This is a genomic window from Methylophaga sp. F7 (assembly GCF_056863975.1).
Map to the genome: position 1 here is coordinate 1 of NZ_JBWPVL010000002.1, position 113,276 is coordinate 113,276.

119 protein-coding genes and 7 pseudogenes (1 of these 126 running past the window's edge) are annotated in these 113,276 nt (G+C 47.6%); 87 read left to right on the top strand and 39 right to left on the bottom strand.

The window, feature by feature from the left end; translation table 11 throughout:
• Positions 1-21: 21 nt before the first annotated feature.
• Both AC08OG_RS15250 and AC08OG_RS15255 read left to right on the top strand, forming a co-directional pair.
• Positions 22-180, top strand: a pseudogene (locus AC08OG_RS15250) (DUF2933 domain-containing protein); the annotation flags it as partial.
• Between the two features lie 30 nt (positions 181-210).
• Positions 211-343: pseudogene (locus AC08OG_RS15255) on the top strand (efflux RND transporter permease subunit); the annotation flags it as partial.
• A 96-nt stretch (positions 344-439) separates the two neighbouring features.
• On the opposite strand, the gene AC08OG_RS15260 reads toward AC08OG_RS15255, so the two are convergent.
• Complete coding sequence (locus tag AC08OG_RS15260; protein WP_482930606.1) at positions 440-2,773, bottom strand: heavy metal translocating P-type ATPase; 2,334 nt, start codon at positions 2,771-2,773, stop codon at positions 440-442.
• Positions 2,774-3,229: 456 nt separating this feature from the next.
• Here AC08OG_RS15260 and AC08OG_RS15265 point away from each other — a divergent pair, with 456 nt between their 5' ends.
• The 6 genes and pseudogenes from AC08OG_RS15265 to AC08OG_RS15290 form a co-directional block, all read left to right on the top strand.
• Positions 3,230-3,697, top strand: a complete 468-nt coding sequence (locus tag AC08OG_RS15265; protein WP_304917932.1) for a DUF411 domain-containing protein — start codon at positions 3,230-3,232, stop codon at positions 3,695-3,697.
• Positions 3,698-3,757: 60 nt separating this feature from the next.
• Positions 3,758-4,039 carry a heavy-metal-associated domain-containing protein gene (locus AC08OG_RS15270; protein ID WP_482930607.1) on the top strand — a complete coding sequence of 94 codons (282 nt, stop codon included), beginning with the start codon at positions 3,758-3,760 and terminating at the stop codon, positions 4,037-4,039.
• Between the two features lie 17 nt (positions 4,040-4,056).
• Complete coding sequence (gene copC / locus AC08OG_RS15275; RefSeq protein ID WP_068810637.1) at positions 4,057-4,443, top strand: copper homeostasis periplasmic binding protein CopC; 387 nt, start codon at positions 4,057-4,059, stop codon at positions 4,441-4,443.
• A gap of 15 nt (positions 4,444-4,458) precedes the next feature.
• A complete protein-coding gene (copD, locus tag AC08OG_RS15280) occupies positions 4,459-5,403 on the top strand; it encodes a copper homeostasis membrane protein CopD (protein WP_482930608.1) in 945 nt (314 codons plus the stop codon).
• Positions 5,404-5,482: 79 nt separating this feature from the next.
• Positions 5,483-6,343 (top strand): LysR family transcriptional regulator, encoded by an 861-nt coding sequence (locus tag AC08OG_RS15285; protein WP_482930609.1) that lies wholly within the window; start codon positions 5,483-5,485, stop codon positions 6,341-6,343.
• A pseudogene (locus AC08OG_RS15290) lies at positions 6,304-6,675 on the top strand (3'-5' exonuclease); the annotation flags it as partial. The gene AC08OG_RS15285 and the pseudogene AC08OG_RS15290, both read left to right, overlap by 40 nt.
• 505 nt (positions 6,676-7,180) lie before the next feature.
• Here the strand turns inward: AC08OG_RS15290 and AC08OG_RS15295 are convergent.
• The 12 genes from AC08OG_RS15295 to AC08OG_RS15350 all read right to left on the bottom strand — a co-directional run bounded on the left by AC08OG_RS15295 (position 7,181) and on the right by AC08OG_RS15350 (position 19,502).
• On the bottom strand, positions 7,181-7,432 hold the full coding sequence (locus tag AC08OG_RS15295) for a hypothetical protein (RefSeq protein WP_226069832.1): 252 nt from the start codon (positions 7,430-7,432) through the stop codon (positions 7,181-7,183).
• Positions 7,433-7,446: 14 nt separating this feature from the next.
• The gene (locus AC08OG_RS15300) at positions 7,447-7,875 is read right to left on the bottom strand and encodes a DUF559 domain-containing protein (protein ID WP_226069833.1); all 429 of its coding nucleotides are present in this window, start codon (positions 7,873-7,875) and stop codon (positions 7,447-7,449) included.
• Between the two features lie 72 nt (positions 7,876-7,947).
• A complete protein-coding gene (locus tag AC08OG_RS15305; RefSeq protein WP_226069834.1) occupies positions 7,948-8,211 on the bottom strand; it encodes a hypothetical protein in 264 nt (87 codons plus the stop codon).
• A 365-nt stretch (positions 8,212-8,576) separates the two neighbouring features.
• Positions 8,577-11,714 (bottom strand): efflux RND transporter permease subunit, encoded by a 3,138-nt coding sequence (locus AC08OG_RS15310; protein WP_482930610.1) that lies wholly within the window; start codon positions 11,712-11,714, stop codon positions 8,577-8,579.
• A gap of 9 nt (positions 11,715-11,723) precedes the next feature.
• Positions 11,724-12,950, bottom strand: a complete 1,227-nt coding sequence (locus AC08OG_RS15315) for an efflux RND transporter periplasmic adaptor subunit (RefSeq protein WP_226069836.1) — start codon at positions 12,948-12,950, stop codon at positions 11,724-11,726.
• 3 nt (positions 12,951-12,953) lie between these two features.
• Positions 12,954-13,676, bottom strand: coding sequence for a TolC family protein (locus tag AC08OG_RS15320; protein WP_482930611.1), 723 nt, complete (start codon positions 13,674-13,676; stop codon positions 12,954-12,956).
• An 85-nt stretch (positions 13,677-13,761) separates the two neighbouring features.
• The gene (locus AC08OG_RS15325; protein ID WP_482930612.1) at positions 13,762-14,970 is read right to left on the bottom strand and encodes an IS256 family transposase; all 1,209 of its coding nucleotides are present in this window, start codon (positions 14,968-14,970) and stop codon (positions 13,762-13,764) included.
• 18 nt (positions 14,971-14,988) lie between these two features.
• Positions 14,989-15,537 (bottom strand): TolC family protein, encoded by a 549-nt coding sequence (locus AC08OG_RS15330; protein WP_482930613.1) that lies wholly within the window; start codon positions 15,535-15,537, stop codon positions 14,989-14,991.
• Positions 15,538-15,602: 65 nt separating this feature from the next.
• Entirely contained in the window at positions 15,603-15,884 is a 282-nt protein-coding gene (locus tag AC08OG_RS15335; protein ID WP_226343164.1) for a hypothetical protein, read from the bottom strand.
• Between the two features lie 212 nt (positions 15,885-16,096).
• Entirely contained in the window at positions 16,097-16,882 is a 786-nt protein-coding gene (gene istB / locus AC08OG_RS15340) for an IS21-like element helper ATPase IstB (protein WP_482929749.1), read from the bottom strand.
• Positions 16,879-17,898 (bottom strand): IS21 family transposase, encoded by a 1,020-nt coding sequence (istA, locus tag AC08OG_RS15345; protein ID WP_482929750.1) that lies wholly within the window; start codon positions 17,896-17,898, stop codon positions 16,879-16,881. Before istA ends, istB begins: the two co-directional genes overlap by 4 nt.
• Positions 17,899-18,176: 278 nt before the next feature.
• Complete coding sequence (locus AC08OG_RS15350) at positions 18,177-19,502, bottom strand: MFS transporter (RefSeq protein WP_226069839.1); 1,326 nt, start codon at positions 19,500-19,502, stop codon at positions 18,177-18,179.
• A gap of 143 nt (positions 19,503-19,645) precedes the next feature.
• Between AC08OG_RS15350 and AC08OG_RS15355 the strand changes: the two are divergent.
• Positions 19,646-20,276, top strand: a pseudogene (locus tag AC08OG_RS15355) (IS3 family transposase); the annotation flags it as partial.
• On the opposite strand, the gene AC08OG_RS15360 reads toward AC08OG_RS15355, so the two are convergent.
• Positions 20,196-20,882 (bottom strand): RepB family plasmid replication initiator protein, encoded by a 687-nt coding sequence (locus AC08OG_RS15360; RefSeq protein WP_482930614.1) that lies wholly within the window; start codon positions 20,880-20,882, stop codon positions 20,196-20,198. The pseudogene AC08OG_RS15355 and the gene AC08OG_RS15360 sit on opposite strands and share 81 nt — an antisense overlap.
• Before the next feature lie 150 nt (positions 20,883-21,032).
• On the bottom strand, positions 21,033-22,274 hold the full coding sequence (locus AC08OG_RS15365; protein ID WP_292411106.1) for an RNA-guided endonuclease InsQ/TnpB family protein: 1,242 nt from the start codon (positions 22,272-22,274) through the stop codon (positions 21,033-21,035).
• Positions 22,275-22,295: 21 nt separating this feature from the next.
• Here AC08OG_RS15365 and tnpA (AC08OG_RS15370) point away from each other — a divergent pair, with 21 nt between their 5' ends.
• Complete coding sequence (gene tnpA, locus AC08OG_RS15370) at positions 22,296-22,712, top strand: IS200/IS605 family transposase (protein ID WP_226069670.1); 417 nt, start codon at positions 22,296-22,298, stop codon at positions 22,710-22,712.
• Positions 22,713-23,468: 756 nt separating this feature from the next.
• Here the strand turns inward: tnpA (AC08OG_RS15370) and AC08OG_RS15375 are convergent.
• Positions 23,469-24,353: a hypothetical protein gene (locus AC08OG_RS15375; RefSeq protein WP_482930615.1), complete on the bottom strand. Its 885-nt coding sequence runs from the start codon at positions 24,351-24,353 to the stop codon at positions 23,469-23,471.
• Positions 24,354-24,716: 363 nt separating this feature from the next.
• Here AC08OG_RS15375 and AC08OG_RS15380 point away from each other — a divergent pair, with 363 nt between their 5' ends.
• The 6 genes from AC08OG_RS15380 (at position 24,717) to AC08OG_RS15405 (ending at position 32,294) form a co-directional block, all read left to right on the top strand.
• Positions 24,717-25,586 (top strand): DNA replication terminus site-binding protein, encoded by an 870-nt coding sequence (locus AC08OG_RS15380; RefSeq protein ID WP_482930616.1) that lies wholly within the window; start codon positions 24,717-24,719, stop codon positions 25,584-25,586.
• Between the two features lie 205 nt (positions 25,587-25,791).
• Complete coding sequence (locus tag AC08OG_RS15385) at positions 25,792-26,154, top strand: type II toxin-antitoxin system HicB family antitoxin (RefSeq protein ID WP_304917903.1); 363 nt, start codon at positions 25,792-25,794, stop codon at positions 26,152-26,154.
• A gap of 289 nt (positions 26,155-26,443) precedes the next feature.
• Positions 26,444-26,887 (top strand): hypothetical protein, encoded by a 444-nt coding sequence (locus AC08OG_RS15390; RefSeq protein ID WP_304917902.1) that lies wholly within the window; start codon positions 26,444-26,446, stop codon positions 26,885-26,887.
• 410 nt (positions 26,888-27,297) lie between these two features.
• On the top strand, positions 27,298-29,361 hold the full coding sequence (locus AC08OG_RS15395; RefSeq protein ID WP_482930617.1) for a bifunctional diguanylate cyclase/phosphodiesterase: 2,064 nt from the start codon (positions 27,298-27,300) through the stop codon (positions 29,359-29,361).
• Between the two features lie 13 nt (positions 29,362-29,374).
• Positions 29,375-30,637 carry a sensor domain-containing diguanylate cyclase gene (locus AC08OG_RS15400; RefSeq protein WP_482930618.1) on the top strand — a complete coding sequence of 421 codons (1,263 nt, stop codon included), beginning with the start codon at positions 29,375-29,377 and terminating at the stop codon, positions 30,635-30,637.
• Between the two features lie 79 nt (positions 30,638-30,716).
• Positions 30,717-32,294: a methyl-accepting chemotaxis protein gene (locus AC08OG_RS15405; protein ID WP_482930619.1), complete on the top strand. Its 1,578-nt coding sequence runs from the start codon at positions 30,717-30,719 to the stop codon at positions 32,292-32,294.
• Between the two features lie 103 nt (positions 32,295-32,397).
• On the opposite strand, the gene AC08OG_RS15410 is transcribed toward AC08OG_RS15405, so the two are convergent.
• The gene (locus AC08OG_RS15410) at positions 32,398-32,919 is read right to left on the bottom strand and encodes a hypothetical protein (protein ID WP_482930620.1); all 522 of its coding nucleotides are present in this window, start codon (positions 32,917-32,919) and stop codon (positions 32,398-32,400) included.
• Positions 32,920-33,049: 130 nt separating this feature from the next.
• Here AC08OG_RS15410 and AC08OG_RS15415 point away from each other — a divergent pair, with 130 nt between their 5' ends.
• From AC08OG_RS15415 to AC08OG_RS15460, 10 genes are all read left to right on the top strand, one after another.
• Positions 33,050-33,709 carry a hypothetical protein gene (locus AC08OG_RS15415; protein WP_482930621.1) on the top strand — a complete coding sequence of 220 codons (660 nt, stop codon included), beginning with the start codon at positions 33,050-33,052 and terminating at the stop codon, positions 33,707-33,709.
• Between the two features lie 58 nt (positions 33,710-33,767).
• Positions 33,768-35,318, top strand: coding sequence for a type I restriction-modification system subunit M (locus AC08OG_RS15420; protein ID WP_482930622.1), 1,551 nt, complete (start codon positions 33,768-33,770; stop codon positions 35,316-35,318).
• A 20-nt stretch (positions 35,319-35,338) separates the two neighbouring features.
• Complete coding sequence (locus tag AC08OG_RS15425; protein WP_482930623.1) at positions 35,339-36,517, top strand: restriction endonuclease subunit S; 1,179 nt, start codon at positions 35,339-35,341, stop codon at positions 36,515-36,517.
• Positions 36,518-36,681: 164 nt separating this feature from the next.
• On the top strand, positions 36,682-37,671 hold the full coding sequence (locus AC08OG_RS15430) for a virulence RhuM family protein/type II toxin-antitoxin system death-on-curing family toxin (RefSeq protein ID WP_482930624.1): 990 nt from the start codon (positions 36,682-36,684) through the stop codon (positions 37,669-37,671).
• Between the two features lie 7 nt (positions 37,672-37,678).
• Positions 37,679-40,777: a type I restriction endonuclease subunit R gene (locus AC08OG_RS15435; RefSeq protein ID WP_482930625.1), complete on the top strand. Its 3,099-nt coding sequence runs from the start codon at positions 37,679-37,681 to the stop codon at positions 40,775-40,777.
• Between the two features lie 298 nt (positions 40,778-41,075).
• Positions 41,076-41,489, top strand: coding sequence for a hypothetical protein (locus AC08OG_RS15440; protein WP_226069776.1), 414 nt, complete (start codon positions 41,076-41,078; stop codon positions 41,487-41,489).
• A 430-nt stretch (positions 41,490-41,919) separates the two neighbouring features.
• The gene (locus tag AC08OG_RS15445) at positions 41,920-42,726 is read left to right on the top strand and encodes a hypothetical protein (protein WP_482930626.1); all 807 of its coding nucleotides are present in this window, start codon (positions 41,920-41,922) and stop codon (positions 42,724-42,726) included.
• A gap of 220 nt (positions 42,727-42,946) precedes the next feature.
• Entirely contained in the window at positions 42,947-43,384 is a 438-nt protein-coding gene (locus AC08OG_RS15450; RefSeq protein ID WP_264177802.1) for a single-stranded DNA-binding protein, read from the top strand.
• An 11-nt stretch (positions 43,385-43,395) separates the two neighbouring features.
• Positions 43,396-44,187 carry a hypothetical protein gene (locus AC08OG_RS15455; RefSeq protein ID WP_283630480.1) on the top strand — a complete coding sequence of 264 codons (792 nt, stop codon included), beginning with the start codon at positions 43,396-43,398 and terminating at the stop codon, positions 44,185-44,187.
• Positions 44,188-44,627: 440 nt separating this feature from the next.
• Positions 44,628-45,638 carry a hypothetical protein gene (locus tag AC08OG_RS15460; protein ID WP_292398643.1) on the top strand — a complete coding sequence of 337 codons (1,011 nt, stop codon included), beginning with the start codon at positions 44,628-44,630 and terminating at the stop codon, positions 45,636-45,638.
• A gap of 130 nt (positions 45,639-45,768) precedes the next feature.
• Here AC08OG_RS15460 and AC08OG_RS15465 read toward each other — a convergent pair whose 3' ends face one another.
• Entirely contained in the window at positions 45,769-47,058 is a 1,290-nt protein-coding gene (locus AC08OG_RS15465) for an ISL3 family transposase (protein WP_482930627.1), read from the bottom strand.
• Between the two features lie 114 nt (positions 47,059-47,172).
• Positions 47,173-48,603, bottom strand: a complete 1,431-nt coding sequence (locus tag AC08OG_RS15470; RefSeq protein ID WP_482930628.1) for an MFS transporter — start codon at positions 48,601-48,603, stop codon at positions 47,173-47,175.
• Between AC08OG_RS15470 and AC08OG_RS15475 the strand changes: the two genes are divergently transcribed.
• Positions 48,565-48,768, top strand: coding sequence for a heavy-metal-associated domain-containing protein (locus AC08OG_RS15475; protein ID WP_063977589.1), 204 nt, complete (start codon positions 48,565-48,567; stop codon positions 48,766-48,768). The two genes, AC08OG_RS15470 and AC08OG_RS15475, sit on opposite strands and share 39 nt — an antisense overlap.
• A 43-nt stretch (positions 48,769-48,811) precedes the next feature.
• Here AC08OG_RS15475 and cueR read toward each other — a convergent pair whose 3' ends face one another.
• From cueR to tnpA (AC08OG_RS15495), 4 genes are all read right to left on the bottom strand, one after another.
• Entirely contained in the window at positions 48,812-49,309 is a 498-nt protein-coding gene (gene cueR / locus AC08OG_RS15480) for a Cu(I)-responsive transcriptional regulator (protein ID WP_482930638.1), read from the bottom strand.
• Between the two features lie 54 nt (positions 49,310-49,363).
• The gene (locus AC08OG_RS15485) at positions 49,364-51,904 is read right to left on the bottom strand and encodes a heavy metal translocating P-type ATPase (RefSeq protein ID WP_482930639.1); all 2,541 of its coding nucleotides are present in this window, start codon (positions 51,902-51,904) and stop codon (positions 49,364-49,366) included.
• Between the two features lie 389 nt (positions 51,905-52,293).
• Positions 52,294-52,686 carry a hypothetical protein gene (locus AC08OG_RS15490; protein ID WP_417585820.1) on the bottom strand — a complete coding sequence of 131 codons (393 nt, stop codon included), beginning with the start codon at positions 52,684-52,686 and terminating at the stop codon, positions 52,294-52,296.
• A 508-nt stretch (positions 52,687-53,194) separates the two neighbouring features.
• Positions 53,195-53,611, bottom strand: a complete 417-nt coding sequence (gene tnpA, locus AC08OG_RS15495) for an IS200/IS605 family transposase (protein WP_226069670.1) — start codon at positions 53,609-53,611, stop codon at positions 53,195-53,197.
• A gap of 21 nt (positions 53,612-53,632) precedes the next feature.
• Between tnpA (AC08OG_RS15495) and AC08OG_RS15500 the strand changes: the two genes are divergently transcribed.
• The 25 genes and pseudogenes from AC08OG_RS15500 to AC08OG_RS15620 all read left to right on the top strand — a co-directional run bounded on the left by AC08OG_RS15500 (position 53,633) and on the right by AC08OG_RS15620 (position 75,673).
• Positions 53,633-54,874, top strand: a complete 1,242-nt coding sequence (locus AC08OG_RS15500) for an RNA-guided endonuclease InsQ/TnpB family protein (protein ID WP_482930629.1) — start codon at positions 53,633-53,635, stop codon at positions 54,872-54,874.
• Between the two features lie 521 nt (positions 54,875-55,395).
• Positions 55,396-55,671, top strand: a complete 276-nt coding sequence (locus AC08OG_RS15505; protein ID WP_226069779.1) for a hypothetical protein — start codon at positions 55,396-55,398, stop codon at positions 55,669-55,671.
• Complete coding sequence (locus AC08OG_RS15510; protein ID WP_482930630.1) at positions 55,668-56,519, top strand: PD-(D/E)XK nuclease family protein; 852 nt, start codon at positions 55,668-55,670, stop codon at positions 56,517-56,519. Before AC08OG_RS15505 ends, AC08OG_RS15510 begins: the two co-directional genes overlap by 4 nt.
• A gap of 11 nt (positions 56,520-56,530) precedes the next feature.
• A complete protein-coding gene (locus tag AC08OG_RS15515; RefSeq protein WP_482930631.1) occupies positions 56,531-56,818 on the top strand; it encodes a hypothetical protein in 288 nt (95 codons plus the stop codon).
• Positions 56,819-56,903: 85 nt separating this feature from the next.
• Positions 56,904-57,920: an AAA family ATPase gene (locus AC08OG_RS15520; RefSeq protein WP_482930632.1), complete on the top strand. Its 1,017-nt coding sequence runs from the start codon at positions 56,904-56,906 to the stop codon at positions 57,918-57,920.
• The gene (locus AC08OG_RS15525; RefSeq protein ID WP_482930633.1) at positions 57,913-58,515 is read left to right on the top strand and encodes a hypothetical protein; all 603 of its coding nucleotides are present in this window, start codon (positions 57,913-57,915) and stop codon (positions 58,513-58,515) included. Before AC08OG_RS15520 ends, AC08OG_RS15525 begins: the two co-directional genes overlap by 8 nt.
• Before the next feature lie 290 nt (positions 58,516-58,805).
• The gene (locus AC08OG_RS15530; RefSeq protein ID WP_292411773.1) at positions 58,806-59,576 is read left to right on the top strand and encodes a hypothetical protein; all 771 of its coding nucleotides are present in this window, start codon (positions 58,806-58,808) and stop codon (positions 59,574-59,576) included.
• A gap of 137 nt (positions 59,577-59,713) precedes the next feature.
• On the top strand, positions 59,714-60,988 hold the full coding sequence (locus tag AC08OG_RS15535; RefSeq protein WP_292411771.1) for a DUF1173 family protein: 1,275 nt from the start codon (positions 59,714-59,716) through the stop codon (positions 60,986-60,988).
• 272 nt (positions 60,989-61,260) lie between these two features.
• Positions 61,261-62,268 carry a DUF3150 domain-containing protein gene (locus AC08OG_RS15540; RefSeq protein WP_292411770.1) on the top strand — a complete coding sequence of 336 codons (1,008 nt, stop codon included), beginning with the start codon at positions 61,261-61,263 and terminating at the stop codon, positions 62,266-62,268.
• Between the two features lie 11 nt (positions 62,269-62,279).
• Entirely contained in the window at positions 62,280-64,139 is a 1,860-nt protein-coding gene (locus AC08OG_RS15545; protein ID WP_292411768.1) for a vWA domain-containing protein, read from the top strand.
• Between the two features lie 129 nt (positions 64,140-64,268).
• A complete protein-coding gene (locus AC08OG_RS15550; RefSeq protein ID WP_292411767.1) occupies positions 64,269-64,694 on the top strand; it encodes a CFI-box-CTERM domain-containing protein in 426 nt (141 codons plus the stop codon).
• A complete protein-coding gene (locus AC08OG_RS15555; RefSeq protein ID WP_292411766.1) occupies positions 64,687-65,235 on the top strand; it encodes a hypothetical protein in 549 nt (182 codons plus the stop codon). The genes AC08OG_RS15550 and AC08OG_RS15555 overlap by 8 nt, the downstream gene beginning before the upstream one ends.
• 14 nt (positions 65,236-65,249) lie before the next feature.
• Positions 65,250-65,855, top strand: coding sequence for a hypothetical protein (locus AC08OG_RS15560; protein WP_292411764.1), 606 nt, complete (start codon positions 65,250-65,252; stop codon positions 65,853-65,855).
• On the top strand, positions 65,855-67,522 hold the full coding sequence (locus AC08OG_RS15565) for a type II secretion system protein GspD (RefSeq protein ID WP_482930634.1): 1,668 nt from the start codon (positions 65,855-65,857) through the stop codon (positions 67,520-67,522). The genes AC08OG_RS15560 and AC08OG_RS15565 overlap by 1 nt, the downstream gene beginning before the upstream one ends.
• Positions 67,523-67,569: 47 nt before the next feature.
• Positions 67,570-68,406 carry a hypothetical protein gene (locus AC08OG_RS15570; RefSeq protein ID WP_292411760.1) on the top strand — a complete coding sequence of 279 codons (837 nt, stop codon included), beginning with the start codon at positions 67,570-67,572 and terminating at the stop codon, positions 68,404-68,406.
• Entirely contained in the window at positions 68,393-68,851 is a 459-nt protein-coding gene (locus AC08OG_RS15575) for a hypothetical protein (protein WP_292411758.1), read from the top strand. The genes AC08OG_RS15570 and AC08OG_RS15575 overlap by 14 nt, the downstream gene beginning before the upstream one ends.
• 9 nt (positions 68,852-68,860) lie before the next feature.
• Positions 68,861-69,388: a hypothetical protein gene (locus AC08OG_RS15580; RefSeq protein ID WP_292411757.1), complete on the top strand. Its 528-nt coding sequence runs from the start codon at positions 68,861-68,863 to the stop codon at positions 69,386-69,388.
• 5 nt (positions 69,389-69,393) lie between these two features.
• Complete coding sequence (locus AC08OG_RS15585; RefSeq protein ID WP_292411756.1) at positions 69,394-71,028, top strand: GspE/PulE family protein; 1,635 nt, start codon at positions 69,394-69,396, stop codon at positions 71,026-71,028.
• Between the two features lie 17 nt (positions 71,029-71,045).
• Positions 71,046-71,486 carry a pilus assembly FimT family protein gene (locus AC08OG_RS15590; protein WP_292411754.1) on the top strand — a complete coding sequence of 147 codons (441 nt, stop codon included), beginning with the start codon at positions 71,046-71,048 and terminating at the stop codon, positions 71,484-71,486.
• Positions 71,486-72,640: a type II secretion system F family protein gene (locus tag AC08OG_RS15595; RefSeq protein ID WP_292411753.1), complete on the top strand. Its 1,155-nt coding sequence runs from the start codon at positions 71,486-71,488 to the stop codon at positions 72,638-72,640. Before AC08OG_RS15590 ends, AC08OG_RS15595 begins: the two co-directional genes overlap by 1 nt.
• Positions 72,640-72,702 (top strand): annotated as a pseudogene (locus tag AC08OG_RS15600) (prepilin-type N-terminal cleavage/methylation domain-containing protein); the annotation flags it as partial. The gene AC08OG_RS15595 and the pseudogene AC08OG_RS15600, both read left to right, overlap by 1 nt.
• Before the next feature lie 12 nt (positions 72,703-72,714).
• A complete protein-coding gene (locus AC08OG_RS15605) occupies positions 72,715-73,134 on the top strand; it encodes a hypothetical protein (RefSeq protein ID WP_292741662.1) in 420 nt (139 codons plus the stop codon).
• Positions 73,127-74,212, top strand: a complete 1,086-nt coding sequence (locus tag AC08OG_RS15610) for a type II secretion system protein (protein WP_292411750.1) — start codon at positions 73,127-73,129, stop codon at positions 74,210-74,212. The genes AC08OG_RS15605 and AC08OG_RS15610 overlap by 8 nt, the downstream gene beginning before the upstream one ends.
• Positions 74,213-74,261: 49 nt before the next feature.
• Positions 74,262-75,227, top strand: coding sequence for an ATPase, T2SS/T4P/T4SS family (locus tag AC08OG_RS15615; protein WP_292411748.1), 966 nt, complete (start codon positions 74,262-74,264; stop codon positions 75,225-75,227).
• Between the two features lie 5 nt (positions 75,228-75,232).
• A complete protein-coding gene (locus tag AC08OG_RS15620; RefSeq protein WP_292411747.1) occupies positions 75,233-75,673 on the top strand; it encodes a type IV pilus assembly protein FimV in 441 nt (146 codons plus the stop codon).
• Between the two features lie 19 nt (positions 75,674-75,692).
• On the opposite strand, the gene AC08OG_RS15625 is transcribed toward AC08OG_RS15620, so the two are convergent.
• The 3 genes from AC08OG_RS15625 to AC08OG_RS15635 form a co-directional block, all read right to left on the bottom strand.
• Positions 75,693-76,085, bottom strand: a complete 393-nt coding sequence (locus AC08OG_RS15625) for a hypothetical protein (RefSeq protein WP_482930635.1) — start codon at positions 76,083-76,085, stop codon at positions 75,693-75,695.
• 56 nt (positions 76,086-76,141) lie between these two features.
• A complete protein-coding gene (locus AC08OG_RS15630) occupies positions 76,142-76,531 on the bottom strand; it encodes a YkvA family protein (RefSeq protein ID WP_008295667.1) in 390 nt (129 codons plus the stop codon).
• Between the two features lie 70 nt (positions 76,532-76,601).
• Entirely contained in the window at positions 76,602-77,657 is a 1,056-nt protein-coding gene (locus AC08OG_RS15635; RefSeq protein WP_023659525.1) for a DNA-binding protein, read from the bottom strand.
• Between the two features lie 195 nt (positions 77,658-77,852).
• Here AC08OG_RS15635 and AC08OG_RS15640 point away from each other — a divergent pair, with 195 nt between their 5' ends.
• The gene (locus AC08OG_RS15640) at positions 77,853-78,842 is read left to right on the top strand and encodes a site-specific integrase (RefSeq protein ID WP_023659524.1); all 990 of its coding nucleotides are present in this window, start codon (positions 77,853-77,855) and stop codon (positions 78,840-78,842) included.
• A gap of 22 nt (positions 78,843-78,864) precedes the next feature.
• On the opposite strand, the pseudogene dmeF reads toward AC08OG_RS15640, so the two are convergent.
• From dmeF to merR, 4 genes and pseudogenes are all read right to left on the bottom strand, one after another.
• Positions 78,865-79,596: pseudogene (dmeF, locus tag AC08OG_RS15645) on the bottom strand (CDF family Co(II)/Ni(II) efflux transporter DmeF).
• A 200-nt stretch (positions 79,597-79,796) separates the two neighbouring features.
• Positions 79,797-80,234 carry a protein tyrosine phosphatase family protein gene (locus AC08OG_RS15650; protein WP_008295672.1) on the bottom strand — a complete coding sequence of 146 codons (438 nt, stop codon included), beginning with the start codon at positions 80,232-80,234 and terminating at the stop codon, positions 79,797-79,799.
• 188 nt (positions 80,235-80,422) lie between these two features.
• The gene (locus AC08OG_RS15655) at positions 80,423-81,121 is read right to left on the bottom strand and encodes an MBL fold metallo-hydrolase (RefSeq protein WP_008295674.1); all 699 of its coding nucleotides are present in this window, start codon (positions 81,119-81,121) and stop codon (positions 80,423-80,425) included.
• 213 nt (positions 81,122-81,334) lie between these two features.
• Positions 81,335-81,763, bottom strand: coding sequence for an Hg(II)-responsive transcriptional regulator (merR, locus tag AC08OG_RS15660; protein WP_015077956.1), 429 nt, complete (start codon positions 81,761-81,763; stop codon positions 81,335-81,337).
• A 73-nt stretch (positions 81,764-81,836) separates the two neighbouring features.
• Between merR and merT the strand changes: the two genes are divergently transcribed.
• The 13 genes and pseudogenes from merT (at position 81,837) to AC08OG_RS15725 (ending at position 92,026) form a co-directional block, all read left to right on the top strand.
• On the top strand, positions 81,837-82,190 hold the full coding sequence (merT, locus tag AC08OG_RS15665; protein ID WP_292411742.1) for a mercuric ion transporter MerT: 354 nt from the start codon (positions 81,837-81,839) through the stop codon (positions 82,188-82,190).
• A 13-nt stretch (positions 82,191-82,203) separates the two neighbouring features.
• On the top strand, positions 82,204-82,500 hold the full coding sequence (gene merP / locus AC08OG_RS15670; protein ID WP_008175598.1) for a mercury resistance system periplasmic binding protein MerP: 297 nt from the start codon (positions 82,204-82,206) through the stop codon (positions 82,498-82,500).
• A gap of 2 nt (positions 82,501-82,502) precedes the next feature.
• The gene (gene merF / locus AC08OG_RS15675; protein WP_068434989.1) at positions 82,503-82,742 is read left to right on the top strand and encodes a mercury resistance system transport protein MerF; all 240 of its coding nucleotides are present in this window, start codon (positions 82,503-82,505) and stop codon (positions 82,740-82,742) included.
• A gap of 5 nt (positions 82,743-82,747) precedes the next feature.
• A complete protein-coding gene (gene merA / locus AC08OG_RS15680; protein WP_023559547.1) occupies positions 82,748-84,151 on the top strand; it encodes a mercury(II) reductase in 1,404 nt (467 codons plus the stop codon).
• A 13-nt stretch (positions 84,152-84,164) separates the two neighbouring features.
• On the top strand, positions 84,165-84,800 hold the full coding sequence (gene merB, locus AC08OG_RS15685; RefSeq protein ID WP_023559548.1) for an organomercurial lyase MerB: 636 nt from the start codon (positions 84,165-84,167) through the stop codon (positions 84,798-84,800).
• Positions 84,801-84,965: 165 nt separating this feature from the next.
• Positions 84,966-85,211, top strand: coding sequence for a MerR family DNA-binding protein (locus tag AC08OG_RS15690; protein WP_482930636.1), 246 nt, complete (start codon positions 84,966-84,968; stop codon positions 85,209-85,211).
• Between the two features lie 77 nt (positions 85,212-85,288).
• Positions 85,289-85,519 (top strand): broad-spectrum mercury transporter MerE, encoded by a 231-nt coding sequence (gene merE / locus AC08OG_RS15695; RefSeq protein ID WP_008295681.1) that lies wholly within the window; start codon positions 85,289-85,291, stop codon positions 85,517-85,519.
• Positions 85,520-85,614: 95 nt separating this feature from the next.
• Complete coding sequence (locus tag AC08OG_RS15700; RefSeq protein WP_012517609.1) at positions 85,615-86,067, top strand: DoxX family protein; 453 nt, start codon at positions 85,615-85,617, stop codon at positions 86,065-86,067.
• A 78-nt stretch (positions 86,068-86,145) separates the two neighbouring features.
• Positions 86,146-86,376, top strand: a pseudogene (locus AC08OG_RS15705) (transposase); the annotation flags it as partial.
• Positions 86,376-86,771 (top strand): group III truncated hemoglobin, encoded by a 396-nt coding sequence (locus tag AC08OG_RS15710; protein WP_292411735.1) that lies wholly within the window; start codon positions 86,376-86,378, stop codon positions 86,769-86,771. The pseudogene AC08OG_RS15705 and the gene AC08OG_RS15710, both read left to right, overlap by 1 nt.
• Before the next feature lie 88 nt (positions 86,772-86,859).
• Entirely contained in the window at positions 86,860-88,164 is a 1,305-nt protein-coding gene (locus AC08OG_RS15715; protein WP_482930637.1) for a Glu/Leu/Phe/Val family dehydrogenase, read from the top strand.
• A 61-nt stretch (positions 88,165-88,225) separates the two neighbouring features.
• Positions 88,226-88,972: a sterol desaturase family protein gene (locus tag AC08OG_RS15720; protein WP_292411733.1), complete on the top strand. Its 747-nt coding sequence runs from the start codon at positions 88,226-88,228 to the stop codon at positions 88,970-88,972.
• A gap of 81 nt (positions 88,973-89,053) precedes the next feature.
• Complete coding sequence (locus tag AC08OG_RS15725; RefSeq protein ID WP_273681880.1) at positions 89,054-92,026, top strand: Tn3 family transposase; 2,973 nt, start codon at positions 89,054-89,056, stop codon at positions 92,024-92,026.
• 35 nt (positions 92,027-92,061) lie between these two features.
• Here the strand turns inward: AC08OG_RS15725 and AC08OG_RS15730 are convergent, their stop codons facing one another.
• The 6 genes from AC08OG_RS15730 to AC08OG_RS15755 form a co-directional block, all read right to left on the bottom strand.
• Positions 92,062-92,196, bottom strand: a complete 135-nt coding sequence (locus tag AC08OG_RS15730; protein ID WP_292411731.1) for a hypothetical protein — start codon at positions 92,194-92,196, stop codon at positions 92,062-92,064.
• Between the two features lie 16 nt (positions 92,197-92,212).
• Positions 92,213-92,341, bottom strand: a complete 129-nt coding sequence (locus tag AC08OG_RS15735; protein WP_292404252.1) for a hypothetical protein — start codon at positions 92,339-92,341, stop codon at positions 92,213-92,215.
• A gap of 246 nt (positions 92,342-92,587) precedes the next feature.
• Complete coding sequence (locus AC08OG_RS15740) at positions 92,588-93,781, bottom strand: tyrosine-type recombinase/integrase (protein ID WP_292411728.1); 1,194 nt, start codon at positions 93,779-93,781, stop codon at positions 92,588-92,590.
• Between the two features lie 195 nt (positions 93,782-93,976).
• Positions 93,977-94,402 carry a hypothetical protein gene (locus AC08OG_RS15745; RefSeq protein ID WP_482930573.1) on the bottom strand — a complete coding sequence of 142 codons (426 nt, stop codon included), beginning with the start codon at positions 94,400-94,402 and terminating at the stop codon, positions 93,977-93,979.
• Positions 94,403-94,548: 146 nt separating this feature from the next.
• On the bottom strand, positions 94,549-95,328 hold the full coding sequence (locus AC08OG_RS15750) for a YopA family protein (RefSeq protein WP_482930574.1): 780 nt from the start codon (positions 95,326-95,328) through the stop codon (positions 94,549-94,551).
• Positions 95,329-95,511: 183 nt separating this feature from the next.
• Entirely contained in the window at positions 95,512-96,753 is a 1,242-nt protein-coding gene (locus AC08OG_RS15755) for an RNA-guided endonuclease InsQ/TnpB family protein (RefSeq protein WP_292411106.1), read from the bottom strand.
• 21 nt (positions 96,754-96,774) lie between these two features.
• Here AC08OG_RS15755 and tnpA (AC08OG_RS15760) point away from each other — a divergent pair, with 21 nt between their 5' ends.
• The 3 genes from tnpA (AC08OG_RS15760) to AC08OG_RS15770 all read left to right on the top strand — a co-directional run bounded on the left by tnpA (AC08OG_RS15760) (position 96,775) and on the right by AC08OG_RS15770 (position 98,288).
• Positions 96,775-97,191: an IS200/IS605 family transposase gene (gene tnpA, locus AC08OG_RS15760; protein WP_482930640.1), complete on the top strand. Its 417-nt coding sequence runs from the start codon at positions 96,775-96,777 to the stop codon at positions 97,189-97,191.
• Between the two features lie 92 nt (positions 97,192-97,283).
• Entirely contained in the window at positions 97,284-97,562 is a 279-nt protein-coding gene (locus tag AC08OG_RS15765; RefSeq protein ID WP_482930575.1) for a hypothetical protein, read from the top strand.
• 78 nt (positions 97,563-97,640) lie between these two features.
• Entirely contained in the window at positions 97,641-98,288 is a 648-nt protein-coding gene (locus tag AC08OG_RS15770; RefSeq protein WP_482930576.1) for a nuclease-related domain-containing protein, read from the top strand.
• Positions 98,289-98,348: 60 nt separating this feature from the next.
• On the opposite strand, the gene AC08OG_RS15775 is transcribed toward AC08OG_RS15770, so the two are convergent.
• Positions 98,349-98,708 carry a hypothetical protein gene (locus tag AC08OG_RS15775; RefSeq protein WP_226069874.1) on the bottom strand — a complete coding sequence of 120 codons (360 nt, stop codon included), beginning with the start codon at positions 98,706-98,708 and terminating at the stop codon, positions 98,349-98,351.
• The gene (locus AC08OG_RS15780; protein ID WP_482930577.1) at positions 98,701-99,396 is read right to left on the bottom strand and encodes a ParA family protein; all 696 of its coding nucleotides are present in this window, start codon (positions 99,394-99,396) and stop codon (positions 98,701-98,703) included. The genes AC08OG_RS15775 and AC08OG_RS15780 overlap by 8 nt, the downstream gene beginning before the upstream one ends.
• Before the next feature lie 799 nt (positions 99,397-100,195).
• On the opposite strand from AC08OG_RS15780, the gene AC08OG_RS15785 reads away from it, so the two are divergent.
• The 6 genes from AC08OG_RS15785 to AC08OG_RS15810 all read left to right on the top strand — a co-directional run bounded on the left by AC08OG_RS15785 (position 100,196) and on the right by AC08OG_RS15810 (position 104,263).
• Positions 100,196-101,020, top strand: a complete 825-nt coding sequence (locus AC08OG_RS15785) for an STY4526/YPO1902 family pathogenicity island replication protein (protein WP_482930578.1) — start codon at positions 100,196-100,198, stop codon at positions 101,018-101,020.
• A gap of 83 nt (positions 101,021-101,103) precedes the next feature.
• Positions 101,104-101,613 (top strand): PFGI-1 class ICE element type IV pilus protein PilL2, encoded by a 510-nt coding sequence (gene pilL2, locus AC08OG_RS15790; RefSeq protein WP_482930579.1) that lies wholly within the window; start codon positions 101,104-101,106, stop codon positions 101,611-101,613.
• Positions 101,613-102,497, top strand: coding sequence for a hypothetical protein (locus tag AC08OG_RS15795; protein ID WP_482930580.1), 885 nt, complete (start codon positions 101,613-101,615; stop codon positions 102,495-102,497). The genes pilL2 and AC08OG_RS15795 overlap by 1 nt, the downstream gene beginning before the upstream one ends.
• Positions 102,481-103,254, top strand: a complete 774-nt coding sequence (locus AC08OG_RS15800) for a TIGR03759 family integrating conjugative element protein (RefSeq protein ID WP_482930581.1) — start codon at positions 102,481-102,483, stop codon at positions 103,252-103,254. Before AC08OG_RS15795 ends, AC08OG_RS15800 begins: the two co-directional genes overlap by 17 nt.
• Positions 103,255-103,281: 27 nt before the next feature.
• Positions 103,282-103,758 (top strand): hypothetical protein, encoded by a 477-nt coding sequence (locus tag AC08OG_RS15805; protein WP_482930642.1) that lies wholly within the window; start codon positions 103,282-103,284, stop codon positions 103,756-103,758.
• A complete protein-coding gene (locus AC08OG_RS15810) occupies positions 103,649-104,263 on the top strand; it encodes a transglycosylase SLT domain-containing protein (RefSeq protein ID WP_482930641.1) in 615 nt (204 codons plus the stop codon). Before AC08OG_RS15805 ends, AC08OG_RS15810 begins: the two co-directional genes overlap by 110 nt.
• A gap of 34 nt (positions 104,264-104,297) precedes the next feature.
• Here AC08OG_RS15810 and AC08OG_RS15815 read toward each other — a convergent pair whose 3' ends face one another.
• Positions 104,298-105,443: an RNA-guided endonuclease InsQ/TnpB family protein gene (locus AC08OG_RS15815; protein ID WP_226069867.1), complete on the bottom strand. Its 1,146-nt coding sequence runs from the start codon at positions 105,441-105,443 to the stop codon at positions 104,298-104,300.
• A 131-nt stretch (positions 105,444-105,574) separates the two neighbouring features.
• Between AC08OG_RS15815 and AC08OG_RS15820 the strand changes: the two genes are divergently transcribed.
• The 12 genes from AC08OG_RS15820 to AC08OG_RS15875 all read left to right on the top strand — a co-directional run.
• Entirely contained in the window at positions 105,575-106,057 is a 483-nt protein-coding gene (locus AC08OG_RS15820) for an integrating conjugative element protein (RefSeq protein ID WP_226069866.1), read from the top strand.
• Complete coding sequence (traD, locus tag AC08OG_RS15825) at positions 106,054-108,111, top strand: type IV conjugative transfer system coupling protein TraD (protein WP_226069865.1); 2,058 nt, start codon at positions 106,054-106,056, stop codon at positions 108,109-108,111. Before AC08OG_RS15820 ends, traD begins: the two co-directional genes overlap by 4 nt.
• On the top strand, positions 108,112-108,810 hold the full coding sequence (locus AC08OG_RS15830; protein WP_482930582.1) for a TIGR03747 family integrating conjugative element membrane protein: 699 nt from the start codon (positions 108,112-108,114) through the stop codon (positions 108,808-108,810).
• Positions 108,811-108,909: 99 nt separating this feature from the next.
• Positions 108,910-109,200 (top strand): integrative conjugative element protein, RAQPRD family, encoded by a 291-nt coding sequence (locus AC08OG_RS15835; RefSeq protein ID WP_226069863.1) that lies wholly within the window; start codon positions 108,910-108,912, stop codon positions 109,198-109,200.
• Between the two features lie 3 nt (positions 109,201-109,203).
• Positions 109,204-109,446 (top strand): TIGR03758 family integrating conjugative element protein, encoded by a 243-nt coding sequence (locus AC08OG_RS15840; RefSeq protein WP_226069862.1) that lies wholly within the window; start codon positions 109,204-109,206, stop codon positions 109,444-109,446.
• Positions 109,447-109,459: 13 nt separating this feature from the next.
• Positions 109,460-109,798: a TIGR03745 family integrating conjugative element membrane protein gene (locus AC08OG_RS15845; RefSeq protein WP_482930583.1), complete on the top strand. Its 339-nt coding sequence runs from the start codon at positions 109,460-109,462 to the stop codon at positions 109,796-109,798.
• Positions 109,795-110,166 (top strand): TIGR03750 family conjugal transfer protein, encoded by a 372-nt coding sequence (locus AC08OG_RS15850; RefSeq protein ID WP_226069860.1) that lies wholly within the window; start codon positions 109,795-109,797, stop codon positions 110,164-110,166. Before AC08OG_RS15845 ends, AC08OG_RS15850 begins: the two co-directional genes overlap by 4 nt.
• Positions 110,156-110,788, top strand: a complete 633-nt coding sequence (locus tag AC08OG_RS15855) for a PFL_4703 family integrating conjugative element protein (protein ID WP_482930584.1) — start codon at positions 110,156-110,158, stop codon at positions 110,786-110,788. Before AC08OG_RS15850 ends, AC08OG_RS15855 begins: the two co-directional genes overlap by 11 nt.
• Positions 110,788-111,567, top strand: coding sequence for a TIGR03749 family integrating conjugative element protein (locus tag AC08OG_RS15860; RefSeq protein ID WP_226069858.1), 780 nt, complete (start codon positions 110,788-110,790; stop codon positions 111,565-111,567). The genes AC08OG_RS15855 and AC08OG_RS15860 overlap by 1 nt, the downstream gene beginning before the upstream one ends.
• On the top strand, positions 111,567-112,895 hold the full coding sequence (locus AC08OG_RS15865; protein ID WP_482930585.1) for a TIGR03752 family integrating conjugative element protein: 1,329 nt from the start codon (positions 111,567-111,569) through the stop codon (positions 112,893-112,895). The genes AC08OG_RS15860 and AC08OG_RS15865 overlap by 1 nt, the downstream gene beginning before the upstream one ends.
• Entirely contained in the window at positions 112,852-113,253 is a 402-nt protein-coding gene (locus tag AC08OG_RS15870) for a TIGR03751 family conjugal transfer lipoprotein (protein WP_226069856.1), read from the top strand. The genes AC08OG_RS15865 and AC08OG_RS15870 overlap by 44 nt, the downstream gene beginning before the upstream one ends.
• Positions 113,253-113,276, top strand: partial view of a TraC family protein gene (locus AC08OG_RS15875; RefSeq protein ID WP_482930586.1) — the start only. 660 nt of this gene lie beyond the right edge of the window; only the first 24 of its 684 coding nucleotides appear in the window; it begins with the start codon at positions 113,253-113,255; its stop codon lies off the right edge, out of view. The genes AC08OG_RS15870 and AC08OG_RS15875 overlap by 1 nt, the downstream gene beginning before the upstream one ends.

The following is a 113,276-nucleotide window of genomic DNA, read 5'->3' on the forward strand; positions in this document are numbered from 1 at the left end:
ATGAAATGCGATATCAAGATGATGTTAAGAGCCGGGCTCGGGCTCGCCGTTCTGGTTGCGGTTGTCTACACCACATTTCCTGCTGCGCGCCAATCGCTCATGGCCTTGACGCCGGCACTGTTCTTTCTGCTTTGCTCTCTGATGATGTTCTTCATGATGAAGGGCATGCAGTCATCTTGCCATGATGAGCAGAAAACCACGAAACAGGATACCGGATCGGAGGTAATGAGGCGTATTGCAGCTCCGATGGTGGGTGGGGATGATTTCTTCCACTATCCTCACACTCATTGTCATCCCGGTATTCTATACGCTGGTGAAACAGCATCGATTAAGGCCTCGTTAATCAACGGATGGTGGATGAGGGGGCACAAGCTGCTGAAACATCTGTTCTTCAGCAGCTTGTGTTATCAGAGCATCATTCCGTGGGTTATCGCCCCATTCAATCGCGTGAGCCACGAAGCCGGAGAGCGTTGAAAACCACCGATGCCGAGCTGAGACTCATTGCGAGTGCGGCGAACATGGGTGAGAGCAGAATACCCGTGAGGGGATACAACACACCGGCTGCGATCGGGACGCCAAGCGCATTGTAGATAAACGCGAAACCCAGATTTTGCTTCATATTAGCGACGGTACTATCGGAAAGGTGCCGTGCGGTGGAGATTCCACGCAAGTCGCCTTTGACCAGGGTTACCTGAGCGCTGTTCATGGCAACGTCTGTACCCGTCCCCATGGCGATACCTACGTTAGCCTTTGCGAGAGCCGGGGCATCGTTAATCCCGTCCCCAGCCATAGCTACAATACAACCTTCAGCTTGAAGCTGTGTGACGAGGTCAAGCTTGTCAGCAGGTTTGACTTCGCCGTGCACTTCGTCGATTCCCAATTCCTTGGCAACAGCGTTAGCCGTTGCAATACCATCGCCGGTTGCCATGATGATACGAATCCCCGCTTGCTGGAGATCTCGCACTGCTTCCAGCGTGCTCTGTTTGATCGGGTCGGAGACAGCCAACAGGCCTGCAAGTTGGCCATCCGAGGCGAGATACATGACACTCGCACCTTTTTCGCGCAATGAGTCGGCGATGTTTGTCAGGTGGGTAACATCAATCCCGTCTTGCTGCATCAGAGCAGTATTGCCCAGGACCAGCGACTTACTATCGACTTGGCCACGAACGCCGATGCCGCTACCTGATTCAAAATCGTCGACTGCACTGAGTGTGAGGCCGCGCTCGCGCGCCGCGTTCACAATAGCGTCGGCAAGTGGATGTTCACTGCCTTGATCGAGGCTCGCTGCAAGACGTAGTACTTCATCGGCAGTTATGTCACCTGCCGGAATTGCTTGTTCAAAAGCCGGACGTCCTTCAGTCAATGTGCCGGTTTTATCAACAATCAGAGTATCGACTTTGCGGAAGTTCTCAATCGCGGCGGCATCGCGAAACAGCACGCCTTGCGTAGCGGCTTTGCCGGTTGCCACCATGATGGACATGGGTGTGGCCAGCCCCAACGCACACGGGCAAGCGATAATCAGCACCGCAACAGCATTTATCAAACCGTACACCCAGCTCGGTTGCGGACCGAAGAACCCCCAAACGAACAGAGTTGTTATGGCGATGACCACTACAGCCATAACGAAGTAACCGGCAACCAAGTCAGCCATGCGCTGCATGGGAGCGCGCGAACGCTGCGCCTGCGCTACGAGCTGCACAATCTGAGAGAGCACTGTGGCAGAACCCACTTTCTCTGCCCGAATCACAAGCGCGCCTGAAGTATTCATCGTCGCGCCAATCACCTTGTCTCCGGGTCGCTTGCTTACGGGGAGTGGCTCTCCGGTCAGCATCGACTCATCCAATGAGCTATTACCTTCCTCTACCGTGCCGTCAACCGGGACTTTTTCACCAGGGCGAACGCGCAAGCGATCACCTTCATGTACGTGATTCAAAGGCACATCTTCCTCAGTGCCATCCTTGTTGATCCGCCGTGCTGTCTTAGGCGCCAGACCGAGCAAGGACTTGATGGCAGCTGATGTTTGCGAGCGTGCCCTCAACTCAAGCATCTGACCCAACAATGTCAGCGAAATGATGACAACTGCTGCTTCAAAATAGACTGAAACGCGGCCCATCGACATGAAAGTTTCGGGGAATATGCCCGGTGCTATCGTTGCGACAGTGCTATAGATAAACGCCGCTCCAGTACCAAGGCCTATCAGCGTCCACATGTTCGGGCTGCGGTTCACTATTGATTGCCAGCCCCGTACAAAAAATGGCTGCCCTGCCCACAACACTACAGGTATTGAAAGAACGAGTTCGATCCATGTTTGCACGCCCATGCTGAACCAGCCAAGCTGCGGGCCGAACATAGCAAGTATTGTCACGATGACAGTAAACGGCAGCGTCCACCAGAACCTGCGTGAAAAATCTTTCAACTCTGGATTGTTATCATCATCCAGACTGGGCATCAATGGCTCAAGAGCCATGCCACACTTTGGACAGGTTCCCGGGTGATCTTGCAGGATCTCCGGATGCATAGGGCAAGTGTACGTCGTGCCGGGCTCATGCGGCGTTGTATGTTCCTCCGACTTGGAGGGATCGAGGTACTTTTCCGGGTCATCACGGAATCTACCCAAACACTTGGTGCTGCAAAAATAGAAAGACTTACCCTCATGCTCCATGTGATGGGATGAATTCTCTGTAACTCGCATGCCGCACACGGGATCTGAGAGCGGCGCATCTGTGTGCGACGGATCCACGTGGTGTGGATGTTCTGATTGATTCTGCCTCATAACAACTAATCCTCTCGAGGTATGTGCCAAATTCCGTATACGCGTGCGTATAGCCTCATGACTGCATACATTTACTTCTTTTCAGCACCACTTTAACCCACTACAGGATGAAGAAGCCAGAAGTCTGCGCACCTAACAGGAACCCTTTGGAAGAAGCATGGGACGACGAGGCCGTCGATAACATGTAATTGATTGTCATTTTCTAGATCGGCTGGCTCCGTCGTTTTTTGATGGCCGAGATCTCTACCTGCCACGCTCTCAACTGTCGAGGTAAATCTGGTCAATAAAATCGGATATATGACACGAGGATTACATGAATGTAACGATAGAGTCATCCGCGTGACAGCGGCGCCGCCTATCATCGGAATAAAAGAATGTGCGGCATTCAGGGGACTGAATCATGATTGAACACCATAAGCTCTCTGTGTCGATAGTTAAAGAATTACCGAGGCAAATATGATGCATTCCAATATTAAAGGTCGTTCCTGGTTGGCAGGTTTATTTTTGCTTTCCGTGATCAGCGCTGGCACGGCAACCGCATCGGAGTTGGTCGCTGAAGTTTGGAAAGACCCCGACTGCGGTTGCTGCAACGAATGGATCCAGCATCTTGAAGAAGCCGGCATCCAAGTCCGCACTTTCGATATCGGCAACACCGCTATACGGGAACAGTTTGGCATCGCAAGACAGTTTGGCTCCTGTCATACCGCCAGAATCGGCGGCTATGCCATCGAAGGCCATGTACCGGCTGCCGATATCAAGCGTCTCCTGAAAGAAAAACCCGAGGCCATCGGCCTGACCGTGCCCGGAATGCCGATCGGGTCACCTGGCATGGACGGCCCGCTCTATGGCGACCGCAAAGACCCCTACGACGTTCTGCTGATCCATGTCGATAGCAGCACCAGCGTCTATCAAGCCTATCGCTGATCGATGCGATGAAACGGCCAATGTCCCGGTGACCTTCGGGATCAAGAGGAGAACGCAGTCATGAACACAGTGGATCTCGACGTGCAGGGTATGAGCTGCGGCTCATGTATCGCGAAAGTCACCGATGCGCTGAAAGAGCTGCCGGGAGTCGATGCCGTGGAAGTGCATTTGGCCACCGGCCGCGTTCGAGTTCGAGGCAACTTCGATCACGGCAACGATCTGCTGCTGTCGACGTTGCAACGGGCCGGGTATCCCGCGCGTCTGGCACGCGGCGACACCCTGTCCAGCCAATCAACAGGAGGCGGCGGCCGAAGTTGCTGCAGCCAAAATTCTAAAACATAAGAAGAGGTGTAATGCACATGAACCGTACTACTCAATTTCGCTCTCTGATTGTTGGTGCCTGTCTTGCGACCGGCTTACTGATCACATCGGTCGCTCAGGCCCATATCTCCCTCGTCAAATCCATACCGACGGCCGATGCTGTTGTCACGACACCGCAGCAGATCGATCTCGTCTTCAGTGAACAGCTTGTACTTCGCGCCTCGCGCTTGGAGCTGAGCGTCATAAAGGACGGTGGGGCCGCGGAGAAAGTCGAGCACATCGACGTTGAACTCATCAACGACGGCAAGACGCTGCGCGCTACGTTGCATAACCCCCTCGGAGTAGGCGTCTACCAGGTGCAATGGCGCGCCGTCGGTGATGACAACCATCCGATGACTGGCGAATACAGCTTCACCATCAAATGAGCGGGCGCCAACATCATGTCCAGTCTTCCCGACTACACGCTTCGGTTCATGCAGTACCTAGACTTGATGCTGCTGTTCGGATTGCCGCTATTCGCGTGGTACGGTCCGGCCGCCTCAACGACCAGCGGCGATAAGCACCCACCCCTGCCCAGATGGGCCTTGACCCAGGGGCTCCTGATCTGTGGGGTGCTCGGCTTGGCGCTGGCGGGCATTGAGATTGTGCGCAGCACGGCTGGCATCATGGGGGTCGCGGTTTCCGATCTGGCGCGGGACGACTTGGCCTGGTATCTGTTCGACACCCCCGCTGGGCGCGCCGGGCTGACGCGAGCATTCCTGCTGGTTCTGCTGCTTGCTGTACTCGGCTGGCAGTCGCAGCGCGCCGAGCGCCCATTCCCCATTCGGCGAGTGACCCTACTGGCCGGCGTGGCGCTGGTCAGCCTGGCGTGGAATGGACATGCTGCCAGTGGCGAGGGTGTGAGTGGTACGGTGCGGCTGGTGGCTGGTATGGCGCACCTGCTCGCTGCCGGCGGCTGGATCGGGGCCATCTTCGCCTTGCTGATTTTGTTCGTTCGTCACGGCAAGCCCGCCGCGGGTGAGGGCTTGCACATGCTGTGGCGGGCACTGCACACCTTTTCGCGGCCGGGCACGGTCTTCGTCGGCGTCCTGGTGGTGACCGGCATCTTTCACTACGGGGATCTGGTCGGCTGGTCCATCGCACCGCTGTTCCACAGCCGGCACGGCAACCTGATGCTGCTCAAGCTGGCGCTGTTCGCTGCGATGCTGGGCCTCGCCGCCTTGCATCGCTGGTGGTTGGTGCCCCGGCTCGAACGTGACATCCATACCGGCGTCCCTTCGCACTCTGCACAGCACCTGCGACTGAGTGTGACCAATGAGGCAACGATCGCGCTCCTGATTCTGGTAAGCGTAGCGGTACTCGGCACCCTCAGCCCTCATGGATGACAACACTTGGAGGCCAACAGGTGGACAACAACCAACCAGGGACTTCGTGCATCTCATGCACGAGTGATGAAGGGGCCTCATGGAGCTACGTCATTTACGGTGTTTCATTGCAGTTGCAGAAGAACTCCATTTCGCCCGCGCTGCCGAGCGGCTGCATATCGAGCAGTCGCCGCTGTCACGGGCCATCAAGGAACTGGAAGAAGAACTGGGCGTGTCGCTGTTTGCGCGTACTACGCGCAGCACGCGGTTGACCCGAGCGGGCACGCTGTTTCTTGAACATGTTCCTCGCGTGTTCGCTGCACTTGAGCAAGCGCGTGACAGCGTAAGGGCTGCGGCCAGTGGTTTCCACGGTCAGTTACGCATTGCCTTGTCCGATGGTATTACGCCGTCGCGATTGCCCGCTTTGTTGGCACAGTGCCGTTTGCATGAACCAGAGGTCGATATTCGTTTGTTCGAGGTGCCGCTGTCGCAACAGATCAAGGGATTGGTTGATGATCTTTACGACGTGGGCTTTGCGCAGTCTGACGATGTGGGCGATAACATCCTCGCCGAGCCTGTCTGGTCCGAGCCATTGATGGTCGCGGTGCCCGAACGGCATCCTATCCTGAGTCACAAGCGCATTCCTCTGGACGAGGTGCTACGCTATCCGCTGGTGATGTGTGATCCGGTCGTATGCGAAGGTCATGTGCGTCAGATCGCCCGCGTGTTACGCACTGTGGATGCAGAGCCGCTGGTGGCTGAACAGGTTGCTTCTTTAGACTTAATGATGACGCTGGTGTCGGCAGGCTTTGCGCTGGGGCTGGCAGGTGCTTCGCAAATCACCGCCAGTCGTGAATTTGGTGTTGTGGCGCGGCCTCTTGCAGGGCGCTCGCCTATTCTCACCACCTACTTGCTGTGCCTGCGTTCTTTGGTAGCTCGCAAGCTAGAGTTGATCGTCTGAAGAGTGAGGGCAGCGAATTCATTGGAGACATCGAGACGTTTAGAAAGGTTTTTCAGAGCCGGACAGGCATAACTATTTCAACAATCCACGGCGTGAAGGGGGCGGAATTTGATGCAGTGATCGCCTATGCCTTGTTAGAAGACATGGTGCCGCACTTTAATGACCCGAACGGCCAAGAAAGTGCGCTGAAACTGCTGTATGTCATCGGATCACGCGCAAGGAAGAACTTGCACCTGATTTCAGAACGGGGGCGAATTCGCCAGTACTCTGATGAAGAATATCAAGCGACTCGGCAACTGGCCGCCTGCAAGTTTTCATACGACCAAGTTTAGTGATTACTCGATTTAAACTATGGCAAAGGGAGACAGAATCGCCTGAAGCGCAGGAAAACGGGTGTGTCATAAGCTAGAGCGGCTGCGGGATCTAGCATGGTGCAGGTCGACGTGGAAGAGAGCACATTCAGACGTTGCATGGAGTATGACAACGAATTGTGCTCTCTGTAACTGCCTGCTATGGCATGCTGGGGCTTGCTATCTCGACGCTCTCATATGGCTCCTAGCCCACAAAATGACCAACGTGAGAAGAAGCATCAATCCAGCCTAGCCCATTGCTCTGCATAGCTTTCTGATCCGATATTCCCTCACGCCGAGCACTTGACATCTGCCATTTTTTAAGGTCGTTAAAATCACGAAAATGTAATTCAGAGGTAAGATTATTGCCCTGGATCACTACAAAAGTCGTAAAATTAACCTAAATATTCCCGTAACAATGCTCTAAGTCGTACAAATTACTGCGATCCCCGTAAAAGTGACGACTCTCATAGCCATCTATAAGAAGCTATTCAGTCAATGCAGGCCACTTTACGCCGCGATGCATAATTTCCAAGATAGACTTTTCTGGCTCATCAGCATTATAAAATCCCCAATAATTCTTAGTGTGTGGAGTTTTTAGCCGATTATGGATATTTCCGACATCGAGACACTGAATGAAAGCGTGAATTCTCCCATCTGGTCCCATCGCTTTGATAAGTAAGCAGCGATCGTCCTCACTATCGAATATCATATTTTCATGATCGTTGACCAAATACATATCTTCCTCCTTGATTAACTCTGAAAACTATCTATGCACTGCTGAATTATACCCAGAGATTCCGTAAGTCTTGAACTGACATCTTTCGCAGTAAAACGTAATATCCGCCAGCCATGGAGTGTCAGTAGATTCTGGCGTTCACGGTCACGTTGAAATTTATCTTTAAATGAATGGGCCGTGTGGCCATCCAGTTCGATGGCAAGCTTATGAGCTGGAAAGGCAATATCTATCTGAAACTTTCTTCCAGGGATTGCACCTTTTAATTCCCATTCACATTCTGGCCAGTACACCTGACAGCACTCAAACAGTACTCGTTGAGGTGATTTTGTCTTTGATCGCTTTTTACCAAAACCTGCAGGAAGTTTCTTTCTGACGTTCGCACTGTCCCTCTGGGCGATAAGCCCAAGTCGTTTAGCGTCTTCCTCAGACAGCCTGATGACCATGATCGAATACCCTCAATCTAAATTGATTTCAGGTTCTCATGGATCTGGGATCACGCAAGTTTGAGTCTAAATTTACTGAGAGGTTTGGATTTTTCGTTTGTTGCCTGTTATGGCCAGTGCCTGTTTACGATACTCATCGACGCTTACAGGAGAAGAGGAAGCCTCTCTTTCTTGAGGCTGATGGAGTGATTGCTTTTCTATTGCAGATTTTTGTTCCATTTTCAGCCGAGCAGCCACTTGTTCACTCGACTCGCCAGGGCGTGCAGCATCACGAATCATTTTGTCAGTAATTGCGCCGGGCTTGGCTTTGAATTCAAACTGGATATGGGTAATCACTTTGCCTGTCTTTCTTAGACCGTACTTAGCATCCAAATTTGAATGAACAGAGTTCTAGTTAGGAATAAGTTTTCATACACTTCTCCAAATGTCATCTATGTCTTTCCTTTCTGGTGATAACAATATCCGCTTGCAAAAGTAATTGAGTACTTCTTTGAGCAACTAATTTAGTACTTATTTTTTATAGCTACATTACCGCTTTTTGATAAAGCGATACAGCTAAGTTAATGAAATAACTAACATAAACACTATTAATGCCATACATGTCCTTAGAAATGAGTTAGATGCCCTCAATTGCTGTAATAGCAACTTTCAAAAACAGCACATATGGCAGAAATAGTGGTTAAGTACGAAACATCTTTCCTTTAAAGTGATAGTCGCTTTTCTTTCCAGCGATGTGCCAGTAGATAAAGCGCTGGTAATACCACTAACGTCAACAAAGTTGATGAAATGATTCCACCTACAACTACGGTTGCCAGCGGACGCTGTACTTCAGCCCCAGTACCGGTATTTAAAGCCATTGGCAAAAAGCCAAGGCTTGCCACTAACGCTGTCATCAAAACAGGTCGAAGCCGCTGCATTGCACCATCCTTTATTGAATTCAACAATGTTTCACCTGTTTCGCGAAGTTGTCGAATAAATGACAGCATGACAATTCCGTTTAATACGGCAATACCTGATAGCGCAATAAATCCGACTGCTGCTGAGATTGAAAATGGCATATCTCTAAAGATTAATGACAATATACCGCCAGTCAACGCTAAAGGTATTCCAGTGAAGATTAATAAAGCATCTTTCAAAGATTTAAATGCACCAATTAACAGAGCCAGAATTAAAACTAACGTTACCGGCACGACAATAGACAATCTTTGTGTTGCAGATTGTAATTGTTCAAATGTACCGCCATAGTCAATCCAATAACCTGGTGGGATAGTTAATTGTTCATTAATAGCTGATTCAATTGCACTAACAAATGATCCCAAGTCGCGATCAACTACATTAGCGGACACCAGCACATGGCGCTTACCATTTTGACGGTTGATCTGATTAGGTCCAATGTATTCTGTAATCTGTGCAATCTCACCCAACGGTACATACGATAAATCCGGGTCATCACTGTGATTTAATGAAACTGGAAGTTTTTCAAGGTAATTGACGTCTTGTCTCATCTCATCAGCCAATCTTATTACCAGCTTGAAACGTCTATCACCTTCATAAATCAATCCAACATTACTACCGCCTATTGCAGTTTGAATAGTTTGTTGCATATCTTGAATGCTTAGACCTAGTAATGCCAAATGCTCGCGATCAGGTTCAATTGACAGCATAGGCAGACCGGTAATCTCTTCCATACGAACGTCAGCTGATCCATCCACATTAGAAATAATCTCAATTGCCGACTTGCCAACAGTATTGAGTTGCTCCAGATCATCGCCATAGATCCTAACCGCTACATCAGCCCTGACGCCTGCAATGAGTTCATTAAAACGCATTTCTATAGGTTGGGTAAATTCATACTTATTACCCGGTACAGCTTCAACCGCCTCGCGTAATTGCGTTAGAAATTCAGCTTTGGTTTGAGTGGGATCAGCCCATTCTGCTCGGGGCTTAATGATAAGAAAGGTATCGGCTACACTTGGAGGCATAGGATCTGTTGCAATATCTGGTGTGCCAATTTTTGAGAAAACACGCTCCACCTGATCAAAATCACGAATAACCGATTCAAGTTGATTTTGCATTTCAACAGCTTGTTCAAGACCAGTACCGCTAATTCTCAAAGCATGCAGAGCAATATCACCTTCATCCAGTTTGGGTAGAAATTCCGATCCCATGCGATTGGTTAGGCTTGCCGTCCAGATGACGAAAAGAACCGCTGCAAGACTCACCATTAAAGGCGCGCGCATAGCCAGTCCGAGAAATGGTCTATAAACAAATCTAGCAGAGCGCATCAATAAGTTTTCACGATGTTGAACATTTCCTCGGACAAATATAGCCACTGCCGCAGGAACAAATGTCACTGAGAACAATAATGCGCCAATCAAAGCAGCCATAACGGTGAATGCCATGGGTTCGAACATCTTGGCTTCCACGCCACCCAAGGCAAACAAAGGTAAATAAACCAGCATAATAATTAACATACCAAAGACGGCTGGATTAAATACTTCACGAGTGCTCTCAGTGACCTCTTGAAGACGTTCCTTTAAGGTAAGTAGCCGTCCCAGCCTATTTTGAGCTAGGCCAAGTCTTCGTAAAGCATTTTCTACAACAATGACTGCACCATCAACAATCAGGCCAAAATCAATAGCGCCAAGGCTCATAAGGTTCCCTGAAACGCGATTATTAACCATTCCAGTAACAGCAAATAACATACTGAGTGGAATGACCAGTGCAGTAATAAAGGCTGCTCGAAAATTTCCGAGTAAAGCAAATAGTATGACAATGACTAAAAGCGCTCCTTCAAATAAGTTTTTCTGAACGGTAGCGATGGTTTCTTCTACTAAAGTCGTTCTTGTATATACCGCTTCAGCTCTCACACCTTCTGGCAGACTTCGATTGATTGTTTCTAATTTTTCAGAGACGGCTTTTGCTACAATCCGACTATTCTCACCAATCAACATGAAGGCTGTGCCTAAAACTGTCTCCTTACCATTTTGTGTCGCAGCCCCAGTTCGGAGTTCTTTGCCATGAATAACTTCCGCTACATCACCAATCTTAACCGGCATATCATCACGTTTGGCAATAACCACATTCCGGATGTCATCAAGTGTCTTAAGTTGACCGGGAGACCGAACTAACCATTGTTCACCATAACGTTCTATGTAACCGGCACCAACACTTTGATTATTCTCCATGAGAGCTGCTGAAACATCAGCTAAGGTAAGTTTGTTTGCAAGTAATTTGACTGGATCTGGTGCAACTTGATACTGACGCTTATAGCCACCGACACTATTAATTTCAGTTACACCTGGCACGGTGACCAACTGCGGTCGAATTATCCAATCCTGAATCGTTCTAAGATCTTCAGATGTATAAGGCTGACCATTTTCGTTTAGAGCATCTTCATCGGCACTTATTGCATAGGTAAATATTTCGCCTAATCCACTCGCTACAGGTCCCAGTTGTGGGTCAGCTTCCGGTGGAAGTTCGCTCCGAATTGACAATAATCTTTCGGTTATTTGCTGTCTTCCCAAATAAATATCAGTTCCATCTTTCAGTACAACTGTTACCTGAGATAGTCCATAACGAGAAATTGATCGTGTGTAGTCGAGTGAGGGCAACCCTGCCATGGCGTTCTCAACAAGGTAAGTTATCCTCTGTTCAGCTTCTAATGGGGAATAACCTGGTACATCGGTGTTAATTTGCACTTGTACATTGGTGATGTCAGGGACGGCATCAATGGGTAGCTTTAAAACGTTGTAGACACCATATACTGCAATTAGAAGGGTTAGAAACAGCACCAACCAGCGTTGATTTATTGCAAAGCGAATAATCGAATCAATCATATCTTATTCCTAGTGGTCGTGGCTGGCGCCATCTTTCAAGACTTCTGCCTTAAGAAGATAGCTATTGTTGATGACGTATTTAGTGCCTGGTTTGAGGCCGCCGGTTACTTCAAAATAATGTTTATCTTGGCGGCCTAACTGAACCATTCTGACCTCAAATACATTGCCAAACTGACCGAAAACCACAGGCATTTCTCGAAACGTTTGAATAGCAGAGCGTCTGACTGCAAGTGGGGCTTCGATACGTTCCACGACAACATTAGCTACGACATGCATGCCAGGCCGCCACGAACCGTCGGTGTTAGGAATAGTTGCTCTAGCTCGAGCAATATGGCCCCCGGTCATTTGGGGTGATAGGTAATCTACCTTGCTTTGAACAGTTTTCTCTCCATGAAGATCAGTTATTTGAACGTCCATTCCTTTTGTAATCTGCTCAATATCTTTGGGGAACATCGACATTTCTATCCAAACCTTGGATAAATCACTTATCTCTAATAAAGCTCCTATATCGGTATGAACGCCTGGTTTGACTTGGCGAGAAGTGACTTCCCCATTTGAAGGGCTGTTCACATCGTAGGTTTGTAAAGTCTGCTGATTCAGTACGGTGAGTAAACGTTGGCCCTTTTTGACTTTATCACCGGTTTTTACTAAGACTGTTTGAACAATTCCAGGGTAGGGGGCGTACACATCGAAGATATTGTCTTCTGACTTTGTGACAATCCCATATACCTTATTAGTAATAGTGAGTGTTTGTGGACCAGCTATTTCTGTTTCAATTTTAGAGAGATCCAGCAATCTATCGTTAATCTCAGTACGTCCCTCATAGCTTTCATAATGCCAGTGATAATTATTGCCATCTAAATTGGCGGAAACTTCGACTCCATAAGAGTGAGGTTCAATAATTTCAAGATCACCAAGTAAGTATTCTCCTTCAGCATTGAAATCGATTAAATCTTGCTGACCGCCAGTCCGCTCGAGTGTTACAGTCATGGCGATTTTTTCTGGTGAGATGGGAGTACCATCTGGGTGGTATGGATAAATGCGCATTTCAGGGGGGATACCTGATTCAAAAATAGTGACTTCTAGATTCAAACCATCACTTTCTAACAGTCGACCACCATGAGGGCCTTCAGCTGGTTCTTCATGAGTAGTGTCATCATGTCCATGGCCATGTCCTCCTGCAGCAAATAAAGGTGTATGAAATACAAAAACGAGGATTATTAAATAGAATTTCATGATTTATTCCTTAATAGCAGCGTCTTGCGTAATAACGCTTATTAGGTTATTTCCGGTTAAGCGCTCTAATTCCAGAAACTGAAGATGTACGGCGTGTTGGGCTTCGATACGTTCACGTTCAAAGTTGAAAAGCTCATCCTGAGCATCTACCCATTGCAAAACGCCATATTGGCCGAGTTGATACCCACGTTTGACTTCACTCAACAAAGAGTCTGCGACGGGTTGTAACTCAGACTGCAACCTTTCAAGATGATGGAGGTTACTTTTCATAGAAACTTGGATTCGGCCGAGGGCTATTTCCAACTGCTTTATTAATATTTCTTGAGTTGCGAGTGTTTCTTCATATTGCGCATGAGCGCTTGCAATATTGCCTTGGTTTCGATCATTCCATTGCAAGGGCATAGAAAAACTGAAAACTAACGCATTATCATTAGTGGCTTCTAATCGTCTGATACCTGCTCCCACAGTCACATCCGCTTTGCTTTCGGCTTTCGCTAATGACAAACGTGCTTCATTAATGCGTGAATTAGCAGCGCTTAGGAGATATTCAGGTGTTTCCTTCAAAGCCGCTTTCATAACCACATCACTGGGAATTTTGGGCAGGCTACTTAAAACACCTTCTACTTTGTCGAAGTCAGGCTTATCAAACCAATTAGCAGACAAAACGTGGAGGGAATTCAGATGTTCAGATGTTAATTGCGCTTGTTTGGCTTGAGATTTTGCCAATCGAAGTTCCATGCGCATTACATCAGCTTGTCCGACAACACCCGCTTTTGCTGAGCCTGTCCTGATTTCTGTGTAACTGCCATTTTCAGACTAATCCGGTTAACCGGTCTTCAAACTCAATCATAAATCGGTTCAGTGCCGCCTTCCAGTTTCTGATGGGCATGGTCCATTTCTTCGAGGCATCGAGAATAGCCAGATAAACCACTTTACGTGCTGAGTCATCACTGGGAAACAGTTTGCGTTTCTTGATGGCCTTGCGGATAACGCTGTTGAGCGATTCTATCGCATTAGTCGTATAAATGGCCTTGCGGATGTCCTCGGGATAATCGAACAGCGTGTTCAGGTTCTGCCAGTGGCTACGCCAGCTTTTGCTGATTTGCGGGTATTTGCCGTCCCAGCGCTCAGAGAATGCATCCAATGCCTTGAGGGCTTCCTCTTCGGTCACTGACTGATAAATCTGCTTCAAATCAGCTGTCACGGGTTTGTAGTCCTTCCAGGGCACAAACTTGACGCTGTTTCGCACCATATGAACGATGCATAGTTGAATGCGGGTGTCGGGATAGACGGCATTGATGGCATCGGGAAAGCCTTTAAGACCATCTACACAGGCAATTAAAATATCTTTAACGCCCCGGTTTTGCAGTTCGGTCAGCACATTCAACCAGAACTTGGCACCTTCGTTTTCCGCTATCCACAGGCCTAACAGGTCTTTATGGCCTTCGAGGTTGACGCCCAGTGCCAGGAAGATGGATTTGTTGATGACCTGTTTGTCCTGACGGACTTTGACCACGATGCAGTCCAGATAAACAATCGGATAGACCGCATCAAGTGGTCTCGACTGCCATTCGATAACTTCGTCAATCACCGCCTCGGTGACTTTGGAAATCAGCGTCGGCGAAACATCCGCATTGTACATTTCCTTAAAAGTAGCCTGGATTTCCCGAGTCGTCATGCCCTTGGCATATAAACTCAGGATTTTATCGCTCATCGAGGTGAAACGCCGTTGATGCTTGCCAACAATCTGGGGTTCGAAGCTGCCGTCACGGTCACGGGGTGTGGTCAGCTCAAACGTGCCGTCTTCGGTCTGGAGCTGCTTGCGACTCAAGCCATTGCGGCTGTTGCCTGATTCTGACTGAGCATGCTTTTCATAGCCCAGATGTTCATCCAGCTCTGCATTCAGGGCCGCTTCAACGGTGATTTTGGTCAACATCTGGCTAAACTCAGCCAAGTCTTTTTCGGTTTTGATGCCCTTAGCTGCCTCTTTGGCAAAGGCTTCCAGTTCTTTCTTATTCATCTGCTTATCTCCTTTCGGTCAATGATAAGCAGTTACACAGAATTTTTTACAGTCCCCTTTTGCTCGATGTTTTATGACTTGCAAAGCTTCATTTTCAGACTTTATACGCTGTTCGTTCCACTCAATAAGATATTGAAGTCGTAAGGTGTCGTAATAATCACGCATCATACTGGCGACTACATCAAGACGTTTAATGGCATAGTCTCGTTGCAAAGCTTCAGATTGTTGATCCACAACATCCATACGCTTCTCGATCTTGTTACCAAGTTCAAGCACTTGGCTCAAAGATAACGTCAGCTCACTTCCTGCCAGAAATCTAGTGTCACCTGTTCCCAAGGCATCTTCTAAATCAATATTCATTCTGGGATTTGGTTTCAGGCTTGCCTGAATCAATTGCCCGTCAATAGCACGCACGTGATAAGGATAGAGTTGCAACTGGGGATTCTGTTCGAGCGTTCTTTGTGTTGCAGTTGATAAATTAATGGCGGCAGAAACATTTGGATAAGCCAGCCAAAACAGCGAGACAACGGTTATCAGCCATTGACGCTTTAAGTTACGTAAATACATTGTTCCATTCCCATAGCAATACCTGCGCTAGTCAGGCGTTAAGAAATTATCAAAAAGCTAGGGGTTTAGGCGTTGGGTGGGGGTATGGGAGGTGTATAGGTTCGAAAAAATAGGCGTGAGTATGACTCTTCACCTAATGAATAATCAGATACGCAGAAAAAAAGTGGATTATGTTCGATTACATCACCAACAATATGAAGATTAGAGTGATGGGAATGATCTGCATCATTTTGATCTTCTAAATCATCCTGATGTTGTAACTCTGTAAAGTGATGATGTGCATGCGTATCGTCATGGATGTGTTCATTCAAATGCAAAAAAGCAGCAGCGGTACTGGAAAATACCATGCATACAATCAGCAAAAAGGATGTGAGATAGTTTGACTTCACGAAGAACACTATTGAAAAATTCCCGCCAGCTTATATTGGGAAATGGTTTAAAGCAACTTTGTTTGGGGCAGTTAAAGGATATTTTTCTTCTTTAACCCTTGCTGACATGTCAACGACAATCCAATTTTGACCCACTTTCCGACAAAGTAAAATTGACCCACCCTTGGCGACTATTCGTTAATTTGTTTATACGTTACTGGGGCTATCCCAGCAGTTTTCTTTCCTTTCAATCGATAACTGTTTCCTGAGATCTGCACAATATGTGCGTGGTGTAAAAGCCGGTCGAGTAATGCTGCTGTGAGTGCCTGATCATTGGCAAAAGCTGTTGCCCATTGTGAAAATGGTAAATTACTGGTCACTATCACGCTGCCTTGTTCATAGCGCTTAGCAATCACATTGAAGAACAAGGTGGCCTCTTCATGCCCGAAGGGCAAATAACCAATTTCGTCAATGACCAACAGTTTGGGCCCCAGCACACTGCGTTTCAGATAACCTTCCAGTCGATCCTGCTTCTTCGCAGTAGCCAGTTGCAACATCAGGTCGGCTGCTGTGATAAAGCGTACTTTGATACCTTTTTGAATCGCTTTGCAAGCATAAGCAATGGCCAGATGGCTTTTGCCGACACCACTCGGACCGAGCAGAACAATGTTTTCGGCCCGTTCGATAAACGCCAGGCTATTGAGTTCCTGCAATTGCTTTTTGGGTGCACCGGTGGCAAAGTTGAAGTCGTAGTCCTCAAACGATTTAATTGCTGGCAATCCGGCAAATTTCTGCAAGGTCTCACGTGTCCGCTGCGTTCTGGCATCCACTTCAAGGTTAAGCAGCTGCTCCAAAAAGTCGGCTAGTGTAGCGCCTTTACCCGCTGCGGTATCGGCCACCGCTGACCATTCCACTGCCATCGTATTGAGTTTGAGTTCTTCACAGGCCCGCTCAATCCGTGCCATCTGCAAGTTCATCGGCTCATCTCCAGCAACTGGTCGTAGGTGCTTAGCGGATGCTGCAGACTCTCAATCGGGAGAGCGTGACGAGATGGGAAAGCAACGTGTTTTTCTTTAATCACGCATGCCGGTAAGTCAGCCAATGCCAACTGCTCTTTAATCAACAGCGTTTGCGGCTGCTGTCCGGTGGTGCCATGGCAGCGCTGATGTGCTACCTCTCGTAACCAGGGACCGACTTGACCATTAGCCGTATCAACATCCAGCACCAGTCCCGCTTGTTTCAGAGTAGCTGCCAGCGGTGTGATAAAGCTGTTTTTCAGATAACCGTTAAAGCGCTCGACCTTTCCCTTGGTTTTCGCCCGGTAGGGCCGACAGGCACGAAGGCGAAAACTATAGTCTGCTGCTAACTGCAGCAACTTGTCGTTCCAGCGGTGGCGACCATCACCATATGCATCGCGTTCAATCATGATGCACTTGGCATTATCAAACAGGATCTCTTTGGGCACACCGCCGAAGTACTGCAAGGCGGCTTCTATTCCCGTGAGCCAGTCCTCTTGACGCTCATGACTGCTGAACCGTACAAAACTCGCCCGACTGTAACCGAGTGTGGCAACAAAGGCTTTGAGTTTGCTGCGTCCCCGTCGGATAGTGGTAAAGTCGACCTGCATCTGTTGACCCGGCAGGGTTTCAAACCGAACCACATCTTCTTGTAACGTTGGTTTGAACTGCCGGATGTAGTTTTTGACGATACCTTCCTGACCAGTAAAGCCTTGCTCTTTGATTTCCCTGAACAATACCGTGGCGGGGATCCAATAAGGTTTTGCTGCCGCAATACGTTCAAGTAAATAAGGTTTAAACGGGTCCAGTTTTGATGGTCTTTCTTCGCGTGGACCATAACTGGGTGAACGGGCTTGGTCACGCAGATAATTACGGACTGTGTTCCTGGCGATCCCGAGTTGCCTACTGATGGCGCGGATACTGTGACCCTGCCGGTGTAATACATGTATTTCCACTAATGACTCCTGATTTAACATCGCATTTCAACCGCCATCCTGTCGTTACAAATGACGGCCATTTTGCCTCAGGTGGGTCAATTTTTGATTGTCGTTAGTGGGGCAGTTTTACATTGTCGATGACACTGACACGTTCCTACCCAGTAGCTTTAGGGGGAATAAGGATGATGGATATAGAGCACGGTAGAGACTTTAATGATTAGTGATGGATTGTGGTTATCAGTTAATTATTACTGCTAAATCAGCAAGTCTTAAGTTCATTTAACCCGGATCCAGATATTGGTCGGCCAAATCAACATTTACCCGCCTAAATGTGGCCAATTTGGGTGATAGTCATCTATCACATATAAATGTGCGTGTCGCACTCCATCCTTGGTAGTGATGCCGCTTTGGGTATGTGCATGTTCGGTTGGCAGTGTGGTGTGTTCGTGCTCAATCACTTCAGGGTCTTTAGTAGGCCAGACCCTTAAAGCTATTAAAATACATAGTGCGCCCGCACTGCCAAGGACAGCAAATGTTAGGGGCATGCCATAATGCGTTCCGAACCATCCTGCCAAAGGATAGAATAATAACCAGCACGCATGCGACAGAGCGAACTGGGCAGCAAATAAGGCAGGGCGATCCTCTGGGTGAGAAGAGCGACGCAATAATCGCCCTGAAGGTGTCTGGGCAGTGGAGTAGCCTAATCCGAGTATAAACCACAACACCATAAGCGATGCTTGGCTCACGGCCAATATCCCTAAGAACATACCAATGATCATCAATCCGATACCTCCGAGCATTACGCTGCGATCCTGCAGCTTATCTAACAAACGCGGAAGGACTAATGCCGCTAACATTGAGCCAAGACCAAAACCGGTTAATGCTAATGCTACAGCGCTTTGTTTGAGGCCAAACTCTGCCTGAACAATCACCACGGTGTTGACGAAAACCATTGATGCAGATGCAGCCACCGCAGCATTAACAGCCAGAAGGCCACGTAATCGGGGCGTCGCTAAATAAATACGGAGCCCACGAAATGTTCGGTCATAAATACTACGGCGCTTTGGTGATGGATGCCTTGGTAGTATCACCGTTGCAACTAAAACTGCTGAAGCTATGAATCCCACAACAGTCCCGGCAAATAGAGCATGAAAACTAATCACAGTGAGCAGAGCTGCAGCCAACATTGGACTGATTAAGTTTTCCAGGTCGTAAGCCAGACGTGATAAAGACAATGCTTTGGTGTAATCTTTTTCTTCTGGAAGCACGTCAGGTATGGTCGCCTGAAAAGTAGGCGTAAAAGCCGCCGATGCCGCCTGTAACAAAAAGATGAGTACGTAGACTTCCCATATCTGAGAGACAAATGGCAGTGCTAAGGCAACACCCGCACGAACAATATCCAGCGTAACTAACATGCTACGACGAGGAAGGCTTTCGGCAAATGCTGCTGCGATAGGTGCAATGCCAACATAAGCGATCATCTTAATAGCTAACGCCGTGCCAAGAACCAAACCTGCATTTTCTCCGGCTAAATCAAAAGCCAATAGTCCTAAAGCCACTGTGGCTAGACCAGTGCCGATTAATGCAATGACTTGGGCAGCGAATAAATGTCTATATGTGCGATGAGCTAAGATTTCAAACATAGTCGCCTTAAGATCGAATCGGTGAGTTAGCTTAATTTGAATAGTTTCACTACACAATATGCTCTGACTGGGTTTCCCACAATTTAACGGACACTTTTCATAAGCATGTTTTAACATGAAAGGAAAAGTAGAAGATGAATCAAATGGGAACACGCAGAAAATACACCGATGAATTTAAAGCAGAGGCCATCAGGCTTGCGAGTCAACAGGACAGCTCGATTCAGGGAATAGCGGACGATCTGGGAATCAACTCTGGCATGCTGCGACGCTGGATAAAGACGGCCAATGGCGTGCCAAGCACTCAAAAAATATGGCTGACGCTGAGCTGAATAAAGAGCTTGTCAGGCTTCGTCGGGAAAATGCCAAATTAAAAACAGAGCGTGACATTATAAAAAAAGCGCTGGGCTACTTCGCAAAAGACCCGCAGTGAAGTATGCCTTTATCGCCAAATACAAAGTGATTTGGCCGGTGAGAATGATGTGCCGGGTCATTGGCGTGTCGCACAGCGGGTTTTATGATTGGCTGGTCAGAAAGCCAAGCCGTCGTGAACAAGCTAACCAAATCATTAAAGCCCATATACAGGAAAGCTATCACGGCAGTGACCGGACCTATGGTTCCCCGCGTGTATGGCGTGATTTATATGATTGGGGTATTACCTGCTCTGTTAACCGGGTTGCTCGGCTGATGCAGAAACTAGGGCTCATGGCGCGACGCAAACGACGTTATAAACCGAGCGATAATGGTGTCAGAGCGCTTCATGCGATTGCACCAAATGATTTCCTTTACACCAGGATCGATAACCCGCTTTTTTAGATCAGTGACGCGTTTATAAAGATTTTGCACCTGTAATCGTTCTCGAAATTCATCAAGTGTTATCTCAAATCGCCCAACACCAGACCACTGCGAAAACATCTCATACATCCGAATCGAATAAACGCTCTCAAAACGAGCGATATGAGTCAATTTATATTTAGTGAAGCTGGATGTGAGGCTGGAGAGGTAGGGGATGATACCGGCAGAGAAAATCATCACCAGCCGTCCTTCACCGGGGATGTAATCAATTGAACTGATCCAGCGAGTTTTACGTTTCGTGATAGCGGGGTTAGATGGATCGGGATCATCAATTAAAACGGTTCGCTCATAAAGCTTCTCTGAAGCCGCCTTTAAAGCGCGATAGATATTTTTATTGTCCTCTAAACCTACTAAGTCCTGAATATCCTGAGCATGCACTTCAAATGTCATGTTTTCCTCAAGGCTGTTGCGAGAATCAATCTGTGAGATACCCGCCAGCAAAACACGTTGCTCATTCAATGTAAGCCTATAACTGGCTTCAATTAGCTTGTTTGATTTAACGATCAGCCTGTTATTTTCATTGGACATCTTCAAAACCTATACAACGACATCACCGGTTGGTGTCTCGAAATATATACCTGAAGAATTTTATTTCATACCGTAAATCTGTCGTTCTATCGTACATCCACAGCTAGCGAGGCTTCATTAGAGTCATCACACCTTGACATCCTCCCCGGCCTAAAGGCCGGAGATTCCTACGGCGCTCATCCCGGCATCGCGCCGCAATGAGTTGCTTCGGTGGGTTCCTGCTGCTGGCGACATTACTGCGTCGCTCACTTCACAGGCGCAACGGGCGTGTCCCGCCCTGAGAATGTTGATCGCACCAACTACATCGGCGTTTTCCTCGAAGCCGCACGCAACACACCGGAACCGGGCTTGTGTGCGTCGGTTCTCTTTGGCGACATGGCCGCAGCACGGACACTTCCGGCTGGTGTTTTGGGGTGGTACGGCAACGAGTTGTCCGCCATTCCAAGCGAGTTTGTAGTCTAACTGGCGGCGGAACTCATACCAGCCTTGATCTAGGATGGCTTTATTCAGGCCGGATTTGGCCTTGACGTTTCTGCCCGGTGTCTCGGTAGTGCCTGATGCTGACTTGGACATATTCCGAACCTGCAAGTCCTCGATACACACCATCGCGTGGTTTTGGCTGACCGTGGTCGTGGCTTTGTGCAGGTAGTCGCGTCGGGCATTGCCGATATGGGCATGGATTTTCTGGACTTTGGCTTTTGCCTTTTTCCAGTTGTTGCTGAACTTCTTTTTTCGGCTCATGGCTCGCTGAGCATTCACCAAGGCTTTTTCTTGGCGTTTGAAACTATTGAGCGGGGCGAAATAGCTGCCGTCGCTCAGTGTGGCAAAACGGGCAATGCCCATATCGATGCCGACAATGGCGGTCGACGGGTGGATAGGCGCTTCGACTTCGCGCTCGGTTTGAATCGACACATACCACTTGCCTTGTTTGCCGGATACGGTGACGTTTTTCACAATACCCAACACTTCCCGGCTGTTGCGGTAGCGAACCCAGCCTAGTTTTGGCAGAAAAATCCGGCTGTTGCCTTGGTCGAGCTTGCAACCTTGCGGATAGCGAAAGTTATCCGACTGGCCTTTCTTCTTGAAGCGAGGAAAGTCTGCGCGTTTCTCGAAGAAGTTTTTATAGGCTCGTTCCAGGTCTTTAAGCGTTTGTTGCAAGGGTTGGGAATGGGTTTCAGATAGCCATTGCGTTTCGCTACTCTTGCGCCACTCGGTCAGTTGTTTGCACAAATCGGCATAAGACAACTTCTTTTTGCTTTCTGCGTAGTGCGCTTGTTGCAACGCCAATGCCTTATTGAATACAAAACGGCACGACCCGGCGAAACGGCGCATATTGCGCTGTTGTTCGCCGTCCGGCATTAATTCGTATTTGAAAACTTGAAGTCGTTGCATGATTCAATCATACTCTGGTCTATGGGCAATGACAATGACATTAGGCACGGTAGACACTGTGTTTTTAAGATGCACGTTCATCTGGTCTTTGTGACTAAATACCGCCGTGGTGTATTCACAAAAGCCATTCTGGACGACCTTCAAGAAATCTTCTCCAATGTATGCGCCGACTTTGAAGCGGAGTTGGTGGAATTCGATGGAGAGGACGATCACGTTCACCTGTTGGTGAACTACCCGCCTAAGGTGGCAATATCGAAACTGGTTAATAGCCTGAAAGGCGTATCCAGTCTTCTTATCCGAAAAAAGAACTACCCAAGCATTAAGAAGAAACTGTGGGGCGGGGCCTTGTGGTCGCCAAGCTATTTCGCTGGAAGCTGCGGCGGTGCGCCGATTGAAATCATTCGGCAATACATCGAGCAACAGCAAACACCTCATTAAGTATTCAAAGGACGGCGCTGCCGTCCGCGCTATTCATCCCCGCCCTGAACGACGGGGCTTTTCGCGCAATCCGGTAAATCTGTCGTTATGAAGGAATAAAGCCGGTAAAGCAGCGCCATCTGTACAGATAACCGTAAAAACGTCGTCATTTACCGTTTATTTGTCGTTTTAATGCTGTCCTGGCGAACCGTAATTTTGTCGTTATTAAAATGCCAAGCACACCTACGAAACGGTCATTCATGGCAGATAAAACCTTGCTATTGCTATGTTTAACAACGGGTAACCGTAATTCTGTCGTACTGTACCGTTAACTTGTCGTTTTCAGGCGATAAAATAACGCCGTAAATCTGTCGCACTATCGTGTGTAAAGTATTGATAATACTAACTTTAAAGGGTTTTTATTTTTTTTGGTATCACGTAGCAGTCAATTTGTCGCTGTTTGCCGCTTATTTGTCGCTCTAAAACCGTGTATTTGTCTCTGTAGTACCGTATTGTTGTCGCTTTGTAACCGTTATGATGTCGTGGTGAAAAGCCGTAAAGTCAGATATAGCAACAAATTGGAGATGGCTAAAACAGTAAAAGGTTTTAAAAGAGAAAATAGAAGCAATATTCTGGCAGTCAGTATTGTTCTCTTTTAGGCACATCTCCTTTGTCCAAGATCGACTTACATTCCGTTTGTAACATCTAACAGGCAAAGTACGATCCGAGAAGATGATAGATAAAGCCACCCTTCACATGAAAGGTGGCTTTTTTGCATCAGGCTTGTTTAAGCATGGCGGCATGGCATTTCAGGTTCGCTAAAATCCCCTCAACGCCAATTTCAGGCCGGTTTTTCATCAGCTGAGCCAGAAACAGACTACGAATTTCATAAACGTCACTGGCCGAGATAGGCACGGCGATTTGATGATGGTCTTTGGCAGACATATTCACAAAGTAGTTTTTGCCCTGATTTTCAATCATCAATCGCTTGGTATTGTCTGCACCGTAGTTGGTAAGCTCAACTTTTGGTAATAAACCAAACATCACAGCGGCAACACTGGGTAAATCACTACGAGTGATCTGAATGCGTAATTTTTGATTCCAATTGTACTGGCGAGTGGCCACGGACATCGCACCATCAACGGCAATAGTGGCATCCCCGCCACGGGTTTCATCATAGGCAAAATAGAGTGCTGAATGTCTGCCATAGACATGATGGCCTACAAAATTACGTTTTTCAGTATCGACTTGGTGCTGACCACCAGCAGGTTCTTGGTGTTCTGCTGCAGGTGCATTGGGATGCGCCACTGTTCGGGCCGGTGCTGGCTGATTGATGGTCGATTGCTGGACGGGTTTTGACTGAGCCACTGGCCGTGGCTGTCTGGGTGGGGGTGTATCCATATTATTTTGTGCGGGGGCGGCATCGAGCATCGGTTGACCCTGCGGCTTGTCTGCAACAAAGACTAAATCAGGCTGTTCTTTGTAGTGGCCGATGATACTCAGCACATCATCACGCGCCTTGGCGTTATTGGTGCAATACTCCAACGCTTTCGCAAATAAAGGGACTTTACTCACAACCGCCAGGCCTTTTTGGGACAGGCGCAGGCGAATACCGGCGGTGGCCAGTGTTTGGTTAGTAGATTCAAGAGTAAGCGATGTCATAAAAACCTCCGTTTTATGTGTTTATGACTGTCATATTATAACACATTCACATTCACGCAACCCCATAACCAGCCTGACACTCCGCGCCATGAAAGCTCACATCTTTCGAGCGGTGAAAATCTTTCTATTTTGATTTCCTTTCCTTTTATTTATCGCTTATTTTATTTTATTTACGGCTACGCCGGGTCGTCATGGCAGTTGGAATATTCCTTTGCACGGCTCCTCCGTTAAAGAGACGAGCGCGATACGATCACATCGGCAGGTCAATTTGGAAAGGCGTGTGCTACGAGAGAGGGGGTTAGGGTTGCTTAAATGTGTCTATGTTATATTATAACTATTAATACTTCTGAATTAGGGTAACTGATGGAACATTCAACGGAGTTGATGAAGCTTATAGAACGCTTTGAAGCGGTGTATTTGCCACTTCGCGATCAACAGTTTGCCGTCGCTGACTTTGTTCGGGGGGATACGTCCTATCCGTTCTGGGCACATTTGAATGCCGACAGAAATACGGTGGCACTGTATATCGAAGCGTTGGAGTACATGGAAGACGATGCACAAGCTGGAAGCACAAGCTCTATGCCTGCTGTCTTGGGTGTATCGTATGAGATGCTGGCGGAGGTGCGATCCATAAATGATCTGCGTGATGAGTTGGCCAGATTTCTTCGCAGTACCGACAAGGAATCAACACTTGAGGGTATGCCTTTGAGCAAGTACTTGCTGGAGAAAGTCGGTTTACGTCGGCTGAATCGTAAAATGGCCGGTCGCACCTTTCGCGTACTTGAAAAACGCCCCGAATCTATCAGTTTTACCTGGTCACAATCAAGAACGATTCTGAAACTCTCCCGAGAGCAGGCAATCGAGTCGGCTGCACGAAAAATCAATAAAACACCAGACAAAAAGCAACGTAAATTACTTGAAGCCGAGCAATCAAAGCTGATGTTACTGCCAGAAGGTGAAATTCTGGCGCGTGTGAACACGCCTGCCCCGCAACCCAAGGTCAATATCCTCATTGAAGGCAAGCGTATCCCGGTAACAACAGCCCATTTACCGCTGTTTTACCCGGCAAATGAAGGCGATCCATTGCCGGTTATCGTGCCACTTCCTAAAGAATGGCATCAGAGAGTCCGTGTTAGACGCTCAGATGCATTACTAGAGGCAGAGCCATATTGCCCGCTTTTGAATATTCATCGTTATTTACCGGAAGACAAATTAAGGAAGCAGAAAAAATGAATAATCCTTCACACGTTTTTACTTGTCGAGTGCCAAAGCGATATTAGTCAACGTGAAAGTGAATGAGTCTATGTAATACAGGCCTCAGTTATAAACGTAAATAAAAAGATTTCTTGTATAAATATATTCTTTTGGAAAAAGTAGGGGGGAATACACCACAATCAGGTCCGAATAGTAATAAGGGGGCTGTTGCGAGCATTCTAGAATGGTTAAAAAGCCTGGGGTTGCAGTTATGAGCAAAGACAATATGATGGAAATCGATGGTTACAAGGCTGTAATCAAGTTTGATCCTGAAATAGAGATGTTTCGCGGAGAGTTTATTGGCTTCACTGGCTGCGCAGACTTTTATGCTAACAATATTCAAGCATTAAAGAATGAAGCTGAGAAATCGCTTCAGATTTACCTTGATGCCTGCAACTACCGTGGAATCAATCCTACTAAACAGTTTACAGGACGATTCAATGTTCGTATTTCACCATTGCTACAGGAGCGTCTTACTCTTACTGCAGAGTCAAAAGGGATTAGCCTCAACAGGCTGGTTGAAGAAGTTCTTAATTTAAATGTATGAGCCTAAAAGCAAACTACTCTGAAACCCACATCAGGTCGAGAAGATAACAACGAATATCCTTGGGGTTCTACCCTGATTTTGTTGCAGGCCTCACGGATACACTCTGTCAGAGATTATTTGAATACTTGAGTTAAACCAAATGAACTAAAATTTAGCCAAACAAACCGTTTAAGGCTTGGTATCCCCTCTTTAAAATGAGATGATAGGAAGTATAACTAAGCTGTAGTAAATGCCCCCCATTGTCAGATATTTATAACAGAGCCAAAAAGTCATTACAGGGAGGTAACGCATGCTCGAACAAAACATCATCAAGTTAGCAAAAGCACGCCTTGAGACGCTTAAAACCTTTGCGGAAGATGATATCGATTTTTTTGACGTTTATGTGCTTTATAGTGAATTAAAAGGGTTGGTTGATCTCCGCTTTTTGGAACCAAGTTATCTTTCTGACGATACAGTTAACGTGCTTATACTAATTGATAACCTGGCTAGCCTAACCATGCGAAGTGTCCATCCGGAAACCGTTGAAGTCTTAACGGAACAAGGCGCGAGACTTGATGAGTACATGGCGATGAGTGAGCGTGAGCTAGCGGATCTGATATTTAAGCAGGGTGGCAGATTCAATAACCCAGATGCTGTTTCTGTGGCTTTGCACCGAAAAATAGTGGATGACATTATTAATGAACGCGTGGCTTATGAGCGTATAAGTCAGCGTGAAAGCCAAGAAGAATCATGATTGCTCATTTGTTAAGGTGTTTGGTTTCAAATGCGAGTAATTACTTCGTTTCAACATTTAAATGTTTTCCATTACCCAGTTCAAACGGCTTTAACAAAGTCGAGTATTTACATCCATTTGAAACAAACACCTAGCAGATATATCTAATAACTAATTTTACGTAATGTGTGTTCTAATCCTTGAAAAAAACTTATCTCAGCATCAACAGAAATGCGTTCAAAATCGCAGCCATATACGCGTTCGTCTCTATACTCTGGATTCTGTTATCTGACAGACTTCTTCACAGTTTACCATTTGACAAACAAACTCTTCATTGGCTAAGCATCATTAAAGGTTGGGGTTTTGTTATTTTAACGGCACTGCTTCTGTACGCACTCACCCGAAAGTTTTTTATCGATTCTAGTAAGGCGATGCAACAACAAATCGCCATTGAAGAAAGATGGCATTTCGCACTTGATAGAGCCGGTGATGGAGTGTGGGATTGGCGACTCAATGAAAAGATCTACGATTATGCAGGTAATTGGTCGAGCCTATTAGAACAATGCGGTGGCATCAATAACAAACTTGAAACCTGGTTGAATATTGTCCATACCGATGATGTAACAGGACTTCAAAAAGCTATTAATGATCACATTGATGGATTAACAGATAAATTTGAATGTGAACATCGTGTTAGTTGCCCTGGACACAAAACCAAATGGCTTTTGGCTAAAGGACTAGCTACCGAGAGGGATTCTAAAGGTGTGGCCATGCGGTTTAGCGGTGTTGTAATAGATATTACCAAGCAAAAAGAAACCGAGCACGAACTAAGGATTGCAGCAACCGCTTTTGACTCAAATGAAGCGAAAATGATAACCAGCACTGATAAAAAAATAGTCAGAGTTAATCGCGCTTTCTCTACTATCACAGGTTACTCTCAAAACGAGGTGATTGGTCAGGACCCATCTATTCTGAAATCTGGCCGTCAATCTGCCGACTTTTACCGAGAAATGTGGCGCAATATCCACGAAAAAGGCTACTGGCAAGGCGAAATATGGAATAAAAGAAAGAATGGTCAAGAGTTTCCAGAATGGCTGCGTATCAACGTAGTTAAAGATGAGAGAGGGAATGTCACAAACTACATTGCGTCGTTCAATGATGTCAGCGATTTAAAACAAGCACGTCGGCAAATCGATCATTTATCTCATTATGACGCATTGACTCACCTCCCTAACAAGTCATCAATGATGTCTATGCTTGAGGAGTTAATGGTCTCTGCAAATCATTCAAGTAAGTTCGCAGCACTTATGTTTGTGGATTTAAAGAATTTTAAAACGCTTAACTCAGCAATGGGCCATAACATTGGTGATGTCATACTCGAAGAGTTCAGCTCTAGACTAGCGATGACATCTCAGCATATTTCTGTTGCCAGATATGGTGGAGACGTTTTTGCCATTTTGGCAAATAACATCGGCAACGATACTGATGATGCGGCATACAACGCTCATCATCTGGCTGAATTGCTGGTAACAAGATCTGCTGAACCTATTTTAGTAAATGATTTTCAGTATAGGCCCGAGATTCGTGTTGGCATTACCGTTTTTCAGCCGCGTGTCACAACATCGAATGAAATCTTGAAACAAGTTGAAATGGCTATTTACGAATCTAAAACTCTTGATACAGCTCAGATCGCTTTTTTCAATGAGAATATGCAGTCAAGGGTAGAAAATCGATTCAAACTTGAAGCCAGGTTAAGAGAAGCTATTCCAGATCAACTTTTCCTGACCTATCAAATGCAAATTAATGAGAAAAATACGCCTACTGGAGCAGAGGTACTAATCAGATGGCAAGATCCAGATGAAGGCATTATCTCTCCTGCCGATTTTATTCCCATTGCCGAAAAAACCGGACTGATTAACCAAATAGGCGACTGGGTAATAAAGATTGCCTGCCGACGATTAGCCATATGGTCATCTAAGCCTGACTTTGAGAATCTGACACTATCGGTGAATGTAAGTCTCAAACAATTCATGCAGCATGATTTTATTGAAAAAATCCAGGGTGAAATTACAGAATCATGCATCCAGCCGAACCGCCTGAAGTTGGAATTGACTGAGTCTATATTTGTGGAAGACTACAATATCATCATAGACAAAATGGCAAAAATTAAGGCACTCGGTGTCATGATTTCTCTTGATGATTTTGGCACGGGGTTTTCATCATTGTCCTATCTAAAAAGGCTGCCAATCGATGAATTAAAAATTGATCAATCTTTTGTAAGCGATTTGATAACTAGTAACGAGAGTGAAGCGATCGTGGAGAGTATCATTCGTCTCGGCCAAAGTCTTAATATGAGCGTTATAGCTGAGGGGGTTGAAACCGAGGCACAGAAACAAAAACTCATGGAAATGAATTGTAAAAAATTTCAAGGCTATCTTTTTGCAAAGCCCTTACAAGCAGAGGACATTGAATCATTAATTACAAAGTGGAAATAATGAGGTGGTCTAGTTGAGTAATCTACCTGCGGATAATCAAGGTAAGTTTTTTGAAGCTGCAGTTGAACAAGCTTTCAATGCTGTTTTAATTACGCAATCTCAAAACGACCATGGAGATCATCCTATTATCTACGCAAACTGGGCATTCTGTAAGTTAACGGGTTATTCCCTAGAAGAGTTGATTGGTAAAGATCCACGAATATTGCAAGGTCCCGGAACCAGTAAAGTCGTTATTGATGATTTGAGAGCATGTCTGAAAACAGGTAGAAATTTTCAGGGTTCCACTATTAACTACCGAAAGAATGGTGAGCCTTATTATGTTGAATGGACGATTAGTCCAATATTAGGTAGTAGCGGAAAGGTCGAATACTACCTTTCCATACAGCAAGACATTTCTAATCAGAAACTAGCTGATAAATATAATGAGTTGCTGACCTCAGCATTCAACGTTACAGATGATGCCGTATTTATTACCGATAATAAAGCCAAAATTGAGTTTGTTAATGAGGCTTTTTTGCGCCTAACAGGTTATTCAAAAGATGAGATGATCGGGCAAAGACCATCCATACTCAAATCTGGAGAACATGCCAAAGACTTCTACAAAAAGCTTTGGCATACGATATTGTCGGGCAAAACATTCCGAGCGACTTTTATCAACAAAAATAAAAATGGTGAGCTCTATCATCAGGAACAAACGATCACTCCAATTCTGGACGATAATGGTGATGTGAATAATTATGTCAGCATCAGTAAAGATATGACAAAATGGGTCGAGGAAGAAATGGCTTTTCGTGAAGAAACACGAAAAGACTCACTGACTGGTGCTCTTACCCGAGGGCAAGGCGAAAGAGAACTTGAACACCTTTTTGTTTCAAATGGCGATAACGGCCCTATCTCACTGGCAATTATCGATATTGATTATTTCAAGAGAGTCAACGATACATGGGGCCACGACACTGGTGATGAAATAATTCAACTAGTCGCTACAGCCATGATAAATTCCGTGCGCTCAAATGACTTTGTGGTGAGATGGGGTGGGGAGGAATTCGTAATCGTCATGAACCAATGCAGCCTAGCAAGTGCAAGCATAATGATAGAGCGATGCTGCAACACTATTTCAAAAATTTCTCATCCTAAAGTTGGCAAAATTACTGTTTCTGTTGGCTTAGCACAAAAAGTTACTAAAGAAATGCCTCATGAGCTTATTAAAAGAGCAGATATTGCTCTTTATCAAGCTAAAGCTGAGGGGCGCAATAGAATTGTAAAGAGTGATTAGCTCATTAATTCTAAACAATCATGCTCAAAGGCATGGATATTGCTAAAAATTTTATAACAAACAACAAAGAATTCTGTTCATGAAAAAAAATCTGCCTATACATAATGAAGAAGTCCTCTTTGATGAGGAATTGATTTCCACGACAGATCTTAAAGGCATTATAACCAGCTTTAACAACGCTTTCCAAAACGTCAGTGGCTTTGAATCAGAAGAACTACTACATAAAAATCATAATGTTATTCGTCATCCAGATATGCCTTCGGCAGCATTTGCAGACATGTGGAGTAACCTCAAGTCTGGCAAACACTGGATGGGAATGGTCAAAAATCGTACTAAAAAAGGAGCTTATTACTGGGTTGATGCTTATGTGACACCTATCTTTGAAAACGATACTGTCATTGGCTATGAATCAGTCAGAGCAAAGCCCGACGTCAAAACAACTCAACGAGCTCAACAAGTCTACGATGCACTAAATGCTGGGAAAAAGCCAAAACTTGGCAACTGGTTTCAGCGTTTGACGTTAAAAGGCCGAGTCACTTTGACCGGTTTATCGGCATTAGTTATCACAGCTGCTATAAGCTTTTTTGGTATGGCGTTTATACCACCGACGATCGCAGCAATGACTGGTTTGTTCGCCGGTGCTTTATGTTTTTTTGCTATGACACCATTTGTTTTCAAGCGTTTGGATGCTGCAGTAGCAGAAGCAAAATCACAAATCGACAATCCATTGATGGCAATGATATACACCGGTAATGATGATGAAATTGGTCAACTGAGCCTGCATTCAAAGATTCTTAACGCAAAATTACGAACTGTTTTATGCATGATGAGTGATACATCGCAAAAAGTTGAGAGTGAAGCATCACAAACCTTTGATGCTCAATCAGAGATCACTAAGTCTATGCTCTCCCAAGCAGATCAAACGGATCAGGTTGCAACTGCAATGACCGAGATGTCAGCCAGCATCTATGAAGTAGCGCAAAGTGCTAGCAATGCAGCAACAAAAGCCTCTGAAGTAGATGAGTTAGCAAAAAACACCTCAGCACTGTCACTTACAGCCAAAGATGGCTTAAATGCTATGGATAATGCATTTGACGAAATCGTTGAAATGATCAGTCAGCTAGACATTAGCACAAAGGCCATTACGCCGGTTATTGGTGTAATTTCTAATGTCGCTGAGCAGACGAATTTACTTGCGCTCAATGCGGCAATTGAAGCGGCAAGAGCGGGTGAGTATGGTCGCGGCTTTGCTGTTGTTGCCGCTGAAGTCAGAAGCCTTGCCAGTAGAACACAAGAATCTACAAATGAAATCGCCAGCCTAATAGAAAAACTTAATAATGCAATGGCAAGCACCATTTCGAGCACTGACAGGCTTAAAGTAACTGCTAGTGAAAGCAGTCTAAGTGTTGAACAATCTATTGATTCAGTGACAGCGATTACGGGGAAAATTCGAGAGTTGAACGATTTAGCAACCATGATTGCCACAGCAGTTGAAGAACAAAGTGCTGTTAGTGAAAATATGAATGAAAATATTGTCAAAATTAATTCTGATGCAGAAGCCGTTGCAAACAGCTCTTCAGCATCCAGTAATAATGCCAAGAATCTTGCTCAGGAATCTTATAATTTAAGCAATATGATCCGCAGATTTCGTTCATAGATAATTTCATCTCATTGCGTGGGAAACCCTGCTCTTAAAGGCTGGGGGTTGACTGAGGGTCAAAATATTAATCAACTGCGCCTCATATCCTGGAAGAGCTACTTTATCGCTTTTCTTTTTCACCGGGTTTATGGGGGAAAAGGCCATAGTCAAAAGTATTTGTTTCAAACCTGAATAACTGTGCGCCTTGTTCAAAAATCTCAAGCTCTACCAATATTTTTTTTGCTCTGAACATACCTTCAGCTACCTTTTCAGCATTGTTTCTCACTCTATAGACAGATCCTTTCACGTTAAATACCTTTTCAATACTGTGATTGGTCGCCTTCTCATTATCTAAGCGAATTGTTACGGAGCAACTGCCCAAACATGAGATCTGATCATTATCAATGGTAAATTCAATATTCCAACCATTTCGTGGGTGAAAGCGCGTTATCACTGATAGGGTCGCTTTTCTATTAAAGCTGACGTCAACTTGGTTGTCACTTAAAATCACGGCTTCATAAATAGGCTCATCCGTCATGGGGTCGTCAGTACTCTTATACTCCCATGTTGCCGCGTGCAAATGAGGGGTTACCAGTAAAAGACTTGCCAAGACGACCTTAGGGAGAAAATTTCTGTCACGCATGTGTAATGATACTCTTAGTGATATTGATGCTATTTTAAGGATGGGCATTCTAACAAGCTCAGACAAGCGTTTCGATATAATTTAGACTGAATTAGATTTAGACAAACAAGACAAAGAGAATGAGTGGTTAATGTCAGCTGAATACGACTCCAACACGGACGACCTGATGCCTTTTGTAAAGCTCGTTTGTCTGGATCTTCATCGCCTTGGATTAGGCGATTCGCTTATTTCAGGATATCTGGTGATGCAATTAGTATCACTCGCTCAGTCTTCGGAGCAGGGAGTTGATTTTCTGTCCGTGTTAAATGCCATTGAGAGCATAGAGAATGTGCCTTCAGAAGCAAGGCGTCGCGTTTCAGCTTTCCGCCAACAGCAGTCATTGGATGGGCTATTTAAGGCCCACTTTCATGATACAGCGTCCATAGTTCAAAACCTTCAACGAGGCCTGGCCAATCAAAGTGATGAAAAAAGAATATCTATATTTGAAAAATATGGCATTACAGAAGGTCAATCACCATCACCAGAGCAAATCTCAGCACTTACACACGAATTAGTATCGGGGACGTTGGAAGAACGAGCCGAGAATGAAAAAGAAAACACCGGCGGATGGATAGTAATGGACAAGGTAGATGGTCGGTACCGGTATCTTTGTCTAGCTTCACATGAACTGGCACGCCAACAACCAGAGCAGCTCTTAGAGGAAATTGAAAAGGGTAGAGAGTCCATGCCCGATTTTCAGAAAATGTATATCTGGGCAATAAAGCAGTCCAAGCTACAGAAAATAGAGTAAGTAAAGACTAAACAACAACAAAAATAACGTATTAATTACATTACAACAGGAAAACAGTATGACAAGCACCCAACAACGCGCCGCCCTCCAAAGACAAATCTGGCAAATTGCCAATGATGTTCGCGGCTCAGTGGATGGCTGGGACTTCAAGCAATATGTGCTCGGTACGTTGTTTTATCGCTTTATCAGCGAAAACTTTGCCAGCTACATTGAGGGTGGCGATGACAGCGTGCATTATGCCTTGCTGGGTGATGAGGTCATTACTGGTGACATCAAAGACGATGCCATCAAGACCAAAGGCTATTTCATCTATCCAAGCCAGTTGTTTGCCAATATCGCCAAAGGTGCCAATACAAACGAAAGCTTGAATACTGATTTGGCCAATATCTTTGCTGCGATTGAATCCTCTGCCAATGGTTATCCGTCCGAGCCGGACATTAAAGGCCTGTTTGCTGATTTTGATACCACCAGTAACCGTCTGGGTAATACTGTTAAAGATAAAAACACCCGTCTTGCAGCAGTCCTCAAGGGTGTCGCGGCATTAGATTTTGGTGACTTTGAAGGCAGTCAGATTGATTTGTTTGGTGATGCGTATGAGTTCTTGATCTCAAACTATGCAGCCAATGCCGGTAAATCTGGTGGTGAGTTTTTCACCCCGCAGCATGTTTCAAAGCTCATTGCCCAACTTGCCATGCACAAACAAACTAGCGTTAACAAGATTTATGACCCGGCTGCCGGTTCTGGCTCACTGCTACTGCAGGCCAAAAAACACTTTGATGCCCATATCATTGAAGAAGGCTTTTTCGGTCAGGAAATCAACCACACCACGTATAACCTGGCGCGGATGAATATGTTTTTGCACAACATCAACTATGACAAGTTCAATATGATGCTGGGCAATACCCTGACCGACCCGCACTTTGGTGAAGACAAACCGTTTGATGCCATTGTCTCTAATCCACCTTATAGCGTGAAATGGATTGGTTCTGATGACCCAACACTGATTAACGATGAACGCTTTGCCCCAGCTGGCGTATTAGCACCCAAGTCTAAGGCAGACTTTGCGTTTGTATTACATGCACTGAGTTATCTCTCCAGCAGAGGTCGTGCAGCGATTGTCTGCTTTCCGGGCATTTTCTATCGTGGTGGTGCCGAGCAGAAAATCAGAAAGTATCTGGTGGATAACAACTATGTCGAAACGGTTATCTCTCTGGCGCCAAATCTGTTTTATGGCACTACCATCGCCGTCACGATTCTGGTGCTCTCAAAACATAAGAGTGATACCACCACGCAGTTTATTGATGCCAGCGGTTTGTTTAAGAAAGAGACCAATAACAATACGCTCACTGATGAGCACATTCAGAAAATCATGGACGTGTTCGACAGCAAGGAAAATGTTGACCATCTGGCCAAATCGGTGCCGTATGAAGGCATTGCTGCCAATGACTACAATCTTTCGGTGAGCAGCTATGTCGAAGCCAAAGACACCCGTGAAGTCATCGACATCACAACGCTTAATGCAGAGCTTAGAACCACCGTCACAAAAATCGACCAACTGCGAATGGATATTGATGCCATTGTGGCTGAGATTGAAGGCGAGGAGGCTTAAGGATGAGCAGTGTGAGTATTATGGAAGAGCTGCTGGACGGGGTTGAAGTTGAGTGGAAGGCGCTGGGGGAAATCGCGATAGTTCAACGAGGGGCTTCTCCTAGACCAATTGCACAATTCATCACTGACGATGACGATGGAGTTCCGTGGATAAAAATTGGTGATACAGAATCTGGTTCTAAATATGTTCAAAAAACGGCCCAAAATATCACCAAGGAAGGCGCTAAAAAATCTAGAGTATTGAATAAGGGTGATTTTATTATCTCTAACTCGATGAGTTTTGGTCGCCCGTACATACTCAACATAACCGGAGCCATTCATGATGGATGGGCTTCAATTAGCGGTTTTAGGGATAAGTTAAACTCAGATTTTCTTTACCATTATTTAGCTTCAAAAAGCGTTCAAGATTATTGGCTAAGCAAAATTAATAGCGGCTCTGTAAGTAATTTGAATGCTGACATTATCAAGACTCTACTTGTGCCCATCCCCTGTCCAGAAAACCCCAAAAAATCGCTTGAAATCCAAGCCGAAATCGTCCGCATACTGGACACCTTCACCGAGCTGACCGCCGAGCTGACCGCCGAGCTTAGCATGCGAAAAAAACAATACAACTACTATCGCGACCAGTTGTTGAGTTTTGAAGAAGGGGAAGTGGAGTGGAAGACGTTGGGGGAAGTTGCCGTCATCGGTACAGGCAGTCATGACACTCAGGACGCCATTCAGGATGGTGATTATATTTTTTATGCTCGCGGTCGAGAACCGCTAAGTCTAAACGTATTTGACTTTGATGAAACTGCAATCATCACCGCAGGCGATGGCGCCGGAGTAGGAAAGGTTTTTCATTATGCTCAAGGTAAATATGCGCTACACCAGCGAGCGTACCGTATTGTCCCAAGCGAAATGATGAATCCGAGATTTGTATATCACTGCCTGAGATCATATTTTTATGAATATATACAAAAGGCATCGGTGAGCTCATCCGTTACCTCACTTCGCAGGCCAATGTTTTTAAATTTTCCGATACCAGTTCCGCCACTCGCTGAACAAGCCCGTATCGTCGCCATCCTCGACAAATTCGATGCGCTTACTAACTCCATCACCGAAGGCTTGCCTCGCGAAATCGAATTGCGGCAAAAGCAGTACGAGTATTACCGTGATTTATTGTTAAGCTTCCCAAAGCCAGACGAGCAGGCCGCTTGATATGTTGATGTCGCCAGGTAAAGTGACCCGATTACACTTTGCTTACCGAGCGATTGAGGCGCTTAGCCCCACAGAAAACTGGTTGCTAACGGCAATTTCTAAGCATTGCTTACCAGTTCAAATCGTTAGTCGATTTAATCACATTCAAGGAAAAGGAGTTTCCGTTGACCAGCAATATTGAGATTTACCAAACCGATGATGGGAAGCTTGAGCTCAACGTTGCGCTTGAGAACGAAACGGTTTGGCTTTCACAGGCGCAAATGGCTGAATTGTTTGGTACAAAACGGCCAGCGATTACCAAGCATTTAAGCAACATCTACAAAGCCGCTGAATTGGCTGAGGAAAACACATGTTCCATTTTGGAACATATGGCAGATCACGGGCAAAAATACAAAACCAAGCTCTACAATCTCGATGCCATTATTTCCGTGGGTTATCGTGTGAACTCAGCGCGTGCAACGCAATTCCGGCAATGGGCTACACGCACGTTAAAGCAACATCTTGTTGAAGGTTACACGCTTAACCAGCGCCGATTGCAAGAACGAGGCGTTGAGTTTGAACAAGCGATTGCTCTGCTTTCTCGTACCCTTGCAAACCAAGAGTTAGTGAGTGATGAGGGCGAAGCTGTGCTGGCTGTCATTAACGATTATGCGCGCAGTTGGAGTCTGTTGCAGGGGTACGATGAACAAAGTCTGCAAGCACTATCCAACAAACAAGGCGATATGCATGCGCTGATGCTGGATGACGCATTGGCCGCTATTGGTCAGCTCAAGAGAACGCTAATTGCTAAGGGCGAAGCCACTGAACTCTTCGGCCAGCTCCGAGGAGAAGGCCTAGCTTCAGCGCTGGCTACCATCGAGCAAGGTTTTGGTGACGATCTGTTTTACCCTAATGTCGCGAGTCGTGCTGCGCATTTGCTGTACTTTGTGATTAAGAATCACCCTTTAGCTGACGGTAATAAACGCAGCGGTTCTTTTTTGTTTTTGTGGTATTTGCGAATTAACCAGCATCTGCTAGCCAAGCCTGTTGAAGAATTGATTAATGACAACACGCTGGTAGCACTGGCCTTGCTAGTGGCGGAAAGCCAACCGGTTCAGAAAGAGCTGATGATTCGGCTGATTGAGCATTTTATTCTGCTAAAAACGGATAACTGAGGAAGACATGAGCGAATATAAAACCATCGCCGAGTCGAAAAACTTCATCGTACTCGAAAAATACACCAGGGAATGGGATGCAGTCGAAAGCTACCAAAGCGAGGGTGATTTAGAGCGTGAGCTGATTCAGGATTTAGTTAATCAGGGCTATGAATACCTGCCAAAGCTCACCAATCCTGAGTCCATGTTGGCCAATGTGCGCGAGCAAATTCAAACGCTCAACAACGTTACCTTTTCAAACGGTGAATGGTTGCGCTTTGTCGAAACCTATCTCGATAAGCCCAGTGACGGCATTACCGACAAAACCCGCAAAGTCCATGATGACTACATCCACGACTTCACGTTTGATGATGGCCGTATTCAAAACATTTACTTGTTCGACAAAAAAAATGTGTCACGAAACAAAGTGCAGGTTATCAAGCAATTCGAGCAAGTTGGCAGTCACGCCAACCGATACGATGTCACTATTCTGGTCAATGGCCTGCCACTGGTACAGATTGAACTGAAAAAACGCGGTGTGGCGATACGTGAAGCCTTTAATCAGGTGCATCGTTATAGCAAAGAGAGCTTTAACAGTGATAATTCACTGTATAAGTACCTGCAGCTGTTTGTGATTTCCAATGGCACCGACACCCGCTATTTCGCCAACACCACCCAGCGCAACAAAAACAGCTTCGATTTCACCATGAATTGGGCAAAATCTGATAACAGCCTGATTAAGGACCTCAAAGACTTCACCGCCACTTTCTTCCAGAAAAACGTGCTGCTAAAGGTGCTGTTGCATTATTCAGTATTTGATACCAGCGATACGCTGCTTGTCATGCGTCCGTATCAAATCGCGGCCACTGAGCGGATCTTGTGGAAGATAAACAGCTCGTTTGAAGCCAAAAAATGGAGTGAGCCTGAAAGTGGCGGTTTTATCTGGCATACCACAGGCTCCGGCAAAACCCTGACCAGCTTCAAAGCGGCGCGCCTGGCTACAGAACTTGCGTTCATTGAGAAGGTGTTTTTTGTTGTAGATCGCAAAGACCTTGATTATCAAACCATGAAGGAGTACCAGCGCTTTTCACCTGATAGCGTCAATGGCTCTGACAGCACTGCAGGTTTAAAGCGAAACTTAGACAAAGATGACAACAAAATCATCGTCACCACCATTCAGAAACTGAACAATCTGATGAAAAGCGAGGGCGACCTGCCCGTATATAACAAGCAGGTCGTATTTATATTCGATGAGTGTCATCGCAGTCAGTTCGGTGAAGCCCAGAAAAATCTAAAAAAGAAATTCAAAAAGTATTATCAGTTTGGTTTTACTGGTACGCCTATCTTCCCTGAGAACGCATCCGGTTCTGAAACGACCGCCAGTGTCTTTGGCAAGGAATTACATTCTTACGTCATCACTGATGCTATCCGAGATGAAAAAGTGCTCAAATTCAAGGTGGACTACAACGATGTCCGCGTGAAGTTTAAGGCCATTGAAACCGAGCAGGATGAACAAAAGCTCAATGCAGCCGAAAATAGAGAAGCACTGCTACATCCTGAGCGCATTCGTGAAATATCCGAATACATTCTGAAAAACTACCGCCAGAAAACCCATCGACTGCAACCTGGTGGCAAGGGCTTTAATGCCATGTTTGCGGTGAGCAGTGTTGAAGCGGCAAAGCTCTATTATGAATCTCTAAGCAGGCTCCAGAAGGACAGTGACAAACCACTGAAAATCGCCACTATCTTCTCGTTTGCAGCCAACGAGGAGCAGAATATGGTGGGCGCCATACCTGATGAGAGCTTTGATGTCTCAGCTATGAACAGCAGCGCCAAAGAGTTTTTAAACGCGGCAATAGCTGACTATAACGCTTATTTCAAAACCAGCTTCAGCGTAGACAGCAATGGCTTTCAAAACTATTACCGTGACTTGGCCAAACGGGTTAAGGATAAAGAAATCGACCTGTTGATTGTCGTGGGCATGTTCCTAACTGGCTTTGATGCGCCGACACTTAATACCTTGTTTGTTGATAAAAACCTGCGCTATCACGGCCTGATGCAAGCCTTCTCGCGCACTAACCGCATTTATGATGCGACCAAGACCTTTGGCAATATCGTCACATTCCGCGATTTGGAAAAAGCCACCGTGGATGCCATTACGTTATTTGGTAATAGCAACACCAAAAACGTAGTACTGGAGAAAAGCTACACAGAATACATGGAAGGGTTTACCGACGCCGTCACCGGTGAGGCCCGACGCGGCTTTATGGATGTGGTGCATGACTTGGAGCAGAAGTTTCCAGACCCAGCCAACATTGAAAAAGAGGCCGACAAAAAAGAATTTGCCAAACTCTTTGGTGAATATCTGCGCGTTGAAAACATCCTGCAAAACTATGATGAGTTTGCCAGCCTGAAAGCGTTGCAAGATGTAGACATAAGCGATCCACAAGCGGTCGTAGCATTTAAGGCTGAGCATTACCTTAATGATGAGGATTTTGCCGCGCTGCAGACCATCAGAATGCCGGCTGAGCGTAAAGTCCAGGATTACCGATCAACCTACAACGATATACGAGACTGGCTGCGCCGTGAGAAGGCAGGGGAAGAGCAATCCAAGTCTAAGATTGACTGGGATGACGTGGTGTTTGAGATCGACCTGCTTAAATCTCAGGAAATTAATCTCGACTATATTCTGGAACTCATCTTCGAGCACAACAAGAAAACCACAAGCAAAGCTGAACTGGTTGAAGAAGTGCGACGGGTGATAAGAGCCAGTCTTGGTAATCGCGCTAAAGAGAGCCTTGTGGTCGATTTTATCAATCAGACCAACCTCGATGAGCTGGGTGATAAGTCTGGCGTAATTGAAGCCTTCTTTGCTTTTGCCCAAGCAGAGCAGCAGCGGGAGGCTGATGAGCTTATAAACCAGGAGAGCCTGAACATAGAAGCAGCCAAGCGCTACATCACCACATCACTCAAACGCGAGTACGCCAGCGATAATGGAACTGAGCTGAATACCATTCTCCCAAAAATGAGTCCGCTGAATCCGCAGTACCTCACCAAGAAGCAAAGTGTATTTCAGAAGATCGCCGCGTTTGTTGAAAAGTTTAAAGGCGTAGGTGGCAAAGTTTAGCTAAGAAGCTAATGAAATCATAATTAAGATTTATAGATGGCGGGGGATTGGTTCATGGATGGAACTATGGTTTTTTCATCTTTTTTGTCAGGCATATTGCTCATTTATTCTGGTAAGCAATATGGTGGAGTAGACAACAATAATTTCACAATACAAAAATCGAGGGACTGTCTTTAACCTCCATGCCGCTTGATATTCAAACCAATCGATGCCGCTACCATCCGACAAATTGATTCAAAAACTACGGGCATTACTAAGTTAAAGTTGGACTAGATGTTGGATGCAGATCAGCTAGTTCATGAACGAGACTATGCGGATGTACTTTGCGAATCCTAAAGCCGTCCTGCCCGTTCTGAGAAATGGTGAAGTGGTTTTACTGCCCTGGGGAAGAAGGCTTAATCAGGAGGGAGTGCTACCCGCTACCGGCTGGGCAAAACTGGAATCGATCTATGGCGGCATTTGGGAGAAATATCACCCCATTCCCGTAAAAATACCGGCGTTAAGCTTTATGGAGAAAGACTTTGAAGGTCATGGGCATTGGTATGACTTGCAAAAAGGGCAGTTTATACAGGGGTTGGTGGCAAGAGCAATGAACAGCAATGAACGACGAGTGTATGTCGTGACGCTAGAGCCAGAATTAGAAGATAATCAAATTCATGCCCGGTGGCCAAGAGTTGTTCAAGCAGGTGAGCCAAGTCGCAGACGCGAATAATATCTACTGCTTGACAACTGAAAAACACTCCTCCAGAATGAAACCATTCTCGTCTGTAATTATTTGCAGACTGAATCGCTAGCAGAACGAACTTTCTGCTCTCAATTAGATATGTCTACGGATGTATCAATACTCCTCAAAGTATTTCACAAAAGAGTCTGTCTTCTACGGAGGACAGACATTTGAAATGTAGTTCCCAATAGTTTTTTAAGAAAGTTTAGGCCTTATCGCAAAGCCTTCCTGCGGGATGATTTTGCCATAAGGTTTTTTCAAGCAATTTTCATGTTGCTTGTGAAGTGAACGTCGGCACTAACCGACACTCAATCGTTGTGATCTAAACTGCTCACAACACTACCCTCGGGGTCAGATGAATATCGGCCCTGGGCGGATAATGTCATTTGGCCCCTTTTTTGTTTTAAAGGAGCGTCAAATGAGCAATCACGAAGATTTTCCCGCTTTAGGTAAAGATGCTTGGACATTCGATATTCCGAGTGCTGAGCCGTGTCGTCTATTTTTGACAGAGCAAAACAATACGCCAACTCAAGTTTGGTTTATGGCAAGCGATGGCAAGACTAATGACGATTTGGCGCTGTTTGCGAAGGTGTTAACACTCGACCTTCAGCAAGAGATGCCAGACAAAGTACAGGAAAAACTGAACATGCTGGCGGGTGTTGCCGGCACAGGTTTCAGAATGGCTTTTCCACCTACGGGTGAAAAGCAGATGATGAAAGGCCAAGTAAGCGCCATTGCAAAACTACTTCTGTATAGAGGTGGTTTTATGATGACGGATACTCCCGAACTGCGTCAGCAGCATAAGGGAGATATCTGGAGTGTGGATGTCTTAAATCCGTACACGCAAACGGTTTTCACCATCAAGATCTCAGAGCCAATGGTTGAAGGCCGTAAACGTCCTGTCAGTATCTGGCTGGAAGGTCATAACCCTGAAATATTGGATGGGCTATGTGCTTTGCTCTCAGCAGATATGGTGAAGGATTTATCACGACTTGCCATCAAGCTGAAGGCATTGCTCGAACCCCAAACCTCTATGACAGGCATGACTGAGTATCGACTCGACAATTTGAGCGCGTATATCGCTTACGTGTTGTTGAGCCGTTATGAAACTCACTTCTACATGGACAAACGCATTAATGTCATGCCGTATGTAAATGTAGTGTCGTTAAATAGCAATAAGTCATCCAATGAACGTAGTTTTTCACATGTATTGGAGGTTGGCTGAGAGTCCTAAAGAGTTGCCCTTGCGGCGACTCTTTTTTTAGATGCATTGTTAATCAGTGCGACTAAGAAAAGGGTTTCTGCGCTGAATACTTGTTATTCAGGCTGAAACGTTAAGCAGTAGCGTTAATTACTGCTCTCATGGGTGTTTGACCAAGGTTGAACACTGTAATTCAAGTCCTGCCCTCAATGGGAGTGTAGGAAACCCTTTTTAGGAGAAGTTTATGTCAGTCAATAAAGTGATTTTAGTTGGTCGTCTGGGTGTTGATCCGGAGTCTCGTGCATTTCCAACAGGTGGCAGTATCTGCAATCTGCGAATTGCAACCTCTGAGTCCTGGAGAGACAAACAAACAGGCGAACGACAGGAAAGAACGGAATGGCATCGGGTAATTCTGCGTAATAAGTTAGGTGAAATTGCACAGCAGTACCTGAAGAAAGGCGCACAGGTCTATATCGAAGGGCGTATTCAGACGCGTAAATGGCAAGATAAAGGTGGTAATGATGTTTATACCACTGAAATTGTCGCATCTGAAATGACCATGTTGGACAGCAAATCGAATGCAGGCTCATCTGCAGGAGATATGCCACCACCAGCTGGTGGCCATAACGATATGGATTACAATCCGGGTGATTACGGTAGCGGTGAAGACTACTACGGTTAAGGAGGCACATCATGGCTGCAACTAACTCAAAAGTAGTTCATATCCAAAATCAAAACGGTGAAACGAATCAGTATGTGAAAGTCTCTGCCCGTGTACCTGAGTTTTTAAAGGTATATGGTCCAGATAAAGGCTATCGCGTATTGGCTCATTCCACTGACTACCTGGACTTTGCACAGGGCCGAAAGGAACTGTGCATTGCACTGGCAGCACAAGGGAAGCTTCCTGAGCAGCATATAAAGGAGCTGATGGATGAGCGTAAAGTTGTCTTCAAGTCGCAATTAGTGGACAAAGATGGCAACGTGGTCGCGGAGAGTTCTGCAATCAAACCAATTTGGAATCTTAAAGATTACGAATCCGGTGAGACGGCAGCTTTTCAACGATTACTCGCTCGTTTGGGATTTGGTGGCGATGTCTTTGATTCAGATGAAGACAATGACATGAATTCCCAAGGCCTTGCCTTTGATACTGTAAGTGATGCGCCTAGTCAAAGTCAGACAGTGGTCATGCAACCTGTTGCGGTAGAAACACCTCGCAACGAGCCAGAGCCTGCTGAACCTGCCGAGACTAAGACCGTCAGTTCTACGGAGAAGACGGAACCAGCCACGCCTGTCCAACAACGACAGACAAATGACACAAGCACCAGTCGCGGTGTAAAAGCAGACCCGACCAAGGTCCAGCCCGCACAACGACGCCAGCTTGAATCATTGGCCAGAGTGAAGGGTGTAGATTGCCCTGTTGTGAATACTGTTGAAGAGTTTCGCAATGCACTGTTACATCTGAAAGGTTTACCTTTACTCACTTGAAAAAATTAAAACCCCTGCCGATTTCGGTGGGGGTTTTTCTTTTATCAGTCTGATCCAGTTATCCAAAAGTCGATTAATCCTACTTCTAGCCGAGTGCTCTATTCTCAAATAATGTGGGTTCGCCTCGATGTTTGCGGGCCGCTACATCTATTCGCATTTCAGGAATTTTGTCTATGGGGGCCTAGGGTGCTACTATACTAGGTAATGATCAAAACGCCGGATGCAATCCGCTGGATAGGCTGACCGATTAGCTAAAGTTATTCCGGTAAGTCCCGATAACAAGAGTAGGGAGTATTCCGAAGGGGTTAGAGTATGGGCGTCAATTGCATACTGCAATTGGCAAACCAACAGCGTTTTTCTCGAATGGTTATCAGTGAGATGTCAACCAACTTTGGCTTTCAAAGCACGCAGAAGCGGCCATTGTCCGCCACGCTTAAAAAATGGGTGCATACCTTGATGCAAAGGTTCGTTCAAATCACGTATATGTATTTAGTGGAGGCATTGTTGTGATATCTACCATAAGCAGCCAGCCACTTGGAGTGCAAAATAAATACGCTAGTTTGGAAAAAACGGGATCTGGAGTCGAAGAGAAACCTATCAAGGACAGTGCTGGTCCTGAAAATAGTAATAACGACGTTACTATTTCAGATGCTGGCAGGAAAGCACTAGAGGCGTCCAGGGGCGGTCAATCCCCTAGCTATTACGAACAGTTTATGCCGACCTATGACGGATTTACAGCTGCTAATATTGCATTAGGTGTCAAAGAGCCTGGTCGTGATACATTTTCTGCTGGAAAAGATTTTAGCCAGGTTGCGATAGATGCACGCGCTAGTATGGATAATAATTATGAGCGCCTGGAGTCGATTGGAAAGTCATATCCGCCAAATAACGCACCTGCAGAAAGCAGAAATTCGTTACTGGGTGAGCTTGATAGGCGAGCACTCTATGCTGTTGCAAGTAATCAAGGCGAAATGTTCACAAAAGATGAGCAGGCCATAGCTCGTAATAAAATGAATCAACAACAGGGGCTTGCCATGGGACTTTACAGCGGTCCGACGAGCGAAAAGGATCAGTTTTCCGACCCTTTTGTTGGGAATATGGCGTCTAAGTTCAAAGCTGGGATAGAATTTTTAGATGCTGTAGGCAATGAGGAAAAAGGGACCTCTTTTGAATATGCGCACCAGCGCGCGGGCGTTCAAAAAGCATATGAAAGTGCGTCAATCAAAAACGGAGAGATACCAGAGGATTTTATGTCAGATAGTCCTCTTATAATGTTGTTATATGAAGCTATGGATGCAGCAGAGAAGTTTGGATCAAAAAGTATTACAGAGGGTCAAATTCTGAACGCGGAGGATATACGAAAACAGTCTTGGTTTAGTGGTTACGAGAATAGGTTGGATGATTCTATAAACGCCACCAGAGAGCTATACGTACCCAACTTCACTAAATAAATAGCCGAAAAGACAATATCTTATAAATAATTCACTGTGCAATGTATATCTACGTTACACAGTGAATTAATTGGGTATACGGATTTAATGGTTGATGGGGCATCTTCACCCCACCAACCTGATACCACCCTCAGATGGTTGATAGATCGACCCCGTAGTTGAGTTCCTCTGCGAAGTCCGGCAGTCCGTAACCGATGGTTTTCTTGTGGAACGGAGAGACCTTTGCAGTCGGGGGCTTCTTCTTGTGCTTCGTGGTGTACAGCATTCGTGCCCGCATCACCTCGAAGGAGTAACCACGCCCTTCACGGTTCTTGTCCTTCGCCAGTCGGTTGATGGACTCCGTGTAAGCGTTGGTGACGGGCATGTCCGTCTCGAAGTAAGTCATGATCTCTTCGCGCCAGTTGCCTACAGCCCTGACCAGATCGCTCCAGACTTCCTTCTGGCCCTTCGGAATGGTGGCTATCCAGTCGTCCAGGGCGGCTTCTGCCTGTGGCCGTGTGGTGGCATTCCAGATGCCGTAGAAGCTCTCCTTGTGCTCGTAGGCGGCCAGCAGTTGCGGGAATGCGCCAGTCCAGGTCTCCATAATGAGGCGTTCCCGGTCTGATACTTCGTGAGCGCGTTTCAGCAGGAGTTTCCGGTCTCCCTTGAGGGTTCGGCTCTGGGAGGGTTTCAGCTCCTTTCTGAGGCCCTTGCGGACCTTTTCCAGGGCATCGTTCGCCATGCGCACCACATGGAACTTATCGACCACGATACGGGCCTGTGGCAGCACCGCCTTGACCGCTGCCCGGTAGGGGTTCCACATGTCCATGCTGACGATCTCGACCTTCCGCCGGTCTTTCAGCTTCATCAGGTAGTTGGTCACCACATCCCGACGGCGGGTGGCCAGCAGGTCGAGCAGGGTTCGCTCCTCGATGTTGGTTAGGATGCAGCGGTAACGCTTGTTCAGGTACAGCTCGTCGATACCCAGAATGCGGGGAGTCTCGAAGCGGTGCCAGCGCCCCAGGAACTCGGCGCGGGCATTGAAGATGTCGCGTACCGTCTTCTCGTCCAGGCCGGTCTGTGCCGCCACGAAGGTGTAGGGATGGTTGAAGGACTCCTTCTCCACGTATTCATGCAGCCGCAGCGTCATGCGGAAGCCGTCCACCATCTCCGGTAACTGGGGCCTGAAGGTGGTCTTGCAGGCCCGGCAGGTGTACCGGCGGCGGACCACCCAGAGGGTGACCCGCTTGCCGTAGATGGGCAGATCACGATAGGGAACATCACGCTTGCCGAACCGCACGAACTCACCCTGCACGCCGCATTCCTCGCAGGCAATGGGATCGGGCACGTCCACCTGAAAGTGCATTTCGTCGTCGGTGGATTTGCAGCCCAGCACCTGGTACTTAGGCAGGTGCAGGATGTTGTCGGGCATTTCGGTCATGCGGTGTTCTCCTCATGGTGGAAGCTCCATAGCTATTGCGACAGATTCCCATTAATCATCAGTGTGGCGCAGTACGGGTTTGGCAGACTGCGCCGTAAAGGGAAGAAGAACCGGTCAATGCAAGGGACTATCGCCAAGTGTGGAAACCTGTCCTTTCCTGGCGTTGACAAGTACGGCCACGATGATGGCTGCGATGCCAAGAGCAACCCCGCTCGCCGCAAGTCCCAAGCCATAACCCTGAATCAGCGCATCACCGGCTGACTGCACCAGTTCGGCATCGCCGACTTCCCGACCGCGATACAGAGAAGCAAATGCCTCGGGCATCCGACTGGCCGTGACGGAGACAGAAATGCTCGAAAGGATAGCCAGCCCCAACGCAACACCAATCTGTTGCGACGCGTTGAACAACGCCGATGCGATGCCGGTCTCCTGTGCTTGCACACCCTTCACGGCCGTCAATGCCAGCGCAATGACCGCTCCCACGAAACCGAAGGCGGTGAGGAAGGCGGCTGGCATGAAGTGCCAGCTATAGTCGAGTTGTTGCCCGATGGTCGAAAGCCAGAACAATGCAGCGCTAGCGACCAGCGCAGCCGGAGCTGCGACCTCGCGCGGCGTAAAGCGCATGACAAGCTTTGAACTGACAACAGCACCAATGATGATACCCACCCCAAAGGGCAGAAACGCCATGGCGGTCAGGGTCGGGCTATAGCTGAGGATGTGCTGCAAATAGAGCGTCAGCAAATAGATCATGCCCATGGGGCCGAAGCCCAGCAGCAGCATGGCCAGGTACGAACCGGATCGGTTGCGATCCTTGAACAAGCGGAGCGGCAAAAGTGGATCACTGCTGCGCGACTGTAAAACCAAGAACAGCGGCAGCAGGATAGCCGTAGTGGCGAATGCAATGAGCGTAATGCCATCGGTCCAGCCATGTTCACCACCACGGGTAATTCCATAGACGAGTGCTGCCATGCCGATGATGCTGGAAAGCGCTCCCGTCAGGTCGGGGCGTCCCTTGTGCAATTCCGCTTCGACAAGTGTTCTCGAACCAGCGAGCACCGCCAAACCGATGGGTACATTGATGAAGAACGCCCAACGCCAGCCAAGCAGGCCTGTCAGAAATCCTCCAAGAATCAATCCAGCAATAATGCCAAGGCCAGACCGAGTGGGCGCTCTGGTCGCCTGAGTGAGAAGGGGACTCTGTGGACATCGATTAACTCCTTTGTGTTTAGTGCGATTACCGAACACCGGTTGCGCTGACTTTTCACAAAAGGGTAATCGTTCCAATGGTTGGAAGGTCAAGGCTGCGTTTGCATGCCTTGCACAGAGAGACTGTCGGCATCGGCCAGGTCTTATCAATAGCCGTGCATTTGGCAGCCCGTCGGCACAGAGCACTCGACAAATCAAAGTCTGAGGCTCCGCAGTTGACCTTACCAGCGTTGGAAAGACTAGATTGGTCGCTGGGACGATCAGGTTCCTCAATTCTCTGATTCTGTGAAGGAGTTCGATATGTATCGATTCAACGTTAACGGCATGACCTGTGGCCACTGCACATCCGCCGTCGAAAAAGCCATTAAAAGTATCGACCCACAGGCGGAAGTATCTACAGATATAGAACACGCCGAGGTCACCGTGCGCAGCCAGGTCAATGAGGCGCGTATCAGTGATGCCATCCGCGAGGCTGGGTACGATAATCAGCACCTTGCCGGGTAATCATTCAGGTCAGGGCAAGGACGCCGCTTCTGAAGTAGACGCGTCAGCGCTTCTCTTTCCCGCGACGTTGCGTGCAATTGGGTTCAATCCCGATAGCCCCGAAGCGCGTGGAATTAAGTTCTCGCTCACCCTTAGGCGTTCCTTTCACTACGCCATCCCCGGCCAGACCGCTGATAATCGGGCAGTCCGGCCGAGCGTCGCCCTGGCAGTTTTCCGCCAGGTGCTTGAGTGCACGGCTCATTTTCTGGAGTTCGCGCGCCTTGAGCTCAAGCTCCGCGACATGCTCAAGCGCAAGACGTTTGACGTCGGCGCTCGCACGACCCCGGTCGCGCCAGAGCGCAACCAGTTCATTCATCTGCGCCACCGAAAACCCGAGATCCCGTGCGCGCCGGATGAAGCGCAGGGTTTGCACATCCTTGTCCGAGTAATCCCTGTATCCAGCTTCGGTTCGCAACGCTTCCGGAATCAAGCCGATCGATTCGTAGTAGCGGATCATCTTCGCCGATACACCCGATGCCTCCGCTGCCTTTCCAATATTCATAGCCATGCCTCTCCAGATAACATCAAGCCTGCACTGTGGCAGGCTCGGTTGTCCTTATTTCGCTTGTGCAAATTCCACCTGTCTCTGCGACACGTCGTTGTCGTCCGTCCCCATGGGTGAGCGGAAATGACGCAATCTCAGTGCATTGCCGAGTACAAACACCGACGACAGTGCCATGGCGCCGGCAGCGAAGACGGGCGAAAGCAGGATGTCGTAGGCCGGATAGAGCACACCTGCCGCGACCGGAATCAAAGCCGTGTTGTAGGCAAACGCCCAGAACAGATTTTGTCGGATGTTGTCGATGGTTGCCTTCGACAAGGCGATCGCCTTTGGCACACCTTGCAGGTTACCCGACATCAGCACCACATCAGCCGCTTCAATGGCAATGTCCGTACCTGTGCCAATGGCAAGACCTACATCCGCTTCGGCCAGAGCGGGAGCGTCGTTGATGCCATCACCGACGAACGCCACCTTGCCGTGCTCTCCCTTAAGGCGGCGCACCGCGTCGACCTTGCCGTCCGGTAGCACTTCCGCCACCACCTCGTCGATCCCGAGTCGCGCCGCGATGGCCTTGGCCGTGTGGGCGTTGTCGCCGGTGATCATCGCGACCTTGAGCCCGAGATCGTGCAGGGCCTTGATGGCAGCAGGCGTCGTTTCCTTGATCGGGTCGGCAACGGCGATAATCGCCGCAAGCTTGCCCTCTATCGCAGCATAGAGCGGAGACTTACCCTCGTCGCCGAGGCGTTTGGCGACCTTGGAGAACGCCGCCACGTCGTGACCGAGTTCGCTCATGTAGCGGTCAGCACCTATCTCGACCCGCTTGCCACCGGCCTCAGCCTTCACGCCAAAACCCGTCACCGATTCGAAGTTCGACACGTCCGGCAGTGAGATGTTCTCCGCGGCGGCGGCGTTCACGATCGCACGGGCGATCGGGTGTTCGGATTTGGCCTCGATGGCCGCGACCAGAGCCAACACGTCTACGTGCTCGAATCCGGTGGCCAATTCCAGATCGGTGAGAGCCGGTTTGCCTTCCGTCAACGTGCCCGTCTTGTCAACGGCAACGACCTTGGCATCTTTCAACAACTGGAGTGCTTCACCCTTGCGGAAGAGCACGCCCAGCTCGGCACCGCGGCCAGTGCCGACCATGATCGAGGTCGGTGTGGCCAGCCCCATGGCGCAAGGGCAGGCGATGATCAGCACCGCGACGGCGTTGACCAGCGCGAAAGTGAGCGCGGGCGACGGGCCGAACCACATCCATGTCCCGAAGGTGAGAATCGCTGCCACAAACACCGCAGGCACGAAATACATCGTCACCTTGTCGACCAGCGCCTGGATTGGCAGCTTCGACCCCTGCGCTTCTTCCACCATGCGGATGATCTGCGACAGAACGGTGTTGCCGCCGACAGCCGTCGCACGGATGGCGAATGCGCCTTTCTGGTTCACCGTTCCGGCCACGACCTCGCTGCCGTGCTTCTTGGAGACGGGGATCGGTTCTCCCGTGATCATCGATTCATCGACATAGCTTTCGCCTTCGATGAGTTCGCCATCCACCGGAATGCGATCGCCGGGACGAACCTCGACGATATCTCCCGACAAGACGGAGTCGATCGGCAGTTCGATCGACTTATCGTCCCGACGCACCCGTGCCATTTTGGCCTGAAGCCCGACAAGACGCTTGATCGCCTCGGAGGTGCGTCCCTTGGCGCGAGCCTCCAGCAACCGGCCGAGCAGGATGAGAGTGACGATAACAGCGGCGGCCTCAAAGTAGACGTTGACGGCTCCGTCGGGCAGGAACCCCGGCGCGAAGGTCGCCACGAGCGAATAGCCATAGGCTGCCATGGTGCCGACCGCGACCAGGGAGTTCATGTCGGGGGCAAGCCGCCCGAGGGCCGGAAACCCCTTGTGGTAAAAGCGGATGCCCGGCACGAACAGAACGATGGTTGTCAACACGAACTGGAGATACCAATTCGTCTCCATGCCGATCGTTGAGGCAATCAGGTCGTGCATGCCAGGAATGAGGTGTGAGCCCATCTCCAGAATGAAGACAGGCACGGTCAACACCGCTGCAATCGTGAAATCACGTGTCAGTCCACGGCGTTCCGCGTCCTTCTTCTCGGTGCGCTCATCGGTCTCGCCCCGACGGCTACCCGTAGCAGCCGCGATTACCCTGGCATCATATCCCGCGTTCTCGATAGCCGTCACCAAGGCGGTCGCATCGGCGCTGCCCTGGATCGTGGCTCTTTCAGTCGCAAGGTTGACAACGGCACTGGTGACGCCGGGCACAGCCTTGAGCGCCTTTTCGACGCGACCGACACAGGACGCGCAGGTCATACCTTCGATGGAAAGCTCTGTGGTCTCAGCTGGCACCGAATAGCCAGCTTTCTCGATAGCGTTGATGAGTGATCCGCGGTCGAGTGGCGAAGCGGACTGGATATCGGCACGTTCGGTCACCAGGTTCACCGTAACAGTGTCAACGCCCTCGACCTTCTTGAGTTCAGCCTCCACGCGCCCGACGCAGGAAGCGCAACTCATACCTTCGATGGGAAAGCTTGTCACCGTCACAGCCGACGGATTCAATTTGTCTTGAGTATGCATCATTCGTCTTCTCCACAAGCATCTCCTGATGATATTCCAGAAAGATAAACCTTCCTATTGTGGGAAGGTCAAGCGCTAAATTTCCTGATGCATAGTTACCACACCCAGTACTTACGGGAACATCGAATCCGGGTTTAGGTTGAAAACTCCATACGAGTGTTGTCAGCAGTCAGTGGCACATCGGACAAATTCGCGCTAAGGGAGCGTTCGAGGTAGACAGAAGGATGCGCGATGAATTCTCTAGTACCACAATCCTTACGCATTTGTTCCAGGCCTCGCCAACCAGTTTTTCCGTTGGGAAAGTGTAATCTGTGATTGCACGCCAAAGAGATAATCAACCAGCTAATCCGAATACCCAATTAATTTTAGTAAGATCAGTTTAAAAAAATTTATTCTACGGTAAATCGTACAGAATACTCACCAGTAATAAAGTTTTGTAGAATTACTTGTGATTCACAATCCGATGCAGGCTCAGCTCCATCTGAGAACTGGTATAGAGATCCGACTTTAATTACCGACCAGTTAAATCTGCAGCTTTGATAAGTGAAAGCACCTGCATCAACGGTGCCGGGGGTTTCTGATACAACAACGCTGGTATCGTTCGCAAATAACGGATCTGGCGCTGGAGGTGTCACAATTCCAGACGTATTCGATCTGATTAAAGTTTCATCTGAATTGCTGTCATTCACCAGCTCTATAGTCGTGGCCGCCGCGAGAGTCGGTAGTGATGTGGCAAACAATAAAGCTGCAAAGATCAAACGTAATGGTCTTATCTGTCTCATAATATTCCCCTAAGAGCTGATATTCATTCGCGTACCCGCTATTGGAATTAACGGCGGATTTCTCGCTCTGTTCGCCCAATGAGTGTAGTTGCAGAATTGAATTTTTAAAGCACAACTCATGCTGAAATGAAAATTATTTAGCAAGGGCCAGTCGTCGACTAATTACTGCGCAACTTTATGAATTGTGGAAAAAATGGTGTCGATATCATTGATGCCAAAGGCTTAGCGTACAATTTTTTCCGTTTCGTGAACTGACCCCTTCATGGTAGTACTGGTAAAGTTTCCATCCGAACTTGATTATGATGAACCAACCTTTATTTCGCTCTACTTTTTTATTGTTATTATCCATTGATACCTCATTTAACATCAGCCACAACCGGGCTGTTCAAATGTATTTATCGTTTTGGATCGTTAAGTGTTATTAAGCCGCTTTACCGGATTGCGCGAAAAGCCCCGTCGTTCAGGGCGGGGATGAATAGCGCGGACGGCAGCGCCGTCCTTTGAATACTTAATGAGGTGTTTGCTGTTGCTCGATGTATTGCCGAATGATTTCAATCGGCGCACCGCCGCAGCTTCCAGCGAAATAGCTTGGCGACCACAAGGCCCCGCCCCACAGTTTCTTCTTAATGCTTGGGTAGTTCTTTTTTCGGATAAGAAGACTGGATACGCCTTTCAGGCTATTAACCAGTTTCGATATTGCCACCTTAGGCGGGTAGTTCACCAACAGGTGAACGTGATCGTCCTCTCCATCGAATTCCACCAACTCCGCTTCAAAGTCGGCGCATACATTGGAGAAGATTTCTTGAAGGTCGTCCAGAATGGCTTTTGTGAATACACCACGGCGGTATTTAGTCACAAAGACCAGATGAACGTGCATCTTAAAAACACAGTGTCTACCGTGCCTAATGTCATTGTCATTGCCCATAGACCAGAGTATGATTGAATCATGCAACGACTTCAAGTTTTCAAATACGAATTAATGCCGGACGGCGAACAACAGCGCAATATGCGCCGTTTCGCCGGGTCGTGCCGTTTTGTATTCAATAAGGCATTGGCGTTGCAACAAGCGCACTACGCAGAAAGCAAAAAGAAGTTGTCTTATGCCGATTTGTGCAAACAACTGACCGAGTGGCGCAAGAGTAGCGAAACGCAATGGCTATCTGAAACCCATTCCCAACCCTTGCAGCAAACGCTTAAAGACCTGGAACGAGCCTATAAAAACTTCTTCGAGAAACGCGCAGACTTTCCTCGCTTCAAGAAGAAAGGCCAGTCGGATAACTTTCGCTATCCGCAAGGTTGCAAGCTCGACCAAGGCAACAGCCGGATTTTTCTGCCAAAACTAGGCTGGGTTCGCTACCGCATCAGCCGGGAAGTGTTGGGTATTGTGAAAAACGTCACCGTATCCGGCAAACAAGGCAAGTGGTATGTGTCGATTCAAACCGAGCGCGAAGTCGAAGCGCCTATCCACCCGTCGACCGCCATTGTCGGCATCGATATGGGCATTGCCCGTTTTGCCACACTGAGCGACGGCAGCTATTTCGCCCCGCTCAATAGTTTCAAACGCCAAGAAAAAGCCTTGGTGAATGCTCAGCGAGCCATGAGCCGAAAAAAGAAGTTCAGCAACAACTGGAAAAAGGCAAAAGCCAAAGTCCAGAAAATCCATGCCCATATCGGCAATGCCCGACGCGACTACCTGCACAAAGCCACGACCACGATCAGCCAAAACCACACGATGGTGTGTATCGAGGACTTGCAGGTTCGGAATATGTCCAAGTCAGCATCAGGCACTACCGAGACACCGGGCAGAAACGTCAAGGCCAAATCCGGCCTGAATAAAGCCATCCTAGATCAAGGCTGGTATGAGTTCCGCCGCCAGTTAGACTACAAACTCGCTTGGAATGGCGGACAACTCGTTGCCGTACCACCCCAAAACACCAGCCGGAAGTGTCCGTGCTGCGGCCATGTCGCCAAAGAGAACCGACGCACACAAGCCCGGTTCCGGTGTGTTGCGTGCGGCTTCGAGGAAAACGCCGATGTAGTTGGTGCGATCAACATTCTCAGGGCGGGACACGCCCGTTGCGCCTGTGAAGTGAGCGACGCAGTAATGTCGCCAGCAGCAGGAACCCACCGAAGCAACTCATTGCGGCGCGATGCCGGGATGAGCGCCGTAGGAATCTCCGGCCTTTAGGCCGGGGAGGATGTCAAGCAGTTGTGAATTGGCCTCCATGCGAAGGTCATACCTTTCTGTCATATTTCATTCACATTTTCTGTGGATAAGTCTGTCAGTAACCACATAAGGTCGTTGGCCAGTCGAAAAGAAAGTCCGCTGGTTAAATAATGAGCAACGTGATCCAAGGCGTTGACACCCATCTGTTAAATTGGTATTTTCGTATCCAAATATCGCTTCCTGCGATTCTTGGCTCCCGCCAGGCTCAATAAGATACGTCCACTGGCCGTACTCTCAGCTCGAAAGAGCAAATCCGATTGAAGTAAATTTTTTCACGCAGAAATCTTTTGTGTGTCTGCACGTCTGTACGTTTTTTTCGTGCCTCCAGACCAAAGGTTTCTGATCGACATTTATTTGTCGATTGAAAGCGGCTTGCTGACCGTTTAATCAGCACTCAATCACCCTTCAGGGCACACAAACTGCCCTGTAGGGATAGCTTTGTCTGTGCCATTCCGAAGGATTTTCAATTCAAGGAGGCACAAATGAAGTTTAAGACGCTGAGACGTGATGAAGTCCTGCAAGAGATCATCAAACAAGCGGGTGCAAATGCAGAATTTAAAGTATCCCGTGTAGATCAGAAGGACGACCATGTTACTCGCGCCATGTGGGCGGGTGACAAGTTAGTAATCATTCTCGAAAAGGCACGCAAAGTCGTGGGCTATAACCTTTTCAGCAGATCCCAACAAAAACGAGCTAAAAAATATTCGCATGCTTTCCTCGAAGAGAAGCGGATTTTGTGGCAAAGGAGTGAGCAATGATTCTCAGTCCTAGCCGAGTTCAGAAGGGTCAGACTTGCATGAAGCAGGTCTGGTACCACTACAAGTTGGGTATAAGACCAAAAGTTACTTCAGCAAACCTTGCTTTCGGTAAAGCGGTGGATGACACCGTGATGGATTACTTAAAGGCAGCAACGCTGGGGAATCGGATTTCTTCTATTGAAGATGTCTTTCTAAGACATTGGAAAAAGCAGTCATCAATTTCACTTGAGTATTCGTCTACACAGTCGGAGCAAAAGCTGAAAGACATGGGTGCTGCGATGGCTGGGAAGTTTCCAGCTGCGTGGGAGGAGTCTGAGCTGATGGTTTTTATCATGCCAGATGGTTCACCTGCATTGCAGGTCGAACTCGCAGTTCAGTTAGCACCGAAAGTTAAATTGCGGGGTTATCTGGATTTAATCGCTATGGATCAGCTTGGCAGAGTCATCATTATCGACATCAAAACAACCGGTGTTGCCTATGATGATTTGTATGTTCGCCAATCCGATCAGTTAACGGCGTATCAGCTGCTCGTAGATAGTCATGCGCAGACGTTAGGGATAGAACAGGCCGACCAGGTTGGTTTCATGTGCTTGCACAAGAAAAAAGACCCGGTTATCCATTCTCCTCAAATCGTTGACCGCAGACCGTCAGAACGAGTCTCGGAATACATTCAGACCTGTCAGTGGTTTGTTAACGACTACAACAATGGGCGGTTTAACCGCAGCCCGCTTGGAGCCTTTAACAGTCCTTGTTCAATGTGTGACTTTAACCGGTTATGCAGTGAGGGATGCACTGAAGATTTGGAGATTCCAGATAGAGCGAAAGTTGCTCTGCAGTTAGCAGCGTAGGAGGACGAGAAATGATGCAATTAGCATTGGATCTCGATCTCCTTCCCCTCAACACAGAAGAGTGGAATTTAACCCCAGAGCTGGCTGAGGGGCTGCACGAAGAGCTCTACATCAAAAGCATTACGTTATTGCGTGACTCCCCACCTGGAGGAGAGCAATGGCGAGAAATAATGTCTTGGTTGGACGAGCCAATCGTTAATGATAATCGCCCCTTTAGCTTTGCAACGTGTTGCAAGGTGATAGGGATCGAAGATCCGGAAGCGAATCGCGACTCAATTAAAAAATATCTGGCTATGTGAATAGTTAGAAATCGTTTCACCCCTTGGGGTGGTTTTATACCACCACCCCTTCGGGGGTGGTGTTATTTCATTTTGGAGATAGCACATGAAAACAATGCAATACGATATCGGTTTAACATTTGGCATCGAGGCAGCAAAGGGACAATTTATTACTGGGTACGAACCGGGTTCACAGTATGTTCCAGTCGCTGAAGCTAATTATCGTTTTGACAAAGGTGTTTTACGAGATCTGATGGTCTGGTGGAACATGAACCTGGCAGGCGTCAATAAAGACGGCATGTATTTGTTCGGACCCACGGGTGCGGGTAAATCGGCTGCTTTAGTGAACTTTTGTGCATTACTGAATATACCGATGTATGAAAAAACGATATATGAAGGCATGGAGTTTGACGTTCTGATGGGCCGTACTGAAATCGTCGGTGGAGACACTGTATTTATGTATGGTGTTGTGCCACTGGCGATGGGTGCAGAAAATGAACCTGGAATACTGGTGCTCAATGAGATTGACCGAGCAGATGATGCAGTCTTAACTGGACTGTACGAAGTATTAGCAGGGCGTCCTTTGGTTCTGGATGCAGCTGGTCATCATGTCGTAAAACCTGACGATGCATTTTGTTTTGCAGCAACAGGTAATACGAACATGGCCGGTGCTAGTGATGATTACAGTAATGCCAATAAGCAAGACCTGGCATTTGTTGATCGTTTCTGGAAAGTATCTGTGGGCTACCCGGAAAAAGAAGTGGAAGTAGGCATTCTGAAATCAGTGGTACCGGATTTATCCGACGAGCTGTGCGAAAAGATGGTTGATGTTGCAAATGACATTCGCAATCTGCACACCGAAGGGGAAAACCGGATACCGTTGACCATGAGTACACGGACGCTTTTACGCTGGGGACATATGACCAAAGCTTATCACGGGTTTGGCCGTGCAATAGAAGATTCACCTATTGCATACGCGTTGAACCGGGCACTACTTAATGTAGCTGACCGACCAACCCGAGCGGCCATTATCGAAGTTGCTGAATTGCACATCGGTGATGCCTGGACAAGTGGTTCTGCTCAAGCAACGACTGGAAATGGAGGTAAATCATTCAATGACTGATTTGTATGATCTCTACCGAAACGACAGTCCAGCTGGTCAAGGGACAAAAGACTGGGCCGTTAAAGTCACAGCAGCAAACGAGCTTACCGTTATGTTTGGTAAGACCGGCTCCAAGCTGCGTACCAGGGTGCTTAAATTAGACCTTGGCACGGATGCGAGGAGCGAGCTGATTCAGCGTTCAAGCCAAAAGCTGAGTGAAGGTTACTCACTGATTGGTAAGGCGCGTATCGACGACAAAGGCAATGTCACGTTAGCTCAGGATATCGAGCAAGCAACGTGGAGTTTGTCTGAGTTGGACGAGGTGGAAGTGGAAACCGCATTGAAATCACTGGTTGATGACATTGTGGAATACAGCTTCGACACTGGCTTTAATATATTGCCGATATCGGCTGAATATGACGCAAACCTGAAAGGAGCCATCATTTCGTGTGATGGCTTGCTTCCAACGGGAGGCTGGCAAATCGCAAGAGATGCTGGATTAAGCTTCCTATCAGGGGGAAAGTCATGGGGGGTGGCAAGATCGATTACTCGCTACAGCTTTTGCTGCTGGTGGGTTTATCGAAAAAGCTCCCCGATGGCAGCGTTACAGCCGTAGCGTCTAAAGGGCAGACTGATCGTGATTTAATGCCAAGCAAGCGAGGCCTACCGGCTGACTTTGTTGAAGGATTAGAGCTACCGAGAAGCTATGTTCGAGAAGTCGCACAGGCAATTGGCATAATAGCCAAACCAGTTCAGATTTTATCTCAGGAGGCTGTCAGTACGCCGACAGCTATTTGTTTTTAATTCAATTGAGCCGTTCCCTTCGGGGAGCGGCTTTTTTGTTTGTAATGCCCTTTAAAGCAATTATGGGGTACTATCGCCAAATTTTTATCTAAGGATAGATTCATGGCATCAAGAAAATGTAAGAATTGCGACCACCAATCCGAAACCACTGGAAATTTATGCCCTGCATGTGGAAAGGAGTACCCCACAAATACCAACGTTTATATCTTCTATCTTTTCGTTTTAGTCGTTATAGCTCTTATATTCCTGTTTTCTAGTGAAGAAATTGAAGAACAAATAAAAACAGAAGACATTGCTATCTGCGTTAAAGGTAGCAGTGGCTACAAAGGTAAGCACTATAAAAACGCCTGCAAAGACAAATCTGTTCAGCTAACAGGCTTTGTCAAAGCGATTGATGGTAATGAATTTACTTTGTATACCAGTGATCAAATTGAATACGGCTCGCACAAATTCTATGTCTATCCCAAATCTAATCGTTTTAAAGTAGGTTTAGATCAAAAAGTAATTGTAGAGGGTATCTTTGATAGCTATAGCTTCGGTGGCTATGCGAGAGTAGACGATGCAGTTATAAAACCAATTGAATTGGCTGATAGCGAGATAAATGCTAGACAGAGAAAGGAAAATGCTAAGAAGCTAAAATCTCAGCAAAAAGAAAATCTTTTTGCTTATATGGCTTGTGCTGAGGAATTTGAATTATCAAAACCAGGCACTGAATGTCCAAAAGCATCAGACTTAAATAGCGAATCAGCTCATCTTCAAGAGGATGGAAGCATTAACGTAGACGGCTTATGTTTCTTTGGTAAGCTAAGCATCACATTTTCATGTGAATTCCAAAATGGTTTACCAACAATAAAAGAATTCAAGATTCACTAATACCTTTAAGCAACTATGTATTTATTTAATGAGGTCTGGAATAGATAACCGGCTTGGACCAATATCCGGTTATTTATTCAAATCAGTAAGATAGCCCTATAGAGTGCTTAGTGATTCAATCCAACTAAGGCTTTCTTATGAGTCCTATCCGAATTCGTTTTGACCACGAAACTGCTTATACCCGTGACTGGCTTGCTGATAATGAAGTCGAAGCGCAACGAGTGCTTGCGACCTTCAAAGCTAAAGATGTCATACCGAGATGTGAGTGCAATGACAAATTACCACCGATGTATATTGCTCATCGAACGCGGTATTACCTTGCTCGCAATCCCGGTACTGGCACTTTACATTCCCCTGAATGCCCTTCTTTTGAAATGGAAAAGGAAGACAGCGGCAGGATCACTTACGAAAGTGATGTTATTAAGCCAAAAAATGATGGCACATTGTCATTAAAGATTCTCGCACCACTGGCCCATAAGATTGTTGATAGATCGCCTAAAGAAGCAAACGATATCGACGCAATGGTGCCACCAAGACCGAAATCACCTACTGCTAAACGTGAAGCCATGTCTCTGACAGGCTTGCTTGCTTTGATGTGGGAAGAGGCAGAACTTAACCGATGGCATCCAGGCTTTCATAATCGACGCATTTGGGCAGTGGCCAGAACCCGACTTTTGGATGTCGCACAAAGACTCAATACCAAGCGAATTAACGTTGCAGATGTGTTGTATATCCCTGAACATTTTAACGAATCCCAAAAAGACGCCATTGATGCTCGAAGAAAAGACGCATTTAAACGCATCATGACCAAAACCAGCACCGTCACTAAGTACATGATGGTGGTCGGGGGTATTCGTAAAATATCAGTTCAAGAGAAATCAGTAGCCATCACACTTCGGCATCAAAGTGAGTCTGTGAAATATTGGGGATCTCAGCACGTTCTAAAAAAACTCAATAATGGCCCTGCTCTCGAAATTCTGGGTAATATCAATGATCCACGCTTGATCTACACATTAATGATTGTCAGCCGAGATATTGATGAGGTTCTGCATATCCAAGATATCGGTTTTTTAGTAACTGACATTCATATGATCCCTACCTATTGTGAACAAGACCGGCTAATGACTGAAAAGCTAGTCATGGAAGGGCATAAATTCATTAAAACAATGCGATATGACGGCTCCAGAGATTCTGTATTTCCAGACTACCTGCTGGTGGATAACCCTAATGCAATATTGCCAATGGCCATCTTCCGGACGTTTGCTTCAGAAACAGCTATTGAACAACGTCACCAATCTAAAGAGCGATGGAAAGAGAAGTATGGCAAATACTGGATCTGGGATATGGAAAAACAAGGTGAAAGCGTTCCAGACTTGCCAACACCGCCAGCAACACGCACGGACAGCGTATAGCTTAACAAGCAGGACCGCATTGATAATTATGGCAAATGGCGCGATGACGATAGATAGTAAAAGTGTGAACCAGTTGCCTTGCATTCATAGCCTTGTAGTAATAACATTCACGTAACTAGGTTTCTCGCTCGTCATTAATTTGATGAGCAAGAACTGGAACTGGCCCAGCGCAATAAATGCCAGTCTCAACTACCCGGACGGGAAATATTATTTCCCATTCGGGGACTAGTATTTCCAATTCGGGTTTTTTCTGTTTTAAGAGGAGAAACCTAATGGAAGTACTAGATCAAACAGTTTGGATTCATATCAACTACCGTACTTGGCAGGGCAAAAAGACTCTGACACGCGACGAGCTAAACCGATATGCTGATCCTGACAAGACCCCACCTGAAGATCTAATCACCCCCGGTACTAAAGCAATTGCAGATCCTGAGAAGCTGAAGCGCATTAACAGCCTTGGGAAACGTATTCATCGGGAATGTGAAAAGGTCTGTCTCAAAGCGTTTGGTGCTTATGGCACTTCAATCGAAGCCGGTGAATCATTACTGGCCAGATTGCAGAGTATGAAAGATGAGCACGAAGCGTTAATCACCGAGTATTTGGATAGCTATGAGCAATCCAACACTGAATGGATAGCCGAACATCCTGCATGGGAACAATGGCTACGCAATTCCATGATGAGTCGCGGTGAAATCGAGAATCGATTCAAGTTTGAATTTCAAGCTTACAAAATCACAAGTGGCGGCCAAGGGGCACTGATGAACGATGGCCTTCAACAAGAGCAAAACGGGTTGTTGGGGCAGTTGTTGTCGGAAATCGAAAAAATGGCAGCTGATGCGTGGGCTACTTCTTATGAAAATAAGGATAGAGCCGGTCAAAAAGCGCTTTCACCCATTCGCACAATGCTGAATAAGCTCAAAACACTGAGCTACATTAGCAGTAAGGTGAATGTTCTCATCAAGCGCGTAAATGATGTTCTTGATGCGTTGCCAAAAACCGGTCCGATTGAAGGTGCCGATCTCTCATCAGTTTGTGGGTTATTAAACCTGTTAGGTTCGTACAGAAGAATGACGGACTTTATTAACCAGGTACCACAACATCAAAACGATGTGTTCGATCCAATTGAGGAAGATGAAGACGATTCATTAGTGGTTTCAGAGCAGACAGATATTGTCAGCGAAGAAGTTGTTGATGAGCAAACTGATAAGCAATCAGAAGTTGAAGTCACCATCCCCTCTAATCCTAAACCTGTAGCGCAACCAGCTGCATTTTGCTTCTAAAGGAGTATGTTATGAGCCAATCAACTTTGGTTAAATCACTCCCCATTGTCGCAAAGGCACTGGGGCGCAACATGGGTGTTCGTGTGGAAGTGGATGCTGGTCATCCTCGGACAGACGGTAATGTTATTTATTTACCGTCTTTGCCCTTGGATGATCCCGGTGTAGAAATACTGGGACTTGGCTTTATCATTCACGAAGCAGGACACATACGTTACAGCGACTTCAGTATTGATTACGCCAAGTTATCTCCAATAGAGAGAAAACTGAGCGGGATCATGGAAGACATTCGAATGGAGAAGTGCATTATCCGGGATTATCCGGGGGCACATAAAAAGCTTGCGAACCTAGTTCAAAAGCTTGTCCATAATGGATTCTTTGAGCCAGTCACTACTGATACTTCACCAGCTGGAGCGTTATGTGGGTATTTGCTTCACAAAGGGCGTGCACGGGTACTTGGTCAATCCGCTTTAGATGACCATGCTCAAACCGCGCAGACATTTCTCGAAGGCTATATGACGCCACTGGCTATGACACGGATTAATAGTGTTTTAGCCAGGGTTTCTGGCACAAAGAATGAAGGTGAAATCGTTGAGCTTGCTCGCGAAGTTGCCCAAATACTGGAAGAGGAGAGTCAACGCACCGCACCACCACAAAACAGTAATCAAAGCCAGCAGCAACACGCTGGCGATGATTCACAAGATCAAGACCAGACATCTGATCAGAACCATGACCAGCAAACCGGTGATGGCGATGATTCCGATCAAGGTTCAGATCAAGGGGACGATGATGCACAAGGTGATGATAGCGATATGCAATCAAGCCAAGGTGATAACGATGCAAATGATGATTCATCATCAAATGCAAGTACAGCGTCCAGCGACGACACATTAGATGCAGACAGTGACACCGGTAACGGTCAATCCTCCAATTCATCGGGGGATATGTCACAAGAAGCGTTTGATGCAGCCGTGCAAGCCATGAAAGACATTCTGGGCACATCAGAAAGTGACTCAAGGGATTTGCCAGGTGATATCAGTGATGCATTTGAACAACTCATCAAGGATGAGATTCAAGAGGCGGCAAATGAGCGTGGAAATCACGCTGTTAGCATGAAACCAACTCACATTACTGATTTAACATCACCTGGCGATCATCAAAAAGCACTTGATGAAGCTCAAGCAGCAACAGCTGCATTGCGTTCCAGACTTGTCCAATTGGTTCAATCCCAGACCAAAGTGAAGCGAAAGACTTCACGAAATGGGCGCAGGCTGAATGACCGAAAACTACATCGTATAAAATCAGGAAATTTATCGGTGTTTAAGTCGGCCAGTCGCAAGAAAGCGGTTAATACGGCAGTACAGGTTTTGCTTGATAGGTCGGGTTCTATGCGTGAAGGCATAGCGATGGCTGCAAGATCTACATTGTCACTAACTGCTGCAATGAAAAATGTACCTCACTTGTCAGTAGGTGCAGCAATGTTTCCGGGTTCAATGGGCACGGCTGTGACTGTTTTGACAAGACAAGATCAAACGATGAATCAAACAGCTGGGTATTACCCAGAAGTTCAAGTCGAAGGTTGCACTCCGTTGCTTCCTGCTTTGATCTGGTCAGGGGATAACCTGGTTGCTCAAAAAGAAGAACGAAAAATCCTTTTTGTGGTGACTGATGGTGCTCCTGATGACATGCAAGACTGTATCAAGACGGTAAATGACTTGAGACAAGGTGGCATTGAGGTATACGGCATTGGCATCGACGTTCGCGAGAAGATGATGTCAGCCCTGTTTGGTAATAAGCATGTATGTATTGAGCACGTGGGAGAGCTTGCGGAAGCAACCTTCTCACTACTTGAAACGACATTACTTGCTGCCTAACGCAAAATAGCTTCATAGCTAGTAGTACCAACTGTTAGACCCCCGAAAGGGGGTTTTTTTTATAACCGGCTCGGACCAATATCCGGTTATTCATTGAGGCAAAGCCTTAAACCTTTTTTAATGCGAGCCATGAAGAAAAAGGCCAAAGGTTTACTATCAGCAACCAAGATTGCTCAGCGCAGCTTCTGTGAAAAGCAGCTCGTGCTCGATGAGCAATATGGTCGGCATGAAACAGACGTTCAAAAACAGCGACGTGAAAGAGGAGACGAAGAACATCTTCGACATCACCTTGAAGCACAACGCTATGGTTCAAACCGAGATAATCGGTGTTTCATTGCTACCGAGCTTTATGGCCCTGTTGCCAAAGAGACAGAGCAGCTAAGACTGTTCCGTGACAGATGTCTTCAAAAAAGCTACTTAGGCCGGATATTTACCAGTGCCTATTACGAACTCTCGCCAACGATTGTGTGTTTGATGAAACGCTACCCTTTGGTCAGAAAATTCATGAAACCCATTATCAACTGGATCGTTAAAAAGGTGAGCATCCATGGCTGAAGCCTATTATCTCGCTATTGTTTGCTTGCTCATCCTGTCTCTGTACGGGATTGATGCCAGAAGACGTGAACAGCGTCGTAAATTCATTCTAAAAGAACGTATGCCTACCGAGCTTTCTGAAGGTCAGCTAATTCGTTCTGAATACTACATTCGCACGGAAGTGCCTCGGAAAATGCATGGCACATTGGACCAGTTATACAGGGTCATGTCTGGACTACATGTGCTGGTGGACAGCAAAACCCGTGATAAGCATCAAGTATTCCTCAAAGACATTGTTCAGGTTTCGGTATACCGAGTCATTTTGACCCGTATAGGCATGAAAATGGCTGACTATGCCTATTTCAGGGTGGTTACGCCTGATGGTGTCCAATATATCAAACGAAACCTTCTTAACGAAGCACAAGTGATCGAAGAGTTCGATAGAACTCAGGCGCTCATGAATGGTAAAGCAACACCCTCAAATGCCCAGCACAAAGCAATGTGCATAAGCTGCCCTCAACAAATTAATTGCGACAATTGGCAGTTTTCAGGCCGCCAGTAATCATAGGAGAAATCATGAAAGCAAAACTGCTTTTACTGCCACTACTAATTGCATCTGGTGCTAACGCTGATGTGTTAATGCCAACAGAAGACAGTGCTAAGTACGCTGATAATCGCGTCCGACTCACAGCAAAATTGCAAGAACCTCCAAAGACCATATTGCCCAAGCTGGTAAGTAAATATTCTGCAGGTAAGGCTGAAACATCAAAATCACCAGCAGGTGACACAACTACTGCAAAAAACATTGCGAGCACAGCAGACAAATATGTTGTTCCGCCAAGAAAAGCAGTAGCAACTGGCCTTGCAGAGAAGCAGGTTAAAGCTCCTGAGCCGAAAAAGACGGTAGCTGACCTACCTCTACGTGAGCTGAATGATGAAATACAGGTTTCTTTTCGTGACCGTTCATTACCTTCCAGTATTCGCACATTAACCCCTCCTGGCTGGGTTTTAGACCTGCAAATCGACAAAAGCATCGAAAGTACGCTTATCAGCTTTTCGGGTGAAACCAGTTATGCACAGGCGCTTAAGGACATTCTTGAGCCACAAGGGCTGACCTATCTCGCATACAGAAATATGAAGCCTAAACCACTGATTGTCGTGACTCACGGAGGCAAGAAATAATGAAGAAATTAGTTATCGCCGGCATGATCAGTCTGACAGCGTGTGCTATGCCACCAGAAAAACCTGTTGAAACAACGCAGATTGAAAACATTCCACGTACTCAGCAGTTAGCACCCAGAACTAGCAACTACGTCAATATCACCACATCACGCAAACAGATCTTGGATGAAACCGTCACTATCAATCAGCCACGTATTGCATTGATAGATGCATTAACACATCCCTCAGCACTGACAACAGCGAACATCGTGGCGCTCGATTCTGGTGTAAATCTGGCCATGAAAATAGGTGTGAGAGCACAAAACTCACGCATTACTGACTATATTCGTCAAATTGAAGGTACAACCGATTACAAAATAGACGTTGTCCAAAATAGTGATGGCGTGATTCTCCAGGTGGCCTCAACCATGACTCAATCTTGGGATATGGCTGCACTATCTGATATGCCAGAAGCCATTACGCGCTCTGGCTTCTCGGCAACAACACAGCGATCATCTGGTGGCGGTTCTGGTGCTATGGGTGGGAATGCTGGAGGTGGAGAATCCAGTCAAGGCCAAACACAAAGTGCAAGCGGTACCAATATTGTCACGACACGTGAAGATGATACATGGTCATCATTAATTGCAGATGCCCAACGAATTCTAGGACTTATAGAGGACGGTGAGTCCAGCTCAAACACTAGTAATGGGAGCAATCAGAATACTTTAGTGCCACAACTTGAAGAAGGCGATGATCCTATAGCTTTTTTGAATAACTATAGCAAAGCACTCGATGATGAGATGAACCCTTACTTTGACACGCCATGGGTAGTAGGTAATAAAAGACTAGGTAAAATCACAGCGTACGGAAAGCCAAGCCAAATTAGACGCCTTGATGAACATTTCTCAAAGCTTGAAACAGATAGCCAAAGACAAGTACATCTGTCAGGTGCCATCTTAGATATTAAAACTAGCCGAGGTGAAGGATATGGTGTTGACTGGAATGCCGTTTACCAAAATAGCGATGGAGACAAAACCGTATCCTTTGCTGGTGAAACTACACAAGCACTGTCCATTGTAGACGGTGGTAACTGGTCAGTAGCGGCATCAATCCCATTTGGTAATCTGACATTAAATGCGATTGTCGAATCTTTGAGAGAGCAAGGCAGTGTCACGCTTCAAAGCCAACCACGATTAACTGTAACAAATGGGTATACAGCCTATTTAGGATCTACACAGGAATTCTCATTCGTTTCAGGTGTTGAATTTTTGCCATTAACTGCTGGCGGAGATGGCAATGTAGCGTCAGACACTGCAATCACTACAACACTTTCACGTGTCAATGTAGGTATCAAAATCGCTGTTACACCTAAGATGCTGGATGACGGCAAAATTCTAGTCGATATTGTTCCGATACTGAGCACAATCACTGGATTTACTCCAATCAGTTCTGGTGGTGAAGTATTTGAAACGCCAAATATTGCTCTTCAAGAGCTTGCAACACAGGTCATTACAACCAGTGGCACACCAATTTATCTTGGTGGTCTGATCATAAATAGAGTTCTGCAAAACACTCAAAGACTACCAATTAAAAATGAATTACTTGCCAAAGCTCTGGGTGGAGCTAAGTTCGAGCAAGAAGACAGCGAACTGCTCATTGTCATCACTCCACAGGAAGTGGGCGCATGATATCCGTCAATACTCCAATCTCAATTGAAGGAAGCACGTGCATCCTGATGCGTGACGTATTAGGGGGTTCGACAAACGATAAATACACCAGTCAAGAGCAAGGCAGTCTTAGAGTCTGGTACGAAGAGCAAGCTCTGCGTGAAACTCGCGATGCACATCCGAAAATACCGGTATATGGTTTCTGGCAGTCATTAATTGCATCTGGGTTGATTGATACCAGCAAGCGTTTGCAATACATCTTTACGACTGAAAGCAAAGATTTTGGCTATTACTTATATAGCCATGAAGGGCTTCTGCATACAGGCTCACTGTTTCATGACGAACTACAACGTCTACCAGGACCTGCGATCCAAGAAGGAATCACAGTTGCTGATGGTGAAGAAATCACCGTCAGTATTTCTGACCTTAAATTGCCAGACTCTCCATTACTGACACACAAAGAACGTATTGCTGCAGCAGTACTGGTCAAAAAGAAAGCTCAGCAACAAGGTTTTCTAGCAGTAGCTTTGGTGAGTGGACTAGCCCTTTTAGTGGATACAGGCCTAGCTCATCATCATAAATCACACATGAAGGAATTCAGCAAAGTAAACACTGAACTTCACATCGCTGAACAAGCTCTTGCTTCTGTTAATCTTCAAAAACTTGAAAACTGGCCATCACAGTCAAAAGCCTTATCAAGCCTTTATCAAGTAACTAATGCATTCACAGGCAGCAATATTTCTGGCGAGATTAACTTACTCCCTAACAAGCAAATTGCAATTGAAGTTAAGGATTCTCGGGACACAAGAGCCAGGTTAAGCATGCTGGAAGATATGGGGATACAGTCAAAGCGTCTTTCAGCTAACACAACGATTATCCAATGGGTGAACGATGAATCGTACTAATCCAATCATTAGAAATATTGCAATTATTTTAGTTTCTTCAATGCTTGCTGCTTTTTACATAATCACTGGTAACGCTTCCAGAGAATATCCAAGTATAGAAAACCTACAACTGCAAATATCTCAGATTAACGATCAAGTAGAAATTGTCAGCCAAAAATCTGATCTCCCACTACTTCCAAATATCTGGCACTCCATCACTGTAATTGCCAGTACACATGGCGTGAAAGTTTCCCCACTCAAACAAGCCAAGGATGCAGGCATTCTCGACTCAGATATACCTGGAGGAACACCATGGTATGGCGTGATTCAGGGAAATAGTAGAAATGTGGCCATGGCAGCTATAGAGATCCAGAAAGTGGTTCCTGTAATTTTTGGTGCTGCAGCCATAGACAATGAAGTAATTGGCCTGAGCTTCGCAGCGTTAGGTTCGGAATTAGAAAACTAAGAGGTCGTTATGAGAAAAAAAATACTTACATTATTGCTACCAGGAATACTTATCTCCTTTACCCAGCCTATTTCTGCTGAAAACCAAACAGGATTAACAGCTGATCAAATTCGACATGAACAGGCATTAACAGAGCTCAGAAAGCAAAAAGAAATTCTCGAACTAAAGCACTCTCAAGCAATGCTTATCAGAGACTGCCATGAAATGGGTATTGACTGTCGCGAAGCTGATTTAGATATCCGGCAAGACCCTCTTAATGACCTTGCGACAGTGATAGGTAGCCAAGAACCACATCTAGCTACATCACTGGAAGAGAGTTCTTTTTCAATTGAAGGAATTAAAAGCAAGTCAAGCGTCAGTCCTACGCTAGAAGCTATCCAGAATGACAGTGCAAAACTTAAATATTCTGGTGAGACTCAATGGGCCCTTGTCGGAGACACAGTTGGAGAGTGGGTTGTTACCCATATAGATGCCTCAAAAGTACGCATTAAACACTCCGGAAACTCTAATTCCAAAACCTTAGTTTTAAATTGGTGATTACTATGACTGGAACAACTGAATTATTTCAACGCATACTAGAAAAGCTTATATCTCAGGGCGTTACAGACTCAATCAAATCATCGCATTGGCCAATACCAGAGTCTGGCGAAGCAATCTATCACTCACTGATTGAAGAGGGCGTCTCTGCCGCAGATATAGCTACTGCTTTCTCTCAATTAAGTAATAAACCTATCTATAGCATTGATGATGGTGAGTTTGATCACGAAGGTGCTGGATGGGGAATTGCAAATAATACCTTATACATTGTGAACCCTTATGGGCACACAATTGAAGAAATGCTAGAGGAGCAGGCAAAAGGGAAAGTTAACTTTAGCAAAACCGGCATATTAATAGGCACATCCACTATTACACTAACTCAAGCTACTAGCAAAACCGAGTTAGATAAAAGCATTAATGAAATGATCGAAAGCGCCTTGGAAGTAGGTGCCAGTGATATCCATGTTTCCCCACGCACACGAAAACATTTATCAATACAGTTTCGCTCGGATGGGGTAATCAAGCCATATCAACATAAAATCAGTATGGATGAGTATCAGGATTGGTCAAACAAATTGCTTGGACGAGCTGGAAAAATCGGTGGGAAGCCAACTAAACCACTTGATTTAAAGTTTAACTATCTCTGGAAGGATAAAGACATACAGGTACGTCTAGCTGCATCGCCAGTAATGAGTGGCGGTGACCCCTATTTCTATTTTGTTATGCGGCTATTGAACCCAACAGGCCAGCAAAGGCAGCTCAAAGACATTGGCTTCCCGAAAGTTGAGTATGAAACCTTAAAGACCCTTTGTCGCCCTCCAAAAGGATTAGTAATAGTCACCGGCCCAACAGGAAGCGGTAAAACTACAACGCTGTACGCCATGCTCCAGCTAATCCAAGAATTACGTCCTGGCGATTCAATTCAAACATTAGAAGATCCTGTCGAGGTTGAATTACCTGGCATCAATCAGACCCAGATAAATAACCAAGCTGGCATGACCTTCGCGGAAGGATTAAGAACAAAACTTCGGCAAGACCCGGATGTAATTCTCGTCGGTGAGCTTCGTGATCTTGAAACCACTAATCTTGCAATTGAAGCATCCATGACCGGTCACTTGGTTCTTGCCACGATGCATACAAATAGCGCGGTTCAAACCATTAGTCGATTGACAAACATGGGTGTTAATCCATCAACACTTGCCGATTCATTGCTTGCAATATCAGCTCAGCGAATGGTGAGAAATGTTTGTAATGAGTGTTCCACAGAAGAAGAATTTGGACAGAATCCAGCTATTGCTGAGAAGTACTCAAGCTTGCGTGGCGCACCTCAACTTGGTGAACCCATTAAGGTTGCAGACCATAAAGGCTGCTCCAAATGCGATGGAGGTTACTCAGGTCGAAGTCTAGTTTCTGAGCTGATGATTATCGACCCATGGACACAAAATCAAATTCTTGAAGGTACATCTGCAAATGTTATCGAAGAGAAGCATCGCAACCACCAATATTCCACCATGTGGGACAACGGTATCAACATGGTCCGCCGTGGAAAAACAACTATCAGTGAACTAGAAGCCAGGCTATCTCCACTTGCAAGCTATGGCCAACACTTTACTTATGGCCGTGAAACAAACCTGCTCTAATTTTTGAGGAAAACAAAATGAACCTAAATCTTAAACAAAAAGCCCAAAAAGGCTTCACATTAATCGAACTCATGATTGTCGTTACTGTATTGGCCATACTTGGAACAATAGGTATGCGCGGCTTTAACGCATGGGTAGGTGGTGCGAATGTGGACGTGGCTACCTACTTTGTTGAACGTGACTTTCTATCAGCAGTTACTCAATGCTACCGCATCAATCGTGGCTACGGTAACTGTGACAAATCAGAACTAACGCGTTACGGTTTGAGCGATCAGACTGCTTGGGATACGGATTGGACAGTTAGTGTAGCCGGCAATACCTTCAATATCTCAATGCCAGTACCAGATGACGAAGATGGTACTAATTTAGCGACACGTCTAAATTCATCTGAAGTTGAGCACATTAATAATGCATCCTATTCTGGCTCAAGCGTAACAGTTGAATTGGTAATGCCATAATGCAATTCGTTGTTAAACTTCGATATTTGGATGGCAATACTCGCCTTACCTTGATGGAAGCAGAACATCAGGTTGCTCTTCTCGAGCAGCCTGGACTTGATGATGCAATTGAAGGCTCATGGGAAATCCCGTTTGGATTAAAGATTGGTTCAAACAAACTCAAACCTGAAGAACAATTACTTCTTGTTGCTCAAGTCGCAACACTGGTGGACTCAGGTGCCGATATAACACAAGGCATTACTGAAATAGCAGAAAGCACTCCTTTTCTAAAGAAGCACATGCAAGATCCCAGAATAGAACACGCCTCACGAATATCTGATTATTTAGAGCTTTTCGGGGTAGATGGAAACGTTGTGTTACTAGTTCGCTCTGGTGAAGAGTCAGGTCGAATGAGTCAAGCTATTAACATGGCAGTTAAAAACATTCAGCAGGATATTGAGCTGAGAAAAGCCACAAGTGCGGATTTGAAGCTGGGACTAACTTATCTAATCCTCGGAATAACATCCATTTTGCTATTGAGCTTAATACTCGGAGGTCCAGCACAGCAAATCATCGACGTGCCTCAGCTTAAAGAAAACAATGCAACTCGCCTTATCGTTAAATTAAGAGCAATTCAAACTGACCACACGTTTCTCTTCTTATTGGTAGTTGGTGGGGCTATGGCCGGAATTCGATACCTTTGGAACAATGTCTCAGAATTTCGCAGCCTATGGGGCGTGCGTCAACTTGATGAGCTATTAAAAGCCAGAAGATCAGCAAATTTCCTTGCTGCTTGGATGCCTCTGTTTGCGTCGGGCTTCAGTCCAGACAAGTCCCTAAATTTGATTGCTAAAAACAACAGCGGCACAAATAAATTAGCTGTCGAGTCCATTATGGAAGGTGTAGAGCAGGGTGCGACTATTCCACAAAGCCTACTAGCCCAATACTGGTCACCTAGTTTTATTATTGGCATGAAAGCTTTCGATGCAGCGCATGACGAAGCACGTCACAAATTACTAGTGCGTATCAAAGGGATGCTAATCACAGAGATATTCGTTACGGGAAAACGCTTCTCTAAGCTTGCGTTGCACATTGGCATGATATCGGCTGTATTTACAGTTTTTTTGATTGCTGCAGGCTTCTATGCCCCAATGCTACTGTCGCGTGGTGGTTAGTGAAAGGTTACACGCTCGTCGAATTATTGGTAGTCACAGTACTACTTTCAATCTTAGCCACACTGGGTATGCCCGTGATTAAAGAAGTTATGGAGTCACACAGGGTCATTTCCACAGTTGAAACTATGAAAGCACTTGCTGCATCAGCTGATGTCGCGAGACGATTACCAGGTGGTGATAACTTCACAGACGCAACTACTAGCGATATTGCTGCTTTACTTAACAATTATGAAGCAAACTCGCAGGGCTTAACCAGTAGCCCATTGCAGACCTATTGGGGAACGAGCTACTTAATAACCACTACCGGACAATATGCCACTGTAAAAGTATCTATTCCGCTACGGGATATTAATCCGTTTGAAACCATCGCAACGTCCGCTGGGGCTAGCACTAATCTTCTAGTTAGCTATAAGCCACGGGGCGATAATCGCTCATCAGTTGTCACTTCAATCTACAACAAACGTCACCTCTATTTGGAATCCACAGATGATTAAATATCGCTCTCAAACATTGAGACAATCTGGCTTTACGATAATTGAGCTGCTGGTTGTGATGATGGTCATAAGTATTATGGCTGCCCCCTTCGCCTATCAGCACATCCAGAAATTTGAAGAAGATCGGATTGCAATAACCGTTGCTGAAGTTAATGACCTGTTTCAGTCAGCTCAGAACTTTGCAGCAGAACAGGATGGTGAGTGGCCAAGCGAAGCAGATAACTGTGCGACAGCTATTTCTACAATGGACACTGAAAACTATCTTCAAGGATTTAACGTTCGATCACCCTTTGGTACTAATTTAAGTACCAGCTGCACTACAGGAGACGGCAAAAGATTTATCGTCACTATTGATGCAGTAGATGCTGGTAATGCAGAGCTTTTAGATGCTGGCCTTCCCTCCAGCACGGTGTCAGGCAGCCTTGTTACAGTATCTGTGCCACTGCCAGCCGTCATTCCAGCTCTTGAACATTTGCTGCCAAGAGATGGCTCAAGACCAATGACCGGTGATTTAGATATGGATGATAATAACATCCTAAACGCTAACCAAATCGAGACAGAGACAGTTCTATTGAACTCAATCGTGACGAAAGACTCAGCGTGTGCATCTAACGGTTTAGTAGCAAGAGATAATATCGGAAACTTACTCAGTTGTGTAAGTGGACAGTGGAAAGGTCCAGAGGGAGCTCCACAAGGAATGGTCGCTCATTTCCATCAAAGTATATGCCCCGATGGTTGGTCAATGGCTAATGGTGCAGGTGGTACTCCAGATTTAAGAGGTCAGTTTATAAGGGTTTGGGACGCAGGCAAAGGTATAGACGCAGGCAGGGTTAGAGGTAGCGAACAAGCACAAGACACGCAACGATTTAGTGACTTCCAAGTTCAACGATTGAACCAGTGGACTGCCGGTCCAGGCTTAAGAACTTCTTATCTTCCAGAAGACGGTGCTTATTCTAGCTGGCTACACACAGGTGAGGGTGGTGGCGGAACAGATGTCTGGAGGCTTCGTATGAGATTAAAACCTAATGCTGAGGTACGCCCTACCAACGTGGCAATGCTGACATGCATGAAGCAATAGTCAGACTCAAGACATTAGCAATAGCTAGACCAAAGGAAGATCTAACCTAATGATAGAAAACAATTTAAACGATATTAAACTGTTCAACGACTACGCAATATTAAACCGCTCTGGTCAGCATGAAATTCTTCGTGAAGGTGAAACATGGAATGAACTGAAAGATTTATATACCCAAATCCTAGATGAACATTGCCCAGACCAAACAATTAACGCAACTGACGCCTCAGTTACATGGCAAGGTGATCGGTGGCGTTGCCATATATTCCACAGCGACCGAGGTTGGGGTTGTGCAATGCGAAGAAATCCAACTGTCATTCCTCACTTACAAGACGATTTGGGCTTTGAGCTAGACAAAGTACTTTCACTAACCAATGGCTCAGGATTAATAATAATAGCTGGACCAACAGGTGCTGGTAAGACAACCACGATGGCATCGCTTATCAATTACTTGTCAGAACGCGGTGAATTGGGCGATACAGTAACGATCGAAGAGCCAATAGAATACAGTCATACTGATCCACTTATTTGTCAGCGAGAAGTAGGTATCAACGTTGGTAGTTTCAACGCCGGTGTGCATGAAGCTATGCGTCAATTTCCACGCAATATTGTGATCGGTGAAATTCGCCACCCCAATACGGCTGAAGCTGCTATCCAGGCTGGGTTAACTGGCCACCGAGTATTTGCCACACTTCACGCAAAAAATATTCAGGAAGTCGTCACCAAAATGTTCGCATTACTTGACGATCAGCATGATGACTTGCTTCCTCAAGCAATGCAGGGCTTTATTTGCCAACACCTGATTCATGGCATAAGTGGAAAAACACACTGTATTTACGAAACGTTAGAAGCTACAACCCAAGTTCGCAGTATTCTTGCTCAGGGTGCGGCAGCACTACCAAGACTAAATCATGAAATGTATCAGCAACGCAGAAAATCACTCGCAGAACACGCTAAATCACTCGTAATTTCCGGAAAGCTCCAAGTCGAAGAAACTGTTCGATGGTCCACAGAATGAGGCTGATGATGAGAATAGGAAGAAGCTTTGTAAGTATACTTTTCACCGCAATGCTGGCCTCCCCAGCTATTGCACAGACTTATACTGTTCAAGCCGGTGATAGCTTATGGAAGATTGCTGAAAAAACCAAAGCACATGATGTAACGGTTCATCAAATGATAGCAGCGATACATGAAAATAACTCAGCTCTATTGGGTGCTGATATCGGCAACATCAAGCCAGGTATGGAATTAGCAATCCCATCCCAAACTGCAGCCTCTAACGCAAGCTCTAAACATGCCACGCAATTACTTAGTGGCACCGGTAGCCCATTTTCGACACCCACAAGAAATACACGCATTGATTCCATTCAAAAGAAAATTAGCCATATCGAGAATGAAATCGAAGACACAATCGAAGCCCTTACAACAAGTCAAGACAGCTTCGACGCAATGGTTACCCCCTAGGAGAAAAAACGACAAAGAGTTAAACAATAATGCCGGCCTTATGCTTTTCATAAGCTCGGCATTTTCTTTTATCATGCAGGTATGCCGATATGATTTGAATCGGTGGAATATCAAAACTATCACCACTCAAACAGATACAGCCAGTTCGGGGAGTATCACGGCCCCGGAGAGCATCCTGATAAAGATCCAAATAATCCTTATGATGACCTCCGGTTCTTGCCAATACACCTTCGTCATACCCCTCATTCAGTTCTACACGAGCCATTTCAAACGACTCCATGAGCTTCAGCAGTTCATTATCCACCATCAATAAATCGCTATATGATTTGATTGAATTGAGCTCTACAAGATAGGGCACTAATGGCTTTAGAGGGTCGGCAACGATTCTGACGAAATCCTCCAAAAAGCGCATTAACCATCTGTTTTACAAGCCCTAAATTAACTATTTCATCGCGTGCAGACGATGCGTTACCTGCCGTATTCCCACACCCAGTAGCCAAAAGCCGCGGCACATAAAAGCCATGTGCCAATAACGACTGCGGCCGCAACGTGGCTGATCGGCTTGGTTGCCACTTTAGCTGCTTTCGAGCGACTCGCTTCTATCACATTCGATGGCGTCAGCTTGATGACAAGGACGATGCCCAGCGGGACCAAGATAATGTCGTCAAGATAGCCCAGGATCGGTATGAAGTCCGGAATGAGATCAATTGGACTCATGGCGTACGCTGCGATTGCGAGCGCAAGCAGCCGAACGACTATGGGGGTATTCGAGTCTCGCGCCACAAAATAAACCGTCAGCGCATCATGCTGAATGCGTTTTGCCGCAGCTCGCAGCCTGCCAAAGGTCACGGTAGACATCTAAACTTCTCCTTGCGCGATTGGCATTACTCGCAACTCTCAGGGATGATCAGGCCGAGACAATAGCGGGCTATTTAGCCAGGCTTGTTTGTAGTTGTTTCAACTGACCCTGGAGGACAGCTTTTTCCTGCAGTAATTCGCGATTCTGATCGTTGAGGAACTGGTTTCGGTCGTCAGCCGCTGCCACGCGCTCTCTGAGGTCGGAGATCCGCTGCTGGCAGGCCGCGAGATGTTTTTCAGAATCCGTTAGGGCCGCACCAAGCTTCTCCCGGTGTTCGGCGTCGCTATCTCGCTCCAGCTGGAGGCGGTCGACTGTCGCTTCCAGCGTTTCTGTTCGCGTTGCCCATTGTGTTATGACGGCCTGGCTCGCGTGCAACTTTTCTTTCAAGTTTTCAGCGTGATCCTGACTGGCCTCATAGCGCTGGTTTATTTGGTCGCGATGTTGTCTCAGCGTGTCGCGGTCCTGTTCGCTGGAGCGGAGCTGCTGCGTCAGCTGATCCACCTGACCCTCCAGCCCTGACTGGGTCCTGTGGAACTGGTCCCGTTCATGACGGCGATCCTCGGCAATCTCCTGCTGGTAGTGCTCGAAATGGCTGCGGATATCGCGGTTTTCCTGCTTCATCTCTTGGACGGTTGCAGTGGTCTCACTGAGTTTCTCCTGACTTGCCTCCAGTTTGGACGTGAGTGAGGCCGCCCGGTGCTGTTCCTGTTGCAGAGCGTGGGCCTGGGCATCGCTTTCGTTGCGAAGCGCTTCATTGGCCTTCTCCAGCCCGCAGCGTTGCTCTTCCAGTGACTCGCACCGCTGCCGCACCTCTTCCAGCTCGGTGCGCCATTGCTGTTCCAGCGTCTGGTGCGCTTCGCGCTCCTGCGTAATACGTTCATCGGCCGCGTATTGAGCTCGCTCATGCAGGGCTTTCACGGCGGCCACCAAGTCAGCCGGGAGTCCGTTCAGATCCGCTGCGGCTTCGCTGCCTGTTTTCCAACGTTTCAGCATTGGCCCGAGAGTGCTGCGACTGCCGGTACCGAGCTCCGATCGCACCCGGTCGACAGTGGGCTCGTCACCGCGTTGGCGGACGCGTTGCGCAGCGTTGGCGACATCCTGGTAGGTAATTCCGGCGCGGGCCATGACATGCCTCATTTTTATCATATAACGTGATATGTAATATTACGTTATTTATGAGATAATTAACAAAGTTAATTTAAGACCCATAACGCACGTTAAAGCGTATTAACGTGCGTTAGAGTGTGGTCTGCTCTATTCTGCCCCTGTAACACCGGTACACCACCGGCTCTTGAGAGCACGCCTCGAATTGGAGTGATCATGGATCCAAAACCCACCACCAGGTCCACATTACGTAATACGGAAAAGACCCTGTTAGCCGATTCGGCTAATCGGTACATCCACATGGCCACCACGGACAACACGCGCCGAACCTACCGTGCGGCCATTCGAAGCTTTGAGCGCTGGGGCGGACGTCTACCGACACAGCCGGCGACCTTGGCGGCCTACCTGTCCGACCAGGCAGTCGCGCTTAATCCTCGCACGCTGGATGTCTACCTGACGGCCCTGGGGCGCTGGCACCAGACTCAGGGATTGCGTGATCCCGCTCGGGACCCTGGCGTGCGCAAAACGTTGGAAGGGATTCGTCGCGTCCATGGTCGGCCGAAACGGCAAGCCCGGGCGCTGCGCCTCGAACACATTGCCGTCTTTCTGCAAACACTCCAGCAGCAGCCTGACTCGCTCAAGAAGCATCGCGACTGGGCCCTGCTGCAGGTCGGTTTTTTTGGGGCGTTTCGCCGCAGTGAGTTGGTGACTATTGAAGTGGAGGATTTGTCGTGGGAGCCGGAAGGGCTTGTGGTGACTCTGCCGCGCTCGAAAACGGATCCTCACGGTGAGGGGCTAAAGCGGGCCCTGCCTCGGGGCAACGGGCCGGTCTGCCCGGTCAGTGCCCTCGAAAACTGGCTAAAGCGCGCGGGCATTCACGAAGGACCCGTCTTTCGAGCCGTCAATCGCTGGGATCGGTTGCAACCCCAAGCCCTCTCAGGCGGGTCAGTGAACCGTATCCTGAAGGCGCTCGGGGAAACCTGCGACCTGGACTTCGTGCCGACCCTGAGCAGTCACAGCTTCCGGCGCGGTTTATCCACCGCCGCCGCGCGGGAGAAGGTCGACTTTGCGCAGATCAAGCGTCAGGGCGGCTGGAAGCATGACGGGACGGTGCGGGGCTACATCGAGGAAGGGCAGCAGTTTACGGACAACGCCGCAAGCACCCTGCTGGCCAAAGTTGCTAGCCTGATCGAGGGCTCCGATTAATGTTTAGTATGACAGTGGTTGGCTACCCATCCTGAGAGAGTTCGCAATGCATTGGACAGGTATGGACTATCACAGTCACATGCACAAGTGATGCGTTATCCGTTTGGATACGATCGCGGTAATGACCGGGCGGCTGAGGGTCATGGGTAACGACCGCGACAATCGCAGCATACAAGTTAGGCCCAATCGACCAAACATGAAGATCACTCACGCGCGTATCGCCGCATTCTACCGCTCGTTTAACGCCCTGCTGGATACCGGTTTGCTGTTGATCGAGTAACACGCGCGATGTGGCTTTCAATAATCCCCAAGACCACCGGGTAATGAGAATGGCACCGACGATACCCATTGCCGGGTCCATCCAGTTCCACCCGGCGTATTTACCCGCAAGCAGAGCCACGATGGCCAATACAGAGGTGAGCGCATCGGCCAACACGTGGAAATAGGCCGCACGGCGGTTGTGGTCGTGATGGTCATGAGAGTGGTGTGAATCGTCTTCCTGGTGGGCATGACTGTGGTCATGGTGGTCGCCAAGAATTTATGCCGACACGCCGTTGACGATCAGTCCGATGATCGCTACGAAAATAGCGCCGTTGAACGAAATCGTGACCGGATGGATAAAGCGATCAATGCTCTCAACCACCATGAAGAGAGCGAAGCCGGCCAGGAGTACGGCGCCCGTGAACCCTCCCAGCGCATTCACTTTGCCGGTACCGAAACTGAACCGCGAGCTCGATGCGTTTGAGTTCGGCAACCCCGTTGGGGCGAATCACACCGGCGAGTTGTAGAGCCTGGAAAGCACTGTGGGGCGCGTTATCCAGTGGGTGGCGCGTCCTTTTTATTTGGGCCAGTAGATGTGACGATCATCAACGACAAAGTCATGCTCGTGAGCCCTCGGATGGCACCAAGGCATTTTGACATTTTAAGGCCAGTTTTAACGGGACGATCTCGCGATCACTTCTGACCCATCCGATTCCGATATATCTCAAGATCGTCCCGCAGTGGTTCCAGATCATAGCCGGCTGCGCTGGCTTGGCTGAGCAGGTCCGCGATCGGATAGTGAGCCGCCTTGGCATAGGCCCACAAGTGGATGGCGCGCTTCCCGGTGCGACAATAGCCGAGAACCGGGTCCGTGGATGATTGCAAAGCGCTGGCAAAAGCCTCGATATCCTCAGGGGCGTACTTTCCCGGTTCGACTGGAATTTCGTACCACGTCATGCCCAGGGACTCTGCCTTGTTTTTCAGGGTTTGGGTATCAGGCTGGTCGTCCGTTTCATTTCGAGCTCTGCTGGCAATAATCGTGCGGAAACCCGCGTTTGCCAGTTGTTCAATATCGTCAATACCAGGTTGCGCCGTTACACTAAAGCGCTCATCAAGTTGTTTGATATCCATCGAATATCTCCTTTAATTTCAGGGAACTTCTGAATAAGTTTATGTCAGCTCATAGCGGCTGGGTTTATCCAAAAAGAGACCGGCGAGAATGCCAGCAAGGATCGCTATCGCCAGGGCACGATCGAGGCCGGACTCAGTACTCAATGCAGAGTGCTGCGCCATTGGGTAACAATCCATGCTTACAAACGTCACGGTTGCTTTCCGCATGCCAGATTTGCAGGCACGGCAACATCCATCAGTTTGGGGTCGGGCAAGTTAAGATTATTCATGATCCGGGCGTACTCGGCTTCCGATTTGCCCGCCAGACGTGGGTTGTAATGCTTCTCCTCGTAGATGGAGGAGCTCAGCATTCCTTTGTAGTCATGCGCTGGATATACCAACGTATCGTCAGGTAAGCGGAACAGTTTGTTAACGATAGAATCGTAGCTCTTGCGTGGGTCGCCGCCCTGAAAATCAGTCCGGCCACTACCGCGAATCAATAACACATCGCCAGTGAATACCGCCTTCTGGTCGCCCTGATTCCAGTAAAAACTGAAGGATTCATCAGTGTGACCCGGAGTGTAAATGGCTTCCAACCGAATGCCGTCGATATCAATTCGATCACCTTCCGATACATGTTCTGATACGCATTCCGCGTTAGTAAATTCACCCATGATGGTGACGCATTGGGTGGCGTCACGCAGATCACCAAGGGCAGTGACGTGGTCAGCATGAGTGTGGGTATCAATCGCCCGGACAAGCTTAAGATCAAGTTGATTAATTAACCCAAGATAGGCCTCCGTCGACTCTTTTACGGGGTCGATGATGAGCGCTTCTCGCCCCCGGCCGGACGCAATGAGATAGGTGTAGGTGCTGGATGTTTTGTCGAAGAACTGACGGAACAGCATGAATTTCAACCTTGCGAAAAACGCTAAAAGATATAAGGGTGTAACTAAATGTAATAATAGCAAAGGTAGCTGTCAATCGCAGGGCGAGTGGGCGCCATGCCTAGTGTCTCGCCCTTCGGGAGGCCCTGCTTTTTTTGGTTGGTGAGGTTAGCGTACCTCCCTTCAGCCCTTAATTTTGTGTACGCCTCGTTCACGGACTGTCTTGTTCTTTAATCAGGTAAAAGCCGAGTTTTCAAGCCCATCCTGGAGCGATGTGATTAATGGGCATTCAACATTCCCACGCTGAGCGCAGCATTCCTGCACTAACCCGTCCAGCGCACGCTCGATGCGTCGCAGGCTTGAAATTTTCGCCCGCACACTGGCTAGTTTTTGCTCGCCCAATACCCGTGCTTCATCGCAATGGGTACCGTCCTGCAGTGTCAGCAGCCCTCCGATTTCATCCAGACTGAACCCCAGCCACTGGGCCGTTCGAATAAAGTGCAGGCGGGCCAACGCCTGATCGTCGTAATGGCGGATGCTTCCATAGGGCTTTTCAGGCTCTGCCACTAACCCCCGGCGCTGGTAATAGCGGATGGTTTCCACTCCCATACCGGCGGCTTTGGCCAGGGCTCCAATGGTCATTGAGTGTTGTTTTTTGGACATAGGGGTTGATTCCGTAGCTGACTACGGGAGTAACCTTACCTCAGTCACCCATTTTTAGAAAGGAGCCATCGTAATGTCAGAGTCCAAAAAATCCGGTCGCGGTTCGCTGATCGCAGGAGGGATTGCCGCTGCTCTGGCGTCTGCCTGTTGTCTTGGCCCCCTGGTCTTGATCACGTTGGGCATTTCCGGTGCCTGGGTCGGCAGCCTGGCCGCCCTGGAACCCTATCGGCCCTGGTTCATCGGTGCGGCACTGGTGGCCATGGTGTTTGCCTGGCGCCGGATATACCGGCCTGCACAGGATTGCCAGCCGGGCGATGTTTGCGCGGTGCCGCAAGTACGCACAACCTACAAGGTTGTTTTCTGGATTGTCGCGCTGCTCATTCTGACTGCGCTGGCGTTCCCTTATGTTTTACCCCTATTTTACTGAGAGGCATAGCACCATGAAAAAATCACTGATCGCCACAGCGTTATTCCTGTTCGTTAGCCTGCCGGCCCTGGCAGCACCACAAACCGTCACCCTGTCAGTCCCTGGCATGACCTGTTCGGCCTGCCCGATCACCGTCAAGGCCGCTCTCAACCGGGTGGAGGGCGTGACCTCTGTGGATGTTCGTTATGAAGAACGCGATGCGACGGTCACCTTCGACGACGAGAAAACGACCGTTGAGGCACTGACGCAAGCCACCACCAACGCCGGCTATCCGTCCACGCTGAAACAATCTCAGGCAAAACAGGAGTAACCATGGCAAACCCCAAAACCCTGTTGCGGGTGAGCGTCATCGGCACGGTGCTGGTCGCCCTGTGCTGCTTTACCCCAATACTGGTGGTTTTGCTGGGAACCTTAGGCCTGACAGCCCTCACCGGCTATCTCGACTACGTGCTTTTGCCCGCACTGGTCTTTTTTATTGGCCTGACCTGCTATGCCGTCTGGCGTAAAAAGAAACACGACGCCTGCTGCGATAGCCCTTCAACCAAGGAGTAACGTTTATGAGTGACAACAACCTGCACATTGCGGTGATTGGCAGCGGTGGCAGTGCCATGGCTGCGGCCCTGAAAGCGACGGAGCGCGGTGCCCGGGTGACGCTGATTGAGCGCGGCACCATCGGCGGAACCTGCGTCAACATTGGTTGCGTACCGTCCAAAATCATGATCCGGTCGGCGCATATCGCCCACCTTCGCCGGGAAAGCCCGTTTGACGACGGACTGAGTGCCCAGGCACCGGCGGTGAATCGTTCAGCCCTTCTGGCTCAGCAACAGGCCCGGGTGGAGGAGCTGCGCGAGTCCAAGTACCAGAGCATTCTCAACGACAATGCCGCGATTACCGTCCTCAAGGGCGAGGCGCGGTTCGTGGACGAGCGCACACTGACGGTTACGCTCAACGACGGCGGCGAGCAGACGGTGCACTTCGACCGGGCCTTTATCGGCACCGGTGCCCGGCCCGCCGAACCGCCTGTTCCGGGGCTATCCGAGACGCCCTATCTCACGTCCACCAGTGCGCTGGAGCTGGATCACATTCCCGAGCGCCTCGTTGTGATTGGTGCCTCGGTGGTGGCCATAGAGCTGGCTCAGGCCTTTGCCCGCCTTGGCAGTCGGGTCACCATTCTGGCCCGCAGCCGGGTGCTGTCTCAGGAAGACCCGGCGGTGGGTGAAGCCGTGGAAGCGGCCTTCCGTCGCGAGGGCATCGAGGTGCTCAAGCAGACCCAGGCCAGTGAGATTACCCACAATGGCCGGGTGTTCACCCTCCAAACCAACGCCGGCACCCTGGAGGCGGAGCAACTGCTGGTGGCCAGTGGCCGCACACCCAATACCGAGAACCTGAACCTGGAGGCCGTCGGCGTGGCTACCGAGCGCGGCGCGATCCGGATCGACAACCACCTGCAAACGACCGCGTCCGGCATTTATGCAGCCGGGGACTGCACCGATCAACCCCAGTTCGTCTACGTGGCTGCCGCCGGTGGTAGTCGGGCCGCCATTAACATGACCGGCGGTGACGCCAGCCTCGACCTCAGCGCCATGCCCGAGGTGATCTTTACCGATCCACAAGTGGCCACCGTCGGTCTGTCCGAGGCGGAGGCCCAGGCTCAGGGATACGACACCGACAGCCGCACCCTGACCCTCGATAACGTGCCCCGGGCCCTGGTTAACTTCGATGCCGGGGGCTTCATCAAGATGGTCGCTGAGCGTGGCAGCGGACGATTGCTGGGTGTCCAGTCCGTCGCGGGCGAAGCCGGTGAGCTGATCCAGACGGCCGTCATGGCGCTGCGTGCGCGTATGACCGTGAACGACATTGCCGATGAGCTGTTCCCGTACCTGACCATGGTGGAGGGGCTCAAGCTCTGTGCCCAAACCTTCACCAAGGACGTGAAGCAATTGTCGTGCTGTGCGGGATAAGACGGTGCCGCCAATGTATAACATGGATGAGATCGTGGAACGGCTGGGTCTGACCGGCGAAAGGGAAGCCGCGCTTCATGTGACGCTGTTGCGCGAGCTTGCCCTGGGACAACCGGTCACTGTTGAGCGGCTCGCGAAGTCGCTCAACTGGACGACTGATGAGGCAGAGTTGGTGCTGGAAAAACTGCCCTGCGGGACCATCGAGTACGACGGCCAGGGACGGCTGATCGGCTCCGGCATCACACTGCGAGAAACCCCGCATGCATTTGTTGTCAACGATCGGCCACTTTATACCTGGTGTGCACTGGATGCCTTGATGTTTCCAGCTGTCATCGGCGAACGGGCGCAGGTGCAATCGCGTTGCCCGCAGACGAACAACCCGGTCACCTTGACGGTTACGCCACAGGGAGTGGTTTCGCTTGAGCCGGAGGACGCGGTCGTCTCTTTAGTCTCGGTGGCCGCAGCGGGAGACATTCGAAGTGCGTTTTGTTGCGACGTCCATTTCTTTGCTTCACGGCAGGCCGGGGAGGCCTGGGGGCGGGATAAAATGCATGTGCACATGGTGAGTGTTCAGGAAGGTTTCGAACTGGGGCAGCGGATTGCGCACCTTATACTCAACAGGGCAAGGAGTGACCAACATGGGAGCTAATACCCGAATGGTAAACCCCAACCTTGAAGGTGGGCCGGGGGCGCAAAAAGAAGGCTGTGTCATTTCCGAAGCGGCCCGTCTCTGCGGCCTGTCAGTGCATCAGATCCGGACTTATCTGGACATGCGATTGGTGTACGCCTGTGGCACCACTCAGGGGGCTCTCGCTTGTTCGATGACGGCTGCCTGCAACGGTTGGCGTTGATCCGCTCCTGTCGTGAAGCCGGTCTCGGTCTCCCCGAGATTGCCGAATTTATACAGGCGCTCGACAACGGGGATAAAGGGCAGTGTCGAGCCGTCGAACGGCAAATTCAACACACAATTGCTGTTAAACGAGCCGCACTGAATCGCTGCACCCAGGCACTCACCAAGGCGGCGCATGGAGTGAAGTTGAGCGCTCTCAAAGGGCCGTAAGTTGAGGTGGCACCGGACAGTGGCCGAATTGGGCTTTTGCAGGGAGTCGTAACTCTTCAATGCATTGGAGGTGGTTTATGACGAACAATGAGCGCGAACCGACAGAAGTATCCCGGTCGCGCAATGGTTACTTGTGGGGGATATTGGCCGTGCTCAGTTGCCCCTGTCATTTGCCGATTCTCGCCATCGTGCTGGCTGGCACGAGCGCCGGCGCTTTTCTCGGGGAGCACTGGGTAATCGTGGGTATCGCGCTGACCGGCCTGTTCGTGCTGTCGCTGAGCCGACTACTAAGGGCCTTCAGCAAGTAACGGTCCGGTGTCGTATCCGGTATGGATCGCGGCCCACTGTATGTCAGATGCTAATCACGCGAGTTTACATTTACATAATAGCTGGAGAAAACTAAATGAATTTCGACAATCAACTGTTAAGTAAAGAGAAATACATACCACTTATACTCCGGGTCATTGTTGGCCTATTGTGGGTTTGGATGGGCATCGTTCCCAAGCTAATTTATCCTGAACCGAGAGTTGCGATGGTGAGTAAAAGCTGGGTAATTGATTTGCTACCCATGAGTCCGGCGCATTTCATCTTTATTCTGGCAATAGCCGAAATAATAACTGGAGTAATGCTTCTCTTAGGCCTGTTCACAAGACTTGCTTCAATAGCACAAGCATTAATGATTATTATGATTATTGTCGGTGTTTGGAATATCGCTGCGATGCATGGCATTACTTCTCCTCATGCACATTTGCTTATGAAAGATATTCCATTATTCGGGATAAACATGGTGTTAATAATTACTGGCGGAGGTCTGTACTCCATAGACAATTGGAGAAAACAGAGTAAGGGTGTTTAAAACTCTGAAGACTCTGATTGAAGTGTTCGACATAGGCGATAATATAGCTCTCGTCAACCGCATAGGATCGTTGCCGCCATGAACCAGTTAACCCTCTCCGAAGCCGAGTACCAGACCAAGAAGAGCAAAATTCGCCGCGAAATCTTTCTCGAACGAATGGACACGTTGATTCCCTGGAAACAGCTGGAGAAGAACGTAGCGCATTATTACCCAAAAGGTCAGGACGGACGGCCTCCTGTCCCGTTGTCTTCCATGCTGCGCGTTCATTGTATGCCATTGTTCTATAACCTGAGCGATCCGATCTTGAAATGCAGTCAACGCCGCGCGATCTAGACTCGCCCGAGGCTATCGCCGAAATGCTGGACGCCTTCTACCGGAAGGTCCTGGCCGATGATCGCCTGCGTCCGCTGTTCTTGGATGTGGCAGAAATTGACCTCAGAACGCACCTGCCGTGTATCCGCGCCTATTGGTGCAAGCTGCTGCTCGGCGAACGCGACGGCTACCAGAGCAACATGGTCGCCCGCCACTTGGCGTTGCACGAGCAACACCCTTTGCAGCTAGATGACTTTGAGCGCTGGCTGGAGCTGTTTCGGGAGACCGTGAACGAAGATTTCGCAGGGCCGAGCGCAGACCGCGCCAAGACATTAGCAACACGGATCGCGGGGAATCTTGTGCGACTTACACGTTCACCTATCAGCACGTAACGGACGATCGCACAACCCACTTGCATCGGGAAGCTGAATCATAAGACATCGCAAAACACTTTTTCGGGTTCGATAAGGAGTCACAACCATGAGTCATTCCAACGACCAAAGCTTCGGTGACGACGGTCACCTGAACGGGATTTTTGACCAACTTGACGTCCCTGAGGACGTTCGCAGGCGTCTGGCCCAGGCGCAGCAAACCGTACAAATCAACATCCCGATCCGCATGGACGACGGCGCCTTGCAATTCTTTCCGGCCTGGCGCATTCGTTACGACGACACGCGTGGGCCGGGCAAAGGGGGCATCCGTTTCCATCCGGACGTGAGCTCGGAAGAAGTCACTGCGCTGAGCTTCTGGATGACCATCAAGTGCGCCGTGGTGGACCTGCCATTCGGCGGTGCCAAAGGTGGTGTTCGGGTCGATCCCAAGGCGCTCTCCCGACTGGAACTGGAACGTCTGTCGCGTGGCTATATCCGCGCTTTTCATGACCTTATCGGGCCGAACAGTGACATCCCGGCACCGGACGTCAACACCAACGACACCATCATGGGCTGGATGGCCGACGAATTTGCCCAGATCGAACGCCGTCAGGTACCGGCCACCATCACCGGCAAGCCTTTAGGGCTGGGCGGTTCCAGGGGACGCACCGCGGCCACCGGACGTGGCGCGCTGCAGGTGCTTGATCTGTGGGCCGAGCGCCGCGGCAAAACCCCTGAAGAACTCCGTGTGGCGGTCCAGGGTTTCGGCAATGCCGGTTATCACTTCGCCCGACTGGCCCGCGAGCGCGGCTATCGGATCGTCGCGCTGTCGGATTCCCAGGGTGCCATTCATGCCGCTGACGGACTTGATCCAGACCCGATCTGGCGCCATAAACACAAAAACCGGGAGCTCAAGGGCATGGTTTACTGTGATGAATCGATCTGCCAGGAAGCCGACGTCGAGCAACTGACCAACGACGAGCTGCTGGCGATGGATGTCGATGTACTGGTACTAGCCGCACTGGAGGACGCCGTCACCGAGCAAAATGCCGCGACCGTAAATGCCGCCACGATCCTGGAAATTGCCAACGGGCCCGTCAGTAATGAGGCCGATGATCAACTAGCCAAACGCGGCGTCGAAGTGCTACCGGATGTATTGGTCAATGCCGGCGGTGTGATCGTCAGCCATCTGGAATGGGTGCAGAATCGCATCGGTGATACCTGGTCCGAAGACGAAGTCAATCGGCGCCTCACCGAACGCCTGGCCCGCGAGGCCGCCGCCTGTTTCGACCGGGCGGAGGAAGATAACATAACGCTGCGGACTGCGGCCTATACACAGGCCATCGGCCGCATCGCCGAGGCCATGACCCAACAACTCAGGGCTATTTCAACCATCATCAAGGATAGACGGTAAAGTCGTGCTCGGTAATGAGGTGGTCATACGGCTCGGGGTCTTCACGGGCATTCTGTGTGTCATGATACTTGCCGAAGCCGCCGCGCCACGTCGCGACCAGCGCTACACTCGCCGGCAACGGTGGCCACATAACCTCTTGATGGTCGTGGTGGATACCCTGGTGGTTCGGCTATTGTTTCCCGTGGCCGCCGTCGGAGCGGCGGTGATGGCGAATGAGCAGGCGTGGGGACTGTTAAATCTGGCCAATCTGCCAGTTTGGTTGTCGGTCCTTCTGGGGACGATCGCGCTTGATCTCGCAATCTACTTTCAGCATCGCATCTTTCATGCCGTGCCCTGGCTCTGGCGCTTGCATCGTATGCACCACGCGGATCTGGAATTTGACGTAACGACGGGCCTGCGTTTCCATCCTCTGGAAATTGTGCTTTCCATGGTCATTAAAATCTCCGTCGTGGTTGCGCTGGGAGCACCTGCGATCGCGGTACTGATTTTCGAGGTGATTCTCAATGCGACCTCAATGTTCAACCACGGAAACGTACGATTGCCTCAAGGACTGGAGCAAAAGTTGAGACCGGTGGTTGTTACGCCGGAAATGCACCGCGTGCACCATTCGATTGTTCCTGAAGAGACAAATAGCAACTTTGGTTTTAATTTGCCTTGGTGGGACCGGCTTTTTGGCACCTATCGCGATCAGCCTGCCGCTGGCCATATTGGAATGATCATCGGCATCGAGGATTTTCGAGAGCCGCGGGACCTCCGGTTGGATCAGATGCTGATTCAGCCATTTCGCAGCACCTACCGACGCCCCTGATCATTGTAAGCACTATCATCAGGAGTTCTTCATTTAATCGGAAAGACCTCATCATGGGGCACTGATAGAAAAGGTCCGTACATGAGTGGCCTCCACGAAACCGCCTATCCGCGATTGAAGGCGGACGTCTCTGAACAGGAACTGGCGGAAATCTATACACCCACCGCCAAAGAATGTGCCTTTGCCAGAAAGCACGGCCGAACACCGGCTGCTCGTGGTGCCTTGTTAATTCTCCTGAAAACGGTTCAGCGCTTAGGCTACTTCGTGAATCTCAAAACGGTCCCGCGGCCCATCACAGCGCATATCCTGGCCTGCGACGACCTTTTACCCGTCCCATTGAGCCAGCTCAGGGAATACGACCGCAATGGTGGCGCCCGTCAGCGGATGTTGGACGCGATTCGTCAACAGGTGGGCATCAAGGCGTTTACCGTCGAAGGCAAGGCTATCGTGAGGGACTTGGCGCGTGAAGCGGCAACCACCAAGCAAGATCTGGCGGACATTATCAATGTGGTGATCGAAGAGCTGGTGCGCCAGCGTTTTGAACTGCCGGGTTTTTCAACGCTGCAACGGTCCGCGCGTCAGGCTCGCAGCACGGTTAATACAGGTTACTTTCGGACGCTCAGTGCGGGTTTGACGGCGCAGCAAAAACAGGAATTTGACCGGCTGCTGCAAGTGCCAGACGATTCATCTCATACCAGTTGGCATAAACTGAAACAGGAACCCAAAAAGCCGACCAATACGGAAGTGAAGAAGTATCTTCAGCACCTGGAATGGCTTCAGGGCTGGTGTCAACGATTGCCCGCTGTTGATCACATTCCAGCCGCCAAGTATCACCACTTCATACTGGAAGCACGAGCGCTTGGCGCGGCCAACATCAAGGCTATGCAAAGCACCAAACGCTATGCCTTGATGATTCTGTTGGTCCATGCCCAATTGCGTCGCGCAATGGACGATGCCGTCGACATCTTTGTCCGCAAGATGCGCAACATCAAGACTAAGGCGGAAGCCAACCTGAACCAGTATCATCTGGATCACATGAAACGGATGGACAAACTGGTCGCTCAACTGCGTGACGTGCTGACCGCCGTTCAGGAAGCGCCGACGGATTCCGAGCGAGGTGCCCGAGTGGCGGCTGCCATCCAGAGCGACCCTGATGAATTACTGGCCGAGTGTGAGGAACACATGGCCTATGCTGGCAATAACTTCATCCCGTTTATGCTGCAACCCTATCGCCCGTTACGCCCCCTGCTATTCAATTGCCTTGAACTACTGGATCTGACGGCAACCAGCCACGATCAATCCTTGATTGAGGCGATTGCGACTCTGAAAAAGCACCGGCACAGCCGCAAGGAATGCCTTGTGCTCAGCACTCAACCCGTCGACGTGTCCTGGCTACCGGAGCGTTGGCGCCGTCTCATATTGGGGTCCGGGTCAAGCCAGCTACTGCCCGGTATGGTCTACCGGAAGTATTTCGAGCTGGGCGTACTAACGCAGGTGAAGCGTGAACTGATTTCCGGCGATCTCGCGGTCGCGAATAGCGACCAGTACAGCGACTACCGCGATCAGCTCGTGGATTGGAGTGTCTATGATGCCCAAATAGCGGACTACAGTGCGATGGTTGATATCGCATCCGACCCAGCCGCTTTTGTGGCGCAGGCCCGCTCACGCTTGAGCGAAACGGCGGACCGCATTGACCGTAACTTCCCGGAGAATGAATACGCCGTCTTCAATGGTGAAGAGCTGGTGATCCGGAAGCACCGTCGCACAGCGCCTCCCGATGGGCTGGCCGAAATTGACAAACAGTTATCCCAGAATTTGCCCGAAAAGAATATTCTCGACATCCTGGTGGAAGCCGAAAAATGGCTGGGGCTCCACAAACGCTTTGGACCACTTTCCGGTTTTGAGAGCAAGCTGGAAGACCCACGTACCCGCTTTGTTTCGACCTTGTTTTGCTATGGCTGCAATCTCGGGCCAACTCAGACCGCCCGATCCATCACGACACTTAATCGCCGGCAGGTGTCCTGGCTCAACCTGCGGCACGTCACCGAAGAGCGCTTGGAGCAGGCCATTGTGCAGGTTATCAATGCCTACAACCGCTACCGGCTGCCGCGACACTGGGGAACTGGCCAGCGGGCTGCCGCCGATGGCACAAAATGGAATCTGTACGAACAGAATCTGCTATCGGAATACCACATACGGTACGGTGGCTACGGCGGGGTGGGCTACTACCACGTCTCCGACAAATACATCGCGCTGTTCAGCCACTTCATCCCTTGCGGCGTTTATGAGGCCATTTACATCCTTGACGGGCTGATCAAAAACGATTCCGATATCCAGCCTGACACCTTGCATGGCGATACTCAGGCGCAAAGTGCGCCCGTCTTCGGGTTGGCTTACCTGCTGGGTATCAACCTGATGCCCCGCATCCGGAATCTGAAGCAGCTGGTGTTCTACAAGCCTGACAAACGCCAACGGTATGAGCACATCAATGCCTTGTTCAGCGAAACCATTAACTGGCAACTGATCGAAACCCATGTGCCCGACATGCTCCGGGTGGCGCTATCGATAAAGGCAGGGAAAATAGCACCGTCCACGGTATTGCGACGTTTAGGTACCGCAAGCCTCAAGAATAAACTCTACTTTGCTTTCCGGGAACTGGGGCGGGTAGTTCGGACAACCTTTCTTCTGGACTACATTGGCAGCGTGGAGTTGCGGCGAACCATTCATGCGGAGACGAACAAAACGGAGGAGTTCAACCAGTTCGTAAAATGGCTATTTTTCGGCGGCGAGGGGGTGATCGCCGAGAATATCCGCCACGAGCAACGGAAGGTGATCAAATATAACCACTTGGTGGCCAACCTGGTCATTCTTCACAATGTGGAGTCGATGACGTTAACCCTTAAAGATCTCAAGGATCGCGGCCATCATATTGATCACGATATTCTCAAAGGATTGGCCCCATACCGCACGGACCATATCAACCGATTTGGCGATTATACGCTTGATTTTGAACGGCAGGTTTCACCCATGAGCTACAACGCCAAAATAATTTAAATACAATAGGTTAAGGCACATTTTGGAGGATTTCGTCAGAATCGTTGCCGACCCTCCTTTAAGGCCAATTCGACATTATTTTGCAATCTTTCATAGTAGCTGGCCATTGAATCGGTAGGTTCTGTAAACCAGGCTTCATCATATTCAGAGTATCCAAGTGTGCTTTCCATAATCGATCAACCTGGACTAAGGAAGCTGTGCTTCAATTTGAGCAGCACGTTTGCTTTGAATATCTGAAAAGCTATCAGCGGTACCGGCAGCGAAAGTGGAAGTAATAATCACCATTGCTGCAATAAAAATAATAAGTGTTTTCATTGGGAATGCCCTCGTAAAAGAAAGTAATTACGGGGCAGATATGAATGTCACACAGGGACAAAATATCTGTCCCGTGTGGGTTGAGCTATAAAAAGCCCAAAAACAAAAAAACCGCATGCAATGTTATTGCTGTGCGGCTTTCGTTATCACCATCCACCTTAGTGGGTTGGCAAAGTGCTCTAAATAAATAGAGAATATGTAAATATTAGTTACATCGAGTAAAAGTGTCAAATATCGACTGAATGACTATCTGAACCCGTCCGCAAATTCATCCAGAATTTTCTGCTGCTTTTCTGCTTCAGCATGACTGTATTGAGCAGTGGTTTTCAAATCCATGTGCCTGGCCATTTTCGAGATCGTTGCAATATCATTGGTTGTTTTGAATAGCTGGGTGACGAATCCGTGTCTTAGCCAATGCGTAGAGGACCTTCTGATATTTTTCACACTTTCAGGGTCAGGAAATTCATCTATTATTTCCCTATCAACTCCTAACTCTTTCACTTTCATATGATCTGCAACATCACGAACCAATGATTTGAATATACGATGAGCTGTTGCACGGTCTTTGACTGGTTTGGTGCCTTTGATACTTAACAATAAATGCTCATCCGCTGCCGGCATGTGTTTAAGGTTCAAGCTCGATCTATATTTTATTAGCTCTTTAATAAAGCGTGAAGGGACTGTTAATGGTTCCGCCTCAACCCGACCCTTCCCAATAACATTAATGGACCAAGTTTTATCATGTGAAATATCTTTACCTGTTATGGTCAATAGCTCTGAAATACGAAGTCCGGTAAGTAAATATGCAAACCAGAGCCATCTTTGTCTTGCAAGGTCACGGATTTCTGATTTGTCTGAAGGATCTGCCTCAGCAAGATAATTATTTACCGCCTTGATTTCATCATCCAGCAAATGCCTCTCTACTTTTATTCTCGTGGCTTTAGCGTTTTTCTCCTCAGCAAAAACATTATGAACAAGATATTGTTTCCTCACCATCCAAGAGTAAAAGCTGGACACTGTTGCATTCAGCTGGCGGATAGAAATTCGACTCAACCCATTAGCTTCTGAATTGGGCTTTTTAATAAAAGGTTTCCAATCCTTGTCAGTTCGCTTATATCGCTTAGTGGAACAAAACTCATCATCTGGTTTTTCAAGCCAGTGAATAAAATCCTGTGCATCAGTAGAATCAGCCTCTCTAAATGTTTTTCGTCGCTTCTTATTCAGAAAGGTTTGGAGTCTTTTCAGATCTCGCTCATAACTCTCAATTGTTCTTGGTGATAATCCTCGACCAGACTTATCTTTTTGATATAGAAAACGTATCGCTAACCATTCATCACTGAACTCTTGGATATTTTCTAAACTAGGAGTATTGTCAGAATTAAGAACTGGAAGATTTGCATCCTCAGTTTTTACCAATTCCCCAATTAAAATCTCACTCATACTCTAAATATTCTCTTATTCATAATTTTCTAACGAATATAACCGAAAATCACTAAAATGCAACCTTACTGGAATAAGGTTGCAAATCTTAACTTCATTAAATATGAGAACTAATTTCTACAAGAAATGATTCAGCTTCAAATTAAAGGAGCTGAGGGATTTGACAATTAAAGGAGGAATGCTGGATGTGCTTTATTAAACTTTCAGTTTCCATGGCACGACCTCTGAATCGAATGTATAAGTCGCCGTTAGTCGATTGGTATAAGTACCGTCGTAGTCGCATAATGCAAGCACAGACAACTCTAGGTACCACAGACTCAGCTTCCATGCATCCACATAACAATCGCTCAGATCAAACTTATTGTCTGGATGAGTCAAAGAGTTCCGAATATCAGTAATGGCATGAGGCCCATCTTGCCATGTGGCTTTATTTTTCAAGCGAGTGACAGCCGACTTGATGTCTGGCACAGCATTCGTGATATCGCCTGGTATGCAAAAATGAGTGCAAAGCATCCTTAAACGGCCAGCAGCCTTCAAGTTCTTAAACTTGGTTTTAGAAATGATCTGGCTGTCCACCATAATATAATGATGTGCCAATCGCTCCAAAGCCGCTTGCGCCAAAATAATAGATGCATCGATACTCGGTGAGCGGCCCCTCGTATTGGCCTGTACATACCAGTAGATAGCGGCCCTAAGACATTTCTTCCACTCATCCGACTGATTCCAACGCTTTACAAAGAGCGGGAACAGACGTTCAGCCTGACTCCCTATATTTGGAGTAAACCATGAATAAGGGGGGGGGTGCTGGTTCGAGGGGAGTTAAAAGTCCTCCAAGTTATCTCACCAGCTAAATCAATTCCCACTCCACATGAAGGCGAGCACCGGCCACCCGTAACAAACGAAAGAAAATAATCCAGGAGATGATTTTGCTCGCTGGCCTCTTCTCCTGAGAAAAGCTTTCCATCGTTGCGCTCTAATTTCACCATATGCGTCAAAAAAGAACCACCTTCGGTTTTTATTCTTATCCAAGCATCACGAGTAGCACCATCAGGCAGTGCTTGTATTGAAATCTTCCACTCTTCGGATGCCAGCACAAGTAAAGAACAAGCTGCAGGGGCAGTATCTTGATGTTGCCCGCCATGAAAGTCAGGAAAGTTGAAGAGATGAAAAATTGCAGCAACTGAATTCTTAGTGTGCATGATAGATAATGTCACAGGCTCAAATTCGGGATACCAATCCAATTTCCATGTGTCTGAGCTTAAATCACTACTATGATAACCATAGAATCCTTTGATTATTTGACCATTGAACGATAACGATGACTCGACCGAATCATTGATGGCAAATATAAATGGAGGCGAAGTCTTACCCTGCGGGTTTGCATGAAATACCAGACGCGGAGTTGGAAGAAATTGTAATTGCAGTTCAGCCGTTCCAGTTAAACAATTACTATCCAAACAAACTTCCACTGCTCCTTTTAGGAGGTTGACGGATTCAGGCGTGGAAGAGAAATCGTACATTGGGAGCATAGGTTTAGGTCGATTCATCCACTCTTCCTCAATAGCAATTTTATTTGCAGCTGTTGTCTTCGTCCCGGTGTTCATACTAGTTTTGAAGTTTTACCTTTAAACTACTAGTACAAATATAAATATATGATTATTTAATTATTTATTGAATCATAAATTCCGTATTCGAGTCTGAATATCAATGATTTTGACATCCTCCCCGGCCTAAAGGCCGGAGATTCCTACGGCGCTCATCCCGGCATCGCGCCGCAATGAGTTGCTTCGGTGGGTTCCTGCTGCTGGCGACATTACTGCGTCGCTCACTTCACAGGCGCAACGGGCGTGTCCCGCCCTGAGAATGTTGATCGCACCAACTACATCGGCGTTTTCCTCGAAGCCGCACGCAACACACCGGAACCGGGCTTGTGTGCGTCGGTTCTCTTTGGCGACATGGCCGCAGCACGGACACTTCCGGCTGGTGTTTTGGGGTGGTACGGCAACGAGTTGTCCGCCATTCCAAGCGAGTTTGTAGTCTAACTGGCGGCGGAACTCATACCAGCCTTGATCTAGGATGGCTTTATTCAGGCCGGATTTGGCCTTGACGTTTCTGCCCGGTGTCTCGGTAGTGCCTGATGCTGACTTGGACATATTCCGAACCTGCAAGTCCTCGATACACACCATCGCGTGGTTTTGGCTGACCGTGGTCGTGGCTTTGTGCAGGTAGTCGCGTCGGGCATTGCCGATATGGGCATGGATTTTCTGGACTTTGGCTTTTGCCTTTTTCCAGTTGTTGCTGAACTTCTTTTTTCGGCTCATGGCTCGCTGAGCATTCACCAAGGCTTTTTCTTGGCGTTTGAAACTATTGAGCGGGGCGAAATAGCTGCCGTCGCTCAGTGTGGCAAAACGGGCAATGCCCATATCGATGCCGACAATGGCGGTCGACGGGTGGATAGGCGCTTCGACTTCGCGCTCGGTTTGAATCGACACATACCACTTGCCTTGTTTGCCGGATACGGTGACGTTTTTCACAATACCCAACACTTCCCGGCTGTTGCGGTAGCGAACCCAGCCTAGTTTTGGCAGAAAAATCCGGCTGTTGCCTTGGTCGAGCTTGCAACCTTGCGGATAGCGAAAGTTATCCGACTGGCCTTTCTTCTTGAAGCGAGGAAAGTCTGCGCGTTTCTCGAAGAAGTTTTTATAGGCTCGCTCCAGGTCTTTAAGCGTTTGTTGCAAGGGTTGGGAATGGGTTTCAGATAGCCATTGCGTTTCGCTACTCTTGCGCCACTCGGTCAGTTGTTTGCACAAATCGGCATAAGACAACTTCTTTTTGCTTTCTGCGTAGTGCGCTTGTTGCAACGCCAATGCCTTATTGAATACAAAACGGCACGACCCGGCGAAACGGCGCATATTGCGCTGTTGTTCGCCGTCCGGCATTAATTCGTATTTGAAAACTTGAAGTCGTTGCATGATTCAATCATACTCTGGTCTATGGGCAGTGACAATGACATTAGGCACGGTAGACACTGTGTTTTTAAGATGCACGTTCATCTGGTCTTTGTGACTAAATACCGCCGTGGTGTATTCACAAAAGCCATTCTGGACGACCTTCAAGAAATCTTCTCCAATGTATGCGCCGACTTTGAAGCGGAGTTGGTGGAATTCGATGGAGAGGACGATCACGTTCACCTGTTGGTGAACTACCCGCCTAAGGTGGCAATATCGAAACTGGTTAATAGCCTGAAAGGCGTATCCAGTCTTCTTATCCGAAAAAAGAACTACCCAAGCATTAAGAAGAAACTGTGGGGCGGGGCCTTGTGGTCGCCAAGCTATTTCGCTGGAAGCTGCGGCGGTGCGCCGATTGAAATCATTCGGCAATACATCGAGCAACAGCAAACACCTCATTAAGTATTCAAAGGACGGCGCTGCCGTCCGCGCTATTCATCCCCGCCCTGAACGACGGGGCTTTTCGCGCAATCCGGTAAAAAGAATAGCTTAAAATGATTAAATTAATCACAGATATAATTGGAAAAAACACTAACGGTCAAATATGCCATCCGTATGAGCATCAAAGAGGACCCCGGTTTGGGAAGTACGTTTACACATTAACAGGCATTGAAAGTTTTGAAGAAGCAGATGAAGCAGCTTTAAGAATTCTAATCAGCTCAGGTGCTTTTAACTCTGTTGGCCGAATACGAATGGTCCCAAAAGACGCTAAATCTACAACAGCAGGATCAGCTCTAAGGGTAATCTCTTACATGGGTAAATCATTGTCATAATAAGGCCACTCCTGCCTGTTGCATGAATCAGTTTCCGTGATATCTATATATAAGGAATAAAATAAATAGGAATAAGTGATGGAAATTATGCTTTTGATTGGACTGGGCTTTGTTTTTGGCTTCTATGTCTCAAAGAAATACCAAGAGAATAATTATGCTGTGCATATTGGTGAGCAGATCGTTAATGATGTTTTGAACATTTCATTGTCTGGCAATGACTACGCCCTACTCTCTAACGTCACCCTCCCCTTCTTAGATAAAGATAACCGTGCAGGTACAAGCCAGGTTGACCATGTTCTGATTTCGTCACGCGGCCTATTTGTCATCGAGACTAAGTTTTATCGTGGTTCTATTGTAGGTACTGCTGACTCCAAAAACTGGTACCAATACACTTCGTTCGATAAGCATACCTTTCAGAATCCTATCAGGCAGAACTTTAGCCACTTAATGGCTATTGAAGCCATCACTGGTTATTCACACGATGATATGATCAACGTGGTGACTTTCTCGGGAGATGCAGCATTCAAATCTGAACGCCCTTCTGGTGTCGTAAAAAGTAGTGAGTTACGTAACTATATCGAGTCTTTCCCTCGCGATAAACTGACCATGGATCAGGTCTATCGGCTTGCTGGCCAGCTCCAGGTAAATCGACTGCCAGAAACCGAAACCACCGATGCCACACACATTGACTACCTCAAAGAATCGCATAAAAAAAGGGCTGCATAGCAGCCCTTTATAAATTAATTCTAACCATAACCACTCACCCCTCTATCCTACTTAGTGCTTTTATGAGGTGATCGTTTTAAATCTCTCCAATTCTTCCTTCATTTTTTGCTTCGTCAACAATGCCTGGAAAGCCATTTCCAATAATTCGTAGTCCTTTATACCAAGGCCATCAGCGACATCAGCAAATAATTCTGGCATATCCGGCCGCATCTTAAAGTTTTTCTGTTGAGTATAAGCAGTCCGCCCTCCCCTCCTCCGGTGTCTTGGAGCCTGACGACTTACAAAGCCAGCCTCCTCAGAGACTTTATTTAACTCTTTACGATCAACTTTTGGTTTAGGATTTTTTGATCCTGTTAATGAGGCAATATCTATTTCATCGTCATTGATATCATCTAAATCTAATCCAGCTCGCTCAGCCATCACTACCTCCTGACATTATCTCTTTAAGCTTACGTTTAACCTCTTCAGCGTATGCCTTAGCGTTAGCAGCAGTAACCTCAATACCTGAAACATCTTTAGGATCGAGATTGTTAACTATCCCACCAAATGAATGAACAGCTTTATATGCATCCTTTTCTATTAAGGATACCTTGAATACATCCACACCTGATTCTGTAAACTGACTGACAATGAATTTCAAGGTACGAGGCACAATCGCTGTGCTTGTTCGTGTAAATAGGACTGAATATGGGATATCCCTTCTGAATGCTTTTCCTTGCTGACGTAATAACTTAATTGTTTTTACAGCTTCATCAGCATCATTCTGTGAACCCTGACATAAAATAATAACCAGATCTGCCCTACTTACTGCATTTGCCACTGCAATACTTGCTGTACCCTCAAGGTCGACAATAACAAAAGCGTTTTCCTGTTCAGCCTTTTCAATATCATCAATAATGCTGGCTTCATCTGATTCATACAAAGTCAGATTCTCGGGGCAACCACCTTTCTTAGCCCATTTAGCACTATGTTTATTTGGATCTGCATCAACTAATGCAATATTGACCCCTTTCTCTAAACCTTGACGCGCTAATTCCCCAGCCAAAGTAACGGCAGCAGTAGTCTTACCTGCTCCACCCTTGGAACTCGCCATTACAATTGTAGGCATAAGCAATTTCCTCATTATATTAATCAGATATCGGATAGCTATCCAGATAACAGATAGCTATCCATACGTCAGATTGTAAATCATCTTAAAATAGATATCTACTAAATATCCGGATAGCTATCTAATACATATTAGATATCTAATAGCTATCCTATACTAAACCAATAATTAATATCTGATAGCTATCTAGCTAGCTACTGGATATCTACTATAAGTCATTATAGATAGCGTATTAATATCTGTTAGCTATCTATCTAATATCTGATAGCTATCTAGCTAGCTACTGGATATCTACTATAAGTCATTATAGATAGCGTATTAATATCTGTTGTCTATCTATCTAATATCTGATAGCTATCTCGTTGCTATCTTTTATCTATCTACATGCTATCGGATAGCTATCTATTAATGATAATGGGAAAGGCAAACCCGTTGATTGTTATGGATGGTGAATATGGATGACCAGAGTAGGTCTGGGGTATTAGACTAACCAAGACCATAGTGATATAGGTACTTAAATATATGAATTACTACTATATTTCCATAACCAGATTTGCGCATTCTGGTCATGCCACATGAATATGAGGGAGTTAGAATGTCGCAAAGGTACAACATGCCTAACTTATATATGTGTGGAGAACGTGTGAAAGACCTTTTGTGAGAACCAGTTCACACTAAACTCAGTTTGAAATATTAACCATTGAAAACATGCACATAACTTTGTTAAATAGCCCGGTGAAATAATGAGCCTGGGTCCAAGGATGTAGGCAGGAATTAGAGTTTTTTGAGGAGTTGGGCGGTGAAAAGCCTTTACGAGACAATGACGTATAGCTTCCTGACCAAGCTAACGAATGCGTCAAATAATGTCGATATTGAACAACTTACGGATATGGGGTTATCGCCTGAACAGGCTGACCGCATTTCAAGACTGCCACACGCCTATCTTCTGAAACTCTGTAGTTTCCAAAACATCATTGACATCACAATAGATGAGGAACTGCTGTCTATTGCAATAGAGCGTGGAAGTAAGCAACAGAGGCGTTTTGGTGACATTCCGGACATGAATATCACGAACACTTTATTAAGTAACCTCGCTACGCACGCATCCGATCCTGATGAGTATCGATTCCTTTTCCAGAACTTAAATCTCAGTCCAAAATTCATACCCATTCTTGCCTCTTATAGCTTGCTAGATATCCTTGCGGTCGTTAAGACCGGCATTATCTGGTACGAGATAACAGCTAACTCACTCAAACTCGAAATGGCACTTAGCCAGGTTGAAGAAGCACAATTAGAAACAGAGCTTTTAAGAACGCTCATCAAACGTGATGCCTCTTTCCCTATGATAAATGCACTTACCGGGATGGGTAAGGCAGTTTTCATCGATATGCGAAAAGCAATGGGTGTTCCAGTTACCAAAGGCGGACCGCCACGTAGACTTACGGATGAAGAGCACGAAGTACTTTATTACGCATGGAACGAGACGGAAGGTGAACCGTTACCAAAACGGTGTCTAGCGGTCAGCAAAGCCATAGATAATATCCCGTTAAGACATATTTGGCCTTACCTCTCCAAGATGATTAAAAACGAGATCCCACAGTTTGAAAGAGTGACAACTTGGTAACCGGCTTGGACCAATATCCGGTTATTCGTTGTTTTTAATTTCACAGATTAACAATATGTACGCAAATTTGATGGAGAAGCATCTTGCGTACAAAATTACTTATTACTTTATTGCCAGTGTGTATAACTGGCTGCATAACCCTCCCAAGTACTAATCAACAGGTGAAACCTGTTGAAGTTGCCGAAGCACCATTGCCGGCGACCGATATCTTTATCGAACGCTATGACTACGAACCACCGTCAGCCACTCAAATACGAGTGGGTCGCTATTCAAACGCCGACGCAGTAAATACCAGACAGCAAGAAAACCTGCTTGAAGTAGTCATAGACACAGAAATCCCCTCACGAGCTAAAACCGTTGGAGAAGCAATGGAGTTTCTACTCATGCGTAGTGGATTTTCATTGGCGGCCCCCAGCAAGCAGGGCATGCACGTAAAACAACTTATGAGCAAACCATTGCCCCATTCACATCGCAAAATCGGTCCCGTAATGCTTAAAGATGCATTGATGATGCTCGTTGGTAAGGCGTATTGGATGAAAGTCGATCCTGTACACCGTTTAATCGCATTCGATACTGTTGAAGAGTTTAAATAATGACTGAAAATACTCAACCTCATGACATTTTTGAAGGTGAGATCCCAAGCGATCTCGGTAAAAAGAAATCTGCGCCGATATGGCTCAAAGCCGTTGGCCTTGTAGCGTTAGTCGGTGTTCTCGGTACCGCTGCCTTGATGCTAGAGCAAGACAACGAATTTACCGTTGAACCGGGAATTGATATTACCGACTCAATCCCAGTCATGACCGAGCCTGAGAACGCCGAAATCCAAATAGCGATTGATGAGTCAGTGGATCAAGCCCCGGTCCAGGATGAAATACCATCTGTAGACCAAGACTCACTAACCGATGTTGACTTGATTGCAATGGAGAATGACGACAACGCGATCGTCATCACGCCACCAACACAAACAAATCTGCAGCCACCCATCTCAAACTCAGAAACAGTAAACGCCGATCTGCAAGATGAAGTTAGTCAGATAGCATCCAGGCTTCAAGAAATTGAAGCAAATGAGTCTGAGCGAATCACTGTAGTGAAAAGCGGAATAGAGCTCCATGCTCAGAGCGTTGAAAAGCTCAATGACCTATTGCGTTCTTTAGATGGCCTTAAAAAGGAGCTGGCCGCATTAAAAGCAGCACCTACCACCAGCAGCGCACCCAAGCCTTCAAACAATAAACCAGCCACTCAACAAGCTGCGCCTAACGCACATGCCAAACCTGCGATCAATCAGAAAACGGATGAACTCAACCTGATCGGTATTGATTCATGGGGTGGCCAACGTTTTGCACAAATTGAGTATGCAGGTGAAATACATTTGCTCGCATCAAACGAGGAAATTGGTAGCTGGAGATTAGAAAGCATCAGCAAAGACAGCATCGTGGTCAAAAACCAAGAAGGGGAGAGCTTTGAACTTAGCATTTAATAAAACAGCACTGTTAGTGCTTTTAATGGGCAGTAGCACGGTATTCGCCGGTAACATTGCATCGACCACCGAAACGCGCTCCGCCGTAACTGAGTCATCAGCAACTCAGACCGAGCAAAAACATATTCAATGGGGGCTATCTGCAGCTGAGTACGCTCGATATGAAGATCTAATGGAAGGCATTAGAGGCAGTATCAGCCCAGACACCATATCACCCTTGGAAGTACTTGGCATTCACGCTCAAAATGAAGCAGAGCGTAAAAAGTACGCCCGTATGTGGGCTGACATGATGGAGCAAGATACAGAGCGGGTCCTTGCGTTTCAGCGTGCTTATGATCAGGCATGGAGAGATAAAGGTGATAAAGCGTTAATTGACATTGCTCAAATTCAGTCACAATTACCAGTTACGCCCCAGCAATCTTCACAGCCATTGGGAAGCTCTTCTAAGAAGATGATTCTTGCCACCAAACTATTCGATTGTGATTCATGCGATAAAAAGATCCAGCAACTACTCACCACCATGCTGGTAGATAGAAGTATTCAGCTGGATGTTTACTTTAGTGACTCAAGCGATAAAGAAAACAGTGTCATTCGACAGTGGGCAATGCAAAACAGAGTAGATGCCGAACTCCTAAGAAGCCGGCGCATTACATTAAATCATGGGCAGTCTCTCATGAGACAGTACCAACTTGATGAAGGCCAATTGCCAGCCACATTTAAAGTTGACAACACGGGAGGGGTAAACAGAGTAGAATAATATAAGGCTCACTCCTCAACCGACTATATGACATCAGATGCGACGCCAATTGACTTGAATGCTTTTCAGAGATTTCTCGATGGTGAAGTCGAGCAGCAATTGTCAGACACTAAGATCAACAATGGAACCAGTATTGTTGATGCTGCCAATGTCGGTGCTTACAGTTTTTCTTGGGGAAGGATAGTCGAACAACTTTCAGGCTCATTCTATGTCTGGAAGTTTCAAATTTCTGCTCTTGCCAAAAAATCCGATGGCGAGAAAATCTATTTACAACAGCAAATATTCAACTATTTGCAATCAAAGTATCCTGACTTTTCATCAGAGCACGCCATTTTGGTGGCAAGCCTGCATGACAAATGTATCTTCCTTGGTATCAAAGAAGATGCATTCATTATTGCTTCCCCAATGCAACATCAGTACAAGAACCGGATCTGGGTTCACATGCACATTCTTAGCGAAGATATTCCAGAAATCCTTAATCGCATGTCTGGCTCTAACGTCTAGCCTCGCATTCTCTTATCAGGCAGAAGCGAACACAAAGTCCACATCGAAAATCCCGGCACTTTATGTAAAGATTGCGAGAGAGGAGGGCGTTCCGGCCAATCTGCTTTATGCCATCTCTCGCGCAGAAAGCACCAACCCCAAAATCCAACGTGTCTGGCCATGGACGATAAATGTTCGTGGTAAAGGCTATTACTTCCCAACTCGTGAAAAAGCCTATGCAGCCATTATGCTGTTGCTGGCAAACGATATTACTTTAGTCGATATCGGGTTGATGCAGACGAACTGGTATTGGCATAAAGATAAGCTAATTGATCCCTGGAGAGCATTAGATCCTCAATACAATATTCAGACGGGAGCCAGAATCCTGCGCGAGTGTTATGACCGGAAATCAGACTGGATCTACTGTGCTGGTGAATACCACACTAGAAGCAACACTCCTGAACGGGCGGCTCGCGCCAAACGGTATCAGCAAAATGTGCTTGCTTATTTAGAGGCAACAAATTGACTGCTCCCCTCCCTAAAGGAAGGGGATTCCCAATTCACCGAGAACAGGACATGGAGACTGACCCCATGCCGCTTACATTCTCTCCAAGGGCTAACACCGCCAGCCCGGCGGCTTTAATGTTGGTTGCGGCGTTGTGGTCACGGTCATGGTTTGCGCCACATTCGGGGCAGTTCCATTTTCTGACCGACAACGGCAGCGACGACAAGGTGTGCCCACAACCCGAACACCGTTTGGAGCTGGGGAACCACTGGTCGATAGCGACCAGTGAGCGCCCGGCCCACTCTGCCTTGTACGCCAGTTGGCGCACGAATTCGCCCCAACCGGCGTCGGCAATGGCTTTGCTCAGTTTCGGATTACGGATCATGTTTTTCACTTTCAGGGACTCGACGCAGATCACTTGGTTCTCGTTAATCAATCTGCGGGACAGCTTGTGCAAGTTGTCCTGTCGGCAATCGGAGATTTTGGCGTGAAGTTTCGCCACCTTCTGCCGGGCCTTGGCACGGTTGGCCGAGCCGAGCTTTTTCTTGCTCAGTCGTCTTTGTGCCATGGCCAGCCTGGCGGCGTATTTCGCGGTATGGCGGGGATTGCCGACCCGTTCACCCTGGTCGGTGATAAACAGGTCTTTCAGGCCCAGATCAATGCCTGTCATGTTGGGGGTAACCGGCAACTTGCTGGGTTCGAACTCACACAGGCAGCTCACAAAGTAGCGGCCTGTCGAGTCCTTGGAAACGATGACGGTGCTGGGTTCGCCGGGCAGTTTACGGCTCCAGCGAATGTCCAGCGGGGTTTTGCTCTTGGCCAGATACAACTTGCCGTCCCGGTATTTGAAGGCCGAGCGGGTGAACTCCGCCGACTGGCGGTGTCGTTTGCTCTTGAATGCCGGGTACTTGGCGCGGCCCTCAAAGAAGTTTTTGAAGGCGGTTTGCTGGTGACGAAGGCATTGCTGCAAGGGGACGCACGACACTTCAGACAGAAACGCCAGCTCAGGATCTTTCTTGAGTTCGGTCAGTCGGGCGTTGGCACTGACATAACCGACTTTTTCCTGACGCTGATAAAAGGCATCGGTACGCCAGCGCAGTATCGAGTTATAGACAAAACGCACACAGCCGAAGGTCTGAGCCAGCAGCTCAGCCTGTTCGGGGGTTGGGTAAAACCGATATTTATAGGCGCGTTTCGTCATATTTCACACTTTAGTGTTATTTATGTGAAGATAGCAACCAACTTAAAACGGAGGAGCGGGAACAGGGGCGGCTGACGCCGCCGCGCTATCCCTCCCCGCCTTAAAAGGACGGGGTTTCCCGCGCAACATTGATGAGCAGACTACCCGCATTATCACTTCTGTTTTTATGCAGTACTCCCATTCATGCACAACCAACAGTACTGTTTGACTCAGGACGAACCATTAGTTCAGACAAGTATCTTTCATCACTTCAATCTGAACCTGCCCCGAAACAAAAACCAAACATTGCAAAACTGGCCACGCCAAGCACGCCAGAACTGACTGTAGGTAGGGTAACGAAGCGCACCGTATCGCTTCCTTATTTGCCTAGCCCTTTATTCCTGATTGGTGCTGACAATGTATCGATCCAGTGGCTAAGCAAACACAGGCAAGCATTAATTAAGGCTGGAGCAGTTGGATTGATAGTCAACTCAGCGTCCGCCTCAGACCTTCAGGCGGTCATTCGTGCTGCAGAAGGACTTCAAGTTTCTCCTGCTTCGGGTAGTGACCTGGCTAAACAATTTAACCTTAAACATTACCCCGTCCTCATCACTCGAACGCAGATTGCACAATGAAGCAAAAACATACGCTGGAAATCCTTCTCAGACCAAAGGTTGAGATCTGGTCAGCCACCATTTCTGCCACCGGTGCAGTGATGGCGTTTTTAGCGCCGTGGTCGCTCATGATGACCCCATCAGTAGCCTACGGGGTAGGAGGTATTCTTACCTACAACGCTTACCGTAACTTCAGAGACTTCGTGCAGCTTGCAAGATATCAGAAAGGGCTACGCCGTCAGGTACTCTTCAAAATGGCACCAGGCGATATCCCTGTTAGCAGAAAGTATCTGTTCTATGGTCTAGGCTTTAGGTGGGGGCAAAAACATGCCCAGCGGCTAAAAGACACTCGCGATCCAGCTGCCAGCAAATACATCAACCCCGGTCCTCTCTACAATTTGGCAAGGCGAAAAGAGTTAGAGTGGGAGTCATCACCGCATCTCTCAAAAGTGGCTGAACTTCTCAATAGTGACTCCAGATATAATCCAGTCAGACCATTGCCACCCATTGGGGGTGAACCTCAGATACATGGGGTTGGTGGGTACGAAGAGCCAGTTGTATCGCTTTTATCTGAAAGAAATGCGCATACACTTGTGCTCGGCACCACCCGCGTTGGTAAGACCCGTCTTGCTGAAATACTGATTACGCAGGATATTCGCCGTGGTGACATTACCGTTGTGTTCGATCCGAAGGGCGATGCAGAGCTCATGCGAAGAGTTATCGCTGAATGTAAAGCGGCGGGGCGAGAGGATGATTTAATCGTTTTCCACTTGGGCTTTCCTGACATTTCAGCTCGTTACAATGGTATTGGCCATTTCAGTCGTGTGACGGAAGTGGCAACCAGAACCGCAAACCAGCTCGATAGTGGCGGCAGTTCTAATGTGTTTAGAGAGTTCTTCTGGCGTTTCACCAACATCATTGCTCAGGCTTTGGTGGCACTAGGCCGCAGACCAGACTATGCCCAATTAGCACAGCACATACAAAGCATTGATGACCTACTCATTGATTATTACGAAGTCTGGCTGAGTAGCGTTGGCGATCCGGACTGGCAGAAACATGTTCAGGAAATTGCAGAAAACCTGAACGACAAAATGTTACCAATGAGCTTGCGTGGCAAAAACAAAAGGGCCAATGCCATGATCAAGTATGCACAGGATAGAAAGCTATTCGATGCCGTCGCAATGGGACTTCGCTCTACCTTTGAATACGATAAGACCTATTTCGATAAAATAGTGGCCAGTGGTCTGCCATTACTTGAAAAACTCATCTCCGGGCGGATTGCGGAGCTTATTTCACCTGCCTATAACGACTCTGGTGACAATCGCCCAGTATTTAGCTGGGGACAGGTCATCAGGCAGAAGAAAGTCGTTTACATAGGCCTGGACGCGCTACAGGACATGGCTATCGCTGGCACAGTAGGTAACACCATGTTTGCCGATTTGGTTTCGACTGCAGGTGAAATCTATAAGCATGGCACTGAACTCGGCTTTCATAACCAGGACACCTCGTCTGGTAGCAAAACACCGATAAACATTCATGCTGATGAAGTGAATGAGCTTATGGGGGATGAATTCCTGCCTATGCTCAACAAGGGTGGTGGTGCAGGCTTACAGATAACCGCTTATACCCAAACGATGTCAGACGTGATTGTAAAACTTGGCGATCAGGCCAAAGCAGGTCAGGCATTGGGTAACTTTGGAACCATTGTCACATTTCGCGTAAAAGAGCTGGCTACAGCAGAGTTGTTTACGGAGCAGCTGCCTATGGTTGAAGTGGCAGCGGCCACAGAAGTAACGGGGTCTTCTGACAATGTAGACATTGATACAGACATTGATTTCACATCCAGCGCCCAAGACCGTATCACCTTCACCGAAGCACCGCTATTGTCACCCGCCACGATTATGGCACTGCCGAAAGGGCAGGCATTCATTCTGACAGGTGGCGGTCAGCTCTGGAAAATCAGGGTTCCGCTGGCGGATTCCAAAAACGATCTGTATATGACTTCAAACTTTGATGAAATGGCAGAGGACATGTCTGCCTCTTACCGTACAGGCGAGTCATGGTGGATGGAATAAATGGCCCAAAAAGATAATCACCCTCGTTCCAATAAAGGCTTTATCAGCACATGGATCTCACGAATTATGACCATGATTGTCTGGCTTTTATTGGCATTACTGATGTCAATCATCATTGAATGGGTAGGCATGAACACAACATGGCGAGATGAGGGTATCAATCATAGCCGTAATATGGTCAAGACAGAGCTTTCCTACCTAAACAAAGACTTTCAGAAAAGTTTGCTGGTGCAAAGGCCTGTTGAATATGCAGAGGGCATTGCAGCCAAAATGCACAATGCCATGTATGTCAAAACCGGAATCATGGGTGCTATTACGAAAATCTTTCAGGACACAGGTGCAGGGAAAGTGGCCAAAACTATCGCAGAGCATGTTTTGGCGGCTATTTATGTGACACAGGTATTTGCTATACGGTTGGCCATCCTTACGCTTGCTTTACCGGCGTTTTTTATATTTGCTGTTGTTGGCTCGGTTGAAGGTCTGGTTCAGCGCGATATACGAAAATGGTCAGTAGGTCGTGAGCACGCAAGCTTGTACCATCACGCAAAACGCTGGATACCAATATGCTTCATCGCCCCCTGGGTTGTGTATCTTGCTTTCCCCGTATCTATTCACCCAAACGCCGTAATACTGCCATTTGCCTTGCTTTTTGGCATTGGTATTTTCATGGTTACCTACCTATTCAAGAAATATATTTGATAACCGGCTTGGACCAATATCCGGTTATTCATTGTCTCGAACGAGGGGCTTGGGCAGACTTTCTCACACACAAAATTAATGTCGTGAGAAATGACCAAAATGCTAAAGCCCCTTTTACTAATTGCTACCTTCGTTGTTTCTACAACTGCCAGTGCCAGCAACTATGCAGAGCGAGAAAGCCTGGCAAAGTTGGTTCATGAATTAGACGGACTAAGCGCACTCGTTGATGAAGCTCAAGGACGTGCAAATCCCGATAGCCGTATCCGCTTCCAATACAACCAGCTTCGTAAAGACCTCTTAATGATGCGTCTTGGTATACAAGAACATCTGGATGGCCCAACCATCGAACCACGAAGCTATGCACCGTTATCTGGCGATTACCGGCGTTAAGTCATGGAAGCGAATTCAAAACAAGCTCAAAGCTTCCTGAATGCTACTGGCGTTTCTATGACTGACATGGCCCTTTTGCTTGGCGGCCTTGTTGTCGTATCAATCATGCTTTGGAGTGCCTGGGTCACGCTTTCGTATTACGAACAGTGGGCATCCAAAAAAAACGATGTCACTTTCTACGACGTACTCACAAGTGCCGTTCGAGCCGCCGTCCTTATTTCACTCACCCTTTATATCGTTTCTTAGCGAGGACACACCAATGAAAAAATTCGTTTCAACAGCATCAGCCTTTTATCTTTTACTTTGCCAAAATGTCTACGCTGGACTGCCAACAGCAGCGCCACCATCAAATAACCCAGACAGTAACAACTGGTTGGAAATCATTAAAGGCTATCTGAAAGATGGAACACTAATCGTTGGATTAGGGATATCGGTTTGTGGCTTTTTATGGCTTTCTTGGATAGCACTGGCAGACATTAACCAAGCACGTTCCGGTAGAAAAGAATGGGGTGAGGTTGGTGTAACCGTAATCGGCGGCGCAGCGGTATTCCTGTTTGTTTCTTACATGCTTGCCCAAGCAGCTGGCGTTATTCAATGAATGACTCAGCAGAAATTCTTGCTGACCGGCTCAATAACGAGCCACCGATTTTCCGTGGCCTCTCAAACTCAGAGCTGGGCATGGTTTTAAAGGTCGGGGCGCTTTTCTGGGTTCCTGTCTGCTTAACAATAGCAACCATTCTGGGCAAAACCATGATGGGCATGGGTGCTGCAATGCTCATGCTCTTATTGACTATCTTGGTCAGCGGCTCTTTGTTTCAACGAATAAAACGAGGCCGGCCTGACTACTACTATCAACATTACCTAATGCTACGTGATGTCTTCCTGCGCGTGAAAACGAACACGAAGAACAATCGCATCATTCGATATTCAGGTACCTGGGGAGTCGGACGTACAGATGGGGAGTAAATATAGAGGCGAGATAGATAATCAGAAGTCACACATCATTACGCTACGTGTGGTCATCGGTGTTCTGATTCTGTTTTGCGTTTTGTTTTGGATGTCAGCGAATAAGGCGCGTGAAGTGCAAAGGGTATATCTGCCACCCGATCTGCGCTCTGGTTCAACGGTCACACTAAATCAAGTGCCCGCGACCACTGCTTATAGCTTCGCTGTCAGTATCTTTCAATACCTCAATACGTGGCTTGATGATGGCTCAGTCGATTATCCAGCCCGTGTAAATGAGCTGGCTGCGTATATAACTCCCAGTTTCGCTCAGTGGTTGAAGGAGGACATTCTGCGCCGCAGTGGCCGTGGGGAATTAGACAGAAGAACGAGAACAGTCACTTTAATTAATGACATGGCCTACGACGACGAAAGGGTAGAGATCATTAATGAAAACAACTTCGTTGTCTGGCTCGACCTCAGAATCAAAGAAACGCATCGCGGTGTTGACATCAAGACAGTCGATATTCGCTACCCGATCAACGTGGTTAGAAGCGATATCAGTCTCGAATTTAATCCCTGGGGCCTAATGCTCAACGGTTTTCATGGCAATCCAACACGAATTACGACTACGGTAAATGAATAATGAAGCGGCTAATATCAATCTTCACGGTTCTGTTTGCACTTGCCTTTATCCCTTCTAAGGCTATTGCTGATGAAAAAGTGGTTTGGGATAAAACGCCTATTAAAGTGATTTTAAAGCCCAATACTGAAAAGATGGTGGTATTCCCATCAAAAAGCGTTCGAGCAAAAATCCCTGCAGCCATTGCAAACACGCTCACCACGCTATCAGTTAATGGCGTTATCTACTGGGAGGCGAGTGAAGAATTTACAGATAAACGCATTCTGGTACAGGACGTAGCCACACAAAAAACCATAGTGATTCATCTGTCTTCAAGTGAACAGCAAGGTACAGATGAGCAAGTCACCGTACTTTTTCCGGAAACACAATCCAGCTCTGCACCTTCAACCGGTGCAAGCCAGGGTAGGCAAGAACCTACCCGACATGGATACGAAACGCTGACACGCGTAGCCGCACAGCATCTCTATGCGCCGGAACGACTCATACATGTGCCAGAAGGTATGCACAGAATTAATGTGGCACAACAAGCTGACACCCACCTGATACGTGGCCACATCATAGAAATGACGCCAGTTATTTCTTTCTCAAATGCTGGCCTTTATATCACTGCCGTAAAACTGGTTAACAAACAGAAAGAAAAAGTAATCCTTGATCCACGCGATATTCGGGGCAAATGGTTAGCGGCCACCTTTCAACATGCAACATTAGGTGTTTCAGGTGAGATAACAGACACAACCGCTGTTTATCTTATTTCTGATAGACCTTTCTGGGATTCTTTCTAGTGGCTGAAAAAAAGACAAACAAACTGATACCGATCATTGCGATTGGTCTTGTGGTGCTAGTGGTTGCTGTGGTTGCCAATAATTCCGATAAAGAAGCTGCCACTGAGATGCAAGAAAGAATTAGTGGCCAACTGGTTCCAGATGGTGACACGACTGAAGATACGCTTCGTACCCTGACATCCCTGGTTCAGGAAATGCGTGAAGAAAACGACAGGCTGATGGCTGAACAAGCACAGATTAAAGAGGAGCTTGCAAAACGTCCCACAGAGAACACGAATACTAACTCTACTCTTGATGTCTTGATGGAACGTGTAGATTTATTAACCCAACGTCAGAACGAAACACCGCCACCAGAGCTAGACTTTGACACAGATTTTGAAATCCCTGACATCCAGCCACCAGCTGACGTATGGGTAGAACCTGTTGATAGTGCTATACCGGATGAAGGCGGGATGCTTGATACCTCCTTCTCTCCTTCAGACTCAGCCGCCTCTGCCACAGACATACTTGGTGATACCAGCGCACTGGACAACAGCGTTGGCCAAACCATTACGGGCGGTTCAAATCAGCAAATCATTATTGAACCTGTTTACACCGTTCCACGTAACTCGACATTTATCGGCTCAACAGCAATGACCGCTTTGATGGGCCGGGTACCTATCAATGGAACGGTTGAAGATCCATATCCTGTCAAAGTCATTGTTGGACGTGAAAACCTGACAGCAAATGGTATGGAACTGCCTGAAGTCAATCATATGATCTTCTCTGGAACTGCTACTGGCGATTGGACGCTTTCATGCGTAAGAGCAGATCTGACATCTGTTACCTATGTATTTGATGATGGAACAATCCAAACGTTGAGCGTTGGTGACCAAGAACTTCAAAACAATAACAGCACTGGCACTATCAATCGTCTTGCATGGATTTCTGATAATCGCGGTATTCCATGCGTTTCAGGACGCAGAATCTCCAATGCTGCCACTTTCCTGGCCAGCTCTATTTTTGCCAAAGGCATTGAAGCCGGGGCGAAAGCCGTAGCTGACGCTGAAACCACACGTATTGTTTCTTCTCAGGGCGACACCACTGAATCCGTGACAGGTGATGCAGTGCGTAATGCGGGATACGAAACATTATCTGGGGGTGGCTCAGCAATTAGTGAATGGCTAGAGAAACGTCAACAACAGACATTCGATGTGATCTACGTCGATACCGGCTCAAATGTCGCTATCCACATCGACGCTGAACTACCAATTAATTACAAACCAAATGGCAGGAAATTAAGACATGCGCGTAACAGTAGCCAAGACAGTCACCGTTACCTTGATTAGTCTGTTGTCAGCTTGTGCATCTCAAACGAAAGATGACTTGCTGCCTCAGACAGGCCCAACAATGGAAGAGGTCTATCGCAATCACGAAAACAATTTATCTGCCGGCACATCAACCGGACAGTCTGCCTTTGCAGGTATTCGAGAAAGACAGGCAGGAAACCATGATGCCGATCTGGAGGGATACACACGGGACGCAAACCATGAAATCCAACAACAGTTTCCGAGATTACCCAATCCAACTCTTGTGATGTTCGTATACCCACATCTCTCAACAGCTTCACGATTGCCAGTTCCCGGCTATTCGACAGCCTTTCCTTTATACGAACGTACTGAATATGCAATGCCTGGTGAAATGTAATGCTAAAGACTTTATTTGCTAAG

What these genes read in the sequence shown, in the direction of transcription:
- AC08OG_RS15260 (WP_482930606.1), bottom strand. Translation starts at nt 2,773, where the DNA reads ATGAGGCAGAATCAATCAGAACATCCACACCACGTGGATCCGTCGCAC.
- AC08OG_RS15265 (WP_304917932.1), top strand. Translation starts at nt 3,230, where the DNA reads ATGATGCATTCCAATATTAAAGGTCGTTCCTGGTTGGCAGGTTTATTT.
- AC08OG_RS15270 (WP_482930607.1), top strand. Translation starts at nt 3,758, where the DNA reads ATGAACACAGTGGATCTCGACGTGCAGGGTATGAGCTGCGGCTCATGT.
- copC (WP_068810637.1), top strand. Translation starts at nt 4,057, where the DNA reads ATGAACCGTACTACTCAATTTCGCTCTCTGATTGTTGGTGCCTGTCTT.
- copD (WP_482930608.1), top strand. Translation starts at nt 4,459, where the DNA reads ATGTCCAGTCTTCCCGACTACACGCTTCGGTTCATGCAGTACCTAGAC.
- AC08OG_RS15285 (WP_482930609.1), top strand. Translation starts at nt 5,483, where the DNA reads ATGGAGCTACGTCATTTACGGTGTTTCATTGCAGTTGCAGAAGAACTC.
- AC08OG_RS15295 (WP_226069832.1), bottom strand. Translation starts at nt 7,432, where the DNA reads ATGTATTTGGTCAACGATCATGAAAATATGATATTCGATAGTGAGGAC.
- AC08OG_RS15300 (WP_226069833.1), bottom strand. Translation starts at nt 7,875, where the DNA reads ATGGTCATCAGGCTGTCTGAGGAAGACGCTAAACGACTTGGGCTTATC.
- AC08OG_RS15310 (WP_482930610.1), bottom strand. Translation starts at nt 11,714, where the DNA reads ATGATTGATTCGATTATTCGCTTTGCAATAAATCAACGCTGGTTGGTG.
- AC08OG_RS15315 (WP_226069836.1), bottom strand. Translation starts at nt 12,950, where the DNA reads ATGAAATTCTATTTAATAATCCTCGTTTTTGTATTTCATACACCTTTA.
- AC08OG_RS15325 (WP_482930612.1), bottom strand. Translation starts at nt 14,970, where the DNA reads ATGAATAAGAAAGAACTGGAAGCCTTTGCCAAAGAGGCAGCTAAGGGC.
- AC08OG_RS15330 (WP_482930613.1), bottom strand. Translation starts at nt 15,537, where the DNA reads ATGTATTTACGTAACTTAAAGCGTCAATGGCTGATAACCGTTGTCTCG.
- AC08OG_RS15335 (WP_226343164.1), bottom strand. Translation starts at nt 15,884, where the DNA reads ATGGTATTTTCCAGTACCGCTGCTGCTTTTTTGCATTTGAATGAACAC.
- istB (WP_482929749.1), bottom strand. Translation starts at nt 16,882, where the DNA reads ATGAACTTGCAGATGGCACGGATTGAGCGGGCCTGTGAAGAACTCAAA.
- istA (WP_482929750.1), bottom strand. Translation starts at nt 17,898, where the DNA reads ATGTTAAATCAGGAGTCATTAGTGGAAATACATGTATTACACCGGCAG.
- AC08OG_RS15350 (WP_226069839.1), bottom strand. Translation starts at nt 19,502, where the DNA reads ATGTTTGAAATCTTAGCTCATCGCACATATAGACATTTATTCGCTGCC.
- AC08OG_RS15360 (WP_482930614.1), bottom strand. Translation starts at nt 20,882, where the DNA reads ATGTCCAATGAAAATAACAGGCTGATCGTTAAATCAAACAAGCTAATT.
- AC08OG_RS15365 (WP_292411106.1), bottom strand. Translation starts at nt 22,274, where the DNA reads ATGCAACGACTTCAAGTTTTCAAATACGAATTAATGCCGGACGGCGAA.
- tnpA (WP_226069670.1), top strand. Translation starts at nt 22,296, where the DNA reads ATGGGCAATGACAATGACATTAGGCACGGTAGACACTGTGTTTTTAAG.
- AC08OG_RS15375 (WP_482930615.1), bottom strand. Translation starts at nt 24,353, where the DNA reads ATGACATCGCTTACTCTTGAATCTACTAACCAAACACTGGCCACCGCC.
- AC08OG_RS15380 (WP_482930616.1), top strand. Translation starts at nt 24,717, where the DNA reads ATGGAACATTCAACGGAGTTGATGAAGCTTATAGAACGCTTTGAAGCG.
- AC08OG_RS15385 (WP_304917903.1), top strand. Translation starts at nt 25,792, where the DNA reads ATGGTTAAAAAGCCTGGGGTTGCAGTTATGAGCAAAGACAATATGATG.
- AC08OG_RS15390 (WP_304917902.1), top strand. Translation starts at nt 26,444, where the DNA reads ATGCTCGAACAAAACATCATCAAGTTAGCAAAAGCACGCCTTGAGACG.
- AC08OG_RS15395 (WP_482930617.1), top strand. Translation starts at nt 27,298, where the DNA reads ATGCAACAACAAATCGCCATTGAAGAAAGATGGCATTTCGCACTTGAT.
- AC08OG_RS15405 (WP_482930619.1), top strand. Translation starts at nt 30,717, where the DNA reads ATGAAAAAAAATCTGCCTATACATAATGAAGAAGTCCTCTTTGATGAG.
- AC08OG_RS15410 (WP_482930620.1), bottom strand. Translation starts at nt 32,919, where the DNA reads ATGCGTGACAGAAATTTTCTCCCTAAGGTCGTCTTGGCAAGTCTTTTA.
- AC08OG_RS15415 (WP_482930621.1), top strand. Translation starts at nt 33,050, where the DNA reads ATGTCAGCTGAATACGACTCCAACACGGACGACCTGATGCCTTTTGTA.
- AC08OG_RS15420 (WP_482930622.1), top strand. Translation starts at nt 33,768, where the DNA reads ATGACAAGCACCCAACAACGCGCCGCCCTCCAAAGACAAATCTGGCAA.
- AC08OG_RS15425 (WP_482930623.1), top strand. Translation starts at nt 35,339, where the DNA reads ATGGAAGAGCTGCTGGACGGGGTTGAAGTTGAGTGGAAGGCGCTGGGG.
- AC08OG_RS15435 (WP_482930625.1), top strand. Translation starts at nt 37,679, where the DNA reads ATGAGCGAATATAAAACCATCGCCGAGTCGAAAAACTTCATCGTACTC.
- AC08OG_RS15440 (WP_226069776.1), top strand. Translation starts at nt 41,076, where the DNA reads ATGAACGAGACTATGCGGATGTACTTTGCGAATCCTAAAGCCGTCCTG.
- AC08OG_RS15445 (WP_482930626.1), top strand. Translation starts at nt 41,920, where the DNA reads ATGAGCAATCACGAAGATTTTCCCGCTTTAGGTAAAGATGCTTGGACA.
- AC08OG_RS15450 (WP_264177802.1), top strand. Translation starts at nt 42,947, where the DNA reads ATGTCAGTCAATAAAGTGATTTTAGTTGGTCGTCTGGGTGTTGATCCG.
- AC08OG_RS15455 (WP_283630480.1), top strand. Translation starts at nt 43,396, where the DNA reads ATGGCTGCAACTAACTCAAAAGTAGTTCATATCCAAAATCAAAACGGT.
- AC08OG_RS15460 (WP_292398643.1), top strand. Translation starts at nt 44,628, where the DNA reads ATGGGTGCATACCTTGATGCAAAGGTTCGTTCAAATCACGTATATGTA.
- AC08OG_RS15465 (WP_482930627.1), bottom strand. Translation starts at nt 47,058, where the DNA reads ATGACCGAAATGCCCGACAACATCCTGCACCTGCCTAAGTACCAGGTG.
- AC08OG_RS15475 (WP_063977589.1), top strand. Translation starts at nt 48,565, where the DNA reads ATGTATCGATTCAACGTTAACGGCATGACCTGTGGCCACTGCACATCC.
- cueR (WP_482930638.1), bottom strand. Translation starts at nt 49,309, where the DNA reads ATGAATATTGGAAAGGCAGCGGAGGCATCGGGTGTATCGGCGAAGATG.
- AC08OG_RS15485 (WP_482930639.1), bottom strand. Translation starts at nt 51,904, where the DNA reads ATGCATACTCAAGACAAATTGAATCCGTCGGCTGTGACGGTGACAAGC.
- AC08OG_RS15490 (WP_417585820.1), bottom strand. Translation starts at nt 52,686, where the DNA reads ATGAGACAGATAAGACCATTACGTTTGATCTTTGCAGCTTTATTGTTT.
- tnpA (WP_226069670.1), bottom strand. Translation starts at nt 53,611, where the DNA reads ATGGGCAATGACAATGACATTAGGCACGGTAGACACTGTGTTTTTAAG.
- AC08OG_RS15500 (WP_482930629.1), top strand. Translation starts at nt 53,633, where the DNA reads ATGCAACGACTTCAAGTTTTCAAATACGAATTAATGCCGGACGGCGAA.
- AC08OG_RS15505 (WP_226069779.1), top strand. Translation starts at nt 55,396, where the DNA reads ATGAAGTTTAAGACGCTGAGACGTGATGAAGTCCTGCAAGAGATCATC.
- AC08OG_RS15510 (WP_482930630.1), top strand. Translation starts at nt 55,668, where the DNA reads ATGATTCTCAGTCCTAGCCGAGTTCAGAAGGGTCAGACTTGCATGAAG.
- AC08OG_RS15515 (WP_482930631.1), top strand. Translation starts at nt 56,531, where the DNA reads ATGATGCAATTAGCATTGGATCTCGATCTCCTTCCCCTCAACACAGAA.
- AC08OG_RS15520 (WP_482930632.1), top strand. Translation starts at nt 56,904, where the DNA reads ATGAAAACAATGCAATACGATATCGGTTTAACATTTGGCATCGAGGCA.
- AC08OG_RS15525 (WP_482930633.1), top strand. Translation starts at nt 57,913, where the DNA reads ATGACTGATTTGTATGATCTCTACCGAAACGACAGTCCAGCTGGTCAA.
- AC08OG_RS15530 (WP_292411773.1), top strand. Translation starts at nt 58,806, where the DNA reads ATGGCATCAAGAAAATGTAAGAATTGCGACCACCAATCCGAAACCACT.
- AC08OG_RS15535 (WP_292411771.1), top strand. Translation starts at nt 59,714, where the DNA reads ATGAGTCCTATCCGAATTCGTTTTGACCACGAAACTGCTTATACCCGT.
- AC08OG_RS15540 (WP_292411770.1), top strand. Translation starts at nt 61,261, where the DNA reads ATGGAAGTACTAGATCAAACAGTTTGGATTCATATCAACTACCGTACT.
- AC08OG_RS15545 (WP_292411768.1), top strand. Translation starts at nt 62,280, where the DNA reads ATGAGCCAATCAACTTTGGTTAAATCACTCCCCATTGTCGCAAAGGCA.
- AC08OG_RS15550 (WP_292411767.1), top strand. Translation starts at nt 64,269, where the DNA reads ATGAAGAAAAAGGCCAAAGGTTTACTATCAGCAACCAAGATTGCTCAG.
- AC08OG_RS15555 (WP_292411766.1), top strand. Translation starts at nt 64,687, where the DNA reads ATGGCTGAAGCCTATTATCTCGCTATTGTTTGCTTGCTCATCCTGTCT.
- AC08OG_RS15560 (WP_292411764.1), top strand. Translation starts at nt 65,250, where the DNA reads ATGAAAGCAAAACTGCTTTTACTGCCACTACTAATTGCATCTGGTGCT.
- AC08OG_RS15565 (WP_482930634.1), top strand. Translation starts at nt 65,855, where the DNA reads ATGAAGAAATTAGTTATCGCCGGCATGATCAGTCTGACAGCGTGTGCT.
- AC08OG_RS15570 (WP_292411760.1), top strand. Translation starts at nt 67,570, where the DNA reads ATGCGTGACGTATTAGGGGGTTCGACAAACGATAAATACACCAGTCAA.
- AC08OG_RS15575 (WP_292411758.1), top strand. Translation starts at nt 68,393, where the DNA reads ATGAATCGTACTAATCCAATCATTAGAAATATTGCAATTATTTTAGTT.
- AC08OG_RS15580 (WP_292411757.1), top strand. Translation starts at nt 68,861, where the DNA reads ATGAGAAAAAAAATACTTACATTATTGCTACCAGGAATACTTATCTCC.
- AC08OG_RS15585 (WP_292411756.1), top strand. Translation starts at nt 69,394, where the DNA reads ATGACTGGAACAACTGAATTATTTCAACGCATACTAGAAAAGCTTATA.
- AC08OG_RS15590 (WP_292411754.1), top strand. Translation starts at nt 71,046, where the DNA reads ATGAACCTAAATCTTAAACAAAAAGCCCAAAAAGGCTTCACATTAATC.
- AC08OG_RS15595 (WP_292411753.1), top strand. Translation starts at nt 71,486, where the DNA reads ATGCAATTCGTTGTTAAACTTCGATATTTGGATGGCAATACTCGCCTT.
- AC08OG_RS15610 (WP_292411750.1), top strand. Translation starts at nt 73,127, where the DNA reads ATGATTAAATATCGCTCTCAAACATTGAGACAATCTGGCTTTACGATA.
- AC08OG_RS15615 (WP_292411748.1), top strand. Translation starts at nt 74,262, where the DNA reads ATGATAGAAAACAATTTAAACGATATTAAACTGTTCAACGACTACGCA.
- AC08OG_RS15620 (WP_292411747.1), top strand. Translation starts at nt 75,233, where the DNA reads ATGATGAGAATAGGAAGAAGCTTTGTAAGTATACTTTTCACCGCAATG.
- AC08OG_RS15625 (WP_482930635.1), bottom strand. Translation starts at nt 76,085, where the DNA reads ATGCGCTTTTTGGAGGATTTCGTCAGAATCGTTGCCGACCCTCTAAAG.
- AC08OG_RS15630 (WP_008295667.1), bottom strand. Translation starts at nt 76,531, where the DNA reads ATGTCTACCGTGACCTTTGGCAGGCTGCGAGCTGCGGCAAAACGCATT.
- AC08OG_RS15635 (WP_023659525.1), bottom strand. Translation starts at nt 77,657, where the DNA reads ATGGCCCGCGCCGGAATTACCTACCAGGATGTCGCCAACGCTGCGCAA.
- AC08OG_RS15640 (WP_023659524.1), top strand. Translation starts at nt 77,853, where the DNA reads ATGGATCCAAAACCCACCACCAGGTCCACATTACGTAATACGGAAAAG.
- AC08OG_RS15650 (WP_008295672.1), bottom strand. Translation starts at nt 80,234, where the DNA reads ATGGATATCAAACAACTTGATGAGCGCTTTAGTGTAACGGCGCAACCT.
- AC08OG_RS15655 (WP_008295674.1), bottom strand. Translation starts at nt 81,121, where the DNA reads ATGCTGTTCCGTCAGTTCTTCGACAAAACATCCAGCACCTACACCTAT.
- merR (WP_015077956.1), bottom strand. Translation starts at nt 81,763, where the DNA reads ATGTCCAAAAAACAACACTCAATGACCATTGGAGCCCTGGCCAAAGCC.
- merT (WP_292411742.1), top strand. Translation starts at nt 81,837, where the DNA reads ATGTCAGAGTCCAAAAAATCCGGTCGCGGTTCGCTGATCGCAGGAGGG.
- merP (WP_008175598.1), top strand. Translation starts at nt 82,204, where the DNA reads ATGAAAAAATCACTGATCGCCACAGCGTTATTCCTGTTCGTTAGCCTG.
- merF (WP_068434989.1), top strand. Translation starts at nt 82,503, where the DNA reads ATGGCAAACCCCAAAACCCTGTTGCGGGTGAGCGTCATCGGCACGGTG.
- merA (WP_023559547.1), top strand. Translation starts at nt 82,748, where the DNA reads ATGAGTGACAACAACCTGCACATTGCGGTGATTGGCAGCGGTGGCAGT.
- merB (WP_023559548.1), top strand. Translation starts at nt 84,165, where the DNA reads ATGTATAACATGGATGAGATCGTGGAACGGCTGGGTCTGACCGGCGAA.
- merE (WP_008295681.1), top strand. Translation starts at nt 85,289, where the DNA reads ATGACGAACAATGAGCGCGAACCGACAGAAGTATCCCGGTCGCGCAAT.
- AC08OG_RS15700 (WP_012517609.1), top strand. Translation starts at nt 85,615, where the DNA reads ATGAATTTCGACAATCAACTGTTAAGTAAAGAGAAATACATACCACTT.
- AC08OG_RS15710 (WP_292411735.1), top strand. Translation starts at nt 86,376, where the DNA reads ATGCAGTCAACGCCGCGCGATCTAGACTCGCCCGAGGCTATCGCCGAA.
- AC08OG_RS15715 (WP_482930637.1), top strand. Translation starts at nt 86,860, where the DNA reads ATGAGTCATTCCAACGACCAAAGCTTCGGTGACGACGGTCACCTGAAC.
- AC08OG_RS15720 (WP_292411733.1), top strand. Translation starts at nt 88,226, where the DNA reads ATGATACTTGCCGAAGCCGCCGCGCCACGTCGCGACCAGCGCTACACT.
- AC08OG_RS15725 (WP_273681880.1), top strand. Translation starts at nt 89,054, where the DNA reads ATGAGTGGCCTCCACGAAACCGCCTATCCGCGATTGAAGGCGGACGTC.
- AC08OG_RS15730 (WP_292411731.1), bottom strand. Translation starts at nt 92,196, where the DNA reads ATGGAAAGCACACTTGGATACTCTGAATATGATGAAGCCTGGTTTACA.
- AC08OG_RS15735 (WP_292404252.1), bottom strand. Translation starts at nt 92,341, where the DNA reads ATGAAAACACTTATTATTTTTATTGCAGCAATGGTGATTATTACTTCC.
- AC08OG_RS15740 (WP_292411728.1), bottom strand. Translation starts at nt 93,781, where the DNA reads ATGAGTGAGATTTTAATTGGGGAATTGGTAAAAACTGAGGATGCAAAT.
- AC08OG_RS15750 (WP_482930574.1), bottom strand. Translation starts at nt 95,328, where the DNA reads ATGAATCGACCTAAACCTATGCTCCCAATGTACGATTTCTCTTCCACG.
- AC08OG_RS15755 (WP_292411106.1), bottom strand. Translation starts at nt 96,753, where the DNA reads ATGCAACGACTTCAAGTTTTCAAATACGAATTAATGCCGGACGGCGAA.
- tnpA (WP_482930640.1), top strand. Translation starts at nt 96,775, where the DNA reads ATGGGCAGTGACAATGACATTAGGCACGGTAGACACTGTGTTTTTAAG.
- AC08OG_RS15765 (WP_482930575.1), top strand. Translation starts at nt 97,284, where the DNA reads ATGATTAAATTAATCACAGATATAATTGGAAAAAACACTAACGGTCAA.
- AC08OG_RS15770 (WP_482930576.1), top strand. Translation starts at nt 97,641, where the DNA reads ATGGAAATTATGCTTTTGATTGGACTGGGCTTTGTTTTTGGCTTCTAT.
- AC08OG_RS15775 (WP_226069874.1), bottom strand. Translation starts at nt 98,708, where the DNA reads ATGGCTGAGCGAGCTGGATTAGATTTAGATGATATCAATGACGATGAA.
- AC08OG_RS15780 (WP_482930577.1), bottom strand. Translation starts at nt 99,396, where the DNA reads ATGCCTACAATTGTAATGGCGAGTTCCAAGGGTGGAGCAGGTAAGACT.
- AC08OG_RS15795 (WP_482930580.1), top strand. Translation starts at nt 101,613, where the DNA reads ATGACTGAAAATACTCAACCTCATGACATTTTTGAAGGTGAGATCCCA.
- AC08OG_RS15805 (WP_482930642.1), top strand. Translation starts at nt 103,282, where the DNA reads ATGACATCAGATGCGACGCCAATTGACTTGAATGCTTTTCAGAGATTT.
- AC08OG_RS15815 (WP_226069867.1), bottom strand. Translation starts at nt 105,443, where the DNA reads ATGACGAAACGCGCCTATAAATATCGGTTTTACCCAACCCCCGAACAG.
- AC08OG_RS15820 (WP_226069866.1), top strand. Translation starts at nt 105,575, where the DNA reads ATGAGCAGACTACCCGCATTATCACTTCTGTTTTTATGCAGTACTCCC.
- traD (WP_226069865.1), top strand. Translation starts at nt 106,054, where the DNA reads ATGAAGCAAAAACATACGCTGGAAATCCTTCTCAGACCAAAGGTTGAG.
- AC08OG_RS15830 (WP_482930582.1), top strand. Translation starts at nt 108,112, where the DNA reads ATGGCCCAAAAAGATAATCACCCTCGTTCCAATAAAGGCTTTATCAGC.
- AC08OG_RS15835 (WP_226069863.1), top strand. Translation starts at nt 108,910, where the DNA reads ATGCTAAAGCCCCTTTTACTAATTGCTACCTTCGTTGTTTCTACAACT.
- AC08OG_RS15840 (WP_226069862.1), top strand. Translation starts at nt 109,204, where the DNA reads ATGGAAGCGAATTCAAAACAAGCTCAAAGCTTCCTGAATGCTACTGGC.
- AC08OG_RS15845 (WP_482930583.1), top strand. Translation starts at nt 109,460, where the DNA reads ATGAAAAAATTCGTTTCAACAGCATCAGCCTTTTATCTTTTACTTTGC.
- AC08OG_RS15850 (WP_226069860.1), top strand. Translation starts at nt 109,795, where the DNA reads ATGAATGACTCAGCAGAAATTCTTGCTGACCGGCTCAATAACGAGCCA.
- AC08OG_RS15855 (WP_482930584.1), top strand. Translation starts at nt 110,156, where the DNA reads ATGGGGAGTAAATATAGAGGCGAGATAGATAATCAGAAGTCACACATC.
- AC08OG_RS15860 (WP_226069858.1), top strand. Translation starts at nt 110,788, where the DNA reads ATGAAGCGGCTAATATCAATCTTCACGGTTCTGTTTGCACTTGCCTTT.
- AC08OG_RS15870 (WP_226069856.1), top strand. Translation starts at nt 112,852, where the DNA reads ATGCGCGTAACAGTAGCCAAGACAGTCACCGTTACCTTGATTAGTCTG.